This window comes from Nocardioides imazamoxiresistens (genome assembly GCF_032378595.1).
Classification (GTDB): domain Bacteria; phylum Actinomycetota; class Actinomycetes; order Propionibacteriales; family Nocardioidaceae; genus Nocardioides; species Nocardioides imazamoxiresistens.
In genome coordinates this window covers 114,688-199,905 of sequence record NZ_JAVYII010000009.1, presented here as the reverse complement: position 1 = coordinate 199,905, position 85,218 = coordinate 114,688, and the positions used below count along the sequence as shown (strand labels likewise).

Below are 85,218 nucleotides of genomic sequence, written 5' to 3'. Positions count from 1 at the left end.
GGGCCTGGGCGGGGTCGTAGACACCGCAGGGCAGGTCGCAGTGGGCCTCGACGTCGACGGACGGGGCGAACAGGCGCAGGGGCACGGCATTCCTCTCGGTGGGCGGCCTCGGGGCGAGGCACGAGGGGCCGAGGCTAGAACCTCGAGCGAGGTCGAGGTCAAGGCTGCGGATCCGCGCGGGGCGGTGACGCTGGTCGGGGACGAGCACGGATCGAACCGTCACCTCCCGGCACATCGGTCGTTGTACGCCCCGCTGCCGCCGTCGGCCGCAGCGGGGTGCGACCGGGCGCTCCCGGGGGGATGATGGTCGGTCCGTGCAGCGTCAGCCGCACGGACGGCCCGGTCGCAGGAGGGGCGCCATGAGGGCGACGAACGGTTTCAACGGTCTGGCGATGGTGCGGGACGGCTCGGTCCCGCTGCGGCTGCCGCCGCCGCGCTTCGCGCCCGGCCACCTGGCGGCCGCGCTGGGCGACGAGCTCGAGGCTCTCGACGAGCTGACGGAGGCCTCGATCGGCGAGCGCCTGGTCGGCGCTGCCCACGGGCTCGCGGTGGCCTTCGACGCCCAGGCCTGGTGGGTGGGGAACGTCGACCGCACCGGTCGGCACCGGCGTTTCTCCAGCGCGTCCCCGCGCGGCCGCGCGGAGGCGTCGCGCCTCACCGAGGTGCTGCGCCAGGACGAGCTCACCTGGAGCGACCCGCGCGACCCCTTCTCGGTGCAGGGCTCGTCGATGTCCCTGTGGGCCGGCGACGACCCCGTCATCGGGGAGGTGATGCAGGCGTGGGGCGGGGTGGTCACGGTGGCCGCTGCCGGAGGCTTCGACCCCGGCGCCCAGCAGTGGTCGCTGTCGCTCTTCGGTGACGTGCGCACCCACGACCTGCGGGACGTCGAGGTGGTCCTCGTCGCGGTCGTGCAGGCGTGCCTCGGCTTCCCCCGTCCGCCTCGAGCCGTCCGGGGTGCCCGGGTGTCATGATGCGGGCGGGCCCCGACGGGCGGGGCCGCCCCTTCTCGAGGAGCCACATGTCCGAGGACCCCGCCGTCGGTCTCGTCCGCTCGCTGCTGCAGCACCTGCGGAGCAGCTCCGACGACTGGGCGTCGCTCGCCCTGGTGGTCAAGCTGCACCCGCGCGGCGTGCGCGGCGTGCACGGGTACACCTACGACGCGGACGGCGCGTTCTCGGGCGCGTCCGCGCGGCCGAGCGGGATCAACGACGCCGTCGCGGCCTACACCGCCAGCCACTTCGCTCCCGGCGAGGCGCTGCCCGCGTGCCTGCTCGTGCAGTTCGACCGCACGAGCGGCCGGTACGAGGTGACCTTCGAGGACACCGACGCCACGCGTTGGGACGTCACGCCCGACAACGTCGACACGATGGCGGCATCCATGCGGCCACAGCTCGGATGAGCGGGACGGCGGGGCCCGGCTCGCTGGCTGCGCACGGCGTCCTCGCGACGCTGGGGGCGGACGCGCCGCTGGTGGCGGCCCCGATGGCCGGCGGACCGAGCGGCCCGCCGCTGGTCGCAGCGGCCGCACGCGCCGGGGCGACCGGCTTCCTCGCCGGCGGCTACCTCACTCCCGACGCCCTGGCGGCCCAGGTCGCCGAGACCCGCCGCAGCACCGAGCGGTTCGGCGTCAACCTCTTCGCGCCGCCGGCGGTGCCGGTCGACCCGGCCGCGTTCCGGGCGTACGCCTCCCAGCTCGCCGACCTCGCGGCGTCGTTCGGCGTCGACCTCGACGGCGCCGAGCCCCGGGAGGACGACGACCACTGGCGCGCCAAGATCGACCTGCTGGTCGACCTGGCCGTGCCGCTGGTGAGCTTCACCTTCGGTCTGCCGTCGGCCGCCGACGTCGAGGCCCTGCGCGCGGTCGGCACGACGGTCGTCCAGACCGTCACCTCGCCCGACGAGGCGGCGCGGGCCGAGCGCGAGGCGGGTCCCGACGTGCTCGTGGTGCAGTCGTCCGAGGCGGGCGGCCACTCCGGGACGCTCGACCCGGCGCGGCCGCCCGCGTCGACGGGCCTGACCGACCTCGTCGCCGCGGTGCGCGCGGTGACCGACCTCCCCGTGTGGGCAGCGGGTGGACTGGCGACCCCCGGCGCGGTCCGTGCCGTCCTCGAGGCCGGGGCCGAGGCGGCCGTGGTCGGCACGGTGCTCCTGCGCGCACCGGAGAGCGGGGCCAACGCGACCTACAAGGCCGCGCTCGCCGACCCGGCGCGCACCACGACGGTCGTCACGAGGGCGTTCTCCGGCCGCCCGGCCCGCGCGCTCGTCAACGGCTTCGTCGAGCGGTTCGACGCGGACGCGCCGGCGGGCTACCCCGCACTGCACCACCTCACCAGCCCGATCCGCAGAGCGGCGGCCGCCGCGGGCGACCCGGAGGCGATCAACATCTGGGCAGGGACGGGGCACGCGCACGGCACCGACGAGCCCGCCGAGGTCGTGCTGCGGCGCCTCGCGGCCGGCTGAACGGACCGGGCCGGCCCAGCCGGGGTCAGCCGCGCTCCGCGCGCCGCCGCTCGTACGCCGTCAGCGCCAGGCCGGCGACGACCACGACCGCCAGCACGATGCCCCAGCGGGCGACCAGCGAGAGCCCGGCGACCAGGTCCAGTACCACGTTGAGGGCGAACGCCCCGACGAGCACCGCCCAGAACCACCAGGAGGAGCGCTTCTTCTCGGTCCGGTCCGCCATGCGTCCCACCCTAGGGAGGGCCGCTCAGACCCGCCCGCGCAGGATCCGCCGGAAGTACGTCACGGGCAGGCCGTAGCGGTCGGCCAGCCAGGTCGAGCGGCGGGGACGGAACAGGTCGGGGAAGGGGACGGTGGGCGCCGGTCGGCCCTCCCGGTCGATCTCGACCAGCATCAGCCGGCGCCGGTCCAGGGTGATCGGCATGACGGTGTAGCCGTCGTACTCCTCGAGCCGCGGCGACGCCGCTGACCCGTCGGTGGCCCGCACGGCGGCGAGGTTGGCCGCCAGCACCGCGACCTGGCGGCGCAGCGCCCCGCCCGAGGGCCGCGTGCGCAGGTCGGCGACGTCGCCGATGGCCCACACCGCCGGGTGGCGGGGGTGGCGCAGGGTGTGGGGGTCGACGTCGACGAGACCGGCCGCGGTCGCGCCGGCCAGGCCGGCCGCGCCGATCCAGCGGGGCGCCCGGTAGTGGGGAACGACGTGCGCGAACGCCAGGTCGTCCAGGGCCGCGGGACCGTCGGGCGTACCCACCTCGACGCGCCGCGCCTCCCCGCCGCCAGCGTCCCCACCCAGGGCCCTCACCTGGCTCCCGCGCAGCACGCGCACGCCGGCGGACCGCAGCGCCTCCTCGACCCGCCGGTCCGGGCCGGTCACGCCGAGCGCGTCGGCGTACGGCAGCACCAGCGTGACCTCGAGGCGGCCCAGGACACCGCGACGGCGCCAGTGGTCGCACGCCATCAGCAGGGGCTTGAGCGCCGTCGGGCCGCACGGGGCCGGCTCGGGTGGCACCGTGAAGAGCACCCGCCCCGACGTGAGGTCCCGCAGTGCGGGCCACACCCGGGGGGCGTGCTCACCGACGAAGGTGGAGGCCGCCCACCCGGCGGCACAGGCGGACGCGAGGCCGGGGGTGGCGTCCCAGTCCTCCTCGAGGCCGGGGCACAGGACCAGGTCGCGGCCGCGGAGCGTACGCCCTCCTGCCGTGGTCACCGCAGGGCCGCCGGCCCCGGCATCCCCGCCGGGGTCGACCGCGACGACGCGGTCCTCGACCAGCGTCACGCCGTCAGGGACGAGCCGTCGGGTGGGCCGCTCGAGCGCGCCCATGGACGCCAGGCCGGCGCCGACGTAGTTGAGCAGCGGCCGGTAGTGGTGAACGGCCCGCGGCTCGACGAGCGCGACGTCGCGCACGCCGTCGCGCCGCAGCCGGGCCGCCAGCGAGATGCCGGCGTTGCCGCCGCCCACGATCACCACGTCGAACAGGTCCACGGTGCCCTCCGGTGTCGTCTCCACGATGCGTGCGCGGCTCACGAGCCGAGCCCGAGCAGGTCGGCGAGCTCGGCGTACCGCGTCCTCAGCAGGTCGGCGACGTCCGGCCGCCGTCGGTAGAACTCGTGGTGCGTCTCGACCACCCGGGCGTCCGGGACCGCCTCGCCCCGCACCCGCCAGTCGGTGGACGGCGCGTCGTCGAGGCCCCAGGCCCGCACGACCGGCTCCTCCACCGGTGCGTGCACCGCGTCGAGCAGGGGACGCTCGACCCCGGGCGGCGCGGGGTCGAGCCCGAGGGCCTCGCGCAGCCGCGCGGCGACCGGGGCCAGAACGGTGTTGCCGGGGTGGTTGACGGTACGCATCAGCGCGGGGCGCGGAGCCGCGAACAGGTCGGAGACGACCACCGAGCCGTGCAACGCCTCGCGGCGCTGCAGCTCGGCGACCGAGCGTCGTCCGACCTCGGCGACGGCGCCGTCCGGCGGCGGCTCGCGGCGGCCGGTGAGGGTGCGCAGGTCGTGGTAGGCGACGAGCGGCGGGTCGGGATCGACCAGACCGGGCGGGTGCGCGACGACGTGCCAGGGGTGCAGGCCGTGGTAGCGGATCGGCGTCACGAGCGCCGTGCGCGCGCTGCGGGGCAGGTGGGCACGCAGCTCGTCGGTGCCCAACGGCAGGCCGCGGTAGCCCGCACCGACCGGCTGGCTCACGAACAGGTCCGTGCGGGCCAGCAGCCGCTGCAGGCGCGGAACGTCCTCGGCGTCGAGCTCGTGGACGGGCGGCACGCGGACGCTGCGCAGGTCGGCGCCACGCAGCAGCAGGCGCAGCGACTCGGCCTGGCAGTTGCCCATCACGACGAGCAGGGGAAGCGCGGGGTCGATCGGCTCCACCGCGTCCTCGGCCGCCGCGGCCGCGGGCGGCAGCGACAGCTCGTGGAACACGGCGTAGTGACGCTGCTCGGCCTCGCTGCGGCTCATCGCTCTCCTGTCTGGGCACGGTTCCTAGGCTGGCCGGCGTGACGCAGACCCCGAGCAGCCCCGGCGCCCCCGGCACCCCCGGCCGCCCCGTCGTGGTGGCTTCTGTGCCCGCGGACCACCCGTACGTCCACCACCTCGCGCCGCTGGGCCGGCCCGGGCCGGTGCGGCTCGACGACCCGCCCGGGGTGGACGAGCACGGCGTGCCGACCGGCCACTGGTGGCCGCCCGTGCTGCTCGACGCGACGCGCACGGCGGAGGTGGAGGCGGACCTGCTCCACGTCCACTTCGGTTTCGAGGGTCGCACGCCGGCCCAGCTCGCCACGCTGGTCGAGACCCTGCGCTCGCGCGGCCGTGCCCTCGTGCTGACCGTGCACGACCTGCACAACCCCCACCTGCTCGACCGCTCGGGCCACCTCGAGCGACTCGACGTCCTGGTCCCGGCCGCCGACGGGCTGATCACCCTGACCCCGGGCGCGGCGGCCGAGGTCGAGCGCCGCTGGGGCCGCAGCGCCGACGTGGTGCCGCACCCCCACGTGGTGCCGCTCGAGCAGATGGCCTCCTGGCAGCACCGGCGACGGACGAGGCGTCCCGGCGACCCGGTGCGGGTCGGGGTCAGCCTGAAGAGCCTGCGCGCCAACGTGGCCGACGACGTGCTCCCCGCGCTGCTCGCCGCCGCGTCGGCCGTGCCCGGCACCTCGCTCGAGGTCGCCGTGCACCGCGACGTGCTCGCGCCCGACCACCCGCGCCACGACCCGGACGTGCTGGCCCAGCTCGAGCGCGCGGAGGCCGCCGACGGGGTGAGCGTGCGGGTGCACGACCACCTCGACGACCCCGCGCTGTGGGAGCTGGTGGCGGCGCTGGACGTCTCGGTGCTGCCCTACCGCTTCGGGACCCACTCGGGCTGGCTGGAGATGTGCCGCGACCTCGGCACCGACGTGCTGGCGCCCGACCTCGGCCACTACGCGGAGCAGGGGCCGGTCGACGTCTACCGCCGCGACGAGGGCGGGGTGGACGTGGACTCGCTCGTCGCCGCGCTGCAGCGCGTGCGGGAGCGGGGTTCGCGTCCGCCGGTGGACGTCGACGAGCGTCGTCGTCAGCGGGACACGGTCGCGGCCGCGCACGACGAGGCGTACGCCCGGGCGCTCACCCGGGCCGCCGAGCGGGCTCGAGGGCGGGGTCACAGCCACTGACCGAGGTGCGCGTCGAGCCGCGCGTCGCGCGGCACGGGCCGCAGCAGCGGCACCTCGACGTGGCCGACCGTGAGCAGGTCGTCGCGCCCCCAGCGCGCCGCTCGTCGGTGCAGCCGCAGGTCCTCGACCGTCGCGAGACCGTCGCCGACCAGCCAGGTGGCGCACGGGACGGCGCCGTCCGCGGCGGCGAGCAGGGAGGCGTACGCCCCGTGGTCGCCGACGACGCCCCGGTGCAGCAGCACGCGCAGCCGCGCGCGGGCGAGCACCTCGCCCGCCGCGGCCACCGGGACCAGCCGCGGGTCGTCGCCGAGCAGGAGGTGCTGGTCGGGGTCCACCACGACCCGGGCGCGCGGGCAGGCGGCCAGGAGGGCGTCGACGGTCACGAGCAGCTCGGTCGCGCCGAGGTCGGCCGCCGGTTCGACGACGACGTCGGTCGGGCCCCGCAGCAGTCCGCGCCAGGCGACCCCCGGCGCGCCGACCCGGTCGGCCACGGCGCTGGCCTCGCTGGTGCCGGCGTCGGCGGTGCGGGGCCGGGCGCCGGCGTCCGGGCCGTCGTGCCAGGCCACCGCCCGGGGCACGTGGGCCACCAGGCCGCCCGCCAGCCACGAGCGGTGCGCGAGCTCCCAGTCCTCCCCGCCGTAACCGACGAACGACTCGTCGAACCCGCCGACCTCCTCGAACCACCAGCGCGAGCACGCGAGCACGGCCGAGATCACGAAGCGGAAGCTGCCGGCGTCGGTGTCGAGCAGGTCGGCGCTGCGCCGGTACGCCTCCGCCAGCCAGGCGGGCTCCTCGAGCACCCGCCCGGCCGTCGCGTCCGGCAGGGGGGCGTCGGGCGGGAGGTCGGCCAGGTCGGCGTGGCGGCGGCGACCGACCGCGAGGAGCTCGGGCAGGTGGGCGGGCAGGCGGGTCAGTCGCTCCAGGAACCGCGGCTCGGGGGAGGTGTCGGCGTCGAGGAAGACCAGGAGGTCACCGGTGGCCGCCGCCGCACCGAGGTTGCGGGCCGCGGCGGCACGGAAGCCGCGGTCGGCCTGACGCACCAGGCGTACGCCCTCGGGCACCTGCGGCGCGGTCGCCGAACCGTCGTCGGCGACGACGACCTCGTGGGGCGTCAGGGTCTGGCGCCCCAGGGCGTGCAGGGTGCGCGCCAGCTGCTCGGGCTGCTCGAAGTGGGTGACGACGACGCTGACCGAGCGCCGGGGGGCGGCGTCGGTCGGGGCGTCGGAAGCGACGTCGGGGACCAGGTCCCAGCGGTTCCCGGGCACCGTCGTGCCCCACGGGGGAGTGCTCACGCGCCGCGCTCCTCGAGGCCGTCCCACCAGGCGCGGTAGGCCGACGCCACGTCGGCGGGGCCGGGGCGCACGGAGGTGCCCGGGGCGAGCCAGGTCGAGGCGGGGTCGGCGAGCGCCTCGGCGAGGGCGTCGACGAGCTCGTCGTCGGTGTAGAGCGCCAGGGTGCCGGGGCGCAGGGCGGCCATCTCGCGGGCGTACGCCCCGTCGCGCACGAGCGGACGCCGGCCCGCGGCGAGCCAGGAGTTGAGGCTGCCCGACGCCGAGACGTTGCGGTGGCCGACCACGGGCACGGTGACGCGGCGCAGGGCCGCGGGCACCTCGGCCTCGGGGACGCGGCCGGAGACGTGGACGGGTACGCTACGGGCCCGGCCGTCGCGGACCAGCGCGTCGAGGTCCGCCTCGTGGCCGGGCGCCGCCGCGCCGAGGACGTGCAGCGCGGCCGGGGCGGCCAGCGCGGCCAGGGCGTCCACGGCCTCGGCGTGGCCCTTGCCGGGGTAGACGAAGCCGAAGACGCCGACGCTCGGTGCGCCGCCGGGCGCGGGGTCGCCGACCTGCTCGAACGGGATGACGGGGAGCGGTACGACGGTGCCGGGCGTGCCCGGGTCGCACCAGCGCTCGACGCCCGCGCGCTCGTGCTGCGAGCTGACGGCCCAGCCCTCGGCCGCCGCGACCGCGGCGCGGTAGCAGGCGGCCCGGCGCTCGAACGCGGTGCCGTCGGTCGGCTGGGGGACGTCGTGCAGGGTGACGCTGAGGCGGTGCCGATCGCCGAGCGCCCGCACCACCTCGGCCGCGGCCTCGGGGGAGTCGGCGAGCACGCGGTCGGTGACGTGCAGGTGCACCCGCGACCTTGGGGCGAGGTCGGCGGGGTCGAGGGCGACCAGCCCGCCGACCCAGTCGGCCACCTCGAGGGCGTACCGGGTCACCCCGTGCTCGGGCGCCCCCAATGCCAGCGTCACCGGCAGCTCCGCCACGTGTCGTCCTCCGTTCGTCAGACCCGCGCCCGGTAACCACTTCGGGCGTCGGCAGGACGACGGGGGGTCAGCAGGATTCCTCGACCATGACGAGGGCTCGGCCGTCCGGGCTCCGGAGCTCGCCGACGGCGAACCGGTCGTGCGCGCCCCCGTCGGCGAGGTGGCCGTCGACGGCATCGAGCAGCACGATGCGCTCGCCGCCCTCGTGCTCGTGCGGCTCGGAGAGGTACACGTGCGCGACCCGAGCGCCCGCCCGCGCCAGTCGACGCAGCCGTGTCCTGCTCATGGGCTCCGTTCCGCGCCGTCGCCATGTGATGCCGTCGGGCGCGGTCCACGCGCCGGTGCGCAGCGGGCCCGGCACCGGCCACTCCCGCCCGTCACGGCGAGGTGGGTCGGGGCAGGTCAAGCCGGCGGCGCTCACGTCGTCATCCTGCCGCGGGTGGCGGCCCGGCGCGACGGGAAGGGGCCGCAAGGGCACGTCCCGGCCCCGCCCCGCCGCGACGTCGTCACCAGCAGGTGACGTAGCGCAGGTCGACCACCAGGATCTGCGCGTCGATGGTGTAGCGGTGGGACTTGTCCGGGGAGTAGAGGCTCCCGATGCGCCGGTCCTGGTAGATGTCGCGCGCGTTGAGCACGGCGTTCTTGGGGATGCGGACGTTAGAGCCCGAGACCGTCAGGACCTTGTTCGTCCGGTACTGCCAGGTGGAGCACGAGGATGCTGCTTGGACCGCCGCGACGCTGCTCCCCGCCGCCGAGGCGGAGGGAGTGGGTGCGAGCGTCACGGCAAGACCGAGGCCGACGGCTGCGGCGGCGAGGCGGGCGCTGGAGGTGCGCATGTGTTCGTTCCTTCCGTCCGGTCGACGAACCCGAGTCGCCGATCCGGACGGGACACTGCCCCCAATGGCTGAGTTCCAACCACATCAATTCGGGTCCCGGGGCGCAGACCTCGTCCCGGGCGAGGACGCCGTAGGGCGGGTGGGGCTCGAACCCACGACCCAAGGATTATGAGTCCTCTGCTCTGACCGACTGAGCTACCGCCCCGCGGGGCCGCGGCCCCGACCGCCGAAGCCTAGGGCATCGCGTGGCTCAGCCGGCCGGGTCCTCCGGCGGCAGGGAGCGGTACCACTCCTGGTACGCCGCCAGCGCCTCCTGCGCGTCGATGACCGCCGCCTCGAGCCGCAGCACGAGGTCGTCGGCGCCGGCGAGGTCGCCGGCGCGGCCGCGGGCCTCGAGCTCGGAGCCGAGCTCGGCGATCGGCGGCAACCCGATGTTGAGGGCGGAGCCCTTGATGCTGTGCGCCGTCCGCGCCGTGCCGGCGGCGTCGTCGGACTCGACCGCGGCCCGCAGCTCGGTGACGATCTCCGGGATGCGCGTCGAGAACCCGCCGATGACGCGGTCGAGATACGAATGGTCGTCGGGGGAGACCTCCCGCAGCATCTCCAGGCGCTCGAGGTCCAGGTGGGTGCTCTCCGGCCCCGGCGCCGGCGCGTCCGGCCGGCTCGCGATCTCGGAGCCGTCGCCCGAACCGGTCCACGGCGCCCAGCGGTCGAGCGCCGCGGCCAGGGTGGCCGGCGCGACCGGCTTGGTGATGAAGTCGTCCATGCCGGCTGCCAGGCACTTGTCCCGCTCGCCCGTGATGGCGGCCGCGGTCATCGCGAGCACCGGCGTACGCCCGGAACCCTCGGCCGCCTCGCGGGCCCGGAGGCGCCGCGTGGTCTCGTAGCCGTCCAGGCGCGGCATCTGCAGGTCCATCAGCACGACGTCGTAGTCGCCGGCCTCGATCAGCGTCAGCGCATCGATACCGTCGTCGGCGGTGTCGACCTGGTAGCCCATCGCCGAGAGCAGGCCGCGGGCCACGACCTGGTTCACCGGGTTGTCCTCGACGACCAGGATCCGGCCCTCGCGCTGCCCGGCGGCGGGCCCGTCGTCGGGCGGCGGCGGCTCGGCCCCCGTCAGCAGCCGCAGCAGCACGTCGCGCAGGGCGTTGGCCTGCACGGGCTTCGTCAGCCCCTCGGCGATGCCGAGCTCGGCCATCTGCGCCGGCGTCGGCGGGGTCATCGAGCTCAGCATGACGACCGGCAGTCCGCCGAGGCGCGGGTCGTCGCGCACGTGGCGGGCCAGGGCCAGACCGTCCTCGTCGGGCATCGCGAGGTCCAGCAGCACGGCGTCGAACGGGTCGCCGGCGTCGAGCGCGGCGGTCAGCGCGCTGCGCGCCTCCTCGACCGAGGCCACGCCCGTGCTCGTGACGTGCCACCACGACAGCTGCTCGCGCAGGATCAACCGGTTCTGCACGTTGTCGTCGACGACGAGCAGACGGTGACGGCCCAGCTTCTCGCGGGTGCGTCGCAGCCGCGCGTCGTGCTGCGAGCCGGTCGGCGCGCCGAGGCAGGCGGTGAACCAGAAGGTGCTGCCCTCGCCGACGACGCTCTCGACGCCCAGCTCGCCGCCGAAGGCCTCCACGAGCTCCGCCGAGATGGCCAGGCCGAGGCCCGTGCCGCCGAAGCGGCGGGTGGTCGAGGTGTCGGCCTGCGTGAACGGGTGGAAGATGTCGCGGCGCTGCTCGTCGGAGATGCCCACGCCCGTGTCGCCCACCTCGATGCGCAGCATCGCGTCGCCGCCCTCCAGCGGCTCCGAGGTCGCGCGGATGGTCACCGAGCCGCGGGAGGTGAACTTCACGGCGTTCGAGCCGAGGTTGGTGATCACCTGGGCGAGCCGCATCGGGTCGCCGGCCAGCACCTGCGGGACGTCGGGGTGGCAGGAGACCTGCAGGTCGAGCCCCTTCGCCCGGGCGCTCTCGGCCAGCACGCTCGTGACCTGGTCGAGCACGTCGCGGACCTCGAAGTCGATGGTCTCGACCTCCAGGTGCCCCGCCTCGATCTTCGAGAAGTCGAGGATGTCGTTGATGATCCCGAGCAGGCTGCGGCCGGAGACCGCGATGCCGGAGGCCAGGTGCCGCTGCTGCGGGTCCAGGGGCGTACGCCCGAGCAGCTCGGTGAGACCGATGATCCCGTTCAGCGGGGTGCGGATCTCGTGCGACATGGTCGCGAGGAACTCCGACTTGTGGCGTGAGGCCTCCACGGCCCGGTCACGTGCCGCTGCGACCTCGCGGGCGGCCTGCTCGCGCTCGGCGACGCGCGCCAGCTGCAGCCCGGCCTGCTCGACCATCGACCGGATCATGTCGTGGCGGTACAGCGGCGGGCTGGAGGTGATCGTCACGACCGCGACGACCTCCTCGCCCAGCACGATCGGGAAGGCGATGGTGAGGCGCGCCGAGTCGTCCCAGACGGCTGCGCGCTCCGCGAGGGCGCGGCGGGCCGTGGCCAGCTCGCGGGCCGCGACGTCGGCGCGGCGCTCGTCCTCGAGCCTGTCCTCCTCGGCGTAGTAGCGCGGGGCGAGGTCGCCGTCGGGCGTCGGCAGGAAGGCGCGGCCGCGCTCCCAGTCGTCGTGCAGGACCACCATCGCCTGCGCGTGCACGAGGACGTCGTCCAGCGTGGCCGCCTCGTTCGCCGCGCTCGCGATCGCCTGCATCAGCGAGTTCTGCGTGACCTGGTCCTGCAGCTGGTCGGAGGTCGCCCGCGCGCGGGTCACGTCCTGGTGCGTGCCCGAGATGCGGATCAGCTCGCCCTCGGTGTCGTAGGTGGCCAGCGCGCGCATCCGCAGCCACATCCACCCGTCCTCGCCGCGCTGGCGCAGCTCGACGTCGATGCGCGGCTTCTCGCCGCTCTGCAGCGTCGCCAGCGCGGCGCGCAGCCGGTCGTGGTCCTCGGGGTGGGTGATGCCGAGGACCACGTCGTAGTCGCGGCTCAGCAGGTCGTCCACGAACTGGCCGAACAGCTCGTCCAGCCCCTGGGAGTGCCGGACCTCTCCGTCGACCAGGTCCCACGTCCAGCTGCCGAGCCGGGCGATCCGCTCGGCCCGCTCGAGCTCGGCGCCGCTCTCGGAGAGACGGTCGAGGAGCTCCTTGGTCTCGTGGTTGTCGGTGATCCGCAGGATGATCCCGTCGACCGAGCCGTCCTGCACCAGGCCCGTCTGCATGAGCCGCACCCACACCCTCGAGCCGTCCTCGGCGACGTACATCGAGTCGACCTCGTGGCCGACCAGCTCGCCGCGGGCGGCGCGATCGAGGAACTCGCGGAACTGCCCGCGGCCGGTCTCGTCGTGGAAGTCGTCGAGGGAGCGGCCCTGCAGGGTCGCGCTGTCGGTGCGGAACAGCGCCGCGGCGGCGTCGTTCGCCAACGTGATCCGTCCGTCGAGGTCGATCACGAGGATGCCGTCGCTGAGCGACTGCACGACCTGTCGGTGCAGATCATCGTGGCGCATGCGGCCTCCCTCCCCGCACAGCCTAGTGGTGGGGGAGGGAGGGCGACACGGATTCGACGATCAGTGGTCCCGGGGCCCGGCGTCGACGCGCGATCCGGCCCGCAGCGGCAGCCGCACCGTCCCGCAGACGACCGCGGCGAGGACCGGCACCCACGGCAGCCACCAGTTGACCTCGCCGCTGCGCTCCGCGATCCCGAGGTCGGCCATCACGGCCAGCGCGCCGCAGGTGAGCACCATCGCCAGCACCGGCAGGACGGCCGGCGGGGCGGGCCGCGGGTCGGCCGGGGGCTGCTCGAAGCGACCCAGCAGCAGCACGAGCCCGGCCGTCACGAGCGCCAGAAGTGCGAACCAGACCGGGCGCGTCGCCCACCACAGGCCCGTGTCGGGCGCGATCCGCAGCCCCAGGCCGCCGGTGGCGACGCCCAGCGCGACCACGAAGGTCAGGGCGGTCAGGTGCCACAGGTAGATCGTCATGATCCGCGCGTTGACGAAGATGGTCGCCATCCACACGTGGCGCCGGGAGGCGAGGCGCTCGAGCGCCGGCTCGAGGGCCATCACCAGTCCCGCCTGGAAGAAGCCGAGGAACAGCAGCGTCACCCGGGCGGGGTACGAGTTGTCCACGCCGTGGCCGTCGACGCCCACCATGCTGACCCCGTAGGGCCCCAGACCGACCAGCAGCAGGAGCCCGACCAGGCCCGTCGCGGCGAGCAGGAGCCGCCGCGGTGTGCCGGCCAGGACGCCGTCGCGCCAGGCGTACCCCAGCTGGTGCACGGTGCCCCAGACCAGCAGGTAGTTGAGGAAGCCGACGAGCAGCAGGTCCTGGGTGAGGGAGACGGCGTCCACGACGCCCGCCAGCGCGGCGCCGGCGAGCACGGACCACCACCCCAGGCCCTCCCACAGGGCCAGGGTGAGCGGCGTGAGCGCCACGACGAGCACGTAGACGGCGAGGAACCACGTCGGCACGAGCGAGGCCATGCTCGCGATGCGCAGCGTGGCGCCGCTGACGCCGAACGCGGCGGCCACCGGGGCGACGACCGCCCAGAACAGCATCAGGGGCAGCAGCGGCAGGGTCAGTCGGCGCAGCCGCGCCCGCAGCCACCCGCCGTAGGTCGTGCCCCGCTCGCGGGCGCCGCGCCACGAGATCGCGTTGGCGTATCCGCCGACGAGGAAGAACACCGGCATCACCTGCAGCACCCAGGTCAGCGGGTGGATCCAGGTCGCGGTCTCCAGCAGGTCGCCGCGCCGCAGGGCGCCCTCGTCGTCGACGTAGAGAGCGGCCATCAGCCAGTGACCGAGACACACGACGAGGATCGCGGCGCCGCGCAGCAGGTCGACGACGCGGTTGCGCGACGCTGGCGTCGCGTCGGCCAGCGCGGAGACGGACGGCGCGGCGGGGGAGTGCGGTGTCGTGGACATGACGACCACCCTCCCCGCGCCGCGCGGGTGCGCACCTGAGTACGGCTACCTGGTCGAGCCTCGGTGGGCGCTCAACGGGTTGGGCAGCGGATCGGCGAGCTGCAGCGCGCTCGAGGGGTCGCCCAGGTCGACCATCTGCTGGTTGTCGCGCAGCTGCAGCCGGTTCATGCACATCCGCTCGAACGTCGGCGCGAACAGGTCGTGGGTGGCGAACGACGCGGCGAGCTCGGGGTGCGCCGACTGGTACGCCTCGACGCACGCGGCGACCTCGGCCCAGAAGTCGTCCGCCGCCAGGGTGCCGGCCTCGTCGAGCGCGGCGGCGAGGAAGCGCAGGAAGCAGTCGACGACGTCGGAGGCGATCGCCAGCACCTGCTGGTGCTCGGGCAGGTCGGCCTGGATGCGGCGGACCTCCTCGGGGACCTCGCGCGCGGTGTCGAACAGGCCGACCTCCTCGCCGATGTCCTTCATCAGCACCCGCACGGGCACGTGGTCGCGCAGCACCAGGATCACGTTCTCCCCGTGCGGCATGAACACGAAGCGGTGCGCGTGGAAGCAGTGCAGCACCGGCTCGAGGTAGGCCCGCAGGTAGCGCGCCACCCACGCTCGAGGCTCCAGCCCCGAGCGCGCGACGAGCTCGGCGGCGAACGAGCACCCCGCGGCGTCGACGTGCAGCAGGCTCGCCATCGTCGCCGCCCGCTCGCCCTCACCGAGCCGCGAGGTCGGGCTCTCGCGCCACAGCGCCGCCAGCATCTTCTGGTAGGGCGACGGGCCGTGCTGCTCGTGCAGCGGGTGGCGGTAGCCGACCGCCGCCACCTCGCGCAGGACCTCGAAGCCGAGCCCCTCCAGCACCGGGTCGGTGCGCACCAGCTCGTCGACCCAGGCGTTGATCGCCGGCGTCACCGCCATGTACGCGGCGGAGAGCCCTCGCATGAACCCCATGTTCAGCACGGAGAGCGCCGTCTTCACGTAGTGCCGCTCGGGCCGGTCGAGGTCGAAGAAGGTGCGCAGCGACTGCTGCGGCTGCATCGCGTCGCGACCGGTCCCGACGTGCACCACGTCGTCGGAGGCCACCTGCGGCGCGAACGTCACGGCGATCTTGTTGCGCCACTGCCACGGGTGGCAGGGCACCAGCAGGTACGCCCGCGGGTCGAGGCCCCGGTCGCGCAGCACCTTCTCGAAGCCGTCGCGCTCGTCGTCGTCGAGCTGCGTGGACAGGAGCGCGCGCTGGTCCTCGAGGCCCGCGACCCCGGCGTACACCGCGTGCTCGGCGCGGACGGCCAGCCACTCGAGGTGGACCCGCGGCCCGACCTCCGGGGCGTACGCCAGGTAGTCGTCGACGCCGAAGCCGATCCGGCCGTTGTTGGCGACGAAGCACGGGTGCCCCTCGGTCATGGCCGCCTCGACCGTCTGCAGGTCGGCGTCCGCCAGCTCGGCGGAGGTCGGCGCGTCAGGACGCAGCTTCCAGGCGCGCCCGGCCAGCGTGGCCGCGACCTCCTCGAGGTAGGTCGGCAGCACGGTGTCGGACAGGCCCAGCTGCTCGCGCAGGTCGAGGACGAGCTGCTGGGCGTCGACCACCGACGGGGCCCCGCCCACCGTGCGCCGGATCGAGCCGGGGTCGACCTGCCAGTGGTCGAGCGGCAGGCGCCGGGCCGCGAACGTCCACGCGACCGTGGGGTCGTCCCCGGCGACGACCCACCGGTCGCCGTCGGGCACCGGCCGCAGGAGGCACTCGTGGGCGAGCTCGCCGAGGGTCTTGGCGGCCTGCGCGCGCTGCGCGAGGGCCATCCGGTCGGGGGTCAGGTGGTGGGTGTTCATCGGGCTCATCGGGCTCATCGGGTCCTCCCGTCGAAGGCGGCGCGGGTGCAGGTGCTGAGCAGGGCGGTCTTGTCGGAGAGGGCTACCTCGCCCTCGACCACGAAGCCCATCGCCGCGTTGAGGTCGTGCACGCGCGTGTTGGCGGCGTCGGGCTCGACCACGACGCGCTCCACGGTCGGGTCGGCGAAGCACTCGGTCAGCACGGCCGTGATCACGGCGCGGGTGAAGCCGTGCACGGGGCGGTCGGTGGGCGCGACCAGGAAGTGCATGCCGAGGTCACCGGGCCGCAGCGTGGTGTGGGCGGCGAGCTCGTGGTGGTGCGGGTCGTAGGTCTCCACCAGGAACGCCGGGACGCCGTCGGCCAGGCCGAGCCGGACGTCGTGGTGCGGGTCGGCGTCGAGGCGGGCGTACTCCTCGCGCACCTGCTCGAGGCTCGCGTGCTCGAGGCCCCAGAAGCGGGCCCGCGGGTTCGTGACCCAGCGGTGCAGCAGCGCCACGTCGGCGTCGACGTCGAACGGCCGCGTGGTCAGCGTGGGAGTGGTCGGGTCGGGCGCGGTCACAGCAGCGCCCCCGTCCGGGCGCCGTCGGGCACCCCGAAGGTCTGGAACGCCACCCGCTGCTCGAGGGGGTACGGCTCGTGGCCCAGCACCGCGGCCAGGATCGCGGAGTTGCGCCACGCCCCCATGCCGAGGTCGGGAGCGACGAACCCGTGCGTGTGCAGCTCGGCGTTCTGCACGAAGACCCGCCCGCCCGCGTGGTCGATCGCGAAGTGCTCGTCGGCCACCGGTCGGCCGCGCTCGTCCCAGCGGATCCGGTCGGCGACCGGGGCCAGGAACCCGGGCACCTCCGCGCGGTAGCCCGTCGCGGTGACCAGCGCACCGGTGGACAGGGCGTACTCCTCGTCGCTCTCGCGGTGGCGCAGCCGCAGCGTGAAGCCGTCGGCGTCGCGCTCGCAGGCGGTGACCTCGGAGGCGGTGAGCAGCTGCGGCGCCACGGCGTCGCGCAGGCTGCGGCGGTAGAGCTGCTCGTGGATCGCGTCCACCAGGTCGCCGCTGATGCCCTTGTAGAGGCCGGCCTGCGTCGCGAGCAGCGCCTCGCGTCGCTCGTCGGGCAGCGAGCGGAAGTGGCGGGAGTACTCCGGCGAGGTCAGCTCGAGGGTCAGCTTCGTGTACTCCAGCGGGAAGAACCGCGGCGAGCGCGTCACCCAGCGCAGCCGCACCTCGGGCCGCACGGCGTCGAGCAGGTCGCTGAAGACCTCCGCGGCGCTCTGCCCGGACCCGACCACGGTGACGTCGTCATGGGTGAGCAGCTCGTCGCGCACCTCGAGGTAGCGCGCGCTGTGCCAGGCCGGCCCGTCGAGGTCGCGCAGGGCCTCGGGCTGGTGCGGCGTCGTGCCGACGCCGAGCACCAGCCGCCGGGCGAGGTGGGTGTGCCGCGCGCCCGTGTGCGGGTCGCGGCTGTGCACCGCGTACGCGTCCGCCCCCGCGTCCCACTCCACCTCCGTGACCTCGCGGTCGTAGGTGATCGAGGTGAGCCGCTGCGCGGCCCAACGGCAGTACGCGTCGTACTCGCTGCGCATCGGGTAGAACGACTCGCGCACGTAGAACGGGTAGAGCCGCCCCGTCTCCTTCAGCCAGGCGAGGAACGAGAACGGCGACGTGGGGTCGGCCAGCGAGACCAGGTCGGCCAGGAACGGCACCTGGAGGGTGGCGTCGTCGAGCATCATCCCGGGGTGCCAGCGGAACTCGCCGCGGGCCTCGAGGAAGACCGCGTCGAGGTCCACGAGGGGCTCGGCGAGGCACGCGAGGCCGAGGTTGAACGGCCCGAGGCCGACGCCGAGGAGGTCGTGCACGCGCATCAGGCCACCTCCTCGTCGGGGTGGGCGAGCGCCGCGCGGGCGTGCCCGCGCACCAGGTCGAGCACCTGCTGCACGTCGGCGAGGGTGGTGGCCGGGTTCAGCAGCGTGAGCTTCAGCCACGTGCGTCCCCCGAGCCGGGTGCGGGCCACGGCGCCCAGGCCCGTCGCGTACAGCCGCCGGCGGGCCTGCTCGTTGACCGCGTCCAGCCGCTCGTCGTCCACGTCGGACTCCACGAACCGGAACAGCACGGTCGACAGGTCGCCCTCGGTGACCACCCGGAAGTCCGGGTCGCCGACCAGGTCGCCGCGCACCTCGGCCGCCAGGTCGATCACGGTGTCGAGCAGCTCGCCGACCCGGTCGGGCCCGAGCGTGCGCAGCGTGGTCCACAGCTTGAGCGCGTCGAAGCGCCGGGTGGTCTGCAGGCTCTTGTCGACCTGGTTCGGGATGTCCTCGGCGACGTCGGAGGAGGGGTTGAGGTACGCCGCGTGGTGCGTGACGTGACGCAGGGTCGCTCGGTCGGCCACCAGCACGGCGCTGCAGGCGACCGGCTGGAAGAACGTCTTGTGGAAGTCGACGGTGACCGAGTCGGCCCGCTCGACGCCGGTGAGCAGGTGCCGCCGGCGACGGGAGGTGACCAGCCCGCCGCCGTAGGCCGCGTCGACGTGCAGCCACACCTCGTGGCGCCGGCAGGCCCGCGCGACCGACGACAGCGGGTCGATGCACCCGCGGTCGGTGGTGCCCGCGGTGGCGACGACGGCCATCGGCACGAGGCCCTCGGTGCGCAGCCGGGCGAGCACGGCGTCGAGGTCCTCGACGTCCATCCGGCCGGCGGCGTCGACCGCGGTCTCGACGACGGCGTCCTCGCCCAGACCGAGCACCATGGCCGCCTTGCGGCTGGAGAAGTGCGCGTCGGAGGAGGTGACGATCCTCAGGCGCGCGGGATCCGCGCCCGCCGCGAGCGCCTCGCCGCGGGCCAGGAGCAGGGCGTGCAGGTTGGACTGCGTGCCGCCGGTCGTGAAGATCCCGTCGGCCGAGGCGGGCAGGCCGAGGCGCCCGGCCGTCCACGCGAGGAGGTGGCGCTCCATGTGGGTGGCCGGCCCGCTCTGGTCCCAGGTGTCGAGCGAGGAGTTCACCGCGACCGCGATGACGTCGCCGAGCACGGCCGGGAGCGCGACGGGGCAGTTGAGGTGTGCCTGGTAGCGGGGGTGGTGGAACCACACGGCGTGGTCGAGGTAGACCCGACGCACCTCGTCGAGGACGTCGCCCACGCCGTCGAGCGGTCGGTCGAGGTCGACGGCGGCGACGCCGGCGGCCGCGGCCTCGGGCGAGATGCCCGAGAGCGGCTGGGTGGTGCGCGCGAACGCGCCGGCGAGGACGTCACGAGCAGCGTCCAGCTGCTCGACGAGGTCGTCGACCGAGGAGCGGTCGAGCAGGGCCGCCACGGGGCGGCGGGTGGGGGAGCCGGTCGCGCGCGGGGACGCGAGGCGGCGGTGTGCCGAGATCACACGAACCTCCGGGATGGGGGATGAGGTAAGCCTTGCCTAACACGTCCTACCACCCGGGGTGACATTCGGGTGAGGCATCCCACTAGCCGAGCTCAGGGTCCGTGGGCCACAATGGCCGGCAGAACTTCATGGATGTCATCCGAACGAACTCGGACCCGACCACGAGACCGCTGGGGAAGGCGTAGCTCGACGCCGGGGATGAAGGAGATCCGATGACCACGAACACCACTGCCACCACGAGGGGCGTCCTCTACGTGCACTCGGCGCCCTCGGCGCTGTGCCCGCACGTGGAGTGGGCCGTCGCTGGTGTCCTCGGCGTGCCCGTGAGCCTGGACTGGACGCCGCAACCGGCGCAGGGCGGGACCTATCGCGCCGAGCTGTCCTGGACCGGGGCCGTCGGTGCCGCGGCGCGGGTCGTCTCCGCGCTGCGCGGCTGGGAGCACCTGCGCTTCGAGATCACCGAGGAGCCCACGGCGAGCACCGAGGGCGGGCGGTTCTCCTCGACCCCCGAGCTCGGCATCTACCACGCCGTCACCGGCGTGCACGGCGACATCCTCATCCCCGAGGACCGGCTCAAGGCCGCCGTGCTCAAGGCGGCGCTGGGCGACGTCGACCTCGAGACCGAGATCGACCGCCTGCTCGGTCGCCCCTGGGACGACGAGCTGGAGACCTTCCGGCACGCGGGGGACGGCGCACCCGTGCGCTGGCTGCACCAGGTCGTCTGACCTGCGCGGTACGCCCGGTCGCGGGCGTACCCGCCTCCCCACCGCTCGAGCGACGCCGAAGGGCGCGGCCGACGGACCCCCGGGTCCGCCGGCCGCGCCCTTCGGCGCGTCAGCAGGTGGTGCTCAGAGCGGGATGTTGCCGTGCGCCCCGCGGCGCACGCCGGCCTCCTGGACCTCGGCGTCGATCGCCTCGGCGATCGCCCGCCGGGTGCGCGACGGCTCGACGATCTCGTCGACCACGCCGATCTCGACGGCCTTCTCCACGCCGCCCGCGATCCGCTCGTGCTCGGCCGCCAGCTCCGCCTCGACGGTCTCGCGCATGTCCGGCGGCACCTCGGCCAGCTTGCGGCGGTGCAGGATCCGGATCGCGGCCACCGCACCCATCACGGCGACCTCGGCGCCCGGCCAGGCCAGCACCTTGGTCGCACCGAGGGAGCGGGAGTTCATCGCGATGTACGCCCCGCCGTACGTCTTGCGGGTGACCAGCGTGACCCGGGGGACCACGCACTCGGCGAACGCGTGCAGCAGCTTGGCGCCGCGGCGCACGACGCCGTCCCACTCCTGGCCCACGCCGGGGAGGTAGCCCGGGACGTCGACGAGCACGACGAGCGGGACGCCGAACGCGTCGCACAGGCGCACGAACCGCGAGGCCTTCTCCGCCGACAGCGAGTCGAGGCAGCCACCCAGCCGCAGGGGGTTGTTGGCGATCACGCCGACCGTGCGTCCGCCGAGACGACCCAGCGAGGTCACGACGTTCGGGGCCCAGCGCGGGTGCAGCTCAAGGGCGGTGCCCTCGTCGAGCACGCCGTCGATGAGCGGGTGCACGTCGTAGGCGCGCTTGCGCGACTCGGGCAGCAGGTCCGCCAGGTCGACGTCCTCGACCGTCTCGGTGCGCAGGGTGCCCTGGGCGCCGAGCAGCGACGCGGTGTCGCGGGCGTGCTGGAGCGCGTCGGCCTCGGTGTCGGCCAGCAGGTGGACGACGCCCGAACGCCGCCCGTGCGGCTCCGGGCCGCCCAGGCGCAGCATGTCGACGTCCTCGCCGGTCACCGAGCGCACCACGTCGGGGCCGGTGACGAAGATGCGGCCCTCGGGTCCGAGCACGACGACGTCGGTGAGCGCGGGACCGTACGCCGCGCCGCCGGCGGCGGGGCCGAGCACCACCGAGATCTGGGGGATCCGGCCCGAGGCCTGGGTCATGATCGCGAAGATCCGACCGACCGCGTGCAGCGACGAGACGCCCTCGGCGAGCCGGGCGCCGCCGGAGTGCCACAGGCCGATGATCGGCACGCCGTCGGTCAGCGCGCGCTGGTAGGCGGTGACGACCGCCTGGCAGCCCTCGACGCCCATCGCGCCGCCCATGACGGTGGCGTCCGAGCAGAACGCCACGACCGGGGCGCCCTCGACGGTGCCGGTCACGGCGAGCATGCCGGAGAGGTCGTCGGGGGTGAGGAGCTCGAGCGAGCCCTCGTCGAGCAGGGCGGTGAGCCGCGTGAGCGGGTTGCGCGGGTCCTGCTCGCGGGGGAGCTTGGCGGGCTTGCCCCGCGGCGCCGGGGCGGCGGGGGCGGCGGTCTGGGTCATCACACGCTCCGGAAGGCGATGGCGACGTTGTGACCGCCGAAGCCGAACGAGTTGTTGAGGGCCGCGACGTCGCCCTGGGGCAGGTCGCGGGTCTTGTCGGCCAGGTCGAGGCCGACGTCCTCGGGGTCGGTGAGGTTGATCGTGCCGGGCACCCGGCGGTGGTGCAGCGCCAGGACGGTGGCCACGGACTCCAGCGCGCCGGCGGCACCCAGGAGGTGGCCGGTCATCGACTTCGTGGAGGTCACGACCGGGGTGGAGGAGGCGTCGCCGAGCGCGTTGCGGATGGCGAGGGCCTCCGCGACGTCGCCCTGGGGGGTCGAGGTCGCGTGGGCGTTGATGTGGACGACGTCGCGGGGCGAGAGGTCGCCCTCGACGAGCGCGCGCTTCATCGCGCGGGTCGCGCCGAGGCCGGAGGGGTCCGGCTGTGCGATGTCGTGGGAGTCGGCGGTCACCGCGGCGCCCGCGGCCTCCGCGTACACCCGCGCCCCGCGCGCCTCGGCGTGCGCGGCCGACTCGAGGACGAGGACGGCCGCGCCCTCGCCCATGACGAAGCCGTCGCGGCCCTTGTCCCAGGGGCGGGAGGCAGCCGCGGGGTCGTCGTTGCGCTTGGACAGCGCCATCATCTGGCCGAAGGCGGCCATCGGCAGCGGGTGCACCGCCGCCTCCGTGCCGCCGACCACGACGACGTCCGCGCGGCCCAGGCGGATCAGGTCGATGCCGAGGGCGATCGACTCGTTGCCCGACGCGCACGCCGAGACGGGCGTGTGCACGCCGGCCTTCGCGTTGACGCGCAGGCCCACCGCCGCGGCGGGGCCGTTCGGCATCAGCATCGGGATCGCCAGCGGGGAGACGCGGCGCGGGCCCGAGGCCTGGAGGCTGTCGTAGTTGGACAGCAGGGTGGTGACGCCGCCGATCCCCGAGGCGACCGCGACCGCGAGCCGCTCGGGGTCGACGTCGACCTCACCCGCCGGACCCGAGAAGCCGGCGTCGGCCCAGGCCTCGAGCGCGGCGACCAGCGCGAGCTGGCCGGAGCGGTCGAGACGGCGGGCCTTGACGCGCTCCAGCACCTCGGTCGGCTCGACCGCGACGCGCGCGGCGATCCGTGCGCCGAGGCTCTCGGCCCAGTCCTCGGTGAGGACACGGACCCCGGAGCGCCCCTCGACGAGGGCGTCCCAGGTGCTGGCGACGTCACCACCCACGGGGGAGGTGGCGCCGAGGCCGGTCACGACGACGCGGGTGCTGGTCAATGTGCTTCCTTCGCTCGGGTACGGCGGGTGGGGCGGGTGATCAGGTGATCAGGGACGCGTCACTGACGCGACTCGATGAAGGAGACGGCGTCGCCGACGGTCTTGAGGTTCTTGACCTCGTCGTCCGGGATGGTCACGCCGAACTTCTCCTCGGCCGCGACGACGACCTCGACCATCGAGAGCGAGTCCACGTCGAGGTCGTCGACGAACGACTTGTCGAGCTGGACGTCCTCGACCGGGATCCCGGCGACCTCGTTGACGATGACGGCGAGGTCGGAGCGGATCTCTTCGGTGGTGGCCATGCTGGTGGTTTCCTTCCTGGGTGGGGGTGCTGCGAGGGGTGGAACCGTGGTGGTGCTGCAGGACGGCGCCCGCCCGGGGCGGGCGCCGACCTACGGGACGACGACGACCTGGGCGGCGTACGCCAGGCCGGCGCCGAACGCCACGAGCAGGGCGAGGTCTCCGGACTTCGCCTCGCCCTCGGCGATCATGCGCTCCAGCGCCATCGGCACGGAGGCCGCCGACGTGTTGCCCTGCTCCGCGATGTCACGCGCGATGCGCACGTGGTCGGGCAGCTTCATCGCCCGCGCCATGGCGTCGGTGATCCTCATGTTCGCCTGGTGCGGCACGAACAGGTCGAGGTCGTCGACGCTGACGCCGGCGCGGTCGAGCGCCTGCTGGGCGGTCTTGGCCATGGCGAAGGAGGCCCAGCGGAAGACCGCGGCGCCCTGCATCGTCATGAACGGGTACGCCGAGGAGCCGGCAGCGACGACGTCGCGCCAGTCGTCCTTCTGGCGGATCAGGTCGTACTGCTCGCCGTCGGAGCCCCACACGACGGGGCCGATGGCGGGGGTGTCCGACGGTCCGACCACGACGGCGCCGGCGCCGTCGGCGAAGATGAACGCCGTGCCGCGGTCGGTGGGGTCGGTCATGTCGCTGAGGCGCTCCACGCCGATGACCAGCACGTGACGGGCGGAGCCGGCCCGCACCATGTCGGAGGCCAGCGCCACGCCGTGGCAGAAGCCCGCGCAGGCGGCCGAGACGTCGAAGGCCGCGGCCTGGTCCGTGCCGAGCTGGTGCGCGATCGCGGTCGCCGCCGACGGCAGGTTCAGCATGTGGCTGACCGTGGCGACGACGACGCAGTCGACCTGGCGGACGTCGAGGCCGGCCTGCGCGAGCGCGTCGCGCGAGGCGGCCACCGACATCATCTCGATGGTCTCCTCCGGCGTGGCCCAGCGGCGGCTGCGGATGCCGGAGCGCTGCTGGATCCACTCGTCGCTGGAGTCGATCGCGTCGACGACCTCGCTGTTGGGCACGACGCGCGACGGGCGGTACGCCCCCACCCCGAGGATGCGCGAGTACGCGGAGCCGGTGCCCGCGTCGAGCACGGCACCGGGCATCAGGCGGCCCCTGCCGGGTGCAGGCGCACGAGCGGCTGACCGGGGGAGACGAGGTCGCCGTCCTCGACGAGCCACTCGACGACGTGGCCGCCGTGCTGGGCGAGCACCTCGGTGCGGTCGCGCAGGCTCGCCACGGCCCCGATCCGGGCCGCGGGCCCGAGGACCTCGGCGTCGCCGGCGGCGGCGTCGCGCTCGAAGGTGCCCTTGGCGGGGGAGACGACGACGCGCCACGTCGGCGTCGTCGAGAGCAGCGAGCGCTCGCCGTGCTTGCGCACGAAGGCGCGGGCGTCGTCGAGCTGGTCGGGGGTGTTGAGCGCGAACGTCTCGACGCCCTTGAGGGCCCGCTTCGCGATGCCCGCGAGCGTGCCGGCGGGGGGCATCTCGAGCACGCCGGTGACCCCGAGGTCGAGCATCGTCTCCATGCAGAGGTCCCAGCGCACCGGGTTGGAGATCTGCGTGACCATCCGCCCGAGCACGTCGCGCCCGTCGTGGACGACCCGGCCGTCGCGGTTGGAGATCACCGGGATGCGCGCGTCGTGGGTCGAGACGGCCTGCGCGAGACCCGCCAGGCGGTCGACCGCGGGGGCCATGTGGTGGGTGTGGAAGGCGCCGGCCACGCTGAGCGGGCGCAGGCGGGCCCGCGCGGGCGGCTCGTCGGCGAACGCGGCCAGCTGCTCCAGCGTCCCGGCCGCGACGATCTGGCCGGGGCCGTTGTCGTTGGCGGGCACCAGGCCGTGCTTCTCGATGGCGGCCAGGACCTCCTCGCGGTCCCCGCCGAGGACGGCGGTCATGCCGGTGGGCGTCGCCGCCGCGGCGTCGGCCATGGCCCGGCCCCGCTCGCGGACCAGGACCATCGCCTGCTCGGCGGTGATGGCGCGGGCACCCGCGGCGGCCGCGAGCTCGCCGACGCTGTGGCCGGCGACCGCGCCGATCCGGTCGAACGCGTCGGCCGGGTGCGGGAACAGCTCGAGCGCCGCGACGAGGCCGGCGGCCACGAGCAGCGGCTGGGCGATCCGGGTGTCGCGGATCGTCTCCGCGTCGGCCTCGGTGCCGTAGTGCGCGAGGTCGAGGTCGGCGACCGCCGAGAGGTAGGCGAAGCGGCTGGCGAAGGTGGGGTCGGCCAGCCACGGCTGCAGGAAGCCGGGCGTCTGGGCGCCCTGGCCGGGAGCGAGTACGACGAGCACGTCACCACTGTGCCTTGTGACGAACCCACACCTGGCGGCGGCGTGAACGAAGTTCGGGGCCGATCCTTTGTGGGGTTCCTCCAAGAACCAGTTACTCGCTGGTCAGACCCGCTGTCCGCTGGCGCCCGACGGTGAGCGCGATCTGCAGCGTGAAGGCGTCACGGGGGTCCGTGGGTGTGCAACCGGTCACGTCGGCGACCTGCGCGAGGCGGTAGCGCACCGTGTTGGGGTGCACGAAGAGGCGTCGCGCGGTGGCCTCGACGGAGGCGCCCTCGGCGAAGTACGCCGTCAGCGTCGCCACGAGCGCCGAGCGGTGCTCGGTCAGCGGGTCGTGCACGCGGCGCACCAGGTGGTCGGCCGCCGACCGGTCGCCCGCGAGCAGCCGCTCCGGCAGCAGGTCCAGGGCGTGCACCGGCCGGGGGGCCTCCGGCCACGCCGCCGCGACGGCGTACCCCGCCACCGCCTCGCGCGCGGACTGGTACGCCGAGCTCAGGTCGCCGACCACGGGGCCCACGACGACGGGCCCCGGGCCGAGGTGGTCGGCCAGCGCGGCGGCAGCCGCCAGCGGCGAGGTGACCCCGCCGAGCACGACGACCAGGCGGTGGCCCTGGATGGCGCCCAGCACGTCGGTCGCGACGTCCCCGGCCTGCCGGCGCAGGTGGGCGACCAGCTCGGGGGCGGACCCGTCGCCCGGCACGTCGCCGACCACCACGCACACGTCGCCGGCCGCACGTCCGGTCGGGCCGCCCGCGCCGCCGCGCCCACGGCGGGTGGCGCCCCAGCCGAGGGCGCTGGCGCGGGAGAGCACCTCCGCGTCGGCGTCCCCGCGCACCACGCTGTCGACGACGAGGGCCTCGAGCCGCGCGTCCCACGCGCCGCGGAGCTCGGCGGCGCGGGCGTACACGCGGGCGGTCGCGAAGGCGAGCTCGCGGCCGTAGTGCAGCAGCGCCGCGTGCACCGCGCCGCTGTCGGTGCCGCCCAGGAGCAGGTCGAGGTGCTCCTCGACGACGTCGATGGCCAGGCGGACCAGGTCGACGGTCTGCTGCAGCGTGATGACGCCGGCCAGGGCCCGGGGCGCCGCCCCGAACACGGCCGTGGCCAGGGTGGTGTCGGCCGGCTCCGTCTCGCCGCCGGTGCGCCACCAGTCGACGAAGCTGCGGATACCGGCCTGGATGATGACGCCCACCCACGACCGGTCCTCCGCGGCCAGGTCCCGGAACCACGAGACGTCCGACTCCATCCGTCCCGTCGCGGCCGTGCTGAGCGTGCCGAGGCTGCGCAGCAGGACGTCCGCCGTGCGTACCCGCAGGTCGGCGTCGGCGTCGGTGACGGGGTCGGTGACGGGGTCGGTGGCAGAGTCGGGGTCGGCCATCCGGGCAGCATAGGGGTCGGCGGGATGGTTGAATCCGGCCGTGCCCGCGCGCTCCGCGGGTACCTGAGGCCAGCAGGACCGACGAGAGGGTGGGAGGACGCCGTGGGTGCCACGACCGTGCAGGTCGTCGAGGTCCACGGGCACCGTCGCGCCTACGTGCGGGCCGGCAGCGGCCCCGTGCTGCTCCTGCTGCACGGTCTCGGCTGCGACCGGACCACCTGGGAGCCCGTCGTGGAACGGCTCGCCGAGCGCCACACGGTGATCGCGCCCGACCTCCTGGGCCACGGTCTCTCCGACAAGCCCCGGGCCGACTACAGCGTCGGCGGGTACGCCAACGGCATGCGCGACCTGCTCACGGTGCTGGGCATCGACAAGGTCACCGTCGTCGGGCACAGCTTCGGCGGGGGAGTGGCGATGCAGTTCGCCTACCAGTTCCCCGAGCGCACCGAGCGGCTCGCGCTCGTCGCCTCCGGCGGCCTCGGCCCCGAGGTCACCCCGCTCATCCGCGCCGTCACCACGCCCGGCTACCACCAGGCGATGGGGGTCCTGAGCCTGCCGGGCCTGCGGCACGCCGTACGCGGGGGGCTCGGCGCCCTGGAGCGCCTGCCGCTCTCGGCGACCCGGGACCTCGGCGAGGTGGCGGACATCCTCGAGTCGTTCCGCGACCCGCGGGCCCGCGCGGCGATCCGGCACGTGGTGCGCGGCGTCGTCGACTGGCGCGGGCAGGTGGTGACGATGGCGGACCGGGCGTACCTGACCGCGGCCATGCCCATGTGCGTCGTGTGGGGTCGCGACGACCGCGTGATCCCCGTGCGCCACGCCGAGAACGCGGCCCGCCTGGCCCCGGCGGCGCGCGTCGAGGTGCTCGACGACGCGGGCCACTTCCCGCACAAGGACCACCCCGAGCGCTTCGCCGAGATCCTCACCGACTTCGTCGCCTCGACCCGACCGGCGACCTACAGCCGCGCCCGCTGGCGGCGCTACCTCGTCGACGGGCCGGTGGCGCCACCCGTCCAGGCCGAGGCGGGCCGAGCGCCCGTCCAGCCGGTCCCCGTCGCCCGCGTGCTGCGGCTGGTGCGCGGCGCCTGACGGGGCGCGCAGAACTTTTTCCGACGGGCCCGGAACATTCGGGCGCCGGGCTCCCTCTGAGTCTGTGAGTGCGTCGCTCCGGTGCGGTTGCGGAGCACAGCAGCACACCACCGACGCCCGACCGGGCAGCTACCCAGAGGAGTTCGAGATGACGCAGGAGCAGTTCGACATGAACGGTGACGGCTACACGGACGCGGTCACGGTGGACAACGACGGCGACGGTTCGGTCGAGACGGTCTACGCCGACCTGGACGGCGACGGCTACACCGACGCCGCGGCCTACGACACCGACGGCGACAACGTCGTCGACTACGTCGAGATGGACACCGACGGCGACGGCGTCGTCGACACCACCGCCTACGACGCCGACGGCGACGGCATCGTCGACACCGTCAGCATCACCGGGGAGGGCACCTACTCCTACGCCGCCCCCGAGGCGGCGGCCCCGGCCGAGCCGGCCGACCCCGCTGCCGCTCCGGCCACCCCCGGCGCGTACGAGTCGACCGAGTACGACTCCGACGGCGACGGCTACACGGACACCCGCGAGATCGACACCGACGGCGACGGCGTCGTCGACACGATCGAGATGGACACCGACGGCGACGGCTACGTCGACACGGTCGCCACCGACACGGACGGCGACGGCTACGTCGACACCGTCACCTACGACACCGACGGCGACGGAGTCGCGGACTACGCGACCTACGACACCGACGGCGACGGCGTGACCGACGTCCGGGAGTACGACGCCGACGGCGACGGCGTCATCGACACCGTCGAGTACGACTCGGACGGCGACGGCGTCATCGACACCGTCGAGTACGACTCCGACGGCGACGGCTACACCGACACGGTCGTGTCCTCGCCCGAGGACTCGGGCGACGGGTACGCCTCGGACAGCGCCGACGCCTGACGAGGGCGCGGAGCCGGCGGGCGCCGGGACGGTGAGTGCGGGGGTCTCACCGTTCCGGCGCCTCGTCGTGCAACGCGTCAGGGGGTCGGCGGGTCGGTGGGGGCAGCGGGGGTCGGATCAGTCCGCGAGCGCGGCCACGAGCTGGGCCCGCGCACGGTTCAGCCGGCTCTTGACCGTCTGCACGCCGACCCCCTGGTGCGCCGCGATCTCCTCGTACGTCAGGTCGGCCAGCTCGCGCAGCACGACCGCCTCGCGGAACTGCTCGGGCAGGGCGGCCAGCGCCCGCCGCACGCGGTCGGTGTCGGCGATCTGGTCGGCGTGGTCGCGCCGCGCGTCGCCGTCCTCGGGCAGCTCGTCGGGGGCGTACGCCCGCTCCCGCCGGCGCCGGGCGACCGCGAGCGCGGCGTTCGAGGCGATCCGGTAGAGCCAGGTGTCGAGACGGGCGTCGCCCCGGAACGTCGCGAGGTGCTGCCAGGCGGCCGTCAGCGCGTCCTGCAGGGCGTCCTCGGCGTCGTGGCGGTCGCCGGTCACGCGCAGGCACACCGACCAGAGCCGGTTGCGGCGCGGGGTGACGAGGGCGGCGAAGGCTGTCTCGTCCCCGCCGCGCGCACGCTCCAGCAGCTGCGCCTCGTCGAGGCTCTCGGCGACGGTCTCGGTCATTCCAGCCCTTCGCAGCGTTCGTCGGTGGGTGTGGTGCTGCTGCGGTGAGATGCCACCGCAGTGTGCCACGCGACACCTGCTACCCGTGAGGGCTGCGTCACAATCCTCGGCCGGGCACCCACGGCCGGTCGAGGGTGCGCGCGAGCTCGACTCCCAGACCCGCGTCGCGGCTGGTGAGGGTCAGCGAGCGGCCGGTGGGTGCGACCTCGCCGCCGACCTCCTGGGTCAGGGCCACCACGACGGAGCGGGCCGCGACGTCGCCGTGCGCGGCCGGGGCGAGGTGGTCGACGAGGTCGCGGGTCAGCACGAGCAGCGGGACGCTCGTGCGCAGGTGCCGGGTCGGCAGGAGCAGCACGTACGCCGGCAGCTCCGTGTCGGCGCCGCCGCTGCGGGCGCGGTGCCGGCCGCCGCCGAACAGGTACACGTCCAGCTCGGCGTCCCGCGTGCCCACGCGGGCCGAGACGCCCGCCCGCCGCGCCGGCAGGCGCGGGTCGCGCGCCGCGTTGAGCCGCTCGCGGAACGCCTCGCCCTCGCCGAAGCAGCCCCGGGCCTCCAGCGCCGCCAGCACCCCGGCCTGCTCGCGGCTCGCGGTGCGGGCCCGCAGGAAGCCCGCGCCGGACGCGGGGCCGGGCCGTGGCGCGGGCACGGTCACGGACACGCGCCCGGGGCTGCGCTCGATCCAGGGCGGCACGGGCACGGGCGGCACCGTCCAGGTCGGGTCCTCGAGCGCGCGACGACGCTCGGCCGCGGGCAGTCGCGACCAGCGCTGGACCACCGCGTACGCCCACGCCGGCCCACCGCCCTGCGCCGCCAGGAAGGAGCGGCGCCAGGCGGGTGCGTCGACGGCGGCGCGCCAGGCGGCCGAGCGACCGAACAGCTGACGCGCCGGCAGCACCGCGGAGTCGTCGTCGTCCGGCGCCGAGAAGGTCCGGGGCCGGCCGTCGGTCGGGGGCGTCGTGAGCAGCGCCGGGTGCCGGGCCACCTGCTCCAGCAGACCGGGCACGGCCAGCAGCGCGACCAGGGTGGCCGGCTGGTCGAGCAGCGCGCGCAGCTCCGGCGCGACGCCGGTCGCCGCCGCGAGGGACGGGTGGGCGGCGAGGAGCACGTCGGCGAGGTCCTGGCCGGCCGCGACCACGGGCGCGAGCGCCGGCCCCGACGGCCGGCCGCCCGGGTGGCCCAGGGGAGGACCGACCGGAGGGCCGGCAGGGGGGCCGCTGGGGGGACCGACCGGAGGGCCGCCGGGTGGAGCGGTGGGGCCCGCGGTAGGTCGCGGCGCCGCGCCGCGCGCAGCCGGCGGGGGAGCGGCGACCGGGCGCCCGGCAGGGGGTCCCGCAGGAGGTCCCGCCGGTGCGGGAAGACGCGGCCCGCGCGGGGGTGCGGAGGGGCGGGGAGGGGTCAGCGAGACCGGCTGGCCCGAGGGTGGCGCCAGCGTCGACCCGCGGCCGGTCGCCGGCGAGGCCTGCAGCCCGCGCAGCGTGACGAAGCGGCTGGCCTCCACGTCGGCGCGCTCGACCACCCGCAGCCGCGTCGCGCTGTGGGCGCCCAGGGCGACCACGAGGTGGGGCTCGGCCAGGTGGGCCGGGCGCCCGCCGAGCAGCTCCGCCGCCATCTGGTGCACCCAGCGCAGACGGGACGAGCCGCCGGTGAGGTAGAGGCCGTGGAGGTCCACGGACGCGACGCCCGCGGCGGCCACGCTGCGCTCGAGCAGGGCGCGGGCGCGCTCGGTCTCCGCGGCGATGATCTGGTTGAACTCGTCGATCGTGACCGTCACCGAGGTCGAGCGGCCGGCGGCGGAGACCGGGACGTCGGCGTACTCCCAGTCCGCGAGGCGGTGCTTCGCCTCGCGCACCGCGTCGTAGAGCGCGTGCAGGTCGGCGAGGTGCTCGCGCTCGTCGAGGGCGTCGTCGAGCTCCACCTCGCCCTGCGTGCGGACCTGCGCTCGCACCCACAGCGCGAAGACGTGGTCGACGGTCGCACCACCCAGGTCGTCGAGCCCGGCGTGCGCGGTGATCTCCAGGGGAGCGGCGGCCCGCGCGCGGTGGTGCAGCACCGCGACGTCGCAGGTGCCACCGCCGAAGTCGAGCACCGCGACCCGAGCGTCGTCCGGCAGCGTCGCCTCCTCGGCGAACCACGAGACGGCGGCGATCGGCTCGGAGACCAGCCGCACGGGGGCCCGGGACCCGGTGCGCCGCCACGCGGCCTCGAGCGCCTGGCGCCGCGGCCGCGCCCAGGTCTGCGGGTGGGTCAGCACCACCGCGTCGGGCTGCGTGCCGCCCGCCTCCGCGACCGCCCGCTCGAGCACGACCGACAGCGTGCGGGCCACGAGCGCCGTCACCTCGGTCTCGTCGTCGCCGAGGAGCACGGAGTCCTGCCCGAGCAGCAGCTTGGGCGAGGCGACGAAGAACTCCGGGGCGGAGCGGCGGCCGCGCAGCGCCGCCTCCCCGACCTGGATGCCACCGCTGGTCAGCAGCGCCGCCGAGGGCATCGTCTGCTCCTCGCCGAGCGTGACGGCGGCAGGGGGCCGACCGTCGTGGCGGATCGCGGCGGTGGTGTTGGTCGTGCCGTAGTCGACCGACAGCGTCCACCCCACCTGGCGTGCACCCCCTCGCTCAACCGCGGTCGTCGGAGCCCGCGGCCGTGCGGGTCACACCCGTGATCCTGCCACGCGCCGCGCAAGCAGCTGGTAGGACCTCGCGAGCACACGGGCGGCCTCGATCTCCGCGGGCACCACGGTGCGCGAGGCCTCGCCGACGGCGTACGCCGACGCCCGCCGCAGCGCGGTAGCCGCGTCCCCCCGGTCCCCTCGGCCCGCCTCCTCGCTGACGCGCGCGGGGTCGTCGACCACGGTCTCGAGCCGACGCAGCAGCGGCGAGGTGGGTGCGTGCGCCGACAGCAGGCGCAGCGCGCGCAGCTCGGCGAGCGGGTGCAGGTCGGGATCCAGCTGGGCGGCCTCGAGACGCGAGCGCGCGTCGTCGGGGTCGGGCAGCCGCGAGGCGAGCGTGCTGAGCACCGACAGCGCCCGGATGGCCTTGATGAGGTGGGCCCGGGGCAGCAGCTGGCGGCGCACCGCGTCGTCGACCGCGTCGACGCCGGACCGCTCGCCCAGCCACGTCCGCAGCGCCGCCGCGCCGGAGCCGGCGTGCTCGCGGCCGGCGACGACGCCGTAGGGGCCGACCGCCTCCCACAGGGTCGTCATCTCGGCCTCGCTCACGCCCTCGGGCGGGCCGACCTGACGCCACAGCTGGAGCAGGACCGGGTCCGCCTCCGCGAGCTGGCGCAACGAGCGGGTGAGCGACTCGCTGACCAGGCCGGTCCGCGCCGTCTGCGCCATCAGGCCGGAGACGGGCACGACCGCGGAGAAGTCGGTGGGGTGCTCGACGGCGATGCGCTGGGCGACCTCGGCCGCGATGGCGAACGGGTCGCCGCCGGACAGGTCGCCGCTGCCGAACAGGTCCGCCTGGGTCAGCACGCACAGGGCGTTGACGGCCGTCGCGGCCAGCGACCCCGAGGCGCGGTGGAAGTCGCGCAGGAACTCGAAGTCGTCCTGGCGCTCGGCCTCGCGGATCGCGAACAGCAGCGCGTCGGCGTCGCCCGCGGCGGCCGTCGAGGACCCGTCGCCCAGCAGCGCCCGGCGCGTGGCGTCCTCGTTCTCGGAGGTCAACGTGGCCAGGCCGGGCGTGTCGATGAGCGTCAGGTCGCGCAGCGCACCGGCCTGCAGGTGCACGACGATGCGCCGGACCTCGGCCACCGGCACGTCGAGCCCCGCCGGCACGGCGCCGTTCTCGAGGAACAGCGGGCGCGTCGACCCGTCACGCAGGTGCACCTCCGCGCGGTCGGGGGAGCCGTAGGTGTACCAGGTGACGACCTGCGTGCACTCGCCCGCGGCGGTGGGCGCCACCCGGCGGCCCACCAACGCGTTGACGAGCGTCGACTTGCCCGCCTTCACCCGGCCGACGACCGCGACGCGCAACGGGGCGTGCAGCGTCTCGCGCACCGCCTCGAACGGCGCGCGCTCGGCCGCGGGCAGGGGGCGGGCGAGGTCCTCGCAGAGCCGGTCGACGACCTCGAGGACCCGGCGGCGGTCGGCGACGCTCACGCGTCGTAGCCGTCGTAGCCGTCGTAGCCGTCGTAGCCGTCGTGGGCGCCGTCGTACGCGTCGTGGTGGTCGTGCGCGTCGTCGTACGCCGTGTCCGTCCCGTCGGCTCCCTCGGCCCCCGCGCCCGCGGCGTCCGCCACGGCGGCGTCGAGGTCGTCGAGGTCGAGCTCGTCCTCCACGAACGTCAGCACGTCGTCGGCCGTGGTGCCGCCAGTCCCGTCGGTCCCGTCCGCCCCGGCCGCCCCGGCCGCCCCGTCCGCCCCGTCCGCCCCGTCCAGATCGGGCTCGGTCACCTCGAGCACGTCGACCACGCCGTCCTCGCCGGTCACGTCGGTCACGTCGGCGACGTCGGTGGGCAGCAGGTCCGTCAGCGCCTCGGCGTCGAGGTCGGCCGCGAACGCCTCGGACAGCGCCGCGTCCCACACCTCGGCCGGGGCCTCGTCGAGCAGGGCGTCGACGAGGCCGGTGACGGCGCCGGGGTCGGTCTCGTTCTCGCTCATGTCAGCTCCGCTCTCTCCCGCCGGAGGGCCTCGAGCTCCTCCAGCACCGTTGCTCGTCGAGCGGCCACGGTGTCGCGGCGGCGCCGCGCCTCCGCCCTGGCCTGCTCCTGCTCGGCCTGCGAGCGCGCCGACTGCGCCTCGCTGGCCTTGATCATCCCGTCCAGCTCGCCGATGCAGGACTTCAGGTGGTCCTCCATGGCGACGTACAACTCCGGGCGTACCTCGCGGATCACCGCGTCGACGCTGGTGGTGAGCTCGCGGCGCAGCGTGTTGACGTTGTCGTTGAGGATCGCGTTCAGCTGTTGCTGGCCCTCGCGCATGCCGCGGAAGCCGATGTTGAGCGTCAGCCAGCCGCCGGCGATGAGGATGCCGATCGGCCCGCCGAGCCCGACGAGCGCGGCGACGTTGGCCCCGAGGAACGCGGTGGTGGCGACCGACGGGTCGAACTTGGAGCTGGTCGTGGCGGCCGTGCGGGTGCGGACGCGGCTCAGGCCCCCGCCCAGCCGGATCGGCGCCGCGAAGCGGCCCTGGGGGCGGGCGTCCAGGCTGCCGAAGGCGTCGGCGACCACGCGCTTGACCCCGGCGTCCAGGACGCGCCGGACGTGCTCGACGAGCACGGCCAGCTCGGCCTCGAGGTTCGCGGCGAACTGCTGCTGCGCGCCCTTGGACCCCGCGCCGCGGCGCTTCGAGATGGTCGCGCTGATCCGTGTGACCACGTCGTCGGCGCCCTTGTTGAGGACGTCGAGGGTTGCGTGCCGCACCCGGCCGAGGTCGCGCTCGAGCTCGAGCCGGGAGGTGCGCAGGTCGTGGCGCAGCTCGGCGAGCCGCTCCCGCTCGGTGACCATGGCGTCCACGACGTCGGGGTCGGCGCCCTCGAGCAGCGCCACGTCGCGCTCCGCCACCTCGAGCGCGGCGCCCAGGCCGTCCGCGCAGCCCTCGAGGGCGTGCACGATGCGGGCCCGCGACGCGTCGCCGACCCGCTCGGTGACGACCTCGGCGAGCCGCGCCATCCCCGAGGCCTCCAGCAGCTTCGCGGCGACGGCCTCCGGGTGGGCGGCCGCCTGGACGGCGAACGTGGCGGCGACCGGCACGATCGGGGCGTCGGCGAGCCGGGGAGCGTGGGTCTGCAGCAGCTGCCGGTTCTCCGCCAGCACGGCCTCCCACGTCGTGGGGTTGCGGTCGGTGCGGCTGAGCACGAACACGACGGAGGCGGAGCCCGCGGCCACCTCGCGCACGAAGTCGAGCTCCGGCGCCGTGAGGACCTGCCCGCCGTCCGAGACGAACAGCATCAGCGAGGCGTGCTGCACGGCGGCGCGGGCGCGCCGCCCGTGCACCGCTCGCAGTCCGCCGACCCCGGGGGTGTCGAAGACCGTGACGCCGGGCAGCCAGCGCGACTCGACCGCGATCCGCACGCCGACGGGCGGCGCGCCGTCTCCGGTGGTCGCCGGCTCCGTGACGGGTACGCCCGCGTGCCCGGCGTCGCGGGGGTCCGCCTCGACCGCGAGGCTGGCCAGGGCCTCCTCGCGGGGGGCGTCACGGTGCGAGCCGTCGGCGAGCTCCACGCGGGCCGTGCCCGCCGGGAGGTCGTCGCTGGGCGGGACGACGGCGATCACCCCGGTGGTGATGACCTCGGCCGCGGTGGGGGAGACGTCGGTGCCCGTGAGGGCGTTGACCAGCGTGCTCTTGCCGCGCTTGACCTCGCCCACGACGACGACCGAGGGCGGCGGCGGCACGGCGCTGACCGGTGTCATCGCGACGGCGACGTCGTCGTGCATGCCCAGCTTCTGCAGCAGGCCGACGGCGCCACCGAGGGCCTGCTTCTGCGACGGCGTCATCCGCACGCGGATGGGGAACTCGCGCGTGGACGCGCCGCCGGTCGCGGGCGTCTTGGTGGTCGGCACGGTGCTCACGGAAGGTCAGATGCACGCAGGGCCGCGGATGTTCCCGCGACGGCCGACGAATTTCTCGTCGGCCGCCGGCGGGAGCCTCCGCGGCCCCGTGACGTGGGTCGGTGTCGACGCCTCAGGCGTCGCCACCCTCCTGCTTGACGTCCTTCATGGACGTCGGGTCGTCGATCTTGTACTGGTCGAACGCCTTCTGCACCAGCGCCGGGTCGATCTCGCCGGCGTCGGCGAGGGACTGCAGCGCCGCGACCACGACCGACTGGGCGTCGATGTGGAAGAACCGGCGGGCCGACGGACGGGTGTCGGCGAAGCCGAAGCCGTCCGCGCCGAGGACGCGGTAGTCCTCGGGCACCCAGCGCGCGATCTGCAGCGGCACCGCGGCCATGTAGTCGGACACCGCCAGCACGGGACCGCTGGACCCGGCGAGCTTGTCGGCCACGTAGGCCGTGCGCGGCTTCTCGCCCGGGTTGAGCAGGTTCCACTCCTCGGCGGCGACGCCGTCGCGGGCCAGCTCGTTCCACGAGGTGACCGACCAGGTGTCGGCGGCCACGCCCCACTCCTCGGCGAGCAGGCGCTGCGCCTCGGCGATCCACGGGAAGCCGACGCCGGAGGCGAGCAGCCGCACGCGCGGGCCCTCCTTGTCCGACACGGAGACCCTGTGGATGCCCTTGAGCAGACCCTCGACGTCGACGTCCTCGGGCTCGGCGGGCTGCGCCACCGGCTCGTTGTAGACCGTCATGTAGAAGATGACGTTCTCGCCCTCGGGGTGCGCCTCGCTCGAGCCGTACATGCGCTCCAGGCCCGAGCGCATGATGTGCCCGACCTCGTAGGCGAACGCCGGGTCGTAGTGCACGACCGCGGGGTTGGTGGCGGCCAGCAGCGGAGAGTGCCCGTCGGCGTGCTGCAGGCCCTCGCCGGTCAGCGTGGTGCGACCCGCGGTCGCGCCGACGAGGAAGCCGCGCGAGAGCTGGTCGGCCATCGCCCAGATCGAGTCGCCGGTGCGCTGGAACCCGAACATCGAGTAGAAGATGTAGAACGGGATCATGTGCTCGCCGTGGGTGCTGTACGCCGAGCCCGCGGCCGTCGCGGAGGCCATGGCGCCCGCCTCGGAGATGCCCTCGTGGAGCAGCTGCCCCGAGGTCGACTCCTTGTAGGCCAGCAGCATGTTGCGGTCGACGGACTCGTAGGTCTGGCCCATCGGGTTGTAGACCTTGGCGCTCGGGAACATCGAGTCCATGCCGAAGGTGCGGTACTCGTCCGGCGCGATCGGGACGATGCGCTGACCGATCTCCGGGTCGCGCATCCAGTCGCGCAGCAGGCGGACGGCGGCCATGGTCGTGGCGACCTTGTTCTTGCCGGCGCCCTTCTTCAGGTCCGCGTAGACCTTGTCGCCGGGCAGCTTCAGCATCGTGGAGCGGTTGACGCGCTTCGGCAGCGAACCGCCGAGCTGCTTGCGCCGCTCCATCATGTACTCCATCTCGGGCGAGTCGGCGGCCGGGCGGAAGAACGGCGCGGCACCGGTCTGCTCGTAGGACAGGTCAAGGTCGCGGTCCGAGATCGGCAGGTAGAGGCGGTCGCGGAAGCGCTTCACGTCCTCCTGCGTCAGCTTCTTCATCTGGTGCGTGGCGTTCTTGCCCTCGAGGGCGTCGATCGTCCAGCCCTTGATGGTCTGCGCCAGGATCACGGTCGGCTGGCCCGTGTGCTTCGTGGCCGCGTCGAACGCCGCGTACACCTTGCGGTAGTCGTGGCCGCCGCGGGGCAGCTTGCGGATCTGCTCGTCCGACATGTGCTCGACCATCGCGCGCAGGCGCTGGTCGCCGCCGAAGAAGCTGTTGCGGATGTAGTCACCGGTCTCGACGGAGTACGTCTGGAACGCACCGTCGGGGGTGCTGTTCATCTTGTTGACCAGCACGCCGTCGACGTCGCGGGCGAGGAGCTGGTCCCACTCGCGGCCCCAGACGACCTTGATGACGTTCCAGCCGGCGCCGCGGAAGTTGGACTCCAGCTCCTGGATGATCTTGCCGTTGCCCGTGACGGGGCCGTCGAGCTGCTGCAGGTTGCAGTTGATGACCCAGGTCAGGTTGTCGAGCTCCTCGCGGGCGGCGACGCGGATCGCGCCCAGCGACTCGGGCTCGGCCATCTCGCCGTCGCCGAGGAACGCCCACACGCGCTGCGCGCTGGTGTCCTTGACGCCGCGGTTGTGCAGGTAGCGGTTGAAGCGGGCCTGGTAGATGGACCCGATGGCCGTGAGGCCCATGGAGACCGTGGGGAACTCCCAGAACTCCGGCATGAGGCGGGGGTGCGGGTAGGACGACAGGCCGGCCCCGACGCCGTGCTGCACCTCCTGGCGGAAGCGGTAGAGCTGGTCCTCGTCCAGGCGGCCCTCGAGGAACGCGCGGGCGTACACGCCGGGGGAGGCGTGGCCCTGGATGTAGATCTGGTCGCCCATGCCCTCCGCGTCCTTGCCGCGGAAGAAGTGGTTGAAGCCGACCTCGTAGAGGCTCGCGGACGACTGGTAGGTCGCGATGTGGCCACCGACCTCGAGGCCCTTGCGGTTGGCGCTCGAGACCATGACCGCCGCGTTCCAGCGGATGTAGGCCCGGATCCGGCGCTCGATCTCCTCGTCGCCGGGGAACCAGGGCTCGCGCTCCGGCGGGATCGTGTTGATGTAGTCCGTCGAGCGCAGGCCGGGCACGCCGACCTGCTTCTCGCGGGCCCGCTCCAGCAGGCGCAGCATCAGGTAGCGGGCTCGGTCACGCCCACGGTCGTCGATCAGGGAGTCGAAGGAGTCGAGCCACTCGCTGGTCTCGTCCGGGTCGATGTCGGGCAACTGGGTCGGCAGGCCCTCGTGGATCACGGACGGGGATGAGGCTCGCGACTGGCTGGATCGGGGTGTCGGGTCAGCGGTCACATCGGCCATCGTCGCACGTGCCGGAGCGTCACGAAATCTACCCGTCAGTACGCGGTCGGGCGCCGTGCCCGGGGGAACCGGGCCCGGACTTTGAGGGCGAACGGGTTGCGGACCGTGGGGAAACCCGCTGGACTACGACGCACCCCGCGGACCAGCGGGACCAGAGCACGACCGGACAGAGTTGGAGGGGCACGTTGAGCGCGACCTCGGGTGGCGGTTCCACCCAGACCGTCGGTGCGGCCGGAGCGGCCGACCGGCTCGGACTGACCAAGGGAATGGTCGTCCAGGAGCTCGGCTGGGACGAGGACACCGACGACGAGCTGCGTGCCGCCGTCGAGGAGGCCCTCGACGCCGACCTCGTGGACGGTGACCACGGCAACGTGGTGGACGCGGTGCTGCTGTGGTGGCGCGCCGACGACGGCGACCTGGTGGACGGCCTGGTCGACGCCCTGACGGACCTCGTGGGCGGCGGCGCCATCTGGCTCCTCACCCCGAAGGTGGGTCGTCCGGGCGCCGTGGACCCGGCCGACGTCGCGGAGGCGGCGCCTGTGGCAGGTCTGCAGCAGACGACGAGCGCCCCGGTGAGCAAGGACTGGTCGGCCACCCGCCTCGTGGCGCCGAAGCACCCCTGAGCGGGTCGCGAGCCCCGACCCCCGGCTCGGGCACCTCGGGCGTGAGTTGTAACTCGATGTGACACCAAGTGTTCACTGACGGCTCCCTCCTCGCTACTGTGGGCGCGGAACCCCGCCCCCGAGGAGGAGAGTCGTCGATGGCTGCGTGGAAGACGAAGGTGTCCGAGGCGGGCGTGAGCCTGCGGGTCCTCGTGGGGTCCGGGATCGTCCGGCCCTACCCGCCGCAGGTGCTGGCGCGGATGCTCGGCACCCTGCGGGCGTGGGGCACCAGCCCCGCCGGCGGCTTCCGGACGCTCGCGCTGCGCGCCCCCGACGACGTCGGCATCGTCGACGAGCGGGGTGAGCTGACCTGGTCCGAGCTGCACCGTCGCACCAACGCCCTGGCCGCCTCGCTGCGCGAGCGCGGGGTCGGCGAGGGCGACGGCGTGGCCGTGATGTGCCGCAACCACCGCGGCTTCGTCGAGGCATCCATCGCCGTCAGCAAGCTCGGCGCGGACGTGCTCTACCTCAACACCGCCTTCGCGGGACCGCAGCTCGTCGACGTGCTGGAGCGCGAGGCCCCGCGGCTCGTGGTGCACGACGAGGAGTTCACCGACCTGCTCGCCGAGGCCGGCGTGGCGGAGCGCGTCCTCGCCTGGACCGACTCCGAGCCGCACGGCGAGGACGCCCCGGCGACGCTGGAGCGGCTGATCGCCTCCGGCTCCACCGAGGAGCTGCAGGCCCCCTCCCGGGAGGGGCGCACCATCATCCTCACCTCCGGCACCACGGGGACGCCGAAGGGTGCACCGCGCCCGCAGGGCGGCATCCCCGCCGCCGTCAGCCTCCTCTCGCGCATGCCGCTGCGCACCGGGTGGCGCTGCTACGTCGCCGCGCCCCTCTTCCACACCTGGGGGTTCGCCCACTACCAGCTCGCGATGCTGCTGGGCACGACCCTGGTGCTGCGCCGACGCTTCGACCCGGCCGAGGCGCTCGAGGTGCTGCGGCAGGAGCGCTGCCAGTCGTTCGTCGTCATCCCCGTGATGCTCCAGCGCATCCTGGCCCTCGGTGACGCGAGGCTGGAGGGCGTACGCCTCGACGACCTCGAGGTGGTCGCGTCGTCCGGCTCGGCGCTGCCGGGCGACCTGGCCCTCACCTGGATGGACCGGTTCGGCGACAACCTGTGGAGCACCTACGGCTCGACCGAGGTGGCGTGGGCCAGCATCGCCGACCCGGCCGACCTGCGGGAGGCACCGGGCTCCGCGGGCCGGCTGCCGCACGCGACCGTCGTCAAGATCCTCGACGAGCAGGGCCGGCCCGTGGCCGACGGCGACCCGGGGCGCATCTTCGTGGGCAACGACCTGCAGATCGAGGGCTACACCGGCGGCGGCGCCAAGGAGGTCGTCGACGGGCTGATGTCGTCCGGCGACGTCGGCCGCTTCGGCAGCGACGGCCGGCTCTACGTCGAGGGCCGCGACGACGAGATGATCGTGTCGGGCGGCGAGAACGTCTTCCCCCGGGAGGTCGAGGACTGCCTCGCCCGGCACGCCGGCGTGGCCGACGTCGCCGCGGTGGGCGTGGACGACGACGACTTCGGCCGGCGGCTGCGGGCGTACGTCGTGCGGGTCGACGGCGGCGACGTCGACGAGGAGGACCTGCGCTCGTGGGTCAAGCAGAACCTCGCGCGCTACAAGGTGCCCCGCGACATCGTCTTCCTCGACGAGCTGCCCCGCAACGCCACCGGCAAGGTCCTCAAGCGCGAGCTGGACCGCGACTGAGCGTGGCGGGCGGGGGGCGCCGGGGACGACGGGCGGAGGCGGTACGCCGTGGGCCGGGGTGCGAGGATGCGTCCATGTCCGAATCCCTGGCGACCGTGACCCCGCCCGGCGTACCGGTCGGAGTCCCCGCGCCCGACCTCGCGCTGCGGGACCAGTTCGGCCAGACGGTGCGGCTCTCCGACTTCCGCGACCGCAAGGCGGTCGCCCTGATGTTCCTGCCGTTCGCGTTCTCGGGCGTGTGCACCGGCGAGCTCGGCGCCGTCCAGGCGCGGGTCGCGGAGTTCCTGACGTTCGACACCGAGCTGCTGGTCGTCTCCTGCGACCCGGTGTACGCCCTGCGTGCCTTCGCCGACCGCGACGGCCTGACGGTGCCGCTGCTGTCGGACTTCTGGCCGCACGGCGAGGTCGCGAGGGCCTACGGGGTGTTCGACGCGGAGCGGGGGTGCCCGAGCCGCTCGTCCTACGTCGTCGACCGCGCGGGCCGGGTCAGCTGGTCGGTGCACAACGAGATGGCGGCGGGTCGCGACCTCGACGCGCACCTGATGGCGCTGCGCGCCGCGCTCAGCGACTGACCGTCGGCCCGATCCACAGCCGGCCCCCCTGGTCCAGACCAGGGTCCGGGATGTGAGACATGGGACGCGGGTCGTGGCAGGTCGTCACCCGCCTGTTGCAGAATCTTCATGTCGCGCCGCTGGTGACCCGAGACGCCAGCGGCGCGACTTCTGCATTTCCGGCCTCGACGCCGGCCGCCGAGCCGCGCTGTCGTAGGGTGAGCGCCGCCGAGGGCGAATAGCTCAGCTGGTCAGAGCGTCCGGTTTACACCCGGAAGGTCGGGGGTTCGAGCCCCTCTTCGCCCACCCTCCCCGCCGACCCCGAGCCGACCCCGTCCCGTGGCAGCGCGGGCCGCCGGCGCGTGAGAGGGCTCTCATCGTCCGCTCACCCGTGCCTCACCGCGGGGACGCACCGTTCGGATCACATCCGAACGACGCGTGAAGGAGCTCGACCATGTTGATGAAGGTGATCCTGCCGGGCATCGTCGCCCTGCTCGGCGTGGTGGGCGCCGCGCTGCTGGCCCTGCCCTCCGTCGGCGGCCCCGACGTCAGCCCGGCCGACGCGCGGCCGGCCGCCTCCTCGAGCCAGGCGACCGACGACACCGACGACACCGACGACGGGTCGACCCCGGAGCCGACCCCGGAACCCACGACGGAGCCGACCAGCCCCGCGACCTCCGCCCCGACGGCCGCTCCCAGCACGGCGCCCAGCACGCCCGCTCCTGCCGCTCCTGCGGCGCCGCGTGGCGGCGGCCAGGACGACGGCCAGGACGACGACCGGGGCGACGACCGCGCGACCGCGCCGCGGCCCCCGAGCACCCCGGCGACACGACCCGCACCGGCGCCGGCGCCTGCGCCCGCTCCGGCGCCGTCCCGCGACGACGATGACGACCGCTGGGACGACGACCACGACGACCGGGACGACGATGACGACGACCGGGACGACGACTCGGACGACGACGACGGCGACGACGACTGAGCCCGCGGCCGGCCCGCCCGGCCCGGCCCGCTCCGGACGCCCTGTCCGACCCCTCGGGGTCGGGCGGGGCGTCAGCCGTTGTAGCGGTAGCCCATGCCACGCACCGTCTGGATGGTCGAGGCGCCGAACTTCTTGCGCAGGTAGCCGACGTAGACGTCGACGACGTTCGAGGAGGGGTCGAAGTCGAGACCCCACACCTTGTCGAGCAGCTGCTCGCGCGAGAGCACCTGCCCGGAGTTGCGCAGGAACATCTCCGCGAGCGTGAACTCGCGGGCCGAGAGCTCGTGCGTGCGCCCCGACACCGTGGCCCTGCGGCTGCGCAGGTCGAGCCGGACGGCACCCACGTCGAGGACGGTGGCCGCGGTCGGGTCGCCGCCGCCCTGGGCGGTGCGCAGCCGCGCGCGGACCCGGGCCTGCAGCTCGGCGAAGCGGAACGGCTTCGGCATGTAGTCGTCGGCACCGCCGTCGAAGGCCGAGACGGTGTCGGCGGCCGAGTCGCGGGCCGTCAGCACGATCACGGGCATCCTCGAGCCCTGCGACCGGAGCTGGTCCAGGACGCCGTAGCCGTCGAGGCGCGGCAGGCCGATGTCGAGGACCATCAGGTCGAACGAGCCGCTGAGGGCGTGGTCGAGCCCGTCGAGCCCGTCCGCCACCACGGTCACGGAGTGGCCGTCGGCCCGCAGGCCCTTGGCGACGAAGGAGGCGATGCGCTCCTCGTCCTCGACGATCAGGATGCTGGCCACGGGCGTGTGGGGTCCTCTCCGGGCTGGTCGGGCTGGTCGGGCTGGACGTGATGATCGGCCGGCGCGCTGGGGGTGCCGGTCGTCGGGGGCAGGGCGGGCAGGCCGATCACGAAGCGAGCGCCCGGCGGGTCGGCCTGCTCGACGTGGATGGTGCCGTCGTGGGCGGCGACGATGGCCGACACGATCGACAGGCCGAGCCCGAAGCCGTCGTCGTCGGGCGCCACCTCGCTGCGACCGAACCGTTCGAAGATCCGCTCGCGGTCGGCCTCGGGCACGCCGGGGCCGGTGTCGCGGACCCACAGGCGTACCCGCCCCGGCGCCGGGGCGTCGTAGCCGATCGCGACCACGTCGCCCTCGCGCGTGTGCTTCACGGCGTTGCCGCACAGCTGCAGCAGCGCCTGGGTGAGGCGCTGCTCGTCGGCCGTGAGGAGCCGGCGCGGGCGCTCGGGCGGCACCTCGAGCGTCCAGCGCCGCTCGCCCAGCGCCCGCGCCTTGGCCAGCACGCCGGGCAGCAGGTCGGCGACCTCGACGGGACGCAGCGAGAGGAAGTCCGGCCGGTCGCTCTTGGCCAGCAGCAGCAGGTCCTCGACCAGGCGCGACATGCGGTCGACCTCGTCGAGCAGCAGGTCGCGGGTCTCGGCGGCCTCCGGCCCGTCGACCTCCAGCAGCTCCAGGTGCCCGCCGAGGATCGTGAGGGGCGTGCGCAGCTCGTGCCCGGCGTCGTCGAGGAACTGCCGCTGGCCGACGAACGCGTTCTCGATCCGGTCGAGCATGCCGTTGACCGTCCGGGTCAGCGCCGTGATGTCGTCGTTGCCGGTCTCGGGCACGCGGCGCGTCAGGTCCGTCTCGCTGATCTCCTCGGCGCTGCGGCGCAGCACCCGCAGCGGCCGCAGGAGGCGGCCCGACTGGACGGCGGCGACCCCGACCACGAGCAGCAGGGCGACCGCGGCGACGACCGCGTAGGTCCGGATGGTCTCGACGAGCTGCCGGTCGGCGACGTCGACGTAGGAGACGACGACGAGGGCGCCGGACTGGATGCTCCCGTCGGGAGCTGCGGCCGAGGCGGGTTGCACCGTGAGGAAGAGGTCGAGACCGTCCACGGTGACCTCGACGTAGCCACCGCCCTCGACGAGCGGTCGGACGGCGTCGGCGAACTCGTCGGCCGCGGCCACCTCGTCCCGGTCGCCGTCGAGGTCCTGGCGCACCTCCACGCCGTCGTCCCACCAGCCGACCAGGAGCTCGTCCTCCGTCGGCACGTTGCTCTGCACGTAGCCGAACAGCAGGTCCGCCACCCCGGTGAACGCCTCCCCGGTCTCGGGGTCGGGAGCCGTGCTGTAGGGGCCGGGGGACCTGGCCAACTGGCGGAACTCGGCCAGCTCCTGGTCGATGTTGGCGATGCGGGCGACCTCGATGCGCCGCTCCTCGATGAGGTAGAAGCTCGTCCCGGCGCCGGCGAGGGCCAGCGCGACGAGCACCGCCACCGTCGTCGTGATCCGCAGGCGCACCGAGGCCCCCGTCCGCGGGCCGGCGGGCCGGGGGCGACGGGGGCGGCGCGCGCGGTCGGGAACGGCGGGCGCGTCGGTCGAGGCGGGGAGCGGGGCGCTCAGTCGTCGTCCCCGTCGTCGGAGTCGTCCGAGTCGTCGTCGACCTCGTGGTCGTCGTCATCGTCGTCGTCATCGTCGCCGGTCACCGGGGGCGGCGCCGGCGTCACCGTGCGGGGCGCCGAGCCGGAACCGCCGGACCCGGAACCGCCCGACCCGCCGGAGCCGCCGGAGCCGCCGGAGCCGCCGGACCCGCCGGGCTGCGTCGTCGGGTCGGTGGTCGGGCCGCTCGTGGGCTCGGACGAGGTGGGAGCGGGCGTGGTCGGCTCCGAGGTCGGGGTGACCGCCGGACCGACGTCGGGGGTGCGCGACTCCGAGGCGAGGGCGTGGATGCCGAAGCCGCCGACGACGACTCCGACGACGACTCCGAGCAGGACCTTCAACACGTTCGACATGGCGGGGACGATCCTGCCGCACCGCCATCGGAGCCACCAGGTTCATGAGAGGACCCTCATCCGGGGCTCGGGCAGGAGACCGGGCAACGCTGCCGCAACGGGGGCGTGCCTAGAGTGGCCGCCGTCACACATCGATCCCTGCGAGGAGGCACCCGTGATCGTCCCGTTGAGCGTGCGCGACTTCATCGACCGCGCGGCCGTCGTCTACGGCGACCGCACCGGCGTCGTGGACGAGCCGCAGCAGCCCGCCGCCTCCCTGGGCGAGGTGACGTACGCCGACATGCACGCGCTGGCCCGGCGCCAGGCCGCGCACCTCGACACGCTGGGCATCGGGGTCGGGGAGCGCGTGGCCGTCGTGTCGCACAACAGCGCTCGGCTGCTCACCTCGTTCTTCGGGGTCGCGGGCCACGGCCGGGTGCTGGTGCCGGTGAACTTCCGCCTGCGCCCCGACGAGGTCCGCTACATCGTCGAGCACTCGGGGGCGCGGGTGCTCTACGTCGACCCGGAGCTCGACGAGGCGCTGGCCGACGTGCCCTGCGAGCACCGCTTCGTGCTGGGCCGCGACGAGCACCTCTACGCGCCGGAGGGCACCGAGCCCCGCGAGTGGGAGCCCGACGAGAACGCGACGGCGTGCATCAACTACACGTCCGGCACGACGGCGCGGCCGAAGGGCGTGCAGATCACCCATCGCAACATCTGGCTCAACGCCACCACGTTCGCGCTGCACGCCGGCGTCACCGACCGCGACGTCTACCTGCACACGCTGCCGATGTTCCACGCCAACGGCTGGGGCATGCCGTTCGCGGCGGCCGGCCTGGGCGTCACGCAGGTCGTCCTGCGGAAGGTGGACGGCGCCGAGATCCTGCGCCGGGTCGAGGAGCACGGGGTGACCTACCTGTGCGCGGCCCCGGCGGTGATCGCCGCGGTGCTCGAGGCGGCGCAGCAGTGGGACGGCGAGGTGCCGGGCCGCGACCGCGTGCGGATCATCGTGGCGGGCGCGCCGCCGCCCACCCGCACGGTCGCGCGGGTCGAGGAGGAGCTGGGCTGGGAGTTCATCCAGATCTACGGCCTCACCGAGACCTCCCCGCTCATCACCGTGAACCGCAGCCGGGCCGAGTGGGACCACCTGGACGCCGAGGAGCGGGCCGCGAGGCTCGTGCGCGCGGGTGCCCCGGCGCTGGGCGTGCGCGTGCGCACCGACGAGAACGGCGAGGTGCTCACCCGCTCCAACCACGTGCTGGAGGGCTACTGGGAGCAGCCCGAGGAGTCGGCGCGCTCGCTCGAGGGCGGCTGGTTCCGCACCGGTGACGGCGGCGTGGTGGGCGAGGACGGCTACCTGACGATCAGCGACCGCAAGAAGGACGTCATCATCACCGGCGGCGAGAACGTCTCCTCGATCGAGGTCGAGGACGCGCTCTTCTCGCACCCGGCGGTCGCCGAGGTGGCGGTGATCGGCGTGCCCAGCGAGAAGTGGGGCGAGACGATCAAGGCCCTCGTCGTGCTGGCGCCGGGGGAGCAGGCCGACGAGGCCACGCTCATCGCGTGGTGCAAGGAGCGCCTCGCCGGCTACAAGTCGCCCACCTCGGTCGAGATCCGAGACGAGCTGGCCCGCACCGCGACCGGCAAGCTGCAGAAGTTCAAGCTGCGCGCGCCGTACTGGGAGGGCCGCGACCGCCAGGTCAACTAGCGGTCGACGGGCGCTGCTGCGCCCGGTCCGACCGGCCCCGCGGCTGCCGATACGGTGGCGGGCATGACGACGTTGGGCGATGTGGTCGACCTGGTGCACGGATGGTTCCCTCCGGCGACGGCGGAGGACTGGGACGCGGTGGGGCTGGTCTACGGCGACCCGACGCGCACCGTGCGCAAGGTGATGTTCGCGGTGGACGTCGACGAGGCCGTCGCGGCCGAGGCCGCCGACTGGGGCGCCGACCTCCTGCTCGTGCACCACCCGCTCTTCCTGACGCCGGTCCACGGGTTCGCGGCGACGACGCCGAAGGGCCGTACGCTCGCGCGCCTCGCCGAGGCCGGGTGCGCGCTGCTGGTCGCCCACACCAACGCCGACCAGGCGGTCGGCGGGGTCTCCGAGGCGCTGGCCACCGCGCTGGGACTGACCGAGCAGGAGCCGATCGTCCCGGGGTCGGGCGAGCCCTACGACAAGGTCACCGTGATGGTGCCCACCGACGCGGCCGCGCCGGTGCGCGCGGCGATCGCGGAGGCGGGCGCGGGCGCCATCGGCCACTACGACCACTGCACCTTCTCCACCCCCGGCCGGGGTCGCTTCCGCCCCCTCGAGGGCGCCGAGCCGACGGTGGGGACCGTCGGCGACATCGCGATCGTCGACGAGGAGCGCGTCGAGGCCGTGCTGCCGCGGCGGCTGCGCCGACGCGTGGTGGCGGCCCTCGTCGCCGCCCACCCCTACGAGGAGCCGGCCTACGACGTCGTCGAGCTGGCCGACCCCCAGGCGCTGAGCAGCGGCACGGGCCGGGTGGGGGTCGTCGAGCGCACGACGCTGGGCGACTTCGCCCGCACGGTCGCCGACGCCCTGCCCGCGACGGCCGGCGGCGTCCGTGTCGCGGGCGACCCCGCGCGCTCCGTGCGCCGGATCGCCGTGTGCGGCGGGGCCGGCGACTTCCTGCTCGACCGGCTCGCCGGCAGCGACGTCGACGTCTACGTCACCAGCGACCTGCGCCACCACCGCGCGGCGGAGTTCGTCGCCGAGGGCGGCCCCGCGCTGGTCGACGTCGCGCACTGGGCCGCGGAGTCGACGTGGCTCCCGGTGGTCGCGGAGCGGCTGGTGGCCGCGCTCGGCGATAGGGTGGAGACCCGCGTGAGCGAGCTGCGCACCGACCCGTGGCAGTTCCGCGTCGACCCCACCGACCACTCCGAGAGGAGCGAGTGATCAAAGCCGATCCGTTCGCCCAGCTGAAGCTGCTCGACGTCCAGGCGCTGGACTCGCGTCTGGACCAGCTGCGCCACCAGCGCTCCCACCTGCCCGAGCTCACAGAGCTCGCGTCCCTGGCCGCCGAGCGGCGGGGCGTCGACGACGAGGCCCGGGACGCCCGGATCGCCGTCGACGACCTCAGCCGCGAGCAGGCCAAGGCCGAGGCCGACGCCGAGCAGGTGCGCGCCCGCCGTGCCCGCGACCAGCAGCGGCTCGACGCCGGCCTGGTCACCAACCCCAAGGACCTCGAGCGGATCCAGAGCGAGCTCGTCTCCCTCGAGCGCCGCATCGGCGTCCTGGAGGACGCGGAGCTCGAGGTGATGGAGCGTCTCGAGGAGGCGCAGGCCCGCCTGCGCAGCGCGGAGGAGCGCCTCGCGGGGTTCGACGCCCGCACGGGCGAGCTCGAGACCACGCGCGACCGCACGTGGGCCGACATCGACGAGCAGCTCGCCGCCGGCACCGCCGAGCGCGCCCCGCTGGTGGCCGACCTGCCGGCCGACCTGCTGGCCCTCTACGACAAGCTGCGCGCCCAGAAGGGCGGCATCGGCGCCGCCGAGCTGCGCCGCCGCGAGTGCGGAGGCTGCCGCCTCACGCTCGACAACGCCGAGCTGGCCGTGATCAAGCGCGCCGGCGTCGAGGACGTCGTGCGGTGCGAGGAGTGCTCGCGGATCCTCGTGCGGACGGGCGAGTCCGGCCTGTGACCCGACGCTGGTCCGCCGTCGTCGTCGAGGCGGACGGCGGGTCGCGCGGCAACCCCGGCCCGGCGGCGTACGGCGCACTCCTGCGCGACCCCGCGACGGGCGAGGTGATCGCCCACGACGGCGCGACGATCGGTCGCGCCACGAACAACGTCGCGGAGTACCGCGGCCTCATCGCCGGCCTGGAGCTGGCGCGGGAGTTCGCGCCCGACGCGGCCGTCGAGGTGCGCATGGACTCCAAGCTCGTCGTCGAGCAGATGGCGGGACGCTGGCGGATCAAGCACCCCGACATGCGCCCCCTCGCGCTCCGGGCGGGCGAGCTGGCCCCGTCGGACGTCCGGTACACCTGGGTCCCGCGGGCCGAGAACGCCGCCGCCGACCGGCTCGCCAACCAGGCGCTCGACGGCGAGCGGGAGGGCGTCGAGCTGCTGCTGGGCGACCCCGCGCCGGAGGCGCGCACGGGCGAGGTCCAGGGCGAGGTCCAGGGCGAGGTCCAGGGCGAGCTCGACCTCGCGGAGCAGGACGCCCGGTCGCAGCCGGCCACCGCGGCCCCTGCGGCCCCGGCCCTCGCGCCGGCCACGACGCTGGTGCTCGTGCGCCACGGCGTCACCGAGCACACCCGCGACAAGCGGTTCTCCGGCGGCCTGGCCGCGGCGAACCCCGGTCTCGTCGCGGAGGGCCGCGCCCAGGTGCGGGCCACGGCCGAGTGGCTGCGACCGCTCGGCGAGCAGGTCGCCGCCGTCGTCACGTCGCCGGTGCGGCGCGCGCACGAGTCGGCCGAGATCCTCGCCGCCGTGCTCGGCGTGCCGCTGCGCACGGAGCCCGGCCTGGCGGAGATGGAGTTCGGCGCCTGGGACGGGCTGACGTTCGCCGAGGCCCGGGAGCGCGACCGCTCCGGCCTCGACGACTGGCTGGGGTCCCTGGACGCCCGTGCCGGCGGCACGGGGGAGTCGTTCCGCGAGGTCGAGGCACGGGTGCGCGCCGGCCTGGGGCGCGTGCTGGAGGAGTACGCCGGGCGCACCGTCGTGGTCGTCTCCCACGTCACGCCGATCAAGGTGCTCGTCGCGCAGGCGCTGGACGCGCCGCTCGACGCGGTCTTCCGGATGGAGCTGGCGCCCGCGTCGGTCAGCGTCGTCGCGCACTACCCGCCGGCTCCCGGTGAGCAGCCGGACGCCGACGGCGCTGGCCGTGCGAGCCTGCGGCTGTTCAACGCCCGTCCCGGCGACGGTCCGCTGGGCTGAGCCGGGCCGTCAGGGCTGCTCCGGGCCGCCCTCCAGCAGCGTGCGCAGCCGCTCGAGGTCGCCGCGGACCGCGGCCACGTCGCGGTCGAGCTCGTCGTCGGTGAGGTCGCGCTGCCGCACCGTGAACAGCACCTCCGCGCCGTCGGGGTGGGCCAGCACCCGCAGCGGGTTGGCGACCACCTCGCCGGAGGGCAGGGTCACGTCGTGGTCGAGCACGCCGTAGGCGTTGGGCGGCGCGAACCGCACCCGCACCCGCCCCATCGGGGAGTCGACGACGATGTCGTCGTCCTCGTGGGTCAGCGCTCCGCTGGCCAGGCCGGCGGCCCAGCGCGGGAGGTTCTCGGGCGCGCGGGCGAAGGCGTACGCGTCCTCGGGCGAGCGGGCGACGACGACGCTGACGTGGATGCTCCTCACGTCGTCACCGTACGTCCGCGTCCGTCACAGGTCGCGGACGACGACGTCGAGCTCCGTGCCGCGGGCACCCGCGGCGCCCTCCTCGACGTCCCAGCCGAGGTCGCGCAGCTGCGTCGCGAAGGCACCCGGCGTGCGGGGCGTCCCGCCGTCGGCGAGCACGGCCCGCACGATGCGGCCCTTGGTCGCCTTGTTGAAGTGGCTGACCACCTTGCGGCGACCCTGGTGCTCGTGCAGGACCCGCACGGTCACCGTGCGGGCCGCGACGGGTCCCGACGGGCGCCAGAACGCGGCGTACGTGCCCGAGCGCAGGTCCACCAGCAGGCCCGTGCCGACGGCCTCGACGACGGCGGGACCCAGGTGGGTGCGCCAGTGGCCCGCCACGGAGCCCAGCCCGGGAAGCGTGACGTCGCCCGAGAGCCGGTAGGAGGGGATCCGGTCGGCGGGACGAACGATGCCGAACACCGAGGAGGTGACCGCGACCCGACCCAGGCGACGCCGGGCGGCGGCGTCGAGCGAGGCGAGGTCGAGCGCGTCGTAGAGCACGCCGGTGTAGATGGCCTCGGCGCGGGCGGTCGGTGCGGTGCGCAGCGTGGCGTTGCGCGCGGCGAGGTCGGTCTGCGTGGCGCCGAGGCCCAGCGTCGCGGCCGCCGCGTCGACGTCGGCGGCGCTGAGCGCGACGAGGGCGTCGAGCACCGCGCTGCGGGCGTCGGTGAGGGCGGGGGAGGAGAGGGAGGCGAGGTCGAGGGCCTTGCCGCGCGACGGCGCCGCCTTGCCCTCGCTCGGCGGCAGCAGGATGAGCACGGGGACCCACCCTAGGACGTCCGGGAGCCGCGTCGGCGGCGGCCCGTTCAGTACCCGCGGCCGGGATTCATGATCCCGTGCGGGTCGAACGCGGCGCGGACGCGGCGCATCAGCGCCTGCTCGGCCGCGCCGACCTGGCGGGCCACGTACGGCGCCTTGAGCACCCCGACGCCGTGCTCCCCGCTGACCGTGCCGTCGAGGGCCAGGGCCGCGTCGACGATCGCGTCGAAGCAGGCGCGGGCGGCCTCGGCGGCGCCCGGCGACGCCGGGTCGAAGACGATCGTCGGGTGCAGGTTGCCGTCGGCGGCGTGGCCGAACGTGCCGACCAGCACCCCGTGCGCCCGGGCCGCCGTCTCGATCGCGCCCAGCAGCTCGGGCAGGCGGTGCACCGGGACGCACACGTCGTCGAGCAGCACGGTGCCCTGGCGCTCGAGGGCCGTCAGGGCCACGCGGCGGGCCTCCATCAGCGCCCGGCCCTCCTCCTCGTCGTCGGAGTGCAGCACCTCCAGGGCGCCGTGGCGCTGCGCCAGCGCGGCGACGGCGGCGATCTCCGCCGCGGCGTCGGAGCCGTCGCACTGCACGAGCAGCGTCGGCGTCTCGTCGAGGCCCATCCGGGTCATGGCGTTGACGGCACGCACGGTGGTGGCGTCCATCAGCTCGACCGCCGAGGGGGTGGTCACCGTGCCGATCGCCAGGACGGCGTCGACCGCGGCCGCGGCGTCGCGGAAGGTCAGCACGGCGGTCGCCGTGCGGGCCGGGACCGGGAGCAGCCGCACCGTCGCCTCGACGACGACGCCGAGGGTGCCCTCGGACCCGACGAGGAGGCGGGTCAGGTCGAGCCCCACGACGTCCTTGCGGGTCGTGCGCCCCGTGCGTACCACCTCGCCGCCGGGCAGGACCACCGTCAGCGCCAGGGCGTGGTCGGCGGTGACGCCGTACTTCGCGCAGCACATGCCGCCCGCGTTGGTGGCGAGGTTGCCGCCGATCGAGGAGTACGCGCGGCTGCCCGGGTCGGGGGCGTAGAAAAGCCCGTGGGCGCGGGCGGCCGTGTCGAGGTCGAGGTTGACGACCCCCGGCCCCACGGTCGCGGTGCGAGCGACGGGGTCCACGCTCAGGGCGTCCAGGCCGCTGACGTCGAGGACGAGGCCGTCGTCGACCGCGTTGGCGGCGCCCGCGAGCCCGCTGCCCGCGCCGCGGGTCACGACCGGCACGCGGTGCTCGTCGGCCAGGCGCAGGACGGCGACCACGTCGTCCACCCCCGCGGCCCGCACCACCGCGAGCGGGCGGCCGGCGTCGGCGACCAGGCACTGGTCGCGGCGGTACGCCTCCGTGCTGGCCGGGTCGGTCAGCACGCGGCCCGCGACCGCTGCGGCGAGGGCCTCGAGCAGGTCCGTCGCGCTGCCGTCGGGGTCCGAGGTGGGCATGCGCGCACTCTTCCAGACGGCCGAGGCGGGCGGATGCCGGAACCGAGGAGTGATCCGGGCGCCGGGTGGGAACCGTCGGTCGTCCGGGCGCGTCCCACCCTCGCCGACCGCAGGTCGGCACCGCCCGGCGGGAGACGGAACGAGGGGGAACATGTCCCAGGCAGCGCGCACCACCGGCCCGGCGGCCGCGGACGTCGACCTCGTGACGGACTTCCTCGCCGTCGGTGGCGACCTCGCCCCCGACGACCTCACCGCCTGGGTGCAGGCCACCGAGCTCGTCGAGTCCGGTGTCAGCCACGTGCTCGACGTGCGGCTCGAGGCCGACGACGCCGCGCTGTGGGCGGAGCGCGGAGAGGTCCGCTACCGCTGGGACGGCATCGACGACGCCGGCCAGCCCGTGCCCGGCGCCTGGTTCGACCGCGTCGCCGCCTGGGCGCTCGACGCGCTGGCCACCCCTGGCGCGCGCCTGCTGACGCACTGCCACATGGGCGTCAACCGGGGACCGAGCGCGGGGTACGCGGTGCTGCTCACCCTCGGCTGGGACCCGGTCGACGCCCTCGCCGCCATCCGGGCCGCCCGCCCGGTCGCCGGGATCGCCTACGCCGAGGACGCCCTCGAGTGGTGGCTGGACCGCACCGACGCCGGGTGGTTCGCCCGCCGCCGGCACCGTGCCCGCGTGCAGGAGTGGCGCGCGGAGCACCCGCTCGACGTGGAGCGGGTGATCCGCCGGATCCGCGCCGGTGCGCCCTTGGCCCTCGGCGCCTGAGGGGCGCACCGGGCGTACGCTGGACGGCGCGGCCGCCGTGCGGCGGCCGCGGCACAGGAGGCGGCAGGTGGGCGAGCACGAGCGGGTGCGGCGGACGCGGCTCGCGCCCGCCGAGGTCGCCCGCCGCAGCGGCGTGCCGGTCTCGACGCTCCACTTCTACGAGAAGCAGGGGCTGATCACCGCCGAGCGCACACCCGGCAACCAGCGCCGCTACGACCGGGAGGTGCTGCGCCGCATCGCGTTCGTGCAGGCCTCCTCGCGCGTGGGCATCCCGCTCGCCGAGATCCGCGACGCCCTCGACCACCTGCCGGTCGATCGCGCTCCGACCGCCGCCGACTGGGCGAGGCTGTCGCGACGCTGGCGCGCCGACCTCGACCGCCGCATCGCCGAGCTCGAGGCGCTGCGCGACCAGCTCGAGACCTGCATCGGCTGCGGCTGCCTGTCGCTGCGGGCGTGCCGGCTCGCGAACCCGGCCGACCGGATGGGCGGCGACGGAGCCGGGGCCCGCCGGTGGCCCTCGTCCTGAGCTGCTCTTGCGCATGCGCGGACGATGGCGGGGAACCGGACCGCACCGTCGAGAGGAGCACGTCATGCCCGCACGCGAGGATCCCGGACCCAGCGTCAAGGACGACGAGAAGTACGAGGCGCTGCGCCGCGACGGCGCCAGCAAGGAGAAGGCCGCCCGGATCGCGAACGCCTCGGCGCGCGACGGGGCGAAGGAGGTCGGCCGCCGCGGGGGCAAGGCCGGCTCCTACGAGGACTGGACCGTCGACGAGCTGCGCAAGCGGGCCGCCGAGCTCAACGTCGAGGGCCGGTCCTCGATGAACAAGGACGAGCTGGTCGAGGCCCTGCGCGACCGCTGAGCCGCCCGACGCCCGCTCGCCCGGCGTCAGGCCAGCGAGCCGAACGCGCTGCGGTGGAACACCAGCGGGCCCGGCAGGCCCGCCGGGTCCGTGGTGGCGTCGGGCTCGGCCTGCTCCACCGCGTGCAGCCGCAGCAGCACGATGGTGTGGTCGCCGGCCTGGACCTCGTCGTAGATCGTCGTGTCGAAGCTCGCCAGCCCGTCGTGCAGCACGACCGCACCGTCGTCGGTGACCGTCAGGTCGACGTCCGCGAAGCGGCGCGCGACCGGCCCCGCGAGCTGACGGCAGACCGCGCCCTGGTGCTCGGCCAGGATCGTCACGCCCAGGTGCTCGGCGCGCCTCAGCGCCGGCCACGTCCGTGACGTCGACGCGACCGAGATCGACACCAGCGGCGGGTCGAGGCTGACCGAGGTGAACGAGCTGGCCGCCAGGCCCACGAGCTCGCCGTCGACCTCGGCCGCCACCGCCACCACCCCCGTCGGGAAGACCCCGAACGCCTGTCGCAGCCGGACCGGGTCCAGGTCCTGGTTGGTGGTGAACGGACGGAAGGGGACGACCTGCTCGGCGGACACGGTGCTCCTGATGCTCTCGGCGTTCTCGGGGCTCTCGGGCGGGCTGCTCACGGGCGGGTGGGTTCTCGGCGCGACGCTCACTCAGACCGCCTTGCCCGGGTTCAGGACGCCGCGCGGGTCCAGGGCGGCCTTCACCGCGCGCTGCACGTCGCGCACCTCGGCGGAGAGCTCGAGACCCAGGTAGGCGCGCTTGAGCGTGCCGATCCCGTGCTCGCCCGACAGGGTGCCGCCCAGCTCGACGGCCAGCGCGAAGATCCGCCCGGCAGCCTCCTCGACGGCCGCGGGCACCCCGCTGTCGCGGGGTACGGACCGGTCCCACGTGACGATGGGGTGCAGGTTGCCGTCGCCCGCGTGGGCGAAGGTGAAGACGGCGACGCCGGTCTCGGCGCTGATCCGCTCGACGCCGCGCACGGCCTCGGCGAGCCGGGAGCGGGGCACGCAGATGTCCTCGATCAGCGCGTGGGCGCGCGCCTCGATCGCCGGCAGCGCAAGGCGGCGCGCGGCGAGCAGCTCGTCGGCCCGGGCGGCGTCCGCCGTGCGTTCCACGGTGGTCGCACCGGCGGCCAGCACCGCCGCGACCCGCTCGATGGCCTCGGTCGCCTCGGCCGCGTCGTCGCCGTCGGTCTGCGCGACGACCGCGGCGCCCACGTCGGCGAGGCCCGGCGACGCGGTGTGCTCGGCGACGGCGCCGAGCGTGGCGGCGTCGAGCAGCTCGAGCAGCGAGGGGCGCAGGCGGGCCGCGCCGACGGCGGCGCAGGCGGCCGCGGCCGACTCGACGTCGGGGTAGGTGGCCAGCGCGGTCGCCGTGGCCGCGGGCCGCGGGCGCAGGCGCAGCGTGGCGCGGGTGACCACCCCGAGCGTCCCCTCGGAGCCGACCAGGAGGCCGGTGAGGTCGTAGCCGACGACGCCCTTCGCGGTCGCGCGGCCCGTGCGTACCACCCGGCCGTCGGCCAGCACCGCCTCCAGGCCCAGGACCGCGTCGCGGGTGACGCCGTACTTCACGCAGCGCATGCCGCCCGCGTTCGTGGCGATGTTGCCGCCGATCGTGGAGATCGCGGCGCTGGCGGGGTCGGGGGCGTACATGAGGCCGTACGCGGCGGCCGCGGCGTCGAGGTCGGCCGTCAGCACGCCGGGCTCGACCTCGGCGAGCTCCTCGACGGGGTCGATCGTCAGGATCCGGTCGAGGCCGGAGAGATCGAGGACCAGGGCGCCGTCGGCGAGCGCGCCGCCCGCCAGGCCCGTGCCGGCGCCCCGCGGGACCACCGGCACGCGGTGCTCGTGGGCCCACGCCAGGGTGCGGCGCACGTCGTCGACCGAGCCGGCCCGCACCACCGCGACCGGGTCCGCCCCCAGGGCGCCCGAGCGGTCGCTCGCAGCCGCGGCGAGCGAGGCCGTGTCGACGAGCGCTCCCGGCAGGGACGTGGCGACGTGCTCGCGGGTCGGGGTGGGGGCGCTCATGGTGGACCACCCTGCCGCCGGACGCCGGCGGGCGTCCAAGAGCGATCGGTGATGCCCACCGATGCGCGGTGGTGATGGGAGCACCCATCACCGCGACGGATCGGTCGGCTTCCGCGATCGCTCTTGGACCACGCGGCGGGAGCGTTCCTAGGTTCACCACCATGAACGCGCACCCCGTCCGCCCGGCGACATCGTCGCCCGACGGCCGGTGCACGTCGTGGCGTCGATGTCGCTGCGTGCACCGCTGAGCCCCTCGCGGCCCGGCCACGTCCGCCCCTGACCCGCCCCTCGAACCGACCTGCCCGACCCGCCCCGACCTGCCCGGCGCACGCCGCCGCAGGTCGCTCCGCCGCGCCCCGACGGGCGCGCGGCCGCACCCCCTGGAGACCCCGGTGACCCGTACCACCCGCCCGCCCCGTCGCGCCCTGCCGGCCGTCGCACTCGCCGCCCTGCTGGCCGCCGTCCTGGCCGTGTCCGGCTGCAGCGCCTTCGGCAACGACGAGCCCGTCGAGTTCGACCGCACCGACGACGGCCGCTCCTTCCAGACCGTCGTCGACGAGCTCGGCCGCGAGGTCCGCGTGCCGGACCCCGTGCAGTCCGTCGCGATCGGCTACAACCACTACAACATCGAGCTGGTCCGCGGCGTCGGCGCCGGCGACCGGATCGTCGGCGTGGCCGGCGACGGCGTCGACGACACGCCCGGCAACGAGGAGTACTGGAGCTCGGTGCCCGGCGCCGACACCATCGTCGGGCGCGCGGCCGAGTTCAACTACGACGCCGTCGTCGCCGCGGACCCGGAGCTGTTCATCACGCTGAGCAACAGCCCGTACGAGGAGGCCGTCGAGAAGCTCGAGCCCTTCGGCATCCCGGTGCTCGTCGTGACCGCCTGGGAGCCCGCGCTGTTCGAGCAGAACGTCGAGCTGCTCGGCGAGGTCTTCGGCACCGAGGAGCGCGCCGCCGACTTCTCCGGGCTCTACACCGAGATCAACGACCTGCTCAGCGAGCGCCTCGAGGGCGTCGAGCCGCGGTCGGTCTACTTCGAGAACGGCGAGCCGAACGTCACCGGCGTCCCCGGGTCCGGGTGGCACGACATCATCGAGCTGGCCGGCGGCGAGAACATCTTCGCCGACATCGACTTCTCCTCGGGCAACTTCGAGGGCACCGTGCACCAGACGCCGGTCGACCCCGCGGACGTCCTGGCCCGCGACCCCGACCTGGTGATCCGCAACGGCCTCGACGGCACGGCGGCGGGGTACGAGCCGTGGCCGGCCGCCGACGTCGCCGCGCTCGCCGACGAGCTGGCCGCCCGTCCCGGCTGGTCCGATCTGACGGCGGTGCGCAACGGCGACGTGTACGTCGCCAACAACTTCTGGACCTCGGCTCTGGCCAAGGGGATCGGGGCGCTCGGCCTGGCCAAGCGCCTGCACCCGGACCTGTTCGCCGACGTCGACACCGAGGAGTACTTCCGCCAGTGGGTGGAGGACTTCCAGGAGACGCCGTACCTGCCCGAGGAGGACTACGTCCACCGTCTCGGCGGGGGTGAGACCGCATGAGCACGACGGTGGCCCCGGACGCCGCCGAGGCGCACTCGGCGGGTCCGGAGGAGGCCTCCGACACCGGGGGCCGCAGGCTCGGGCAGCGCCAGGACCTGCTGCGCACGCTCCTGCTCGCCGGCGGCACCGTCCTCACGCTGCTGATCACGGTGTGGACGCTGCGGATCGGCGCGGGCGGGATCACGACGGCCGACGCCGCCCAGACCCTGTGGGACAAGCTCACCGGCGGCCTGCCGGCCACGCCGGAGGAGCTGCGGATCCAGACCACGGTGTGGGAGCTGCGGGTGCCGCGCGCCGGACTCGCGCTGCTCGGCGGCGCCGCGCTGGCGATCGCCGGCACCCTGTTCCAGGGCCTGCTGCGCAACCCCCTGGTCAGCCCGTTCACCCTGGGCATCGCCCCCGCGGCGGCGTTCGGGGCGTCGATGGCGATCCTGTTCGCCGGGGGAGGCACCTCCAGCGCCTCCCTCGTCGGCGGGGCGCTGATCTCGGGCATCCTCTGCGCCGCGGTCGTCGTCGGTCTCGCCGCGACCAAGCAGATGCAGCCGACCACCCTGATCCTGCTGGGCATCGCGCTCACCCAGCTGTTCACCGCCCTCACGGCGGGGCTGCAGTACATCGCGAACGAGGAGGCGCTGGCCGCCATCGTGCGCTGGACCTGGGGGACGGTGAACGGGGCGGTCTGGTACCAGGTCGTGACCGTCGCGGCGATGCTCGCGGTGGCCCTGCCGTTCATCCAGTGGCGCAGCAGCTCGGTCAACGCGATCGCGTTCGCGGGCGACGACGCCGCGCGTAGCCTGGGCGTACCCGTCACGCGGGTGCGGCTCGAGCTCATCTTCGTCGCGGTGCTGCTGACCGCGGTGACCATCAGCTTCACCGGGATCATCGGCTTCGTGGGGCTCGTCGGCCCGCACATCGCACGCCTGCTGATCGGCCCCAACCACCGGTTCCTGCTGCCGTTCTCGGCGGTCGTCGGCGGGCTGCTGCTGGTGCTCGCCGACGCGGTCGGACGCGTCGTGCTCGCGCCCGCGCTGGTGCCCGCCGGGATCGTCGACGCCCTCATCGGCGCCCCGGTGTTCCTCTACCTCATCCTCGTGCGGAAGAAGGCGTTCTGATGTCCCTGGAGATCCGCGACCTCTCGGTCGCCTACGGCCGCCGGACCATCCTCGACGGCGTCGACCTGGTCGTCGAGCGCGGCCGCCTGCTCGGCCTGCTCGGGCCCAACGGGTCGGGCAAGTCGACCCTCATCAAGACCGTCGCCCGGATCGTGAAGCCGCGCTCCGGCACCCTCGAGTGGGACGGCCTGCCCCTGGACCGCCTGTCGCGCCGCGACCTCGCACGCGTCGTGGCGTACGTGCCCCAGGCCATCGACCAGTCCTTCTCCCTGTCGGTGCGCGAGGCCGTCGTGCTGGGTCGCACCCCGCACTTCGGTGCGCGACCGCGACGACGGGACTGGGCGAAGGTCGACCTGGCGCTCGAGCAGCTCGGCCTCGTCGAGCTGGCCGACCGGCCCGTCTCCGAGCTCTCGGGCGGTCAGGCACAGCGCGTCCTGGTCGCGCGGGCGCTCGCGCAGGAGCCGCAGGTGCTGCTGCTCGACGAGCCCACCAGTGCGCTCGACCTGCGCTACCAGCTCCAGACCCTGCACCTGGCGCACACGATCGCCGCCGAGCAGGGGGTCGCGACGGTCGTCTCCATCCACGACCTCAACCACGCGGCGCGCTTCTGCGACGAGGTCGCGTTCCTCTCCGGCGGGCGGGTGCTGGCGGCGGGGGAGCCGGGGGAGGTCTACGGCGCCGACCTGGTGCGCGACGTCTACGGCGTCGGCGTCGACCTGTCGGTCTACGACGGGTTCACCGAGGTGCACCCGCAGGTCAAGCCCGACCGGACGACGCGCGCGGTCGTCCCACAGGCCGCACCGCAGACCGCGCCGCAGGTCGCGCCGGAGCTCGCGAAGGTGGCCTCGTGAGCGGGCGCCGGGGACTGCTGCTCGGGCTGCTGCTCGGCGGGGTCAGCCGCAGCTGGCACCAGCCCTGGGGTCGCGCGGACGAGGCGACGCGGCTGAGCCTGTACGCCGACCTCACCCGCAAGGCGGAGGCCGCCAAGATCGACACGATCTTCCTGGCCGACACCGTCACGGTGAACGAGAAGGCGCCCGAGCCCGGTCTCGAGCCGATCACCCTGCTCTCGGCGCTGGCGGGCCTGACGGACCGGATCGGGCTGATCGGGTCGGTCTCGACCTCGTTCACCGAGCCGTTCAACGTGGCCCGCCAGATCGCCTCCCTCGACCACCTCTCCGGCGGCCGGGCCGGGTGGAACGTGGTGACCTCGGCGTGGGGCGAGCAGAACTTCGGGCGCGAGCTGCCGGACCACGACGACCGCTACGCCGTCGCCGAGGAGTTCACGACGCTGGTCGAGCGGCTCTGGGACAGCTGGGACGCCGACGCGGTCGTCCGCGACGTCGGTCGGCGCCTGCTCGTCGACCCCGCCCGGGTGCGGCGCGTCGACTGGGAGTCCGAGCACTTCAAGGTCGCCGGGCCGCTCAACGTGCCGCGCACGCCGCAGGGCCGACCGATCATCGCGCAGGCCGGGTCGTCGGAGGCCGGGCGGGACCTCGGGGCGCGGCACGCCGACCTGGTCTTCACCACCGGCCTCACGGACGTCGCCGAGTCGGTGCGCCTGCGCGCCGACCTGCGCCGGCGGGCGGTCGCGGCCGGTCGCGCGCCGGACGCCGTCAAGGTGCTGCCCGGGGTCGCGCCGGTCGTCGCGGCCTCCGACGCCGAGGCGCGCCGGATCTGGGAGGACTCGCACGAGCTGCTCGACCTCGACGCCGCCCGCGCGTCGCTCGCCGGGCAGTTCGCCGGGGTCGACCTGTCCGACGTCGACCTCGACGACCCGGTGCCGCTCGAGCGGCTGCCCGCCGAGGACGAGGTGCAGGGCCGCCGCTCGCGCTACGGCGTGATGCTCCGGCTGGTCACGTCGGGGGAGCTGCGCACCGTGCGGGACCTGGTGCTCTACCACGCCAGCGCGGCCGGCCACTGGTTCCCGATCGGTTCCGTGGAGCGGGTCGCCGACCAGCTGCAGCAGCGCTGGGAGGCGGGCGCCGCCGACGGCTTCAACTTCCTGCCCTTCTACCTCAACTACCCGGGCGGGCTCGAGGCGCTGACGGAGGGGCTCGTGCCCGAGCTGCAGCGCCGCGGCCTGTTCCACACCGACTACGAGCACGAGACCCTGCGCGCGAACCTCGGGCTCGCGCCGCACGACGCCGAGGAGGCCATCGCATGACCAGCACCGCCGAGACCGCCGCAGCGACCGGCACCCACCGACCGGCGAACCCGCTCGCCCCGACCGCGCCGGCCCCGCCGCAGCGCGACGTCCGCTGGGAGCTCGCGGCGGCCCTGCGCCACCTCGGCCGTCTGGGCTTCGAGTTCGGGTTCAACGGCCACGTCTCGGCGCGTGCGCCCGAGGCGCCGGGCCACTACTGGGTCAACCCGTTCGGTGTCTCCGTCTCGACGGTGACGCCGTCCGACCTGGTCCTGGTGGACGACACCGGCACGATCGTGGAGTCCCGCGGGTCGCACGCGATCAACGGCTTCGCCGGCAACCTGGCGCTGCACCAGCAGGTGCCGGACGCCGCCGCGGCGGTGCACCTGCACACGCCGTCGGGGTTCGTGTGGTCCAACCTGGGGCGGCCGCTCGAGGCCGTCACCACGGACGCCGCGCTGGTGGTGCGGCTCCAGGGCCTGACCCGTCACCTGTTCGGCGTCGAGGGCGGCCCGACGAACGTCGAGCTCGCGGCCGCGGGCGCGCGCGTCCTCCTGCAGCAGGGCCACGGGTTCGTGACCCTGGGGCGGACGGTGGGGGAGGCGGCGTTCTACCTCGAGGCCGCCGAGCGGGCGGCCGCGGCGAACCTCGCGCTGCTCGGGGTCGAGGGCCGCAACCTGCTGCCGGAGCGCCTGGTCGAGCGGTGGACGCTGACGCCGGAGATCGCCCGGCAGCACTTCGAGCCGGCCTTCTCCCTCGCCGCTGCCGGGGGCCTGCGGTGAGCCCGGGCGAAGCGCGTCACATCCTGGACAATCTGTCCGCATCCCAAGATCTACTAAATAGGTCGAGAAAGTCTCTTAATGTCGTCCCCATGAGCTTCACCCTCGACCTCGAGCACCTGCGCACCATCGTCGCCATCGCGGAGTGCGGCGGCTTCAGCCGCGCCGCGGCCGCGCGCCACATCAGCCAGCCGGCCCTGAGCCAGCACGTGCGGATCCTGGAGCGCGGGCTCAAGCGCAAGCTGTTCGAGAAGGAGGGCCGCGGGATGCGGTTCACCGCCGAGGGGGAGGCGCTGCTCTCGGAGGCGCGCCAGATCCTCTCCGTGCACGACCAGGCGCTCGCGCGCCTGCAGGTGCGCCAGGAGCAGGTCGTCGTGGTCGGCTCGACCGAGCACTCGGCGGAGCACGTGCTGCCCCAGATGATCCGCGCGCTCGCCGACGCGTTCCCGGACGTGACCACCCGGTTCGAGATCGGGCGCTCCACGGTGCTGGAGGACTCGGTGGGCCGTGGTGCCATCGACCTCGCCTTCGTGCTGGCCTCCCGCGGGAACGAGGGGGGCCGCGAGATCGGCCGGCTGCCGCTGTCGTGGTTCGCGTCGCCGACGTGGGACGCGACCGGCGGCGAGACCATCAACCTCGTCGCGTTCGAGGAGCCCTGCGCCCTGCGCGAGCGGGCGATGGCGGCGCTGAGCGCCGAGGGCTACCGCGTCAACGTGGCGGCGCAGTCCACCACGCTCGAGGGCGTGCTCGCCGGGGTGCGGGCCGGTCTGGGCGTCGCGCTGCTGCCGAGCGTGGCCGGCCGGGTGCCGAGCGGGGTGGTACGCCGCGGCGACCTGCCCGAGGTCGGCTCGGCCGGGCTGAACCTCATGGCCCGGCGCGGGCTCGACCCGGACATCGAGATGACCGCCATCGAGGCGGGCGAGGCGTTCCTGGCCACGTCGGCGACGTCCGCCGGCGCGCCGGTGCTGCAGGTGGCAGGGTGAGCGCCGTGGGTGACGTCCTGATCTCCGCCGCCGACCTCGGCGCGCTGCTGGTGGCCGACCGTTCCGACGTCGTCGTGCTCGACGTGCGGTGGAGGCTCGGCGGCCCGCCCGGCCACGAGGCGTACCTCGAGGGCCACGTGCCGGGGGCCGTCTACGTCGACCTCGACACCGAGCTGGCGGCGCACGGCGAGCCGACCGACGGGCGGCACCCGCTGCCCGACGTCGACGCGCTGCAGGCCTCGGCGCGCCGCTGGGGTGTGCGCCGCGGCTCGACCGTGGTGGTCTACGACGGCGAGGGCAACCTCGCCGCCGCCCGGGCGTGGTGGCTGCTGCGCTGGGCCGGGCACGCCGACGTGCGGCTGCTCGACGGTGCGCTGCCCGCCTGGCAGGCCGCGGGCGGGGCGCTGGCCACGGACGACGTCGTGCCGGCACCGGGTGACGTCGAGCTGACGGCGGGCGCGCTCGGGACCCTCGACCTGGACGACGTGGCGGAGTTCGCCGAGCGGTCGGTGCTGCTCGACGCCCGTGCTCCCGAACGCTTCCGGGGCGAGACCGAGCCCGTCGACCCGAAGGCCGGGCACGTGCCCGGCGCCGTCAGCGCCCCGACCGGCGCCAACCTGGCTCCGGACGGCCGCTTCCTGGACGCGGCCGCGCTGCGCGCCCGCTTCGCCGCCCTCGGCGCGGACGGCTCGCGTCCCGTGGGCGTCTACTGCGGCTCCGGCGTCACCGCGGCGCACCAGGTCGCGGCCCTCGCCGTCGCCGGGGTCGACGCCCGCCTCTTCGCGGGCTCGTGGTCGCAGTGGAGCAACCACGACCTGCCCGTCGCGACGGGCGCCTGACCGCTCGCCGCCTCTGCTCGGCCGGACCCGTTCCTCCTCGGAGCGGGGCCGTCCTGCTGTCTGCGGGCGTCGGGCCTGCCGGGCGTACCTGTGCGACCAACTCCTGCACTTGGCGCCCGTCGAGACGTGCGCCAAGTATCGGAGTTCCCGGTTGACCGGGAAGTCCGACGAGCCGGCGCAGCACCGGTGACTGTGTGCCGGAACGCTCGACCTAGGCCCCGTTCGAACAGGGTCTAAGTCGAGCGTTACCCGGTTCACCGGGTGATCCTGAGGCCGGTACGCCCGCGGGCGTCAGGCTTCCCGGGCGTACCTGTGTGACCAACTCCTGCACTTGGCGCCCGTCGAAACGTGCGCCAGGTGCAGGTGTTCCCGGTTGACCGGGAACTCCGACGGGCCGGCGCAGCACCGGTGACTGTGTGCCGGATCGCTCGACCTAGGCCCCGTTCGAACAGGGTCCAGGTCGAGCGTTACCCGGTTCACCGGGTAATCCTCAGGCCGGTGCACCCACGCCGGCGAGCGCGAGCACGGAGGCGACGGAGTGCACGCCGGGGCCCTCGTGGCGGGCGGCGGCGCCGCCGAGCACCTGCTGGATCGCGGCGTTGAGCGGGGCCGGCACGCCGTGGAGGCGGGCGAGCAGGGCGACCTCGCCGTTGAGGAAGTCGACCTCGCTGCCGGAGCCGCGGGCGAAGCTCTGCCACGTCGAGGGGCGCCACGGCTCCGGGCCGCTCGGCTGGTTGGCGGCCTCGGCGGGGTCGTAGGTCAGCTCCGCGCGCGGGTCGGCGAACGCGTGCCCGGCCGCGGCCAGCACGGCGCGGGCCTCGGCCGAGACGCGGGCCGAGAGGTCGGCGGTCTCCTCCGGGGTGCCGTCGAGCACGGAGACGGCGAAGGTGACGTTCGCCAGCACCTTCCACGCCAGCCAGCGCTGCACCTGCTCGACGTCCTGCGAGAGCCACTGCGCCGCGCGCAGATCGGCGGCCAGCCGTGCCGCGACCTCGACGGCGTGCGGCGCCGCGGCCGCCGACGGGTACGCCCCGACGATCAGCTGACCGATCTTCGGACGGTTGGAGATCTCGACCTCGCCGGCCACCACGTGCCGGGCGCCGATCAGCGCGACGGCTCCGACGACGGTGGGGAAGTAGCGCAGGGCGGCACGCTCGGCGTCGAGGCCGTTCTGCAGCAGCACGACCGGCAGGTCCGCGCCGACCCCGCTGCCGTCGGCCAGCGGCGTCCACGCCCAGGTCGGCAGGGTGGCGGCCAGGTCCTGCGACTTCGTGGCGAGCACGAGCACGTCGCCGGCCCGCAGGCCGACCTCCTCGGGACCGCCGGCGACGGCGACGTCGAGCACGCGGCTGCGGCCGTCGTGGGTGTAGCGCAGGCCGTCGCGGCGGATCGCCTCGAGGGTGGCTCCGCGCGAGACGAGGACGACGTCGGTGCCGGCGTCGTCGAGCCCGGCGGCGAGGGCGGCTCCGACCGCTCCGGCTCCGACGACGATGTAGCGGTGGCTCACGAGGTGGGCTCCCATCCGATGGCAGGGGCGACGGTGCGCGCCACGTCGGCGAGCAGTCGCTGGTTGGCGGTCAGGTCGAAGGCGGGAGGGAGGAACAGTACGACCTCGTCGGCGGCCGCGATCCCCGGGTCGGCGAGCACGGCCGCGACGACGGTGTCGGGGTCGCCGTGGTGGACCGGGCTGATCCGCGTCCCGGCCGGGAGGTCCGCGCCCACCACGGGCGCCAGCGCGCCCCGCGGCCGGGAGGCGGCCATGCCCTCGGTGCGGCGCTGGAGGTCGTATGCCGCGTACGTCTCCCGCAGTGCGGCGCTCGTGCCCGGCAGCACCGACGTCGCGACGGCGACCGGCGGCGGGTCGCCGCCCTGCGCCTCGCGCCAGGTGCGGCGGTACGCCTCGACGACGCGCGCCTGGTACGCCCCGAACGTCTCGCCTTCCGCCACCCCGTTCAGGACGGTGCCGGTGATCAGGCCGAGGCCCAGGCGGGCGGCATGCTCGGCGGAGTCGATGCTGGTGACCCCCTGGCGCAGCCGCGCCCGCAGGCCCGGACTGTGCGGCGTCACCCGGATCGGGGTGCCGACGGGCGCTCCCTGGCCGGGCCCGTCGACGACGTGCAGCGCCTCGCCGTCGACCGCGGCGAGGAACCGGCGCAGCCGGCTGCGCGCCTCGGTGCGGGCGTCGACCTCCACGCCGCCGAAAACGCCGTCCCAGGTGCCCGTCGCCCCGGCGGCCAGCGCCAGCTCGAGGCGGCCGTCGACGAGCAGGTCGGTGGTGCCGGCGGCCTCGGCGAGCAGCACCGGGTCCTGGTAGCGCATCGGCAGCACGGCGCTGCCGAGACGGATCCGGTCGGTGCGCTGGCCGACGGCGGCGAAGAACGGCAGCGGCGAGGACAGGTAGTGGTCGAAGTGGCGCTGGTAGGCCCACCCGGACTGGTAACCGAGCTCCTCGGCGGCCGCGTAGAGGCGGATCCCGTCCTGCAGGCCCGCCCGGGGCCCCGCGTCGTCGGTGAAGGAGACGCGCGTGTTGAAGCCGAGCGCGGGGCTCACGGGGTCTCGCGCCGCTCGGCGGTGCCGCGCGGCACCGGGATCGAGGCCAGCAGCGCGCGGGTGTAGTCCTGCTCCGGGCGCTCGAACACGTCGGCCACGGTGCCCGACTCGACCACCCGCCCGCGGCGCATCACCGACACGGTGTGGGCCAGCTGCCGGACCAGGGCCAGGTCGTGGGAGACGAACACGTAGGTCAGGCCCCGGTCGGCCTGCAGCCGCAGCAGCAGCTCGACGATGTCGGCCTGGACGCTGACGTCGAGGGCCGAGGTCGGCTCGTCCAGCACGATCACCTCGGGGTGCAGCACGAGCGCCCGCGCGATCGCGACGCGCTGGCGCTGGCCGCCCGAGAGGGCGGCCGGGCGCCGCTCGACGAGGTGCTCGGCCAGCCCGACCGAGGCCAGGGCCTCCCGGGCCCGCTCGCGGCGCTCGGTGCGCGAGCCCACCGCGTACCGGTCCAGGGGCTCGCGGACCAGCCGCTCGACCTTCCAGCGCGGGTCGAGGGAGGTGAAGGGGTTCTGGTAGACGAGCTGCAGGTGGCGCCGAGCCTCGCGCAGCTCCGCAGGCGTGCTGGCGTCGAGGTCGCGGCCGGCGACGCGGATCGTGCCGGCGTCGGGGCGCTCGAGCCCGAGCAGCAGTCGGATGGTCGTGGTCTTGCCCGAGCCGGACTCGCCGACCAGGGCGTGGGTGGTGCCCGCCGGCACGGAGAACGACACGTCGTCGACCGCGTGGACCGCGCCGTCGCCGGAGCCGAAGGTGCGGCTCACGCCGGCGACCTCGATGCGCCCCGGCTCGTCGGCGGCCGCCGTGCGCCGCTGCTCGCCGACCGCGCGCAGGTCGGCGTAGCGCTCGGGGTGCAGCGCGGGCACGTCCGCGTGCAGCCGGCGGGTGTACGCCGAGGACGGTGCGGCGAACACCTCGGCCGTCGGACCCGACTCCTGCACCCGCCCGTCCTTGAGCACGAGCAGCCGGTCGGCGCGCTCAGCGGCGACGGCCAGGTCGTGGGTGATCAGCAGCAGGCTGATGTCGAGCTCGCTGCGCAGCCGGGTCAGGAGGTCGAGGATCCGCTTCTGGATCGTCACGTCGAGCGCGGAGGTCGGCTCGTCGGCGACCAGCAGGGCGGGGCGCGGCAGGACGGCCAGCCCGATCAGCACCCGCTGGAGCATCCCGCCCGAGAGCTGGTGGGGGTAGGAGGCGTGGACGCGCTCGGGGTCGTCGAGCCCGACCTGCGCCAGGACCTCGAGCACGGCGTCGCGCCGCGCCCGGGTCGAGTCGAGGTCCAGGAGCCGCGTGGCCTCCTTGGCCTGCGCGCCGATGGTGCGCACCGGGTTGAGGGAGCTGGCCGGATCCTGCGGCACGAAGCCGATCTCGCGGCCGCGCAGCCGGCGGAACTGCCGCTCGGGCACGCCCAGGACCTCCTGGCCCGCGAAGCGGACCCGGCCGGTCGCCCGCCCCTCCTCGGGCAGCAGCCGCAGCACGGAGCGCGCCACCGTCGACTTGCCGGAGCCGGACTCGCCGATCAGCGCCAGGCTCTCGCCGCGGCCCAGCTCGAACGCCACGTCGTGCACGACCTCGTGACCGCGGTAGGCCACCGACAGCCCGTCGACGGCCAGCAGCGGCCCGCCCCGGCCGTCCGGGGCGGGGGCAGCGGCGTGGGCGGTGGCGGGGGAGGACGTCGCGACGACCGCCGGCTTCTGGCCCGGGCGCTGGTCGAGGAGCGTGCTCAGTCGGTCGTGCGGAGCCATCGGCTGATCCTGTTCACGGAGAGGACGGTGGCGACGGTGACGGCCGCCGGTGCGTAGACGAGCCAGGGGGCGAGCGGGTAGTCCTTGCCGATCGAGATCAGCAGGCCCCAGTCGGAAGCGGGCGGCGGGTCGCCGTAGCCGAGGAACGCCAGGCCCGCGATCACCAGGATGGAGAGCCCGAACTGCAGCACCGCCAGCTGGAGCACGGACCGCGAGGCGTTCGGCAGCACGTGCTGGACGAGCACCTGCCAGCGGCTCGCCCCCAGCAGCTGAGCGGCCTCGACGAACACCGCGCTGCGGGTCGTCAGCACCTCCGAGCGCATCACGCGGGCGAACACGGCGACCGCCGAGACGCCCGTCGCGATCGCCGCGTTGACGGTGTCGAAGCCCAGCGCGCTGACCACGACGACGGCGAGCAGGAAGCTCGGGATCGCCAGCAGCACGTCGACGAACCGTGCCAGCACCGTGTCGACCAGCCCGCCGAGGAAGCCGGCGAGCAGCCCGACGAGACCGCCGACCAGGACGCCGATGGCGACGGCGACGAGGGCGCTCGTCACCGACGAGGCGGTGCCGTGCACGACCCGGGCGTACACGTCGCGGCCCAGGTGGTCGGTGCCGAACCAGTGCGCCGCGCTCGGCGGCTGGAACATGTCGGCGGGCACCCCGGCGGCGGGGTCGTGGTGGGTGAAGACCCCGGGCAGCAGCGACCACGCCACCACCAGCGCGACCACCGCGAAGGCGAGGAGCACCGTGGCGGGCGTGCGCTCGCGCAGCGAGCGGAGGCGGCCGCGGCGCCTCGTCCCGGGGCCGGCTGTCCCCGACCCGGCGTCGGGCACCGCGTCGGGCACGGCGTCGGTGACGGTCATGCGTCGACCTCCTGGACGGGGCGGGTACGCCGGCGGGTCGCGCGCCCGGTGGCCCCGAGGCGCACGCGCGGGTCGAGCAGCGGGTAGACGAGGTCGGCGACGAGGTTGACCACCACGAAGACCACGGCGGCCAGGGCGACGACCGCCTGGATCACCGGGAGGTCCTGGGTGCCGACCGAGCGCTGCACGAGGCTGCCGACGCCGTTGCGGCCGAAGATCGACTCGGTGATCAGCGAGCCGCCGAGCAGCTCGCCGACGGTGAGCGCGACGACCGTGACCACCGGCAGCGCCGAGGGCTTGAGCAGGTGCAGCGTGAACAGGCGTACGCCGCCGAGGCCCCGGGAGCGCGCGAGGTTCGCGTACTCCTGGCGCGCCGCGTGGTCGAGGTTCGCGATCAGCACCTCCGCGATCTGCGCGGAGACCGGCACGCCGAGCGCGACCGCCGCGAAGAACGTGGCCCACCCGCCCTCCGCGTCGACCACGAGGAACAGGCCGAGCTGGAAGGAGAACCACTGCAGCAGCAGGAGCCCGATCAGGAAGTTTGGGATCGAGAGGAACAGCGAGGGGAAGGACCGCAGCGCCCGGCTCAGCGGCCCCGGCAGGTGGCGCACGCCGAACGCGATCGCGAAGGCCAGCACGAGTGCCACCGCCAGCGCGCCCGTGGCCAGGCGCAGCGTCGAGCCGAGCACGTCCCCGATCAGGTCGGCCACCGGCAGGTTCGAGCGCAGCGACAGGCCGAGGTCGCCGACGACGAACCGCGACAGCGACTCCCACAGCTGCACCCACACCGGCTGGTCGAGGCCGTAGTAGGCGACGATCCGCGCGATCTCCTCCTCGCTGAAGTTGTTCTGCGGGTTGCGCAGCGTGGTGGTCACCGGGTCGCCGGGCAGCACGCTGATCACCAGGAAGGTGAACACGTAGGCGAGCAGGACCACCACGACCGCCTGGCCGAGGCGGCGGGCCGCGTACGCCGCGTACGCCCGCGTCACCGGTCCAGCCAGGCCGTGTAGTAGTTCGCGTAGGCGACGCCGTTGTAGGAGACGCCCTGCAGGGACGGCGACTGCAGGTAGAGGCGCTGCACGATCTGGGTCAGCGGCACGAAGTAGCCCTGCTCGAGCACGTGGCTCTGCAGCTCGTCGAGGACGACGTCGCGCTCGTCGACCGAGGTGGCCGTGGAGATGCCGGCGCGCAGCTCGTTGAGCCGCTCGTCGCCCTGGCCCACGTTGAACCAGTCCTCGCCGTTGTCGGCGTCGGTGAGGATCCCGGCGACGGTGCCGGCGTCGATGAAGCTGCGGGTGATCTCGTAGGCGGGCACGGCGTCGCTGCCGATCGCGATCCGCTCGGTGTAGGTGACGACGTCGTACGCCTGCAGGTCGACGTCGAACCCGATCGCGCCGAGCTGCTGGGCCACGAGCTCGTCGACGGCCTGCGAGGTGGCGAGGTAGGGGTTCGGGTAGAGCGTCAGGGAGAGCGTCTCGCCGTCCTTCTCGCGCACGCCGTCGGGGCCCTCGACCCAGCCGGCCTCGTCGAGCAGCGCCGCCGCGGCGTCGGGGTCGAACGCGAACTCGTCGGCGTGGTCGCTCGCGCCCGGGACGTTGCTCTGGATGAACGACTCGGCCGGCAGCCAGGCGTCGGTGTAGACGGTGGAGAGGATCTCGTCGCGGTCGATGCCCTGCTGCAGTGCCTGACGCACCCGCACGTCGTCGAACGGCGCCACCTGCGTGTTGACCGCGAAGCCGTTGACGAAGCCCAGGTAGCGCGGCGCCGCCACGGTGAACCCCTGCTCCTCGTAGAACGACAGCTCCTGGGGCGAGGGGTTGTAGGCGACCTGCGCCTGGTTCGACTGCACCGCCGACGTGCGCAGCGAGGGCTCGGCCAGCACCTTGTAGGTGATCGAGTCGAGGTAGGCCGGACCCTCGTGGTCCAGCGCCTCCGGGGCCCAGTCGTAGTCCTCGCGCTTGGTCAGCACGACCTGGTCGCCGTCGGCCCACGACTCCACCACGAACGGCCCGCTGCCGATGTCGTTGGCCAGGTCGGCCTGCTCCTCGGCGGGCAGGGCCAGCGTCTCGGGGGAGAGCAGGATCGAGCCGTGGTAGCCCAGGGTGGGGATGAAGCCCAGCGTCGGGGCGGAGAAGTACACCTTCACGGTGGTGGCGTCGACGGCCTCGGCGCGGTCGTAGGTCTTCGGGAAGAGGCCGATCGGGTTGATCCCGGCCTCGATGTCGCCGCGGGCCCAGATGTCGAGGTTCGCGACCACCGCCGCGGCGTCGAGCGGGCTGCCGTCGGAGAAGGTGACGTCGTCGCGGAGGTGCAGGGTGAACTCGGTGACGTCGTCGTTCTGCTCCCAGCTCTCCGCGACCCAGGGCGAGACCTCGCCCTCGGCGTCGACGTAGACCAGCTTGTCGGTGACGTGGCCCCAGACGTGGCCCTGGAAGCTCGAGATCGAGCTGTTGTTGGGCACCCAGGTGTCGCCGAGGGAGTCGATGAGGAAGGTGAGGTCGCCACCCTCCTGCGGCTCGCCCCCGCCGGCGCCCGTCGCGCCGCCCGCGGTGCAGCCGCTGGCGACCAGGACGGCGCTCAGCACTCCGACGGCGGCGGTGACGGCGCGGCCGGCCCGGTGGGGGCGGCGGGCCGGACGGGGGTTCTTCATCGTGGTCCTTGGGGATCGGCGTCCGGGGTGGACGGGAGCTGGTGCGAAGGATCTGCCAAATGCCGAGTGAACTACTCGACTTAGGGCATGAGGGTAGGAGCGGGAGGCCTCCGACCTCCAAGAGCAACCAGGGATGAGATCCGATCCAGAGTTCCGATGGGGTCTGGTACGCCGGGGCGCGCGCGCCGCGGGCGCCGTCGCCTAGCGTCGGGCGACGTGACGAGTCCCGAGACGACCACCGAGACGAGCGCGCACTGGGGCACCTTCCGGGTCGAGGTCGCCGGTGACGGGGAGACGCTGCTGCGCGCCTGGGCGCACGACGACGACCCGGACGCCGCGCCCGCCATCGGCAACGCCGTCGACGCCCACCGCCACCGCTCGCGGGTCGCCCGCCCCGCGGTGCGCCGCGGCTGGCTCGACGAGGGCCCCGGGGCCGACGACCGGCGGGGCGACGTCGACGAGCCCTACGTCGAGGTCGACTGGGACACCGCCCTCGACCTCGTCGCCGCGGAGCTGCGCCGGGTGCGCGCCGAGCACGGCGACGCCGCCGTCTTCGGCGGCTCCTACGGCTGGGGCAGCGCCGGGCGCCTGCACCACGCGCAGAGCCAGCTGCACCGCTTCCTCAACCGCACCGGCGGCTACACGCGCTCCGTCAACGACTACAGCCGCGGCGCCAGCGCGGTGCTGCTGCCGCACCTCGTGGGCGCGCCCGCTGCCCTCGACCTCCGCTCGCGCCCCGCCTCCTGGCAGCACGTCGCCGAGCACACCGACCTCGTGGTCTCCTTCGGGGGCCTGCGCCGCTCGAACACCTGGGTGGTGCCCGGCGGGCACGCCCGCCACCGGGGCTCCGACCTGGCCCGCCGCGCCGCGGCCACGACCGCCTTCGTGCACCTCTCCGCCCAGCGCGACGACGCCTGGGAGGAGCTGGGGGCCGAGTGGGTCGGGGTGATGCCGGGCACCGACGTCGCCCTGATGCTCGCGCTGGTCCACGTGCTGGTCGTCGACGGCCTCGCCGACGAGGAGTTCCTCCGCACGCACTGCGTCGGTGCCGAGCGCGTGCGGGCGTACGTCCTCGGCCACAGCGACGGCGTGGTGCGCGACCCGGAGTGGGCGGAGGCGATCACGCGGACGCCGGCGGCGAGCATCCGTGCGCTGGCCCACCGGATGGCGGCGGGCCGCACGCTCGTCAACGTCGTGTACGCCCTGCAGCGCGGCGAGCGTGGCGAGCAACCGGTCTGGGCGGGCCTCATCCTCGCGGCCTTCCTCGGCCAGGTCGGCCTGCCCGGCGGCGGCTTCGCCCACGGGTTCGGGTCGATGGGCGACTACGGCGTCGGGGTCGCCGGCACGCGGCTGCCGGTGCTCGACCAGGGCACGAACCCCGTGCCCGACCTGATCCCGTGCGCACGCATCGCCGACCTCCTGCTGCACCCCGGCGCCGACCTGCCCTACGACGGACGGGTGCTGCGGATGCCCGACGTGCGGCTGGCGTACTGGGCCGGCGGCAACCCCTTCCACCACCACCAGGACCTGCGGCGGCTGCGCACCGCCTTCCGTCGTCTCGAGACGTTCGTCGTCCACGAGACGCACTGGACCGCCACGGCGCGGCACGCCGACGTCGTGCTGCCGGTCGCGAGCACGCTGGAGCGCGACGACGTCGCGGCGGGCGCCGGCGACACCCGGCTGCGGGCCTCGAAGCGGGCCAGCCGGCCGTACGCCGAGGCGCGCGAGGAGCTGTGGATCCTCGGCCGCCTGGCCGAGCGGCTCGGCGCCGACCACGACGAGGGGCTCGACGCGAGCGGGTGGCTGCGCCGGATGTACGAGGAGTGGCGTGCCGCCCCGAGCAGCCCGCCGGCGCCGGACTTCGACACCTTCTGGGCCGAGGGCGGGGTGGACCTGCCGCACGAGCCGTACACCGCCGGCCCCGGCACCACCGGTGACGGCCCCGGTGACGGCCCCGCGTTCGCGGCGTTCCGTGCCGATCCGGTCGCCCACCCGCTGGCGACGCCGAGCGGTCGGATCGAGCTGGTCTCGAGCACCATCGAGGGCTTCGACCTGCCCGACGTGGACGCGCACGCGACGTGGCGCGAGCCCGAGCAGTGGTGGGGCGCGGCGTCGGCCGCGACCTACGACCTGCACCTGCTGTGCAACCAGCCGAGCAGCCGGCTGCACAGCCAGCAGGACATGGGCGCCGCCAGCCGGGCGACCAAGGTGGCCGGGCGTGAGCCGGTGCGGCTGCACCCCGACGACGCCACGGCGCGGGGCCTGGTCGACGGGGACGTCGTGCGGGTGCGCAGCGAGCGGGGGAGCCTGCTGGCGGGCGTCGTCGTCACCGACGCGCTGCTGCCGGGCGTGGCCCAGATGCACACCGGCGCCTGGTTCGACCCCAGCGCGCCGGACGTCGCCGACTGCGTGCACGGCAACGTCAACGTGCTGACGCGCGACGTGCCCACCTCGACGCTGACGCAGGCCACCAGCGGTGCGCACGTGCGGGTCGCGATCGAGCGCCACGACGGCCCCGTGCCGCCCGTGCGCGCCCACGAGCCGCCGACGTTCGAGGCCCGGGCCTGAGGGCCCGGGCCTCGGGGGAGGCGCGGGTCGGAGCCCGCGGCCGGCCCTCAGTCCGCCAGGATCCGCCGCCCGGCCGCGAGCAGCGCGGTGTCCTCCTGGGGCGGGTGGACCCGCACGCACAGCACGTCGCGCAGGTGTCGCTCGAGCACGCCGTGCCGCGAGAGCGCCGGGTTGCCGAGCGCCGCGACCGCGGTCTGCACCGCGGAGACGACCGAGCGGGCGATCGCGACCTTCACGACCGACAGCTCGGGCAGCACGGAGGTGTCACCGGCCTCGAGGCGCCGCACGACGCCGTACAGCAGCGTCTCCGCCTGGGCGACCTGCAGGTCGATCTCCCCGGCCACGGCCTGGATGCGCTCCGTGGTGGCGATCGGGCGCCCGAGCGCGGCGGGCACCCGCGTGCGCGCGAAGTCGACGAATGCGGCGCGGGCGGCGCGGGCGACGCCGACGTACAGCGCCGGGTGGCCGAAGCTGCCGGGCCCGGCGCTCGCGGCGGGGTCGCGGTAGACGCCGTCGGGTCCGCGCGGGATCTCGACGAACGCGTCGTGCGGCAGGCGCACGCCCTCGTAGACGACGTCGTGGGTGTTGGACGCCCGCAGCCCGAGGTGGTCCCAGGTCTCGACCCACGTGATGCCGGGCAGGTCGGCCGGCACGACCACGTGTCCCACCCGCGGCCGCTCCGGGTCGCCGTCGGGCTCGTCGGCGACGGCCCACACGAGGTGGTAGCCGAGGCCGGTGCCGCCCGTGGCGTACGCCTTGTGGCCGTCGAGCACCCAGCCGTCGGCGGTGCGGCGCGCGGTCGTGGCGGGCAGGCCCCCGCGGGCGGGCGCCCCCAGCTCGGGCTCGGCGCGGATCGCGTTGACCGGCGTCGCGGCCTCCAGCGAGCGGCGCAGCAGATCGTCGTACAACGCGACCGGCCAGTGCGCGTGCTCGGCCTGCGCCGCGTGCGCGGACAGCGTGTTCGCCACGATCAGCGCCACCGAGGCGTCGCCCTCGCCGAGCGCGACGAGGATCCGCGCGACGTCGAGGGGGCCGAGGCCCGGCCCGCCGTGGCGCTGCGCCACGGTCGCGGTGAGCAGCCCGGCGCGGTGCGCGGCCGCCAGGCCCGCCAGGGGGACGGCCCCGCTGCGGTCGTGCTCCGTCGCCGTCGCCGCCACCTCGGCGGTGACGGCCGCCAGCGCGGCGGGGGAGAGGTCGGGGACGGGGAACGGGTACGCGACGACCTCGCCCCGGTCGGTCCGCTCGGCCGTGCTGGTCATCGGGCGCCCGCCGTGGCGAGCTCGCGGTAGGCCTCGCCGTAGCCGCCGAGGTGCTCGGCCTGCAGGGTCCCGCGCCGCCCGGTGGCCGTGCGGTGCGCCAGCTCCTGGCGGATCAGGGGCAGCACGTGGCGGCCGTAGTCGACCGCGTCGTTGAGGGTGTCGTAACCGCGGATGGAGACCAGGTCGGCGCCGCGGTCGACGTAGTCGAGGATCGCCGCGGCCACCGTCTCGGGGCTGCCGACGAGCGCGGTCGCGGCGCCCGCGCCGTTGGTGACGGCCGCGGTGCGCGTCCACAGCGCGCGGTCGTAGAGCTCGGACCGCTCGGCGAACCCGAGGGCGCGCTGCGAGCCGACGTTCTGCGGGGCGCCCTGCTGGTGGAGCTGCTTGCCGAAGGCGGCGCGCTCGAAGGTCGCGCCGATGCGCTCGACGTACTCGTGCGCCTTCTTCCACGCCAGCTCGTCGGTCGCCGCGACGATCGGACGGAACGTCACCCAGATCCGTGGCAGCGTCGTGCGCCCGGCCTCGCGGGCGATCCGGTGCACGCGCTCGATCTCGCCGCGCAGGTCGTCGAGCGGCTCGCCCCAGAAGCTGAACACGTCGGCCTGGCGGCCGCCCACCTCGAACGCGGCGTCCGACTGGCCGCCGATGGAGATCGGGATGGGTGCGTCGTAGGGCGCGAACCCGGGGCCGAAGTCGTCGAAGCGGTAGTAGGTGCCGTCGTGGCTGAAGGCCGCGGGCTCGGTCCACGCGCGGCGCAGCAGGTCGATGTACTCGCTGGTGCGGGCGTACCGCTCGTCCTTCGGCAGGTAGTCGCCCTGCCGCGCCTGCTCGGCGTCGCTGCCGCCCGAGATGAGGTGCACCACCGCGCGGCCCTCGGTGAGCTGGTCGAGCGTCGCGAGCTTCTGGGCGGCGACGAGCGGGAACGTGGTGTTCGGCCGCAGCGCCACGATCGGCTTGATCCGCTCCGTCAGCTGGCCGACGGCCGAGGCGACGACGAACGAGTCGGCGCTGCTCGAGCCGTAGGGCAGCAGCGTGTAGTCGTAGCCGCCGTCCTCGAGCGCCCGGACGTAGCGGCGGAAGTAGGGCAGGTCGATGCCGCGCGAGGGCACGGGCGCCAGCTCCGTCGACGGGTTCAGGTGCGAGAGGCTGATGAACTCGACCTCGCGGGCGGCCGTCTCGGGGATCGTCGGGTCGAAGGGCGAAGGGGTGCTCACCGGTGCTCCTTGGTCGTGGCGTCGGCCGGGGCCGTGACGCCGCCGGGCGGGGTGGCCGCGTCGCGTTCGACGCTAGGTCGCGGGGGCCGCGGGGGTCCAAGAGCAATGGGGGATCGGCACCGATCGGTGCGGCTTATGCGTCGCGTCGCGGGACGTGCACAATCTGCGCGTGGAGATCGACCCCCGACGGCTCCGCTACCTGCTCGCCGTCCTGCGGCGCGGCGGCATCCTGGCCGCCGCCGAGGCCCTGGGCGTCAGCCCGTCCGCGGTCTCGCAGCAGGTCGCGCGGCTCGAGCGAGAGACCGGCCGTCAGCTCATCCGCCGCACGACGCGCGGCACCCAGCTCACCCCCGCCGGCCTGATGCTGGCCGAGGCCGCGGAGGAGGTCGAGCGCGCCCTCAACGTGGTGGTCAGCCGGTTGGAGAGCCCCGACGCCGAGCTCAGCGGCACCGTGCGGATCGGCGGCTTCGAGAGCTTCCTGCGCTCGGTGGTGATCCCCGCCCTGCCCTACTGGAAGGTGCGCCACCCCGGGCTGGACGTCGTGGTCATCGAGGCGGACCGCGACGACCTGGTCCGGCAGCTGCGGGCCGGGCGCCTCGACGTCGCCATCATCGAGTCCGACGTCGACGAGGGCACGGGCAGCCTGCCCGCGGGGATGGGCGAGGAGCACCTGCTCGACGACCCGTGGGTGATCGTCGCGCCCGTCGGCGCCCTCATGACCACCGACGCCGCGGGCCTGCAGAGCCTCGAGGTGCCGTGGCTGGGCGTCTCGGACTCCCCGGCCAGCGAGCGGGCCATCGCGCGGGTACGCCGGGGGCTCGGCGTCACCGGCGAGACCAAGCACGCCTACTACGGCCTCCAGACCGCGCTCGCGCTCGTGGCGGCGGGGGAGGGCGTCGCGCTCGCCCCCGCCCTGGCGCTGCGCGGGATGCTCCCGTCCGGGGTGGTCACCGTCGACGCCGACGGGCTCGGCACCCGCCGTGTCGTCGCGCGCCACTACGAGCGCGGCACCCGTCGGCGCCAGGCCGCGGCCAGCATCGTCACGCTGCTGCGCGACGCGGTGACGGCGCAGTCGCACCAGCTGCACGGGGTCCACGACGAGGTCGGCGAGCAGTCCCACGGGTGGGCCGGGACCGTCTGAAACCTCCCCGCGACGTGGTCTCGATCACGTCGTCGGCCCGGCCGGTCCTCCGCCGCCGCGCCGTTGTCCCTCTTCAGTTCTGCTTCACCCCGGGTGCGCGAAGTCGAGGCTGTCGCGGGGCGGTCGCGCTGCCCGAGACTCGTCGCCGGCAGCGACCACCGACGTGGTGCGTCGCGCCGCGAGACGTGGGTGAGGGCAGAGGCATGCTGGCGGCGGTTCTGGGGTGGACGGGCACGATCGCGGTGCTCGTCGCGTTCACCCTCCACTCGTCGGGGCGGATGTCCTCGATGTCGCTGCGCTACGCCACGCTCAACTTCGTCGGCGGCATCGTGGGCTGCGTCGCCTGCGCGATGTACGGCGCGCTGCCCGCCGCGTTCTCCAACACGGTGTGGGCCGTCGTCGCGGGCCGGTCGCTCGTGGTGGCGCTGCGCGAGCGGCGCGCGCCGTGGGCCGCGACGAGCGCCGAGGAGCGCCCGCTCGAGGCCGACGAGGCCGTGCTCGCGGCGTGAGCCCGGCTCCTAGGCTGGGTCCATGCCCGACACCCCCGCCTTCTCCACGTCCGTCCGCGACGAGCTGACCGCCACCGGCGCGCTGCGCGTCGTCATCAACCTCGGCAACCCGGTCCTGGTCCAGGGCACCGCCGAGGCGCCGACCGGCGTCACCGTCGACATCGCGCACGCCGTCGCCGCCGAGCTGGGTGTCGAGGCCGAGCTGACGACCGTCACGGCCGCCCGGGACTCCTACGCCGCGCTCGTCGAGGGCCGTGCCGACCTCGGCTTCCTGGCCATCGAGCCGGCCCGCGAGGAGGGCGCCCGCTTCACGACGCCCTACGTCCAGATCGAGGGGGTGTACGCCGTGCGCCCCGGCTCCGAGCTCGGCTCGGCCGACGAGGTGGACGCGGAGGGGACGACCATCGCGGCGCGTCGCGGGTCGGCGTACGACCTCTACCTCACCCGTACCATCGAGCACGCCACGATCGTGCGCGGCGACGAGGCCGACGAGGTGTTCGAGGCCGAGGGCCTCGACGTGCTCTCCGGCGTGCGGCAGCCGACGACCGCGTACGCCGAGGCCCACGGCCTGCGCGTGCTCGAGCCGGCCTTCCAGGCGATCCGCCAGGCCGTGGCCGTGCCCCGGGCGTACTCCGACACCGCGGTCGTCGAGCTCACCGCCTTCGTCGAGCGGCTCAAGGCCGACGGGTCGATCGCTGAGAGCCTCGAGCGCGCCGGCCAGGTCGCGACGGTCCCGCCGGCCGGCTGAGCACCCGCCACCCCCCCCGGAACCAGACGGGTCGCGGTACCTCCGGTAGTCGAGAACTACCGGAGGTACCGCGACCTGCGTGGTGCTCCGGAGGTCAGTGCCCCTGCGCGTGGGAGCGCTCGAGCAGGGCGCCCTCGACGTCGACGTCGGGCAGCAGCCGGTCGAGCCAGCGCGGCAGCCACCAGGCGGAGCGCCCGAGCAGGTGCATCGCGGCCGGGATCAGCAGCATCCGCACCACGAAGGCGTCGATGAGCACGCCGAAGGCGAGCCCGAAGCCGATCGGCTTGATGTTCGCCGAGTGCGAGAAGATGAACCCGGCGAAGACGGAGATCATGATGATCGCGGCGGCCGTGACCACCGCCCGGCCGGCGAGCAGCCCCCGTTGCACCGCGACCCGGGCGGGCGCGCCGTGGGCGTACGCCTCCCGCATCCCGGAGACCAGGAACAGCTGGTAGTCCATCGCGAGCCCGAACAGGATGCCGATCTCGATGATCGGCAGGAAGCTGAGGATCGGGCCGGGCTCGTGCACGCCGAAGACGCCGCCCAGCCAGCCGAGCTGGTAGATCGCGGTGATGCCGCCGAACGAGGCGAGCAGCGACAGCACGAAGCCGGCCGTCGCGGTCAGCGGCACGAGGATCGAGCGGAAGACGATCACCAGGATCAGCAGCGACAGGCCGACGACCACGCCGAGGTAGAGCGGCAGCACGTCCGAGAGCTGCTCGGAGATGTCGATGTTTGCGCTCGCGTTGCCCGCCACGCCGAGCGTCGCCTCGTCGCCGTTCGCGTCGGTGGGCGTCAGCTCGCGCAGCTCGGTGACGAGCGCGCTGGTCGACTCGCTGTTGGGGCCGCCGTCGGGGATCACCTGGAAGGCCAGGGCCGTCCCGTCGCTCGAGGCGCCGATCGGCACCACGGCGCTGACGTCGCCGGTGTCGGCGATCGCGCCGCCGATCGCGGCCTGCTGCAGGGCCAGCGCGTCCTCGTCGACGGGTGAGGCCAGGTCGGCCACGACGACCAGGGGACCGGTCGTGCCGGCGCCGAACTCGTCGGACTGGGTGGTGAACGCGGCGTACGCGTCGGTGTCGGGCGCCGCGGACGACCCGTCGGGCAGGCCCAGCCGCATCTGCAGGGCGGGCAGGGCGACGACGCCGAGCGCCACGATGCCGACGACCAGGGTCGCCACCGCCCGCACCGTGCTCATGGGCTTCGAGGCGCGGGGGTCGGTCTCGGGGGAGCGGTCGATCTCGGGCCGGTCGGCGTGGGTGGCGTGCGCCGCGTCGGCCGCGTGCCGCCCGATCCCGACCGCGGCCCGCTCCTTCTTGCGCAGGATCCGCATCCCGACGACCGCGAGCAGGGCCGGCGTGAAGGTGACCGCGAGCAGGATCGCGACCGCGACCGCGCCGGCTCCCACCGTGCCCATCAGCCCGAGGAAGCCGATGCCGGTGATGTTGAGGGCGAGCAGCGCGACCATCACGGTCGCGCCGGCGAAGACCACCGCGTTGCCGGAGGTCCCGTTGGCCAGCCCGATGGACTCGTGCAGCCCGACGCCCTGCTTCAGCTGGCGGCGGTGGCGGTTGAGGATGAACAGCGAGTAGTCGATGCCGACCGCCAGGCCCAGCATCACGCCGAGCACCGGGGTCACGGAGACGAACTCGACGACGTCGGAGAACGCCATCGCCGCCAGGGTCGCCACACCGACGCCGACGAGCGCGCTGACCAGGGGGAGGGCGGCGCCGATCAGGGTGCCGAGCATGACGACGAGCACCAGCGCGGCGATCGCGACGCCGACGATCTCGGCCGGGCCGAGGATCGAGGGCACGCCCTCGGAGATCTCCTGCGAGACGTGGACCTCGACGCCGGGCACGTCGGCCGACTCCACGACGTCGACGATCGCGTCCTTGACCTCGTTGGGCACCTCGTTGGTCGGCTCGGCGAACGAGACCGCGCCGATCGCCGCGTTGCGGCCGTCGGAGACGAAGCGGAAGCCGGACGAGAGCTCGGCGACCTCGCGGTTCGCCTCCAGCACCGCCGCGCCGGCCTCGAGCTCGGCGCGCTGGTCGTCCAGCTGCTCCTGGCTCTCGTCCAGCTGGGCCTGGGTGCCCTGCAGCTGGGGCTCGAGCGCGGCCAGGGTGCCGGCCGCCTCGGCCTGCGCACGCTGGGCGTCGAGCTGCGCCTGGGCGGCGTCGAGCTCGGTCTGGCCGGCCTCGAGAGCTGCGGTGCCCTGGTCGATCTCGGCCTGCCCGCCCTCCAGCTCGGCGGCCGCCCCGTCGAGCTGCGCCTGCGTCGCGAACGGGTCGGTGGCGGCCTGCACGCCGTCGACGGCACCGACCTCCTCCATCAGCGCCGTGATCGCAGCCTGCTGCTCCTCGTCGAACGCCGACCCGTCGCTCGTCTCCAGCACGAGGCTGCCGCTGCCGCCGCTCGCGGCCTCGAAGTCCTCCTGCAGCTGCTCGGTGACCTGGCTGGTCGCCGTGCCGGGGATGGAGATCGCGGTGCTCGGCGTGCCGGCGAACAGCGCGTACGCCCCTCCGGTCGCGGCGAGCAGGACGACCCACGTCCCGATCACCCACCAGTGGCGACGCGCGGAGAAGCGTCCGAGGCGGTACAGGAGCTCGGCCATCAGCGGGGGTTCCTCTTCTCGGGGGAGCGGTGCGGGGTCTCGGGGTGGGCGTCGGGGAGCGTCTCCGGCGGGGTCCGAGGTGCTCGGTACCCCTCCCGGGCCTGGGTCAGGAGGCGTTCGAGCAGGTCGTCCCAGGCCTGCCGGCCGGCGACGTCGAGCGCCCCGTCGGTGTCCTGCAACCAGTGCCGTGCGACGACGGCCAGCCCGTTGGTGAGGGTGGTCACGAACAGCTCCGCGGCCAGCGGGTCGGTCGCGGGCGCCACGGCCAGCACGCGCTCGAGCACCTGCGCGCCGACGCGCTCGAAGGTCTCCTGGGGCACGGGGCTCGGCACGACGGGGCGGTCGGGACCGGCGTGCGGGGGCTCGACGCCGAAGAGCCCCGCGAGGGTCGCGACGGCCGGCGCCAGGTCGACCTCGCGCGCGGCGGAGGCGACCGCGTCGAGCGCGTCGGGGGTGGCTCCCGCGCCGGGGGCGGTGCGCTCGACCGTGGCGAGGAAGTCCTCGACCACGTGGCCGAGCACGTCCTCGCCGACCGCGAGCCGCAGGGCGGCGAGGGTCGCGAAGTGGTTGAAGACGGTGCGTCGCGCCACGCCGGCGGTGGCGGCGACCTGCTCGACCGTGAAGCCGGCGGGCCCGTGCTGGGCGACCAGCCGGTGCGCGGCGTCGACGATCGCGCGGCGGTGCTGGTGGCGCACGGCGGTGCGGCCGTCGCGGGTCGGGGCGGGCACGGCCTCGACGGTAGGCAGGTCGTTGCACTCAGTGCAAACAACTGGTCGCCCCGAGTGGTGTCGCGGTGGTCACGCGGGGTTACCGGGACCGGTCGCCCCACCGGCGACGCACCCAGCGGAGGAGGACCGGATGACGCAGCAGCAGCGGGCCGAGGGCACGGACGTCGACGACGGACGCGAGGCGGGCGACTCCGGGGTGGCCGGTGGGAGCGCCGCGCCGCAGGGCGTACGCCTCGTCGCCGACCTCGTGGTCGAGCGGCTGCAGGCGTGGGGCGTGGGCCGCGTCTTCGGCTACTCCGGCGACGGCATCAACCCCGTGATGGGGGCGCTGCGCCGGGCCGAGGGGGCCGTCGAGCTGGTGCAGGCCCGGCACGAGGAGAACGCCGCGCTGATGGCGGTCGGGCACGCCAAGTACACCGGCGGCGTCGGCGTCACGATGAGCACCCAGGGCCCGGGCGCGGTGCACCTGCTCAACGGCCTCTACGACGCCAAGCTCGACCACCAGCCGGTGGTGGCGATCGTCGGGCAGCAGCCGACGACGGCCCTGGGCTCGGAGTACCAGCAGGAGATCGACCTGACCGCGCTGTTCAAGGACGTGGCCGCGCAGTTCGTGCAGTCCGTCCAGGCGCCGGAGGCGGCGGCGATGATCGTGGACCGTGCGTTCCGCACCGCGATCGCCACCCGCAGCCCCTGCGTGGTCGTGCTGCCGCACGACGTGCAGGCGAGCGAGGCGCCGAGCGAGGAGCCCCACCAGCACGGCGTCGTCCCCACGGCCGTGCAGTGGCGCGAGCCGGTCGTCGTGCCCCACGACGACGACCTGCGCGAGGCCGCCGCGGTGCTCAACGCCGGTCGCCGGGTCGCCCTGCTGGTCGGGCAGGGCGCGCGAGGAGCGCACGCGGAGGTGCAGGAGGTCGCCGAGCGGCTGGGGGCCGGGGTGACGACGAGCCTGCTGGGCAAGCCGTGGACCGACGAGACCCTGCCGCGCAGCTGCGGGGTGATGGGCCACCTCGGCACGACCGCGTCGGGATGGCTGATGGACGGCTGCGACACGCTGCTGGTCGTCGGCAGCAACGATCCCTGGACGGAGTACTACCCGGCGCCGGGGCAGGCCCGCTCGGTGCAGGTCGACATCGACGGCCGCCACCTCGGCAACCGGCACGCGATCGAGGTCGGACTCGTCGGCGACGCGGCGGAGACGCTGCGGCGGCTCCTGCCGCTGCTCGACGAGCGGCAGGACCGCGCCTGGGAGCAGGAGGTCGTGGAGCAGGTCGAGCGCTGGCACCGCATCGGCGAGGAGCGCTCGCGGCTGGAGGCCCGCCCGCTCAACCCCGAGCTGGTGGTGCGCCGCCTCTCCGAGCACCTGCCCGTCGACGCGCGCGTCGCCGTGGACGTGGGGTCGGTGACCTACTGGTACGCCCGCCACCTGCGGCTGCCGACCGGCGTGCCGGCGCACCTGTCCTCGACGCTGGCCAGCATGGGCTCGGCGCTGCCGTACGGTCTCGCGGCGAAGCTCGACGCGCCGCACCGTCCGGTCGTGGCGCTGGCCGGCGACGGCGCCGTGCAGATGAACGGCCTGGCCGAGCTGGTCACGGTCGCCTCCCGCTGGCGCGACTGGGCCGACCCGCGGTTCGTGCTGCTCGTGCTGGCCAACGGCGACCTGGCCGAGGTGACGTGGGAGCAGCGCGAGACGGAGGGCGAGCCGCGCTTCGACGTCAGCCAGTCCCTGCCGCACGTGCCCTACGCGGGCTGGGCCGAGCTGCTCGGGCTGCGCGGCCTGCGCGTCGACGACCCCGGCGACCTCGACGAGGCGTGGGCCACGGCGCTGTCGGCGGACCGTCCGTGCGTGATCGAGGCGGTCGTCGACCCGGACGTGCCCCTGCTGCCGCCGTTCCCGGCCGCCGAGGCGATGCTCGACAGCTTCCACGGCGCGCTCGACGCCGAGGGCGAGGCCGGTGCGCACCCGCGCCGGCTCCTGGACGCGCAGGTCGCCCAGGAGCGCGCACCCCGGGAGTGAGGGCGGGTCGCGCCGACGGGTCTCAGTCGATCAGCCGGTCGAGCAGCTCGAAGGTCTCGAACGGCTGGTCGACGTCGCCGAAGTGGCCGTCGTCGCGCACGATCTGGGTGCCGCCGAGCCGGTCGAACATCGCGCGCCCCTGCTGGTCGTCGCAGCCGTAGGGGTCGTCGCGGGAGTTGATGAAGTACAGGTCGCGGACGTGGGCGCGGATCGCCGACCAGTCGTAGGCGTCCTGCAGGACGGGTTCGTCCGCGGCGTTGGGCGGCGTGCAGTAGCCGGCGACCAGGAACGCCTGGTCGACCCTCGCCTCGATGTGCTGCAGGAGAGCGAGCAGCAGGGCGGCGCCCCCGGAGTGTCCGACCAGGACGGTGTCCTCGTCGAAGGTGTGGTCGGCCAGGACCCTCGGCAGGAACGTGGCGACGGGTTCGACGTTCAGCCCCGGGTGGTGGGGTGCCTCGACCGCGTAGCCGCGTTCGGCCAGCCGCCTGCGCAGCCACGGGAGCCAGA

75 protein-coding genes and 2 tRNA genes (1 of these 77 only partly in view) are annotated in these 85,218 nt (G+C 74.8%); 31 read left to right on the top strand and 46 right to left on the bottom strand.

What is annotated here, in order from left to right; genetic code table 11:
* The coding region (locus RDV89_RS18430; protein WP_315735462.1) for a superoxide dismutase [Ni] at nt 1-208 on the bottom strand (208 nt) is incomplete at its 3' end.
* A 151-nt stretch (nt 209-359) separates the two neighbouring features.
* On the opposite strand from RDV89_RS18430, the gene RDV89_RS18425 reads away from it, so the two are divergent.
* Genes RDV89_RS18425 through RDV89_RS18415 form a run of 3 tightly spaced genes read left to right on the top strand, consistent with a single transcriptional unit; the run spans nt 360 to nt 2,460 of the window.
* The gene (locus RDV89_RS18425; protein WP_315735460.1) at nt 360-971 is read left to right on the top strand and encodes a hypothetical protein; all 612 of its coding nucleotides are present in this window, start codon (nt 360-362) and stop codon (nt 969-971) included.
* Between the two features lie 47 nt (nt 972-1,018).
* Complete coding sequence (locus RDV89_RS18420; protein WP_315735458.1) at nt 1,019-1,399, top strand: hypothetical protein; 381 nt, start codon at nt 1,019-1,021, stop codon at nt 1,397-1,399.
* Nucleotides 1,396-2,460, top strand: a complete 1,065-nt coding sequence (locus RDV89_RS18415; protein ID WP_315735456.1) for a nitronate monooxygenase — start codon at nt 1,396-1,398, stop codon at nt 2,458-2,460. The genes RDV89_RS18420 and RDV89_RS18415 overlap by 4 nt, the downstream gene beginning before the upstream one ends.
* A gap of 25 nt (nt 2,461-2,485) precedes the next feature.
* Here RDV89_RS18415 and RDV89_RS18410 read toward each other — a convergent pair whose 3' ends face one another.
* Genes RDV89_RS18410 through RDV89_RS18400 form a run of 3 tightly spaced genes read right to left on the bottom strand, consistent with a single transcriptional unit; the run spans nt 2,486 to nt 4,914 of the window.
* Complete coding sequence (locus RDV89_RS18410) at nt 2,486-2,683, bottom strand: hypothetical protein (protein ID WP_315735454.1); 198 nt, start codon at nt 2,681-2,683, stop codon at nt 2,486-2,488.
* 24 nt (nt 2,684-2,707) lie between these two features.
* Entirely contained in the window at nt 2,708-3,985 is a 1,278-nt protein-coding gene (locus RDV89_RS18405; RefSeq protein ID WP_315735452.1) for an NAD(P)/FAD-dependent oxidoreductase, read from the bottom strand.
* Nucleotides 3,982-4,914, bottom strand: coding sequence for a WcbI family polysaccharide biosynthesis putative acetyltransferase (locus tag RDV89_RS18400; RefSeq protein WP_315735450.1), 933 nt, complete (start codon nt 4,912-4,914; stop codon nt 3,982-3,984). The genes RDV89_RS18405 and RDV89_RS18400 overlap by 4 nt, the downstream gene beginning before the upstream one ends.
* A 38-nt stretch (nt 4,915-4,952) precedes the next feature.
* On the opposite strand from RDV89_RS18400, the gene RDV89_RS18395 reads away from it, so the two are divergent.
* The gene (locus tag RDV89_RS18395) at nt 4,953-6,104 is read left to right on the top strand and encodes a glycosyltransferase family protein (RefSeq protein ID WP_315735448.1); all 1,152 of its coding nucleotides are present in this window, start codon (nt 4,953-4,955) and stop codon (nt 6,102-6,104) included.
* Here RDV89_RS18395 and RDV89_RS18390 read toward each other — a convergent pair.
* From RDV89_RS18390 to RDV89_RS18340, 11 genes are all read right to left on the bottom strand, one after another.
* Nucleotides 6,092-7,396 (bottom strand): glycosyltransferase, encoded by a 1,305-nt coding sequence (locus RDV89_RS18390; RefSeq protein ID WP_315735446.1) that lies wholly within the window; start codon nt 7,394-7,396, stop codon nt 6,092-6,094. The genes RDV89_RS18395 and RDV89_RS18390 overlap by 13 nt on opposite strands.
* Nucleotides 7,393-8,367 (bottom strand): hypothetical protein, encoded by a 975-nt coding sequence (locus RDV89_RS18385; RefSeq protein ID WP_315735444.1) that lies wholly within the window; start codon nt 8,365-8,367, stop codon nt 7,393-7,395. Before RDV89_RS18385 ends, RDV89_RS18390 begins: the two co-directional genes overlap by 4 nt.
* Before the next feature lie 67 nt (nt 8,368-8,434).
* Nucleotides 8,435-8,653, bottom strand: a complete 219-nt coding sequence (locus RDV89_RS18380) for a hypothetical protein (RefSeq protein WP_315735443.1) — start codon at nt 8,651-8,653, stop codon at nt 8,435-8,437.
* Between the two features lie 220 nt (nt 8,654-8,873).
* A complete protein-coding gene (locus RDV89_RS18375; RefSeq protein ID WP_315735441.1) occupies nt 8,874-9,203 on the bottom strand; it encodes a hypothetical protein in 330 nt (109 codons plus the stop codon).
* 131 nt (nt 9,204-9,334) lie between these two features.
* Nucleotides 9,335-9,408 (bottom strand) — tRNA-Ile (locus RDV89_RS18370).
* Between the two features lie 45 nt (nt 9,409-9,453).
* The gene (locus tag RDV89_RS18365; RefSeq protein WP_315735439.1) at nt 9,454-12,687 is read right to left on the bottom strand and encodes a PAS domain-containing hybrid sensor histidine kinase/response regulator; all 3,234 of its coding nucleotides are present in this window, start codon (nt 12,685-12,687) and stop codon (nt 9,454-9,456) included.
* Between the two features lie 60 nt (nt 12,688-12,747).
* Complete coding sequence (locus RDV89_RS18360) at nt 12,748-14,103, bottom strand: acyltransferase family protein (RefSeq protein WP_315735437.1); 1,356 nt, start codon at nt 14,101-14,103, stop codon at nt 12,748-12,750.
* A gap of 45 nt (nt 14,104-14,148) precedes the next feature.
* Nucleotides 14,149-15,936: an IucA/IucC family protein gene (locus RDV89_RS18355; protein ID WP_315735435.1), complete on the bottom strand. Its 1,788-nt coding sequence runs from the start codon at nt 15,934-15,936 to the stop codon at nt 14,149-14,151.
* On the bottom strand, nt 15,933-16,478 hold the full coding sequence (locus tag RDV89_RS18350) for a GNAT family N-acetyltransferase (RefSeq protein ID WP_315735433.1): 546 nt from the start codon (nt 16,476-16,478) through the stop codon (nt 15,933-15,935). Before RDV89_RS18350 ends, RDV89_RS18355 begins: the two co-directional genes overlap by 4 nt.
* Nucleotides 16,475-17,776, bottom strand: a complete 1,302-nt coding sequence (locus RDV89_RS18345; protein ID WP_315735431.1) for a lysine N(6)-hydroxylase/L-ornithine N(5)-oxygenase family protein — start codon at nt 17,774-17,776, stop codon at nt 16,475-16,477. Before RDV89_RS18345 ends, RDV89_RS18350 begins: the two co-directional genes overlap by 4 nt.
* Nucleotides 17,776-19,281, bottom strand: a complete 1,506-nt coding sequence (locus RDV89_RS18340) for a pyridoxal phosphate-dependent decarboxylase family protein (RefSeq protein ID WP_315735429.1) — start codon at nt 19,279-19,281, stop codon at nt 17,776-17,778. The genes RDV89_RS18345 and RDV89_RS18340 overlap by 1 nt, the downstream gene beginning before the upstream one ends.
* 212 nt (nt 19,282-19,493) lie before the next feature.
* Here RDV89_RS18340 and RDV89_RS18335 point away from each other — a divergent pair, with 212 nt between their 5' ends.
* Nucleotides 19,494-20,006, top strand: coding sequence for a DUF3145 domain-containing protein (locus RDV89_RS18335; RefSeq protein WP_315735427.1), 513 nt, complete (start codon nt 19,494-19,496; stop codon nt 20,004-20,006).
* Nucleotides 20,007-20,129: 123 nt separating this feature from the next.
* Here the strand turns inward: RDV89_RS18335 and RDV89_RS18330 are convergent, their stop codons facing one another.
* The 6 genes from RDV89_RS18330 to RDV89_RS18305 all read right to left on the bottom strand — a co-directional run bounded on the left by RDV89_RS18330 (nt 20,130) and on the right by RDV89_RS18305 (nt 26,787).
* On the bottom strand, nt 20,130-21,584 hold the full coding sequence (locus RDV89_RS18330) for an acyl-CoA carboxylase subunit beta (protein ID WP_315735425.1): 1,455 nt from the start codon (nt 21,582-21,584) through the stop codon (nt 20,130-20,132).
* Nucleotides 21,584-22,831, bottom strand: coding sequence for a beta-ketoacyl-[acyl-carrier-protein] synthase family protein (locus RDV89_RS18325; protein WP_315735424.1), 1,248 nt, complete (start codon nt 22,829-22,831; stop codon nt 21,584-21,586). The genes RDV89_RS18330 and RDV89_RS18325 overlap by 1 nt, the downstream gene beginning before the upstream one ends.
* A gap of 59 nt (nt 22,832-22,890) precedes the next feature.
* On the bottom strand, nt 22,891-23,133 hold the full coding sequence (locus RDV89_RS18320; RefSeq protein ID WP_315735422.1) for an acyl carrier protein: 243 nt from the start codon (nt 23,131-23,133) through the stop codon (nt 22,891-22,893).
* Nucleotides 23,134-23,223: 90 nt separating this feature from the next.
* Complete coding sequence (locus RDV89_RS18315; protein WP_315735420.1) at nt 23,224-24,231, bottom strand: beta-ketoacyl-ACP synthase III; 1,008 nt, start codon at nt 24,229-24,231, stop codon at nt 23,224-23,226.
* Nucleotides 24,231-25,415, bottom strand: a complete 1,185-nt coding sequence (locus RDV89_RS18310) for an acyltransferase domain-containing protein (RefSeq protein WP_315735418.1) — start codon at nt 25,413-25,415, stop codon at nt 24,231-24,233. The genes RDV89_RS18315 and RDV89_RS18310 overlap by 1 nt, the downstream gene beginning before the upstream one ends.
* A 91-nt stretch (nt 25,416-25,506) precedes the next feature.
* Nucleotides 25,507-26,787, bottom strand: a complete 1,281-nt coding sequence (locus RDV89_RS18305; RefSeq protein WP_315735416.1) for a PucR family transcriptional regulator — start codon at nt 26,785-26,787, stop codon at nt 25,507-25,509.
* Between the two features lie 102 nt (nt 26,788-26,889).
* Here RDV89_RS18305 and RDV89_RS18300 point away from each other — a divergent pair, with 102 nt between their 5' ends.
* Together RDV89_RS18300 and RDV89_RS18295 are read left to right on the top strand one after the other, a co-directional pair.
* Entirely contained in the window at nt 26,890-27,876 is a 987-nt protein-coding gene (locus tag RDV89_RS18300; protein WP_315735414.1) for an alpha/beta fold hydrolase, read from the top strand.
* A 148-nt stretch (nt 27,877-28,024) separates the two neighbouring features.
* Complete coding sequence (locus tag RDV89_RS18295) at nt 28,025-28,789, top strand: hypothetical protein (protein WP_315735412.1); 765 nt, start codon at nt 28,025-28,027, stop codon at nt 28,787-28,789.
* Between the two features lie 117 nt (nt 28,790-28,906).
* On the opposite strand, the gene RDV89_RS18290 is transcribed toward RDV89_RS18295, so the two are convergent.
* From RDV89_RS18290 to aceE, 6 genes are all read right to left on the bottom strand, one after another.
* Nucleotides 28,907-29,449 (bottom strand): RNA polymerase sigma factor, encoded by a 543-nt coding sequence (locus tag RDV89_RS18290; RefSeq protein ID WP_315735410.1) that lies wholly within the window; start codon nt 29,447-29,449, stop codon nt 28,907-28,909.
* 97 nt (nt 29,450-29,546) lie between these two features.
* The gene (locus tag RDV89_RS18285; protein ID WP_315735408.1) at nt 29,547-32,039 is read right to left on the bottom strand and encodes an Hsp70 family protein; all 2,493 of its coding nucleotides are present in this window, start codon (nt 32,037-32,039) and stop codon (nt 29,547-29,549) included.
* 54 nt (nt 32,040-32,093) lie between these two features.
* Entirely contained in the window at nt 32,094-33,545 is a 1,452-nt protein-coding gene (locus tag RDV89_RS18280) for a dynamin family protein (protein ID WP_315735406.1), read from the bottom strand.
* Nucleotides 33,542-34,045, bottom strand: coding sequence for a hypothetical protein (locus tag RDV89_RS18275; RefSeq protein ID WP_315735404.1), 504 nt, complete (start codon nt 34,043-34,045; stop codon nt 33,542-33,544). Before RDV89_RS18275 ends, RDV89_RS18280 begins: the two co-directional genes overlap by 4 nt.
* Nucleotides 34,042-35,955: a dynamin family protein gene (locus tag RDV89_RS18270; RefSeq protein WP_315735403.1), complete on the bottom strand. Its 1,914-nt coding sequence runs from the start codon at nt 35,953-35,955 to the stop codon at nt 34,042-34,044. The genes RDV89_RS18275 and RDV89_RS18270 overlap by 4 nt, the downstream gene beginning before the upstream one ends.
* A 112-nt stretch (nt 35,956-36,067) precedes the next feature.
* Nucleotides 36,068-38,869 (bottom strand): pyruvate dehydrogenase (acetyl-transferring), homodimeric type, encoded by a 2,802-nt coding sequence (aceE, locus tag RDV89_RS18265; protein WP_315735401.1) that lies wholly within the window; start codon nt 38,867-38,869, stop codon nt 36,068-36,070.
* Between the two features lie 185 nt (nt 38,870-39,054).
* On the opposite strand from aceE, the gene RDV89_RS18260 reads away from it, so the two are divergent.
* The 5 genes from RDV89_RS18260 (at nt 39,055) to RDV89_RS18240 (ending at nt 42,776) form a co-directional block, all read left to right on the top strand.
* Nucleotides 39,055-39,492: a DUF3052 domain-containing protein gene (locus RDV89_RS18260; RefSeq protein ID WP_315735399.1), complete on the top strand. Its 438-nt coding sequence runs from the start codon at nt 39,055-39,057 to the stop codon at nt 39,490-39,492.
* A 137-nt stretch (nt 39,493-39,629) separates the two neighbouring features.
* Entirely contained in the window at nt 39,630-41,246 is a 1,617-nt protein-coding gene (locus tag RDV89_RS18255) for an AMP-binding protein (protein WP_315735398.1), read from the top strand.
* 74 nt (nt 41,247-41,320) lie between these two features.
* A complete protein-coding gene (locus RDV89_RS18250; protein WP_315735396.1) occupies nt 41,321-41,818 on the top strand; it encodes a peroxiredoxin in 498 nt (165 codons plus the stop codon).
* A gap of 211 nt (nt 41,819-42,029) precedes the next feature.
* Nucleotides 42,030-42,103: transfer RNA gene (locus RDV89_RS18245), tRNA-Val, on the top strand.
* A 148-nt stretch (nt 42,104-42,251) separates the two neighbouring features.
* Nucleotides 42,252-42,776 (top strand): hypothetical protein, encoded by a 525-nt coding sequence (locus RDV89_RS18240; protein ID WP_315735394.1) that lies wholly within the window; start codon nt 42,252-42,254, stop codon nt 42,774-42,776.
* Between the two features lie 71 nt (nt 42,777-42,847).
* Here RDV89_RS18240 and RDV89_RS18235 read toward each other — a convergent pair whose 3' ends face one another.
* From RDV89_RS18235 to RDV89_RS18225, 3 genes are all read right to left on the bottom strand, one after another.
* The gene (locus tag RDV89_RS18235) at nt 42,848-43,519 is read right to left on the bottom strand and encodes a response regulator transcription factor (protein ID WP_315735393.1); all 672 of its coding nucleotides are present in this window, start codon (nt 43,517-43,519) and stop codon (nt 42,848-42,850) included.
* Nucleotides 43,504-45,024 (bottom strand): sensor histidine kinase, encoded by a 1,521-nt coding sequence (locus RDV89_RS18230; protein ID WP_315735391.1) that lies wholly within the window; start codon nt 45,022-45,024, stop codon nt 43,504-43,506. The genes RDV89_RS18235 and RDV89_RS18230 overlap by 16 nt, the downstream gene beginning before the upstream one ends.
* A 98-nt stretch (nt 45,025-45,122) precedes the next feature.
* Nucleotides 45,123-45,515, bottom strand: a complete 393-nt coding sequence (locus RDV89_RS18225) for a hypothetical protein (protein ID WP_315735389.1) — start codon at nt 45,513-45,515, stop codon at nt 45,123-45,125.
* Between the two features lie 154 nt (nt 45,516-45,669).
* Between RDV89_RS18225 and RDV89_RS18220 the strand changes: the two genes are divergently transcribed.
* From RDV89_RS18220 to RDV89_RS18205, 4 genes are all read left to right on the top strand, one after another.
* Nucleotides 45,670-47,202 (top strand): AMP-binding protein, encoded by a 1,533-nt coding sequence (locus tag RDV89_RS18220; RefSeq protein ID WP_315735387.1) that lies wholly within the window; start codon nt 45,670-45,672, stop codon nt 47,200-47,202.
* Between the two features lie 63 nt (nt 47,203-47,265).
* Nucleotides 47,266-48,414, top strand: a complete 1,149-nt coding sequence (locus tag RDV89_RS18215) for a Nif3-like dinuclear metal center hexameric protein (protein ID WP_315735385.1) — start codon at nt 47,266-47,268, stop codon at nt 48,412-48,414.
* Nucleotides 48,411-49,157: a zinc ribbon domain-containing protein gene (locus tag RDV89_RS18210; protein ID WP_315735383.1), complete on the top strand. Its 747-nt coding sequence runs from the start codon at nt 48,411-48,413 to the stop codon at nt 49,155-49,157. Before RDV89_RS18215 ends, RDV89_RS18210 begins: the two co-directional genes overlap by 4 nt.
* Nucleotides 49,154-50,395 carry a bifunctional RNase H/acid phosphatase gene (locus RDV89_RS18205; RefSeq protein WP_315735381.1) on the top strand — a complete coding sequence of 414 codons (1,242 nt, stop codon included), beginning with the start codon at nt 49,154-49,156 and terminating at the stop codon, nt 50,393-50,395. The genes RDV89_RS18210 and RDV89_RS18205 overlap by 4 nt, the downstream gene beginning before the upstream one ends.
* A 9-nt stretch (nt 50,396-50,404) precedes the next feature.
* Here the strand turns inward: RDV89_RS18205 and RDV89_RS18200 are convergent, their stop codons facing one another.
* From RDV89_RS18200 to RDV89_RS18190, 3 genes are read right to left on the bottom strand one after another with little or no spacing between them, the layout of a single operon-like run.
* Nucleotides 50,405-50,809: an SRPBCC family protein gene (locus RDV89_RS18200; protein WP_315735380.1), complete on the bottom strand. Its 405-nt coding sequence runs from the start codon at nt 50,807-50,809 to the stop codon at nt 50,405-50,407.
* A 24-nt stretch (nt 50,810-50,833) separates the two neighbouring features.
* Entirely contained in the window at nt 50,834-51,610 is a 777-nt protein-coding gene (yaaA, locus tag RDV89_RS18195) for a peroxide stress protein YaaA (RefSeq protein WP_315735378.1), read from the bottom strand.
* A gap of 47 nt (nt 51,611-51,657) precedes the next feature.
* Nucleotides 51,658-53,034 carry an FAD-binding oxidoreductase gene (locus tag RDV89_RS18190; protein WP_315735377.1) on the bottom strand — a complete coding sequence of 459 codons (1,377 nt, stop codon included), beginning with the start codon at nt 53,032-53,034 and terminating at the stop codon, nt 51,658-51,660.
* Nucleotides 53,035-53,185: 151 nt separating this feature from the next.
* On the opposite strand from RDV89_RS18190, the gene RDV89_RS18185 reads away from it, so the two are divergent.
* The 3 genes from RDV89_RS18185 (at nt 53,186) to RDV89_RS18175 (ending at nt 54,663) form a co-directional block, all read left to right on the top strand.
* The gene (locus RDV89_RS18185) at nt 53,186-53,800 is read left to right on the top strand and encodes a protein-tyrosine phosphatase family protein (RefSeq protein WP_315735375.1); all 615 of its coding nucleotides are present in this window, start codon (nt 53,186-53,188) and stop codon (nt 53,798-53,800) included.
* A gap of 67 nt (nt 53,801-53,867) precedes the next feature.
* Nucleotides 53,868-54,326, top strand: a complete 459-nt coding sequence (soxR, locus tag RDV89_RS18180) for a redox-sensitive transcriptional activator SoxR (protein WP_315735373.1) — start codon at nt 53,868-53,870, stop codon at nt 54,324-54,326.
* Between the two features lie 64 nt (nt 54,327-54,390).
* Nucleotides 54,391-54,663: a DUF7218 family protein gene (locus tag RDV89_RS18175; protein WP_315735371.1), complete on the top strand. Its 273-nt coding sequence runs from the start codon at nt 54,391-54,393 to the stop codon at nt 54,661-54,663.
* Between the two features lie 26 nt (nt 54,664-54,689).
* On the opposite strand, the gene RDV89_RS18170 is transcribed toward RDV89_RS18175, so the two are convergent.
* Nucleotides 54,690-55,286: a flavin reductase family protein gene (locus RDV89_RS18170; RefSeq protein WP_315735369.1), complete on the bottom strand. Its 597-nt coding sequence runs from the start codon at nt 55,284-55,286 to the stop codon at nt 54,690-54,692.
* 30 nt (nt 55,287-55,316) lie between these two features.
* Nucleotides 55,317-56,693: an FAD-binding oxidoreductase gene (locus tag RDV89_RS18165; RefSeq protein ID WP_315735367.1), complete on the bottom strand. Its 1,377-nt coding sequence runs from the start codon at nt 56,691-56,693 to the stop codon at nt 55,317-55,319.
* Between the two features lie 392 nt (nt 56,694-57,085).
* Between RDV89_RS18165 and RDV89_RS18160 the strand changes: the two genes are divergently transcribed.
* The 7 genes from RDV89_RS18160 to RDV89_RS18130 all read left to right on the top strand — a co-directional run bounded on the left by RDV89_RS18160 (nt 57,086) and on the right by RDV89_RS18130 (nt 64,105).
* Nucleotides 57,086-58,246 carry an ABC transporter substrate-binding protein gene (locus RDV89_RS18160; protein ID WP_315735366.1) on the top strand — a complete coding sequence of 387 codons (1,161 nt, stop codon included), beginning with the start codon at nt 57,086-57,088 and terminating at the stop codon, nt 58,244-58,246.
* Nucleotides 58,243-59,358: a FecCD family ABC transporter permease gene (locus RDV89_RS18155; RefSeq protein ID WP_315735364.1), complete on the top strand. Its 1,116-nt coding sequence runs from the start codon at nt 58,243-58,245 to the stop codon at nt 59,356-59,358. The genes RDV89_RS18160 and RDV89_RS18155 overlap by 4 nt, the downstream gene beginning before the upstream one ends.
* On the top strand, nt 59,358-60,209 hold the full coding sequence (locus RDV89_RS18150; protein WP_315735362.1) for an ABC transporter ATP-binding protein: 852 nt from the start codon (nt 59,358-59,360) through the stop codon (nt 60,207-60,209). The genes RDV89_RS18155 and RDV89_RS18150 overlap by 1 nt, the downstream gene beginning before the upstream one ends.
* Entirely contained in the window at nt 60,206-61,525 is a 1,320-nt protein-coding gene (locus tag RDV89_RS18145) for an NtaA/DmoA family FMN-dependent monooxygenase (protein WP_315735360.1), read from the top strand. The genes RDV89_RS18150 and RDV89_RS18145 overlap by 4 nt, the downstream gene beginning before the upstream one ends.
* Nucleotides 61,522-62,286 (top strand): class II aldolase/adducin family protein, encoded by a 765-nt coding sequence (locus RDV89_RS18140; protein ID WP_315735359.1) that lies wholly within the window; start codon nt 61,522-61,524, stop codon nt 62,284-62,286. The genes RDV89_RS18145 and RDV89_RS18140 overlap by 4 nt, the downstream gene beginning before the upstream one ends.
* An 89-nt stretch (nt 62,287-62,375) precedes the next feature.
* The gene (locus RDV89_RS18135) at nt 62,376-63,266 is read left to right on the top strand and encodes a LysR family transcriptional regulator (protein WP_315735357.1); all 891 of its coding nucleotides are present in this window, start codon (nt 62,376-62,378) and stop codon (nt 63,264-63,266) included.
* A 5-nt stretch (nt 63,267-63,271) separates the two neighbouring features.
* On the top strand, nt 63,272-64,105 hold the full coding sequence (locus tag RDV89_RS18130; RefSeq protein WP_315735355.1) for a sulfurtransferase: 834 nt from the start codon (nt 63,272-63,274) through the stop codon (nt 64,103-64,105).
* A gap of 490 nt (nt 64,106-64,595) precedes the next feature.
* Here the strand turns inward: RDV89_RS18130 and RDV89_RS18125 are convergent, their stop codons facing one another.
* From RDV89_RS18125 to RDV89_RS18100, 6 genes are read right to left on the bottom strand one after another with little or no spacing between them, the layout of a single operon-like run.
* Nucleotides 64,596-65,612, bottom strand: coding sequence for a ketopantoate reductase family protein (locus RDV89_RS18125; protein ID WP_315735353.1), 1,017 nt, complete (start codon nt 65,610-65,612; stop codon nt 64,596-64,598).
* Nucleotides 65,609-66,655 carry an LLM class flavin-dependent oxidoreductase gene (locus RDV89_RS18120; protein WP_315735352.1) on the bottom strand — a complete coding sequence of 349 codons (1,047 nt, stop codon included), beginning with the start codon at nt 66,653-66,655 and terminating at the stop codon, nt 65,609-65,611. Before RDV89_RS18120 ends, RDV89_RS18125 begins: the two co-directional genes overlap by 4 nt.
* On the bottom strand, nt 66,652-68,397 hold the full coding sequence (locus RDV89_RS18115; protein ID WP_315735350.1) for a dipeptide ABC transporter ATP-binding protein: 1,746 nt from the start codon (nt 68,395-68,397) through the stop codon (nt 66,652-66,654). Before RDV89_RS18115 ends, RDV89_RS18120 begins: the two co-directional genes overlap by 4 nt.
* Nucleotides 68,376-69,263, bottom strand: coding sequence for an ABC transporter permease (locus RDV89_RS18110; protein WP_315735349.1), 888 nt, complete (start codon nt 69,261-69,263; stop codon nt 68,376-68,378). The genes RDV89_RS18115 and RDV89_RS18110 overlap by 22 nt, the downstream gene beginning before the upstream one ends.
* The gene (locus RDV89_RS18105) at nt 69,260-70,252 is read right to left on the bottom strand and encodes an ABC transporter permease (protein ID WP_315735347.1); all 993 of its coding nucleotides are present in this window, start codon (nt 70,250-70,252) and stop codon (nt 69,260-69,262) included. Before RDV89_RS18105 ends, RDV89_RS18110 begins: the two co-directional genes overlap by 4 nt.
* Nucleotides 70,249-71,913, bottom strand: a complete 1,665-nt coding sequence (locus RDV89_RS18100; RefSeq protein WP_315735345.1) for an ABC transporter substrate-binding protein — start codon at nt 71,911-71,913, stop codon at nt 70,249-70,251. Before RDV89_RS18100 ends, RDV89_RS18105 begins: the two co-directional genes overlap by 4 nt.
* A gap of 216 nt (nt 71,914-72,129) precedes the next feature.
* Here RDV89_RS18100 and RDV89_RS18095 point away from each other — a divergent pair, with 216 nt between their 5' ends.
* A complete protein-coding gene (locus RDV89_RS18095) occupies nt 72,130-74,481 on the top strand; it encodes a molybdopterin-dependent oxidoreductase (protein WP_315735344.1) in 2,352 nt (783 codons plus the stop codon).
* Between the two features lie 47 nt (nt 74,482-74,528).
* On the opposite strand, the gene RDV89_RS18090 is transcribed toward RDV89_RS18095, so the two are convergent.
* The gene (locus RDV89_RS18090; RefSeq protein WP_315735342.1) at nt 74,529-75,740 is read right to left on the bottom strand and encodes an acyl-CoA dehydrogenase family protein; all 1,212 of its coding nucleotides are present in this window, start codon (nt 75,738-75,740) and stop codon (nt 74,529-74,531) included.
* A complete protein-coding gene (locus RDV89_RS18085; RefSeq protein ID WP_315735340.1) occupies nt 75,737-76,954 on the bottom strand; it encodes an LLM class flavin-dependent oxidoreductase in 1,218 nt (405 codons plus the stop codon). The genes RDV89_RS18090 and RDV89_RS18085 overlap by 4 nt, the downstream gene beginning before the upstream one ends.
* Before the next feature lie 169 nt (nt 76,955-77,123).
* On the opposite strand from RDV89_RS18085, the gene RDV89_RS18080 reads away from it, so the two are divergent.
* From RDV89_RS18080 to RDV89_RS18070, 3 genes are all read left to right on the top strand, one after another.
* Nucleotides 77,124-78,095: a LysR family transcriptional regulator gene (locus tag RDV89_RS18080; protein ID WP_315735338.1), complete on the top strand. Its 972-nt coding sequence runs from the start codon at nt 77,124-77,126 to the stop codon at nt 78,093-78,095.
* Between the two features lie 203 nt (nt 78,096-78,298).
* Nucleotides 78,299-78,604 (top strand): CBU_0592 family membrane protein, encoded by a 306-nt coding sequence (locus tag RDV89_RS18075; protein ID WP_315735336.1) that lies wholly within the window; start codon nt 78,299-78,301, stop codon nt 78,602-78,604.
* A gap of 22 nt (nt 78,605-78,626) precedes the next feature.
* Nucleotides 78,627-79,352 (top strand): transporter substrate-binding domain-containing protein, encoded by a 726-nt coding sequence (locus RDV89_RS18070; protein ID WP_315735334.1) that lies wholly within the window; start codon nt 78,627-78,629, stop codon nt 79,350-79,352.
* A gap of 94 nt (nt 79,353-79,446) precedes the next feature.
* Here the strand turns inward: RDV89_RS18070 and RDV89_RS18065 are convergent, their stop codons facing one another.
* Together RDV89_RS18065 and RDV89_RS18060 are read right to left on the bottom strand one after the other, a co-directional pair.
* Complete coding sequence (locus RDV89_RS18065; RefSeq protein WP_315735332.1) at nt 79,447-81,969, bottom strand: MMPL family transporter; 2,523 nt, start codon at nt 81,967-81,969, stop codon at nt 79,447-79,449.
* Complete coding sequence (locus tag RDV89_RS18060; RefSeq protein WP_315735330.1) at nt 81,969-82,697, bottom strand: TetR/AcrR family transcriptional regulator; 729 nt, start codon at nt 82,695-82,697, stop codon at nt 81,969-81,971. The genes RDV89_RS18065 and RDV89_RS18060 overlap by 1 nt, the downstream gene beginning before the upstream one ends.
* A gap of 130 nt (nt 82,698-82,827) precedes the next feature.
* On the opposite strand from RDV89_RS18060, the gene RDV89_RS18055 reads away from it, so the two are divergent.
* On the top strand, nt 82,828-84,711 hold the full coding sequence (locus RDV89_RS18055) for a thiamine pyrophosphate-requiring protein (RefSeq protein WP_315735328.1): 1,884 nt from the start codon (nt 82,828-82,830) through the stop codon (nt 84,709-84,711).
* A 22-nt stretch (nt 84,712-84,733) separates the two neighbouring features.
* Here the strand turns inward: RDV89_RS18055 and RDV89_RS18050 are convergent, their stop codons facing one another.
* A protein-coding gene (locus RDV89_RS18050; RefSeq protein ID WP_315735326.1) for an RBBP9/YdeN family alpha/beta hydrolase crosses the window boundary here: on the bottom strand, nt 84,734-85,218 show its 3' portion. It continues 55 nt past the right edge of the window; only the last 485 of its 540 coding nucleotides appear in the window; its start codon lies off the right edge, out of view; its stop codon occupies nt 84,734-84,736.

Bases quoted from the DNA above. Each gene is read 5' to 3' on its own strand.
- RDV89_RS18070 (WP_315735334.1), top strand. From the start codon at position 78,627: ATGCCCGACACCCCCGCCTTCTCCACGTCCGTCCGCGACGAGCTGACC.
- RDV89_RS18155 (WP_315735364.1), top strand. From the start codon at position 58,243: ATGAGCACGACGGTGGCCCCGGACGCCGCCGAGGCGCACTCGGCGGGT.
- RDV89_RS18250 (WP_315735396.1), top strand. From the start codon at position 41,321: ATGTCCGAATCCCTGGCGACCGTGACCCCGCCCGGCGTACCGGTCGGA.
- RDV89_RS18140 (WP_315735359.1), top strand. From the start codon at position 61,522: ATGACCAGCACCGCCGAGACCGCCGCAGCGACCGGCACCCACCGACCG.
- RDV89_RS18330 (WP_315735425.1), bottom strand. From the start codon at position 21,584: ATGACCCAGACCGCCGCCCCCGCCGCCCCGGCGCCGCGGGGCAAGCCC.
- RDV89_RS18055 (WP_315735328.1), top strand. From the start codon at position 82,828: ATGACGCAGCAGCAGCGGGCCGAGGGCACGGACGTCGACGACGGACGC.
- RDV89_RS18225 (WP_315735389.1), bottom strand. From the start codon at position 45,515: ATGTCGAACGTGTTGAAGGTCCTGCTCGGAGTCGTCGTCGGAGTCGTC.
- RDV89_RS18320 (WP_315735422.1), bottom strand. From the start codon at position 23,133: ATGGCCACCACCGAAGAGATCCGCTCCGACCTCGCCGTCATCGTCAAC.
- RDV89_RS18315 (WP_315735420.1), bottom strand. From the start codon at position 24,231: ATGCCCGGTGCCGTGCTCGACGCGGGCACCGGCTCCGCGTACTCGCGC.
- RDV89_RS18075 (WP_315735336.1), top strand. From the start codon at position 78,299: ATGCTGGCGGCGGTTCTGGGGTGGACGGGCACGATCGCGGTGCTCGTC.
- RDV89_RS18165 (WP_315735367.1), bottom strand. From the start codon at position 56,693: ATGAGCGCCCCCACCCCGACCCGCGAGCACGTCGCCACGTCCCTGCCG.
- RDV89_RS18345 (WP_315735431.1), bottom strand. From the start codon at position 17,776: ATGCGCGTGCACGACCTCCTCGGCGTCGGCCTCGGGCCGTTCAACCTC.
- RDV89_RS18135 (WP_315735357.1), top strand. From the start codon at position 62,376: ATGAGCTTCACCCTCGACCTCGAGCACCTGCGCACCATCGTCGCCATC.
- RDV89_RS18240 (WP_315735394.1), top strand. From the start codon at position 42,252: ATGTTGATGAAGGTGATCCTGCCGGGCATCGTCGCCCTGCTCGGCGTG.
- RDV89_RS18400 (WP_315735450.1), bottom strand. From the start codon at position 4,914: ATGAGCCGCAGCGAGGCCGAGCAGCGTCACTACGCCGTGTTCCACGAG.
- RDV89_RS18365 (WP_315735439.1), bottom strand. From the start codon at position 12,687: ATGCGCCACGATGATCTGCACCGACAGGTCGTGCAGTCGCTCAGCGAC.
- RDV89_RS18185 (WP_315735375.1), top strand. From the start codon at position 53,186: ATGTCCCAGGCAGCGCGCACCACCGGCCCGGCGGCCGCGGACGTCGAC.
- RDV89_RS18420 (WP_315735458.1), top strand. From the start codon at position 1,019: ATGTCCGAGGACCCCGCCGTCGGTCTCGTCCGCTCGCTGCTGCAGCAC.
- RDV89_RS18360 (WP_315735437.1), bottom strand. From the start codon at position 14,103: ATGTCCACGACACCGCACTCCCCCGCCGCGCCGTCCGTCTCCGCGCTG.
- RDV89_RS18305 (WP_315735416.1), bottom strand. From the start codon at position 26,787: ATGGCCGACCCCGACTCTGCCACCGACCCCGTCACCGACCCCGTCACC.
- RDV89_RS18410 (WP_315735454.1), bottom strand. From the start codon at position 2,683: ATGGCGGACCGGACCGAGAAGAAGCGCTCCTCCTGGTGGTTCTGGGCG.
- RDV89_RS18090 (WP_315735342.1), bottom strand. From the start codon at position 75,740: ATGACCAGCACGGCCGAGCGGACCGACCGGGGCGAGGTCGTCGCGTAC.
- RDV89_RS18275 (WP_315735404.1), bottom strand. From the start codon at position 34,045: ATGAGCGAGAACGAGACCGACCCCGGCGCCGTCACCGGCCTCGTCGAC.
- RDV89_RS18415 (WP_315735456.1), top strand. From the start codon at position 1,396: ATGAGCGGGACGGCGGGGCCCGGCTCGCTGGCTGCGCACGGCGTCCTC.
- RDV89_RS18175 (WP_315735371.1), top strand. From the start codon at position 54,391: ATGCCCGCACGCGAGGATCCCGGACCCAGCGTCAAGGACGACGAGAAG.
- RDV89_RS18295 (WP_315735412.1), top strand. From the start codon at position 28,025: ATGACGCAGGAGCAGTTCGACATGAACGGTGACGGCTACACGGACGCG.
- RDV89_RS18290 (WP_315735410.1), bottom strand. From the start codon at position 29,449: ATGACCGAGACCGTCGCCGAGAGCCTCGACGAGGCGCAGCTGCTGGAG.
- RDV89_RS18110 (WP_315735349.1), bottom strand. From the start codon at position 69,263: ATGACCGTCACCGACGCCGTGCCCGACGCGGTGCCCGACGCCGGGTCG.
- RDV89_RS18100 (WP_315735345.1), bottom strand. From the start codon at position 71,913: ATGAAGAACCCCCGTCCGGCCCGCCGCCCCCACCGGGCCGGCCGCGCC.
- aceE (WP_315735401.1), bottom strand. From the start codon at position 38,869: ATGGCCGATGTGACCGCTGACCCGACACCCCGATCCAGCCAGTCGCGA.
- RDV89_RS18380 (WP_315735443.1), bottom strand. From the start codon at position 8,653: ATGAGCAGGACACGGCTGCGTCGACTGGCGCGGGCGGGCGCTCGGGTC.
- RDV89_RS18335 (WP_315735427.1), top strand. From the start codon at position 19,494: ATGACCACGAACACCACTGCCACCACGAGGGGCGTCCTCTACGTGCAC.
- RDV89_RS18215 (WP_315735385.1), top strand. From the start codon at position 47,266: ATGACGACGTTGGGCGATGTGGTCGACCTGGTGCACGGATGGTTCCCT.
- RDV89_RS18425 (WP_315735460.1), top strand. From the start codon at position 360: ATGAGGGCGACGAACGGTTTCAACGGTCTGGCGATGGTGCGGGACGGC.
- RDV89_RS18190 (WP_315735377.1), bottom strand. From the start codon at position 53,034: ATGCCCACCTCGGACCCCGACGGCAGCGCGACGGACCTGCTCGAGGCC.
- RDV89_RS18115 (WP_315735350.1), bottom strand. From the start codon at position 68,397: ATGGCTCCGCACGACCGACTGAGCACGCTCCTCGACCAGCGCCCGGGC.
- RDV89_RS18355 (WP_315735435.1), bottom strand. From the start codon at position 15,936: ATGAGCCCGATGAGCCCGATGAACACCCACCACCTGACCCCCGACCGG.
- RDV89_RS18255 (WP_315735398.1), top strand. From the start codon at position 39,630: ATGGCTGCGTGGAAGACGAAGGTGTCCGAGGCGGGCGTGAGCCTGCGG.
- RDV89_RS18375 (WP_315735441.1), bottom strand. From the start codon at position 9,203: ATGCGCACCTCCAGCGCCCGCCTCGCCGCCGCAGCCGTCGGCCTCGGT.
- RDV89_RS18065 (WP_315735332.1), bottom strand. From the start codon at position 81,969: ATGGCCGAGCTCCTGTACCGCCTCGGACGCTTCTCCGCGCGTCGCCAC.
- RDV89_RS18150 (WP_315735362.1), top strand. From the start codon at position 59,358: ATGTCCCTGGAGATCCGCGACCTCTCGGTCGCCTACGGCCGCCGGACC.